This window comes from Streptomyces lomondensis (assembly GCF_014651035.1).
In the GTDB taxonomy this organism is placed as follows: Bacteria; Actinomycetota; Actinomycetes; order Streptomycetales; family Streptomycetaceae; genus Streptomyces; species Streptomyces lomondensis.
Map to the genome: position 1 here is coordinate 452,187 of NZ_BMWC01000004.1, position 115,343 is coordinate 567,529.

Genomic DNA, 115,343 nt, shown 5'->3' on the forward strand with positions numbered 1-115,343 from the left:
CCCGGACGCCGCCCTGGCCTTCTACCGCGACACCCTCGGCTTCGAGGTACGCAACGACGTCGGCTACGAGGGCATGCGCTGGATCACGGTCGGCCCCGCCGGCCAGCCGGGGACGAACATCGTCCTGCACCCGCCGGCCGCCGACCCCGGCATCACCGAGGACGAGCGCCGCACCATCGCGGAGATGATGGCCAAGGGCACCTACGCCAGCATCGTCCTGGCCACCAGCGACGTCGACGGCACCTTCGAGCGGCTCCAGGCGAGCGACGCCGAGGTGGTCCAGGAGCCCGTGGACCAGCCGTACGGCGTTCGCGACTGCGCCTTCCGCGACCCCGCGGGCAACATGGTCCGCATCCAGCAGCTCAAGGGTCAGTAGCAGCCCCCGTAGCAACCCACCCCCGCGCCGCGCCCCGAGGGTCCGGCGCGGGGAACGAGATCGCCCGAGCGCGGCAGCCCCGCCCGACAGATGGAGACACCATGAGCCAGGCCACGACGACGGACAGACAGTCGCCCGGGCCGCACGTTGCCGACAGCCATGACGTGATCCGTGTGCACGGCGCACGCGTGAACAACCTCAAGGACGTCAGCATCGAGATCCCCAAGCGCCGGCTGACGGTGTTCACCGGTGTCTCCGGCTCGGGCAAGAGCTCGCTGGTGTTCGACACGATCGCGGCGGAGTCGCAGCGGCTGATCAACGAGACCTACAGCGCCTTCCTCCAGGGCTTCATGCCGAACCTGGCACGCCCCGAGGTCGACGTGCTGGACGGGCTGACCACCGCGATCGCCGTCGACCAGCAGCGGATGGGCGGCGACCCGCGCTCCACGGTCGGCACCGCCACCGACGCCAACGCGATGCTGCGCATCCTCTTCAGCCGGCTCGGCGAGCCGCACATCGGCCCGCCCAGCGCGTACTCCTTCAACACCGCCTCGGTCAGCGCGAGCGGCGGGATCAGGGTCGAGCGCGGCGCCGACAAGACCAGGACGGTCAAGGCGACCTTCTCCCGCACCGGCGGCATGTGCACCCGCTGCGAGGGCCGCGGCAAGGTCTCCGACATCGACCTCACCCAGCTCTACGACGACTCCAAGTCGATCTCCGAGGGCGCGTTCACCATCCCCGGCTGGAAGTCGGACAACGTCTGGACGGTGGGCCTGTACGCCCAGTCCGGCTTCCTCGACCCCGACAAGCCGATCCGCGCGTTCACCAAGAAGGAGATGCAGGCCTTCCTCTACGGCGAGCCGACCAAGGTCAAGGTCAACGGCGTCAACCTCACCTACGAAGGACTCATCCCCAAGATCCAGAAGTCGTTCCTGTCCAAGGACAAGGAGGCGATGCAGCCGCACATCCGGGCGTTCGTGGAGCGGGCGGTCACCTTCACCACCTGCCCCGAGTGCGACGGCACCCGGCTGACCGCGGCGGCCCGGTCGTCGAAGATCGGCGAGATCAGCATCGCCGACGCCTGCGCGATGGAGATCCGGGACCTGGCCGAGTGGGTCCGGGGCCTGGCGGAGCCGTCGGTGGCGCCCCTGCTCACCGCGCTGCAGGGCACGCTCGACTCGTTCGTGGAGATCGGCCTCGGCTACCTCTCGCTGGACCGGCCGGCGGGCACGCTGTCGGGCGGCGAGGCGCAGCGCGTGAAGATGATCCGCCATCTCGGCTCCTCGCTCACCGACGTCACCTACGTCTTCGACGAGCCCACCATCGGCCTGCACCCGCACGACATCCAGCGCATGAACGACCTGCTGCTGCGGCTGCGGGACAAGGGCAACACGGTGCTCGTCGTGGAGCACAAGCCGGAGGCGATCGCGGTCGCCGACCACGTCGTCGACCTCGGCCCCGGAGCCGGGACGGCGGGTGGCACGGTCTGCTTCGAGGGCACGGTCGAGGAACTGCGCGGGAGCGACACCGTCACCGGCCGTCACCTCGACGACCGGGCCGCCCTGAAGGAGTCGGTCCGCAAGCCCACCGGCGCCCTGGAGATCCGGGGCGCGTCCGCCAACAACCTGCGCGACGTCGACGTCGACGTGCCGCTGGGGGTGCTCACCGTCGTCACCGGAGTCGCCGGCTCGGGCAAGAGCTCCCTGCTGCACGGATCGATCCCCGCCGACGCGGGCGTGGTCTCGGTGGACCAGAGCCCGATCAAGGGATCCCGGCGCAGCAACCCCGCGACCTACACGGGCCTGCTCGACCCGATCCGCAAGGCGTTCGCCAAGGTCAACGGCGTGAAGCCGGCCCTGTTCAGCGCCAACTCCGAGGGCGCCTGCCCCACCTGCAACGGCGCCGGCGTCATCTACGTCGACCTGGGCATGATGGCCGGCGTCGACACCCCCTGCGAGGACTGCGAGGGCAAGCGGTTCCAGGCCTCGGTGCTGGAGTACCACCTCGGCGGCCGCGACATCAGCGAGGTGCTGGCGATGTCGGTGGCCGAGGCCGAGGAGTTCTTCGGCGCCGGCGAGGCGCGCACCCCGGCCGCGCACCGGATCCTGGAGCGGCTCGCCGACGTGGGGCTCGGCTACCTCACCCTCGGCCAGCCGCTCACCACGCTCTCCGGCGGTGAGCGGCAGCGGCTGAAGCTGGCCACGCACATGGCCGACAAGGGCGGGATCTACCTCCTCGACGAGCCGACCACGGGCCTCCACCTCGCGGACGTCGAGCAGCTGCTCGGTCTGCTGGACCGGCTGGTCGACTCCGGCAAGTCGGTCGTCGTCATCGAGCACCACCAGGCGGTCATGGCGCACGCCGACTGGATCATCGACCTCGGCCCCGGTGCGGGCCACGACGGCGGCCGGATCGTCTTCGAGGGCACGCCGGCCGACCTCGTCGCGGCCCGCTCCACGCTGACCGGGGAGCACCTGGCCGCCTATGTGGGCGCCTGAAGCGACCCCACCGGTACGCCAGGTCGGACATAAGGGGCAAAAGATGTGAATAGCGGCACGTTCCGAGGGCACTCCGTCTCCTGAACCACACCTGAACCACCCCCCTCGGAACGGAGCCGCTGATGATCATCAAGAAGATGCACGAGATGGGCGTCCGCAGCGAGCACGCCTACATGGCCGCCATGGCGTCCGTCGGCTTCAGCGTCGTCGCCTGGATGGGCTCCCTGAAGATGGAACCCGGCACCGGCCTCGCCCGTGCCGACCGCTGGGGCATCTTCATCGGCGAATGGGCCCCCACCTTCTTCGGCCTCGGCCTCGCCCTGTCCCACTACGAACAGCACGACGGCACCCTCACGGCCGACGTCCACGAATTCCGGCAGACGAGGAAAGCCGGCTGAACGGCCCAGCCCGACGAGCGCTCGGCGCCGCCTTCGCGGACCCTGATGCCATGGCGTCCGTGAAGCCCGTCGTGGTCTACCCACCCGCCGCGGACGGCGGCCGGCGGGTCCGTGTGGACGACCGGTTCCTCGGAATCGCGTACGGACTGCTGGACGTCGCCGAGTTCCTGCGGCGGGCGGGGATCGAGGACGCCGACGAGGCGTACGTGGCGGCGTCGGCGCTGATCGAGTGGCGCGGCGGCGGCCCCGGCGCATGGGGCGCCGAGCCGGACGGCGACCCCGCGTGAAGCGTTTCGTCGCCCGGTCGCGTGCTGCTGCGTGACCCCGAAGCGGGTCCGGCAGTTGTGCCGGGCATGAAGAAGCGCAGCATGCTCGCCATCGCCTCCCTCGCCACCGGTTTCGTCGTCGCGGCGGTCACCCCGTCCCACGCCCTCGGGGAGAGCCTCGGCACCCTCAGCGTGGACGACACCCTCAAGACGCTCGACAAGACCGTCGCCAAGGACAGCCTGTCCCTGGACCGGGAGGACGGCAGCCAGCAGAAGGAGAAGGGCTGACGAGCCGCCCGGCCCCGGCCCACGGCGCCGGCGCTCCCGCACCAGGGGGCGCCGGCGCCGTCGTCATGCGCCCTCAACTGCGGCTGGTTTTCGTGGCAGGGTGAAGCGGGCAAGCCTCAGGGGGCCAACAGAAGAGGGGGACCTGTGACCGTCGTCTGGATCAACGGCGCGTTCGGTGCGGGGAAGACCACCACCGCACGGGAACTGATCGAACTGATCCCGAACAGCACGCTCTTCGACCCGGAGGTCATCGGCGGCGCGCTAGCCCACCTGCTGCCGCCCAAACACCTCGCCGAGGTCGGCGACTTCCAGGACCTGCCGATCTGGCGACGGCTCGTGATCGACACGGCGGCCGCGATGCTCGCCGAGCTCGGCGGGACCCTGGTGGTCCCCATGACCCTGCTGCGCCAGGAGTACCGCGACGAGATCTTCGGCGGACTGGCCGCGCGCCGGATACCGGTCAGCCACATCCTGCTCGCTCCGGCCGAAACGATACTGCGGGAGCGCATAGCGGGCCGCGAGGTTCCGCCGGACCTCCCCGACGGCGAGATGCGAATACGCCAGTGGTCCTTCGACCACATAGAGCCCTACCGCGCCGCCCTCGCCTCCTGGCTCACCGCCGACGCCCACCCGGTCGACACCAGCGACCTCACGCCGTACCAGACCGCCGCCCGGATCGCCGAGGCCCTCACCGACGGCACCGTGCCCGTCTGCGACATCGTGCAGACACCCGAGCCGACCGCCGAGACGCTCGCCGCCGGGGTGCTCCTCTTCGACGAGCGGGACCGGGTGCTGCTCGTCGACCCCACCTACAAGCCCGGCTGGGAGTTCCCCGGCGGGGTCGTCGAGCCCGGAGAGGCGCCCGCGCGTGCCGGGATGCGGGAGGTCGCCGAGGAGACCGGCATCCGCCTCGACGAGGTGCCGAGCCTGCTCGTCGTCGACTGGGAGCGCCCCGCGCCCCCCGGGTTCGGCGGACTGCGGCTCCTCTTCGACGGCGGCCTCCTCGACTCCGCGGAGGCCGGACGGCTGCTGCTGCCCGGCCCGGAGCTGCGCGACTGGCGGTTCGTCACCGAGGAGGAGGCCGCCGAACTGCTGCCACCGGTGCGCTACGAGCGACTGCGCTGGGCGCTGCGGGCGCGGGAACGCGGAGCGGCGTTCTACCTGGAAGCCGGAGTTCCGCTCGGCTGACACCGAGCCGTCGCGTCCGCCTTTACCCGGCGCGGGGGATTCCGAGGGAAAAGCGAGAGGAAACACCGCCGGAGCCACTGCCAATCAATTCCCAAGGAATCTCCCGCACTCCTTCACGCGGCGGGTAATCACATTTCCCACCCCCGTCAACACTTCTCCATGACCGCAAACAATCCCTTTTCCGGGTCCTGCTCGGCTTGACCGGACTCGCACGGCATTGCGAAAGTCCGCAGAGTCTCACGGCGGCAGTAACGACCGCCACCCAATTTCCTTGCCCCAGGGGCAGATCCGGGATGTCCGTACGATGACCACGCAACACCAGCCGGTCGACACCGGCGGCGGCACCGCGCTGCTGGCCGAGCCGTCGACGCAGGACCCCAGACCCGGCGGCACGGTCGTCGCCGGCCGCTCACCGGCCCGGATGGCCTGGCGGCGGATCAGGCGGGACAAGGTCACCCTGGCCGCCCTGGTGGCCACCCTCCTGTTCATCGCGATCGCGACGCTCGCACCGGTCCTCACCGCGGTGACCGGCTGGGGACCGATCACCCCCGACAACAAGGCGATCAACCCGGACACGGGCAACTTCCCCTACGGATCGCTGGGCGGCATCAGCGCCCAGCACCTGCTCGGCGTCGAACCGGGCACCGGCTACGACCTGTTCGCCCGCGTCGTCTACGGCCTGCGCACCTCCCTCTACGTGGGATTCGCCTCGGCCCTGCTGTCCACCGCGGTCGGAGTCGTGGCCGGGCTCGCGGCCGGCTACTTCGGCGGCTGGGTCGACTCCCTGCTGTCCCGGATCATGGACGTGATGCTGGCGTTCCCGCAGCTGCTGTTCATCATCGCGCTCACCCCCGTGATCCAGAACGCGCTCCAGACCAACAGCCATGGCGGCACCGACGAGAACCTCCGGCTGCTCGTCCTCATCCTCAACATCGCGGGCTTCGCCTGGGCGTACACCGCCCGCCTGGTGCGCGGACAGGTGCTGTCCCTGCGCGAGCGGGAGTTCGTCGACGCCGCGCGGCTGATGAGCGCCGGCCGGCGGCACATCCTCTTCCGGCAACTGCTGCCCAACCTCTGGGCGCCGATCCTGATCTCCTTCGCGCTCGCCGTCCCGCAGAACATCACCACCGAGGCGGCCCTGTCGTACCTGGGCGTCGGCGTCATCCCGCCCAACCCCGACTGGGGCGCCCTGCTGTCGGACGCCTCCCAGTTCTTCCTCCAGGACCCGATGTACCTCTTCGTGCCCGGAGTCCTGCTCTTCCTCCTGGTCCTGGCGCTCAACCTCCTCGGGGACGGCGTGCGGGACGCCCTGGATCCCCGCGCCCGGCGCGGCTGACACAGCCACCCCCCGAGTCTCGGCCCGGCGGTCCCACGAACGGCCGCCGAGCCCGTAGCGAGAAACGGAGTTTCCTCAATGACGCGCAGCACGCGCAGATCGCGCACGGTCGCTCTCACGGCCTCCGCCGTGATGATCGCCCTGGGAGCCACCGCATGCGGAGGGTCCTCCAGCAACAGCGGCAGCGGCACGCCCGGCAAAGGCGGCACGCTGACCGTCCTGGACAAGGCGGACTTCGACCACCTCGACCCCCAGCGCGTCTACACGACCGAGGGTTCGAGCATGGACGAGGAGATCGTCCGCACCCTCACCGGCTGGGACGAGACGGGCTCGAAGCCGAAGCTGGTCGGTGACCTCGCCACCGACACCGGAACGCCCAGCAAGGACGCCACCGTCTGGACCTTCCACCTCCGGCACGGGGTCAAGTACCAGGACGGCACCGAGGTCACCGCACCGGACGTCAAGTACGGCGTCGAGCGGTTCTTCTCCTCCGACATCAACGGCGGCCCGCCGTACGCGTCGCAGTGGCTCGTCGGCGGCGCCGACTACAAGGGCCCCTACCAGGGCAAGGAGCTCGGCTCCATCCAGACCCCGGACAAGTACACGATCGTCTTCCACCTGAACCAGCCGGTGGCCGACTTCAACGAGACCACCGCGATGCCCGGCTGGTCCGCCGTGCCCAAGGCCCACGACACCGGCTCGACGTACGACACCAAGGTCTGGTCCGACGGCCCGTACATGATCAAGTCGTACACCAAGAACAAGGAACTCGTCCTCACCCGGAACACACACTGGTCCCAGGCGACCGACCCGATCCGGCAGCAGAACGTCGACGAGATGGATGTGAAGTTCGGCCAGGACGAGGCCGCCATCGACCAGCAGATCAAGGCCGACGCCGGCACCGCCCAGACCTCGATCCAGCAGTGGCCGATCGCGGGCTCCGACCTAGCGCAGCTCGCCAACGACCCTTCCCTGAAGAGCCGTTACTACAAGATCCCCGCGCCCGGCATCAACTACCTGGCCATCAACACCACGCGCGTGAAGGACCTGAGGGTCCGCCAGGCGATCGAGTACGCCATCGACAAGACCACCGTCCGCGGCGCCTTCGGCGGCTCGGCGTACGGCGACTACGCCACCACCATGCTGAGCCCCGGCATCGGCGGCTACCAGAAGTTCAACCTCTACAGCGCCAACCCGGCCGGCAACCTCGCCAAGGCCAAGGAGCTGATGAAGCAGGCGGGCGACCCGAAGCTCACCATGTCGATCGCCGTGGAGAACACGCCCACCCACGAGCACTTCGCCGACGCGGTGAAGACCGCGCTGGAGCGCATCGGCATCCACGTCAACATCTCCCCGATCGACGCGGCGAACTACTTCAGCACCGTCAACAACACCAAGAACCAGTACGACCTGACCTGGGGTGACTGGATCGCCGACTGGCCGAACGCCTCCACGGTGCTGCCCACCCTCTTCGACGGCCGGCTGATCAAGAAGAACCCGCAGGCCAACCAGGACCTGTCCTACCTGAACGACCCGAAGGTCAACGCGCTCATCGACAAGGCCGCCAAGATGACCGACGTCACGCAGCGCAACGCGGCCTACGGTCAGATGGACGAGCAGATCATGAAGGACGCCGCCGTGGTCCCGCTGATGTACATGAACTTCAGCGACATGTCCGGCTCCAAGGTCGGCGGGGTCATCCCCGACACGATCCTGGCCGAGCCGAGCCTGGTCCACGTCTACATCAAGCACTGACGGAACCCTCTCCACCGCACCCCGCCGGCGGTCCCGGCCGCCGGCGGGCACCCCACTCACGTCAGGTCCCGGCACCCCATGTTTCGTTACCTCATCAGACGCCTGCTGGCAGCGGCCGTCATCATGCTGGTGATCACCACGATCACCTTCTTCATCTTCTTCGCGCTGCCGTCCGACCCCGCACTCCTGGCCTGCGGAAAGACCTGCTCGCCCTCGCGCCTCGCGGAGATCAGGCACTCGCTGGGCCTGGACCGGAGCTATCTGACGCAGTACTGGGAGTTCTTCAAGGGGCTGTTCGCCGGCCGTGACTTCGGCGACCAGAGCGTGCGCATCCACTGCGGCGCGCCCTGCCTCGGCGTCTCCTTCCAGACCGACACCCCCGTCCTGACCACCCTGCTGTCGGACTTCCCGGCGGACCTCTCCCTCGGTCTCGGGGCCGCGGTGGCCTTCCTGATCCTCGGCGTCGGCCTCGGCACCGTCGCCGCGGTGCGCAGGGGCCGGGCCGCCGACAAGGCGGCGGTCGGACTCGCCCTGTTCGGCGTGTCGGTGCAGATCTACTTCATCGGTCTGCTCCTGCTGTACCTCTTCGTCGACAAGTTCCAGATCCTGCCGACCTCCGGCTACACCCCGATCACCGAGGACCCGGCCGGCTGGTTCAAGGGCCTGATCCTGCCGTGGGCCACCCTGGTCATCGTCTACCTCGCGATGTACACCCGGCTCACCCGCTCCTCCATGCTGGAGGTGTTCGCCGAGGACTACATGCGCACCGCCCGCGCCAAGGGCCTGCCCGCCGCCAAGGTCGTCCTCAAGCACGGCCTGCGGGCCGCCATCACCCCGATCATCACCATCTTCGGCATGGACGTCGGCTCGCTGATCGGCGGCTCCGCGGTCATCACCGAGTCGGTCTTCGGCATCAACGGCATCGGCAAGCTCGCGGTGGACTCCGTCCAGAACTCCGACCTGCCGGTCATCCTCGGCACCACGCTCTTCGCCGCGACGTTCGTCGTCCTCGCCAACGTCGTGGTCGACCTGGTGTACGGCCTCGTCGACCCGCGCGTGCGCCTCGCCTGAGCCCCCTTCGTCCTTAGGAACACCCGTGTCCGTTCAGACCTCACCGCAGCCCGCGGACGTCACCCCCGCGCCCGCCCCGTTCCTCGACGTACGGGACCTGCGGGTGCACTTCCCGACCGAGGACGGCCTCGTCAAGTCCGTCGACGGCGTCTCCTTCACCCTGGAGAAGGGCCGGACCCTCGGCATCGTCGGCGAGTCCGGCTCCGGCAAGTCGGTGACCTCGCTGGCCCTGCTCGGACTGCACAAGGGCACCCGCGCGCAGGTCAGCGGGGAGATCTGGCTGGAGGGCAAGGAACTCGTCGCCCTGCCCGAGACCGAGATGCGCGCCCTGCGCGGCCGCACGGTCTCCATGATCTTCCAGGACCCGCTCTCCGCGCTGCACCCCTTCTTCACCGTCGGCGCCCAGATCGCCGAGGCGTACCGCGTGCACCACAAGGTCTCCAAGAAGGAGGCCAGGGACCGGGCGGTGGAGATGCTGAAGCGGGTCGGCATCCCGCAGCCCGAGCGCCGGGTCAGGGACTACCCCCACCAGTTCTCCGGCGGTATGCGCCAGCGCGCCATGATCGCCATGTCCCTGGTCTGCGACCCCGCGCTGCTCATCGCCGACGAGCCCACCACCGCCCTGGACGTCACCGTCCAGGCGCAGATCCTGGACCTGATCCGCGACCTCCAGGAGGAGTTCGGCTCGGCCGTCGTCATCATCACGCACGACCTCGGCGTGGTCTCCGACATCGCCGACGACATCCTCGTGATGTACGGCGGCCGCCGCATCGAGTACGGCACCACCCGGGACGTCCTCAAGCAGCCCCAGCACCCCTACACCTGGGGCCTGTTGCAGTCCATGCCGCACCTCACCGGCGACGTCGGCGAACGGCTCGACCCGATCCCCGGCACACCGCCCAGCCTGATCAACCTCCCGGCCGGTTGCGCCTTCCACCCGCGCTGCGCCTACAAGGGCTGGGTCCACGAGGGGCGTTGCACCGTGGACCGGCCCGAGCTGCGCCCCGTCTCCGGCACCGGACGGCACATCGCCGCCTGCCATCTCACCGACGAGGCCAAGCACGAGATCCGTGACGGTGTACGAAAGGGAGCATGACGTGAGCACCACCCAGTCCCTCACGGGGCAGACCACCGACCGCCCCACCGGTGAGAATCTCCTCGAAGTACGCGGTCTCCAGAAGCACTTCCCCATCCGGCAGGGCATCATCTTCCAGCGGCAGATCGGGGCCGTCCACGCCGTCGACGGCATCGACTTCTCCGTCGGGCCCGGCGAGTCCCTGGGCCTGGTCGGCGAGTCCGGCTGCGGCAAGTCCACCACGGGCCGCCTGATCACCCGGCTGCTCGAACCCACCGGCGGCTCCGTCGTGTTCGACGGCGAGGACATCACGCACCAGCCGCCCGCCCGGATGCGGGAAGCCCGCCGCAACCTCCAGATGATCTTCCAGGATCCGTACTCCTCGCTGAACCCCCGGCACACCGTCGGCACCATCATCGAGACGCCGATGCGGCTCAACGGCATCAACCCGCCCCAGGGCCACAAGAAACGCGCCCAGGAACTCCTGGAGACGGTCGGCCTCAACCCCGAGCACTACAACCGCTACCCGAACGAGTTCTCCGGCGGCCAGCGCCAGCGCATCGGCATCGCACGCTCCCTCGCCCTGCGGCCCAAGCTGATCGTCGCCGACGAACCCGTCTCCGCGCTGGACGTCTCCATCCAGGCGCAGGTCGTCAACCTGCTCCAGGACCTCCAGCGGGAGTTCGGCATCGCCTTCGTCTTCATCGCCCACGACCTCGCCGTCGTACGGCACTTCTCCGAACGCGTCGCCGTGATGTACCTCGGCAAGATCGTCGAGGTCGCCGACCGGGAGTCCCTCTACACCCGGCCCCGGCACCCCTACACCCACGCACTGCTGTCCGCCGTCCCCGAGGCGGACCCGGACGCCGTCGAGCGGCGCGAGCGCATCCGGCTGGCCGGGGACGTGCCCTCCCCGATCGACCCGCCCTCCGGCTGCCGCTTCCGGACCCGCTGCTGGAAGGCCCAGGACAAGTGCGCCACCGAGGAACCCCCGCTCGCGCGCGCCGAGGGCAGCCCCTCGGGCCATCTGACCGCCTGCCACTTCCCCGAGGAGCCGACGCTCGCCCGTGAGGAGGACATCGTCCTGGACCCGGCACTCGGCCAGGGCCTGCCGATTGAGACGTGAACGTCTCATCTGAACAGTTCTCCCGAAGATCGAGACACTGATGTCTCATCCGAAAGGACTACCCGGATATCAACCGTCGCGGCGATCCGCTACCGAGGGCTCGGGGCGAACCATGAAGGGAACCTGCAGAAAGGTGGTGGCACGATGCCGCACCGAGAACTCTATTCCCTCCTCGACGAGCTGACGCGCATCGCGGCGCTTCCGCTGGAGCGCGGTGAAACGCTCCCGGCACGGGCTTACACCAGCGAGGACTTCTACCGCCTGGAGCGGGAGCACATTTTCCGCGCCGACTGGCTGTGCGCCGGGCACGTGGACCAGGTCGCCCGGCCCGGCGACTACCTGCGCACCGATGTGCTGGGCGAACCGCTGGTCATCACGCGTGACGAGGACGGTGATCTCCACGCGCTGTCCCGGGTGTGTCGTCACCGGTTCATGGATGTGCTTCCGCCGGAGACCACGCCCGAGCAAGGGTCCCTGAAGCGGCTGACGTGCCCGTACCACACGTGGACGTACCGGCTGAACGGTGAGTACGCCGGGCAGCTGGCCGGTGCCCCCTTGATGGGCAAGGTGGATTTCGACCGTGCGGCGTGCCGGCTCCCCAGGTACCGCCTGGAGGTGTGGAACGGCCTGATCATGATCTGCGCCGATCCCGAGGCACCGGCGCTGGGCCCGCAGCTCGACGAGCTGACGGCCAAGCTGGCCCCGTACCGGCTGGCGGACCTGGTCGTGGCCTATACGGCCGGCTGGGAGGACATCCCCGCGAACTGGAAGGTGGGACTGGAAAACGGCTCGGAGAACTACCACCACATGGGGAGCCACGCGGCCACCCTCGAGCCGGTGCTGCCGGGCAGGGACACCGTCGTCGACGAGTGCGACGGACGCTGGTTCACCATGTACACGCCCTTCGCCGCGGACGCCGTGGCGGAGATGGGGACGACGGAGGAAGCGGCCGAGGAAGGCGCGCCGGGGGTGATCGGCACCTTGATCCCCGGGCTCGGGGAGCGCGAACTGTCAGGGATGACGATCGCGGGTGTCTTCCCCCACCTGGCGATGGCCCTCCTGCCGGACAGCGTGACGTTCCTGCGGCAGATTCCCACGGGCCCGGGTACCCACGACGCCCACTTCACGGTGCTCGTGCCGGCCGAGGTCCGGGACAAGCCGGGATTCGACGCCTACGTGGACGCCGCGCGTCAGCAGCTGGAGACCATCCAGAGCGAGGATCTGGTGGCCATCCGGGGTGTGCAGCGGGGATTGGCCACCGATCCGGGGCCGTCGGGCGGACGCTTCTCACACCTGGAGCGTCCTCTGTGGCAGTTCCAGCGCTATCTCGCCGACCGCATCGTGGAACACATGCCATCAGCCACCCCCTAGGCCGGCCACCCCCTGGTCCGGACGCCCGCGCGCCGCGTTCCGCAGTGCGCGGGACGCCCCGGCCGTCACCGGATCCCCGTGACCGAAGCAGGCCACGTCCGCGCCGAGGTCCGCCAGCCTCCCGCAGGCGGCGAGGACCTGGCCGCGATCGAGGTTGAAGACCCCGGGGATGACCGTGCCGTCCACGGGTGACGCCGCCACCGTGTCACCCGTGAACAGCACCCCGTGCTCCGGGAGATGGAGCGCGACGCTGCCGTGCGTGTGCCCCGGCACATGGACCACGTGCGCCCCGCCGCCCACGTCCAGCACCTCGCCGCCGGACAGCTCCGTGACCTCCGCCGGCCGGGCGAAGTCCCCCTCGGGCAGGAGTCTCGCCGCCCGCTCGTGCAGCGGCCGCTCCCAGTCCTCGAACGCCGGCGGCGGGCCCGGGACGTCACCCCGTACGGCAGGGGCGTCGAGCCGGTGGGCCAGCACCTCGGCACCGCTGAGCGCCGCGAACTCGCCCGCCCCGCCCACATGGTCCTCGTGGAAGTGCGTGAGCAGGATCCGCCGTACGTCCCGGGGATCCCGGCCGAGGGCGGTCACCGCCTCGGCGATCCGGGCCCCGGAGCCCGCCGGGCCGGCGTCGATCAGCGTCAGCTCGTCGCCGTCGCGCCACAGATAGGCCTGGCCGACCGGGAAGCGCAGCAGATGGAGGCGGGGGAGGAGTTCGACGACGTCCATGGGACGACCGTAGGAAAGGCCCCCGTCCGAGGACGAGGGCCTTCTGCTGTGGGCAGAGCCGTCAGCTCGCCGCGTAGTTCCGCAGGAACAGCGCCTCCGCCACCGACAGCCGCTCCAGCTCCTCCGGGGACACGCTCTCGTTCACCGCGTGGATCTGGGCCTCCGGCTCGCTCAGCCCGATGAGCAGGATCTCCGCGCGCGGGTACAGGGCGGCGAGGGTGTTGCACAGAGGGATCGAGCCGCCCTGACCGGCGTACTGCATCTCCTGCCCCGGGTACGCCACCGCCATCGCCTCCGCCATGGCCTGGTACGCCGGGCTGGAGGTGTCGGCGCGGAAGGCCTGGCCCTGGCCTATCTGCTCGGTGCTCACCCGCGCGCCCCACGGCGTGCGCGCCTCCAGGTGCGCCTGGAGCAGCTTGGCCGCCCCGGCCGCGTCCACACCCGGCGGCACCCGCAGGCTGACCAGCGCACGGGCGCTCGCCTGCACGGACGGGGTGGCGCCGACGACGGGCGGGCAGTCGATGCCGAGCACGGTCACGGCCGGGCGCGCCCAGATGCGGTCGGCGACCGTCCCGGACCCGATCAGCTGGACACCGTCCAGCACCTTGGCGTCCTGCCGGAACTGCTCCTCGTCGTACTGGAGCCCGTCCCAGGCCGCGTCGCCGGTGAGGCCGTCGACGGTCGTCGAGCCGTCCTCGGCGCGCAGCGAGTCCAGGACGCGGATGAGGGCGGCCAGCGCGTCGGGCGCGGCACCGCCGAACTGGCCCGAGTGCAGGTTGCCGGCGAGCGTGTCGATCCGCACCCGGACCAGCGTCATACCGCGCAGGGTGGAGGTGACGGTCGGCAGGCCGACCCGGAAGTTGCCCGCGTCGCCGATGACGATCGCGTCCGCCTCCAGCAGATCCGGGTGCTCCTCGGCGTACCGTTCCAGACCGCCCGTGCCCTGCTCCTCCGAGCCCTCGGCGATCACCTTGACGTTGACCGGCACGCCGCCGTTCGCCCGCAGCGCGCGCAGCGCCAGCAGGTGCATGATCACACCGCCCTTGCAGTCGGCGGCCCCGCGCCCGTACCAGCGCCCGTCCCGCTCGGTCAGCTCGAACGGCGGGGTCGTCCAGCCGGCCTCGTCCAGCGGCGGCTGCACGTCGTAGTGGGCGTAGAGCAGGACGGTCTTCGCGCCCGCCGGGCCGGGCAGGTAGCCGTAGACCGACTGCGTGCCGTCCGGGGTGTCGAGCAGTGCCACGTCCTGGAAGCCCTCGGCGGCGAGCGCGTCCGCGACCCAGCGGGCGGCACCCTCGCTCTCGCTCCTCGGGAACTGGTCGAAGTCGGCCACCGACCGGAAGGCCACCAGTTCGGTGAGCTCCCGCTTCGCCCTGGGCATCAGCGAGGCGACGGTCGCGGCGACCGGATTCGACGACATGGGCACGCTCCTCGTGGGTGCGACGTTGTAGCGGTGAGTGCCGTAGATCCTCCCACAGCGGCCCGTGCCCGGGTCGGCCGTAGGATGCGGGAGGTAGCAGCGGCAGCGGCTTGATCGGAGCAGTAGACCATCGTGAGCAGCGAGAACTCTTCGGCGGACGACGTGCGGCAGGTGTGGGACGTCGTCGTGGTGGGCGCGGGACCGGCGGGCGCTTCGGCCGCGTACGCGGCGGCGGTCGCCGGGAGACGCGTGCTGTTGCTGGAGAAGGCGGAGCTGCCGCGGTACAAGACGTGCGGCGGCGGCATCATCGGCCCCTCGCGCGATGCCCTGCCCCCCGGCTTCGAGCTGCCGCTCAGGGACCGGGTGCACGCGGTGACGTTCTCGAACAACGGCCGCTTCACGCGGACGCGCCGGTCCAAGCAGATGCTGTTCGGGCTGATCAACCGGCCCGAGTTCGACCAGCAGCTCGTCGAGCACGCGCAGAAGGCGGGCGCCGAGCTGCGTACGGGCGTCACGGTCCAGCGCGTCGAGCAGCACGGCTCGGCGGTGCCGGACCGGCGCACGGTCGCGGTCGTGCTCCAGGGCGGAGAGGTCCTGCTCGCGCGGTCCGTGGTCGGCGCGGACGGCAGCGCCAGCCGCATAGGTGCCCATGTCGGGGTCAAGGTGGACCAGGTGGATCTGGGCCTGGAGGCGGAGATCCCGGTGCCGGAGACCGTCGCCGAGGACTGGAAGGGGCGGGTGCTCATCGACTGGGGCCCCATGCCCGGCAGTTACGGCTGGGTCTTCCCGAAGGGCGACACCCTGACGGTCGGGGTGATCTCGGCGCGGGGCGAAGGCGCCGCGACGAAGCGGTACCTGGAGGACTTCATCGGACGGCTGGGCCTCGCCGGCTTCGAGCCGAGCATCTCCTCCGGGCACCTGACCCGCTGCCGCGCCGACGACTCGCCGCTGTCCCGGGGGCGGGTGCTGGTGTGCGGCGACGCGGCGGGGCTGCTGGAGCCGTGGACCCGCGAGGGCATCTCCTTCGCGCTGCGGTCCGGCCGGCTCGCGGGGGAGTGGGCGGTGCGGATCGCCGAGGCGCACGACGCGGTGGACACGCGCCGGCAGGCCCTCAACTACGCGTTCGCGGTCAAGGCCGGGCTGGGCGTGGAGATGAGCATCGGCAAACGGCTGCTGACGGTGTTCGAGCGCCGCCCCGGCCTGTTCCACGCGGTGCTGACGGGCTTCCGCCCGGCCTGGAAGGCGTTCAAGGACATCACCCGGGGCGCCACGTCGCTGGGCGAGATCGTCCGCACGCATCCGGTCGCCCAGCGGGCCCTGACCGCCCTGGACCGCCGCCCCGTGACGACCGACGAGGTCAGCCCGTCACCGTGATCTCGAAGACCGGGTGGTCGGGGGCGATGCGGCGCAGCTCGGCGTCCGGGGAGTCGGGTCCGACTCCGTTGAAGAAGACCCCGACCTCCGCCTTCCAGCGCTTGAGGTAGGCGCGCAGGATCGGTGCCTTGTCGTCGTCGGCCACCTCCGTCGCGGAGAACGTGTCCACGTGCTTGCCGAGGTGCAGTTCGCCGCCGCCCGCGGCGCGCATGTTGTGCGTCCACTGGACGTGGCCGCGGGGGGCGACCAGGTACTGCCGGCCGTCGAGGGTCAGCAGGTTGACCGGTGTGGTGCGCCACTGGCCGCTCTTGCGGCCGCGGACGGCGAGGACGCGGGAGCCCCAGACGCTGATGCCGCGGCGGGTCAGCCAGGCCACGAAGCGGTTGAAGACGTTGACCGTGAGCCAGCCGGGCTTCTGGACGTGTGCGGACATGGGGTCCCCCTGGTGTGTGTGGAGCGGTGCTCTCTTTTGTGAGCACTGCTCTCGCTGTCGTTGACGTCAGTCTGCACGAGAGCGGTGCACTAAAGCAAGAGCAGTGCTCTGGTTTCGGGTCGGCGCTCTCGTAGCAGATCGACGCTCTCGTTTGTGTGCACTGCTCTGCTTTCATGGCACACTGCCCCGCATGAGCACCGCACACGGCGCCCGCGCCCGGGCCAGGATCGAAGTCACCGCGGCCATCAAGGACGAGGCCCGCAGACAGCTCGCGGCCGAGGGCGCCGCCAGGCTCTCCCTGCGCGCGGTGGCCCGCGAACTCGGCATGGTCTCCTCCGCGCTGTACCGGTACTTCCCCAGCCGTGACGACCTGCTGACCGCCCTCATCATCGACGCCTACGACTCCCTCGGCGAGAGCGCCGAGGCGGCCCACGAGGCGGCCGCCGGTGCCGGGCCCCTGGAGCGCTGGATCACCGTGTGCGAGGCGGTGCGCGGCTGGGCGCTCGGTCACCCGCACGAGTACGCGCTCATCTACGGGTCGCCCGTCCCCGGCTACACCGCGCCCGACACCACCGTCCCGGCCGCCGCCAGGGTCGGCAACCTCCTCATCGGCATCCTGCGCGACGCCTACCGCGGCCTCGGACTGGCCCGGCCCGCGCTGCCGGCGGACCTGCGTCCGGAGGCCGAGCGGATGGCCGCCGACCTCGCACCGGACCTCCCGCCCGAGGTGGTGACGGCCCTGGTCGCGGCCTGGGCCCAGCTGTACGGGCTGGTCGGGTTCGAGCTGTTCGGGCAGTTCAACCGGGTGGTGGAGGACCGGGAGACGTTCTTCCGGCACGCGGTGAGGCAACTCGCCCATGGGGTGGGGTTGGTGTATCCGCAGAAGGGGCGTGCCCCGCAGCGTCCCGCGTCTTAGGGCCGGGTGGCGACGGCCTGCCGGGGCCGGCGGCGACGGCCTCCCGGGGACGGACGGGCGGGAGAACCGCTCCGCGCGCCGGGCCGGAGGCCGCCCGTCGTGGCGGGCCGGAGGCCGCTCGGTGCCTCTCAGGCCACCGGCACCGCAGGCCCGGGCAGCAGCGCCGGATCCTGGCGCAGGACCCGGGTGTGCAGGGACCGCAGGCCGGGCCCCGGGTCCGCGCCCATCGCGTCGGCTAGCCGCCGCCGTGCCTCCTCGTACACGGTGAGCGCGTCCGCCGGGCGGCCGGTGCGGCACAGGGCGAGCATCAGCAGTTCGGCGAGACGTTCGCGCAGCGGGTGGGCCGCGACGAGCCGGACGAGTTCGTGGACGTACTCGAAGGAGCGGCCGAGCGCGATCTCGCCCTCCAGCCGCGCTTCGAGGACCGTGAGCCGCTTCTCGGTCCAGCGCAGCCGCTCCGCGGTGAGGTACGGCGCGTGCAGGCCCTCGGCGAAGTCGCCGTGCCACAACTCCTCGGCGCGGTGGGCCAGTTCCACCGCACGCCGCACCTCGCCGGCCTGCCGTGCCGCGAGCGCCTCGTCCACCAGCAGCCGGCGCTCCGCCAGGTCGTCGACGCGGACGCCGGTCAGCCGGTAACCGGACCCGGTCCAGGACAGCTCGGGTCCGTCCCCGAGGGCGCGGCGCAGCCCGGAGACGTACTTCTGCACCAGGTTGCGCACATGTACCGGCGGCGCGCCGCCCCACACGGCCTCGACCAGACCGTCGTACGAGATCGGGCGGCCCTCCTGGAGCAGCAGGACGGCGAGCACCGCCCGCTGCTTCGGCGGGCCGAGCGGGATCTCCGCGCCGTCGCGCAACGCGCGCAGCGGGCCGAGCAGTTCGATGCGCACGGTGTGCGAGGTCCCGGACGTCTGCTCAGCCATGCGTCGAGCGTATCCCGAGCCCCGCGTTCCTGTGGATCTTCCAGTGGGCCTTCCAGCGGCCGGGCCGACGGTGTTCGCAGACCGAAGTCCCCGCGACTTCCCCGCCACTCGCTGCGAAAGGCCACCTCATGCTCACCCGGCTCGGCCGTCGGTCCGCGCGGTACAGCCGTGCCGTACTGATCGGCTTCCTGCTGCTCTTCCTCGGCCTCGGCGCCTACGGCGCCGGCGCCCAGGACGACCTCGACCTGTCGCGCTGGAGCTCCCCCGGCACGGAGTCGGTGCGTGCCGCCGACGAGCTGCGCGACGGCTTCCGCACGGGCAACCCCAACCTCGCCCTCCTGGTCACCGCGCGCGACGGCGACGTGGACAGCGCGCGCACCGAGCGGGCGGCGAGGCAACTCACCTCCGAGGTCGAGCAGTTGCCCCTCGTCACGGACGTCACCGCCTACTGGGACGCCGGCAGTCCCGCCCTGCGCGGCAAGGACGGCCGGCGGGCCCTGATCCTCGTCCACCTGGAGGGCACCGCCACCGAGACCCGCGAGGAACTCGCCACCCTCTCACCCCGGCTGACCCGCACCACCGCCGACCTCCAGGTCCGCGTGGGCGGCCAGGAGGAGATCTCCCGGCAGGTCGGCCAGCAGGCCCGCGCCGACTTCCTGCGCGCGGAGGCGTTCGCGCTGCCCGTCGTCCTGCTCCTGCTGATCCTCGTCTACCGGCGCACGGTCGCCGCGCTGCTGACCGTGGCGGTCGGGCTGTTCTCGGTCGTCGGCACACTCGCCGGTCTGCGGGTGATCGCGCAGTTCACGGAGGTGTCGACGTTCGCCGCCAACCTCGCGCTGGTCCTCGGACTGGGACTGGGCATCGACTACAGCCTGTTCATGATCAACCGGTACCGCGAGGAGCGGGCCGCCGGACACGACCAGCGGGAAGCCGTGCCCCGCGCCACCGCCGCGGCGGGACGCACGGTCGTCTTCAGCGGCGTCACCGTGGCGGTGTCGCTGTGCGCGCTGCTGGTCTTCCCGTTCTTCTTCCTGAGTTCGTTCGCCTACGCGGGTGTGCTCGTGGTCGTGACGGCGGTCGCCGGCGCGGTGCTCTTCCTGCCCGCCGCCCTCGCCCGCTGGGGCCACCGCGTGGAGCGTGCCGCCGCGCCCGCCTCCGGCTTCTGGCACCGTGCCGCCCTCACCGCCATGCGCCGCCCGTTCCTCGCCGGCGCCGGAGTGCTGACCGTCCTGCTCGTCGCCGCCTCGCCCCTGCTCGGACTGCGGTTCGGCCTGCCCGACGAGCGCACGCTGCCCGAGGGCACCTCCTCGCGCACCACCTCGGAGATCGTGCACCGGGAGTTCGCCGCCGAACCCACCGACACCGTCCAGGTCGTCCTCGGCGGACCCGCGCCCGGACCGGCCGGCACGCGCGCGTACGCCGCCGAACTCTCCCGTCTGCCCGGGGTGTTCCAGGTCGACGCGCCCGAGGGCGCCTACCAGGACGGCCGGCGCACCGGCCCGCCCGGCCAGGACCGGCTGACGGCGTCCGACGGACGCGTGCGCCTGGCCGTCGTACCCACCCAGCAGGCCCTGTACGGCGACGTGCCCGCGTTCGTCGACCGCGTCCGGCAGACCCCCGCTCCGGCGCCCGTCCTGGTCGGCGGCTATCCCGGTGAGACCACCGACTTCCGCTCCACGCTCCTGGACCGGCTCCCGTACGCCGTGGGGATCGTGCTGGTGGCGACGTACGTGATCCTCTTCCTGATGACCAACAGCGTGCTGCTGCCGTTGAAGGCGACCGTGCTGAACCTGCTCAGCCTGTCGGTGATGTTCGGCTGCCTGGTGTGGGTCTTCCAGGACGGCCACCTGTCGGGGCTGCTCGGCTTCACCCCCACCGGGTCGATCGAGCCGAGCATCCCGGTGCTGATGTTCTGCGTGGCCTACGGGCTGTCGATGGACTACGAGGTGTTCCTGCTGGCCCGGATCAAGGAGGAGCACGACCGCACCGGCGACACCCGGCGCGCGGTCGGCGAGGGCATCCGGCGCAGCGCCCCGCTGATCACGGCCGCGGCCGGGACCCTGGCGCTGTCCTTCCTGTCGTACGCCACCGGAGGGGTCGTCTTCCTCAAGGAACTCGGCATCGGCACGGCCCTGACGATCCTCGTCGACGCCACCCTGATCCGGGTCGTGCTGCTGCCGGTGACCATGCGGCTGGCCGGGCGGGCGAACTGGTGGGCGCCGCGGCGGCTGCGGCGGCTGCGGATCAGGGAGGGCGAGGCCGCCCCGGCGGACGACGTACTTCGCCGGGAGTACGTGTGATCACCACGCCGGGGTGACGCCGCCGCGGGCGGGGCGCGTCTAGCGTGGCCGGTATGGACGAGCAGGGTGTGCGGGGCGGTCCGCCGCAGTGGTGGCGGCACGGGCCGCCGTGGTGGGACCGGTGGGGGGAAGGGGAGCGTGCGCCCCGGTGGCCCTGGCGGTCCACCGTCGTCGTCACGGCGTTCGTCCTGGCCGGCTCGAACTTCGCCGCCCACGGCCAGGCGGGCGAGCGGGCGGACCTGGACCCCTTCGCGCGGGCGCTGCTGCTGGTGGCCGGAGGGCTGCTGCTGTGGCGGAAGCGGTATCCGGTGGCCGTGGTGTTCGGCACCGCGGGTGCCGTCATGGTCTACCTCGGGGCCGGGTATCCGTACGGGCCGGTGCTGCTCACCGTCGCCCTGGCGTGCTTCAGCGCGATCGTCGCCGGGCACCGGTGGGCGGCCTGGGCCGCGATGGGGACGCTGTGGGCCGGGCACGCCCTGGTGGCGCACTGGCTGTACCGGTGGCTGCCGCCCTCGGGGGACTCCGCCGTCTCCTGGGGAGGGGAGATCGTCGTCGCCACCTGGGTGGTGGCCATCGCGGCGGTGTCGGAGCTGGTCCGGATCCGGCGTGAGCAGTGGGTCCGGGAGCGGGCCGAGCGGGCCGAGGCCGCGCGGCGGCGGGCCGACGAGGAGCGGCTGCGGATCGCGCGGGAACTGCACGACGTCCTCGCGCACAGCATCTCCGTGATCAACGTGCAGGCGGGGGTCGGCCTGGCGCTCCTCGACACCGACCCAGAGCAGGCCCGTACGGCGCTCACCACGATCAAGGCCAAGAGCAAGGAGGCGCTCGGCGAGGTGCGCCAGGTGCTCGACACGCTGCGCGCGCCCGGTGCCGCGCCGCGCGCCCCCGCGCCCGGGCTCGACCGGCTGCCCGAGCTGGTGGAGCAGGCCGCGAGCGCGGGCCTCACGGTGGACGTCGAGGGGGAGCCGCCCCCGCTCGCGCCCGGCACGGACCTCGCCGCCTTCCGGATCGTCCAGGAGGCCCTGACCAACGTCGTACGCCACTCCGGGTCGCGGCACGCGCGCGTGCACCTCGCGCACGGCGAGGGTGTGCTGCGGCTGCGCATCGACGACGACGGGCCCGCGACCGGCGCGGAGGCGGGCGGCAGTGGCAACGGGCTGGCCGGGATGCGGGAGCGGGCCGCCGCGCTGAGTGGCACGATCGAGGCGGGTCCCCGCCCGGACGGCGGGTTCCGGGTGCTCGCCGTCCTGCCGCTGACGGCTGCCGCCGACCGGTGAGCCGAACCAGAGAACCGCTGAAGGAGGACCGGTGATCCGTGTACTGCTCGCCGACGACCAGTCACTGGTCCGGGCGGGGTTCCGGGCGCTGCTCGACGCGCAGCCCGACATCGAGGTGGCCGCGGAGGCCGCCGACGGGGAGGAGGCCGTGCGGCGGATCCGCGAACTGCGGCCCGATGTCGTCCTGATGGACATCCGCATGCCCGCGCTCGACGGCCTGGCCGCGACCCGGCAGGTCACCGAGGACCCGGCCCTGAAGGACGTGAGGGTCGTCATGCTCACCACCTTCGAGCTCGACGAGTACGTCTTCGAGGCGATCCGCTCGGGCGCCTCCGGCTTCCTGGTCAAGGACACCGAGCCGGACGAACTCCTGCGCGCCGTACGGGCGGTGGTCGCGGGCGACGCGCTGCTCTCGCCGGGGGTGACGCGCCGGCTGATCGCCGAGTTCGCGGCCCGTTCCAAGGAACCGGCGGCGGCCGACGCGCTGGCCGGGCTCACCGAGCGGGAGCGGGAGGTGATGGCGCTGGTCGGCCTGGGCCTGTCCAACGAGGAGATCGCCCGCCGGCTGGTCGTCAGCCCGCTCACGGCGAAGACCCACGTCAGCCGCACGATGGTGAAGCTCGGCGCCCGCGACCGGGCCCAACTGGTCGTGCTCGCCTACGAGTCCGGGCTGGTACGGCCGGGCTGGCTGGGCTGAGCCGCCGAGCGGAACCGGACCAGCACACTGACGACCCGGGCGGCGAAGAGCACGGGCGCGAGCACCAGCCCGGCACGCAGCAGCAGGCTCTCCGGCGTGTCCGGCAGGTCGAAGAGCAGTGCGGGGCCGGCCACGGCCCCGAAGACGACCGCCGCCGCGAAGGCCGCGCTGCACAGCGCGTACCCGATCTCGACGGTGATCGCGTCCCGTTCGGCCTGCGTGCGCCGTCCCCCGTGACTGGTCATACGGAGAGTCAAACAGGAGGGCGCCCGGCGGGCAAGCGACTAGGGGGCGACGCCGGTGACGCCGTCCGCGGGTTTGTCGAGGACATACGCCGTGTAGCGAGTGACGCGCCCGATGGCCCGGTGGGCTCGGACGACGGCGATGACCTCGTCCCAGTCCTGCGCGTCGAGCGTTCTGAGCCCGGGCCAGCGCAGGCACAGGGCCTGTCGGCCGGCCCGGGTGGACGCGGTCCCGGCGAACAGGGCGCAGAGTTGGGCCGCCCTGTGGAGTACGGGTGTGGTCCAGTCGAGGATCCGGCGCGTGGTGAAGCCGGCGTCGGCAGCCATCAGCGGGTACCGCTCGCACGGTTCGAGGTCGTCGAAGCGCCAGGTCGCGCGCACGAGGCCGTTCGGGTCGAGGGTCCCGATCGGCTGATCCGTACGCGACGTGACATCCACGAGGACGAGCCGGCCTCCTGGGCGGAGCAGCCGGAAGCTTTCGCTCAGGAACGACCTACGGCCCTCATGGCCGAAGTGGAAGGCGGCCTCCAGGCAGTGCACTTGGTCGAAGGAACCGTCCGTCAGCGGGATCTCCGCTGCCCGCCGCGGCAGAGCCGTGGCGTCGGCGACGGCGAAGCGCGCGCTGTCGCCGAAGCGGCGACGCGCCTGGTCGATCTGCGCGGGCTGGATGTCCACCCCCAGCGCCCGGCATCCCGCGGCGGCCAACCGCGCCGTGGTGTCACCGCGACCGCATCCGGCGTCCAGGACGAGCTGCCCGGGCCGGGCGTCCAGCAAGGCCAGCGACCGGCGAGCCAGTCGGCGCTGAAAGGGCACCGGCCCGGCCAGGGCCGCGACCGGCAGGGTGGGCAGGGTGAAGTAGCCGATGTCGGCCAGGCTGTCCCAGCCGAGGTGCCGCAGCACCCGGAAGAGCACGCTGTCGTCGTTGTAGGCACTCGCGAGGTTCCCGCTGTCACCCATCCCGCATCCTCTGCTTTCCGCAGGTACATCCGTGGCCCGCTTCACGTGTCACCGCCACGGCCTGTACCTACACTGAGCCCATAAAGGACTTTCATGACATACCGGAATCGCCATGCGCTGTCAGCGGATGCTCGTACCGGTCCTCGCCCTGGCCCTTGTAGTGGTGCCCGTGATCTCCGCGCGGGCACAGGGTGAGGAAGTCCCGCGCGGCCCCACGTTCGCCGCGCGCGCTCTGCAGGCGCTGATCGACGGTATCCAGTTCGGGGTGATCATCGCGATCACATCGGTCGGGCTCTCGCTGATCTTCGGCACCATCCACCTGATCAATTTCGCGCACGGCGAGTTCGTCACGATCGGCGCCACCTTCGCGTTCTTCCTCAATGTCGCCGGGGCCGGTCCGGGCTGGCACCTGATTCCCGCAGCCCTCGCCGCGGTGGTCTTCGGCGCCCTGCTGGGCGGGGCGGTCGAGCGCGGCCTCTGGCGCCCGCTGCGGGCCCGGGGCACCGGGCTGATCAACATGTTCATCGTCACCATCGGACTCTCGCTGCTGCTGCGCCACGTCGTCCTCGTGCTGTACGGAACCCGGCCCGCCTCCTACGCCCAGTACGACATCCAGAGCACGATCGACCTCGGCCCGGCCGGCATCACCCCGCGGGACCTCACCGTCACCCTGCTCTCCGTCCTCGTGCTGCTCGGCATCGCCGCGCTCCTGCAGAAGACGCGGATCGGCACGGCCGTGCGGGCCGTCTCCGCCAACCGTGACCTCGCGGAGGCGTCGGGCATCGACGTGCAGCGGGTGGTGCTGTTCGTGTGGATGCTCGCCGGCGGACTGGCCGCACTCGGCGGGGTCTTCTTCGGCCTGGTCGAGATCGTCACCTGGGACATGGGCTTCAAGCTTCTGCTGCTCATGTTCGCGGGGATCATCCTGGGCGGTCTCGGCTCCGCCTACGGTGCGATGGTGGGCAGCCTCGTCATCGGCGTCGTCGCCCAGATGTCCACCCTGTGGTTCCCGGTCGACCTGCAGTACGCCTGGGCGCTGCTCGTCCTCATCCTCGTCCTCCTCGTCCGGCCGCAGGGCATCCTCGGCCGGGCCGAACGCGTCGGGTGAGGGGGCGCCATGGACTTCTCGGCCATCCTGTCCGACGCCCTGCGCTCGGGAATCGGCCCGATCGCCGCCGTCTACGCGCTCGCCGCGATGGGCCTGAACCTGCACTTCGGTTACACGGGGCTGCTGAACTTCGGCCAGGTCGGCTTCATGCTGGTCGGCGGCTACGGGCTCGCCGTCACGGTGTCGACGTACGACGGCCCGATGTGGCTCGGCGTCCTGGGCGGAATCGCCTGCGCGATCGTGCTGGCCCTGCTCCTCGGCCTGCCCACCCTGCGGCTGCGCGCCGACTACCTCGCGATCACCACGATCGCGGCGGGGGAGACGCTCCGGCTGTTCTACCGCTCCAGCTGGGCCGAGCCGGTCACCGGCGGGGTGTTCGGGCTGCAGAGGTTCGCGAACGACTTCTACGCGCTCAGCCCCATCGAGCCCGGCACCTACGGCGTGTGGCTCGTGAGGTTCAGCTCCCGCGACCTCTGGGTGATGATCGTCGGATGGGCGCTGGTGCTCGTGGTCGGAAGCCTGCTGGCCCTGCTGATCCACAGCCCGTGGGGCCGTGTCATCCGGTCGATCCGTGAGGACGAGGTCGCCGCGCGCAGCCTCGGCAAGAACGTCTACGCGTACAAGATGCAGAGCCTCGTGCTCGGCGGCGTCATCGGGGCGGTCGCGGGCATGACGCAGGCGATCCAGGTGCAGTCCGTGAACCCGGACAACTACGACCCGGGCGTCACGTTCTTCCTGTACACGCTGCTCGTGCTGGGGGGCGCCGGGCGGATCCTCGGGCCGGTCGTCGGCTCGATCCTGTTCTGGTTCGTCCTCAGCTTCCTCGACAGCGCGCTCCGCCAGGCCATCGACGCCGAGTACGTCTCGCCGGACCTCATCAGCACGTCGGAGGTCGGCGCGGTGCGCTTCGCCCTGGTCGGGGTCGCCCTGATCCTGCTGGTCGCGTTCCGGCCGCAGGGCATCCTCGGCAGCCGGAAGGAGATGATCCTCAGTGGCCGCTGACCCTGCCGCCCACCCGGGCCGGCTCTCCGCGACCGCCCCCGAGCCGGGGGTGCGCAAGCCCGATCCCCTGCTGGTCCTGGACCAGGTGACCCGCACCTTCGGCGGCCTCGTCGCCGTGCGGGTCGAGCACCTGGAGGTGCAGCGCGGTGCCATCACGGCGCTCATCGGGCCCAACGGCGCCGGCAAGACCACCCTGTTCAACGTGGTGAGCGGGTTCGACCGGGCCGACGGCGGCCGGTGGTCGTTCGACGGACAGCCGCTCACCGGCTCCCCGGCGCACCGGGTGGCGCGGCGGGGACTGGTCCGTACGTTCCAGCTGTCCAGGGCGCTCGCCCGGCTCACGGTGCTGGAGAACCTGCTGCTCGCCGCGCCCGGGCAACGCGGCGAGCGGGTGCTGCCCGCGCTGCTGCGGCCCCTGTGGCGCGGGCAGGAGCGGGAGTCCGAGCAGCGGGCCGACGAGCTGCTGGACCGGTTCCGGCTCGCACCCCTGCGCGACGACCACGCCGGCACGCTCTCCGGCGGTCAGCGCAAACTGCTGGAACTGGCCCGCGCGCTGATGACCCGGCCGGCCATGCTCCTGCTCGACGAGCCGATGGCCGGGGTGAACCCCGCGCTGACCCAGTCGCTGCTCGGACACATCACGCGGTTGCGGGACGAGGGACTGACGGTGTGCTTCGTCGAGCACGACATGGACGTGGTGATGGGCATCAGCGACTGGGTGGCCGTCATGGCCGACGGCCGCCTGGTGGCCGAGGGCCCACCGCACACGATCGGCCGCAACCCCGCCGTCGTGGACGCCTACCTGGGCAAGCGCCACGACGAGCCGGAGGCGACCGAGGAGAAGGCGAAGGGGGAGGGGAAGGGGAAGGAGGAGTAGCGATGTCCGCCGAGGAGCAGGCACCGGTGCTGGCGGCCGACGACATCGTCGCCGGTTACGTACCCGGTGTCGACGTGCTGCGCGGATGCAGCGTCGAGGTGCGGCCGGGCGAGGTGGTCGGCGTGATCGGCCCCAACGGCGCCGGCAAGTCGACGCTGGTCAAGGCCGTCTTCGGGCTGCTGCGGGTGCGCGGCGGGACCGTGCGGCTGCGCGGCGAGGACGTCACCAACCGCCCCGCGCACGAGCTGGTCCGGCGGGGCGTGGGCTACGTACCGCAGCTGCAGAACGTGTTCCCCACGCTGACCGTCGAGGAGAACCTGCGGATGGGCGTGTACCTGCGGCCCAGGGACCACGCGCGGCGGGTCGCGGCGGTCGAGGAGCTCTTCCCCGTGCTGGCCGACCGCCGCAGGCAGAAGGCCGGCGCGATGTCCGGCGGCGAACGCCAGATGCTCGCGATGGCCCGCGCCCTGATGATGGAGCCGCAGCTGCTGCTGCTCGACGAGCCGTCGGCCGGCCTGTCACCGCTCCACCAGGACCACGTCTTCGACCGGTGCCGCATGATCAACAGCGCGGGCGTCGCCGTGCTCATGGTCGAGCAGAACGCCCGCAGGTGCCTCCAGCTCTGCGACCGCGGCTACGTCCTCGACCAGGGCCGCAACGCGTACACCGGCACGGGTACGGCCCTGCTGCACGACGAGAAGGTGATCGAGCTCTACCTCGGCACACTCGCCCGCGTCCGTTGACTCCGGCTGTCGGTCCTCCCGGTCACTCCTCGGCCCGGCTGGTCTCGGTGCGCAGGGTCTCCAGCCGTCCCTCGTCGTTGTAGCCGTAGACCTCGATCGACGCCTGTCCGGGTTCGCCCTTGTCGGTGAAGTCGAGCGGACCGCTCACACCGTCGTAGTCGATGTCCCTGCCGTCGGCGAGCAGCTCCTTGCAGGCGGCGAACGAGTTGCACTTCTCGCCGTCCTTGGTGATCCCGTTCATCTCCTTCACGTACTCGCCCGGGTCGTCGGACTCCGCCTTCTCGGCGGCCAGCGCGATCGTCGTCACGCAGTCGAACACCTGCGGGGCGAACTGCAGCTCCTTCAGATCCGGCGCGAATTCCTTGAGGTCCTTCACGTACTGCTCGTTCGACGCCGATGCCGGCGCGGTCCCCTTCATCCCGGACAGCCTCTCGGGCTGGCCAGGGGCGACCAGCGAGGGCAGCTCCTCGCTGCGCAGTCCGTCGGCGCCGTAGACGCCGATCCGGTCGGGCCCGAGTCCGGACTCGATCATGCCTTGCAGGATCTGGGTGCCCTCCTCGAAGGCGATCACCACGGCGGCGTCCGGCCTGGAGTTCTCGATCTGCTGGACGACCTGGTCGAAGTTGGTCGCCTCCGGATCGTAGGTCTCGGCCAGCGTCACCGTCGCGCCGCGCTCCTCCAGCGTCTGCCGGGTGGCCTCCATCAGGCCGCGCCCGTAGTCGTCCGCCCGTGCGACCAGGGCCACCCGGTCGTGGCCGTCGTCGCGGACGACATCCGCCAGGATGGGCCCCTGCAAGGCGTCGCTCGGGACGGTACGGAAGTAGAAGCCGTCGTCCTCGTAGTCGGTGAAGGTGGGAGCGGTGTTCGACCCGGAACACTGCACGACGCCCGCTCCGGTCACCCGGTCGATGAACGCCAGCGACATGCCGGAAGCCGCGGCGCCGATGATCGCGTCCACGCCTGCCGCGAGGACCCGGTCCGCCGACTGCGCGGCAACGGCCTCCTGGCCCGCCTCGTCACTGGAGACCACAGTCGGCACGGGCTTGCCCAGGACCCCACCGGCGTCGTTGATCTTCTCTATCGCGAACTTCAACGACTCGATCTGGGGTGGGCCTAGGTAGGCCAGCTGTCCCGTCTCCGGCAGGACGTAGCCGAACTGGAGCTCACCATCGCCCGGCTCGGCCTGGGCGGTGCCCGTCGTACCGCAGACGGCTATCACGAGAGCAGTCGCGCTTGCGAAGATCGCGGACCGCCGTATCGACGCTTTCATCTCCGCCTCCGCTCGTTACAGGCGGCGGTGGTCGACTGGCCGGCCTCCGCCCGCCATCTGTACATGAGCGTAGAACTCATCCGGAGTCCGGAAAAGTATGAAACGTACACTTTTTCGATTAGTTGTGCTTCCGGCCTCGGCCCTGCGTTTCCGCGGCTGCGGTCTCGGCGGTGAAACCCTCCTGAGCGCGGTTCATGATCGCAGCGCTGTGCCCGTCTCTCAGGGGACGAGCAGTTGTCAGCCCCCAGGAGGGCCCTCAGGGGTCCCGGGTGAGGAACCCGGTGAGTCGACACGCTGATGGGTGAGTTGTCGGCCCCCAGCCCGCCGTAGGTGAGGTAGCCCTCGACGGTGCATGTGCGGTTGCTCTTGTTCGTGAGCGCCACTAGGGCCTGTCCTTCTGGATGGTGATGTCCGCCTTGAGGTGTGCCGAGCGGCAGTGCGGGGCCCGCACCCCTGCGGGGGACGGGACGGCGGAGGCGCGCGTCGCAGCAGCCCGGTCGGCGCCGCTGCCTTCGGTGGCCTCCTCGGTGTTCCCGCATCCGATCGCGGTCATGGCGAGCAGGGGGCGAGGACCAGCCGTGCCAATTTCGTCGTGCCTTGAGCAAGGACACGCATGTTTTCTCCTGAGATGGCCGGCGTATTCCTTGCAGCCCTGCCCAGGCAAGGTCGGCTTTCAGTGCCGATTGCTTCTCACGCGGCGACAACCACGCCTTCAGCCCATCAGGTGTGGGCAGGTTTTGTACAGAGGGCTGTGAGGTGCTGGGGCGCCCAGTGGTTGCGACGCTGTCTTGAAAGTCCTCGTTCTTCCACTGGACGGTAATCAAATGGCCCGTAGAAATCCGCTCCTGGTCGTGGACGGCTCCGGTCTCACCCCCGACATGGTCCAGATGGTGGCCCGTACCCCCGGTGCGCGGGTCACGTTCGACGAAGCGGCCCGGGAAGGGACGACGGGTCCGTGACCAGCTCTTACGACAGAACGTGCCGATCTACGGTGTGACGACGGGGTTCGGGGACAGCAATACCGAGCAAGTCGCCGCGGAACGTGCCGGGGGTTTGCAGGAGCACCTCCTTCAGTTCCTGCTGTGTGGCACCGGCCCGTGTGTCCCGGACGAGGTGGTGCGGGCCACGATTCTGATTCGGGCCAACTGCCTGGCCAGGGGTGTCTCGGGAGTCCGTCCCAGCGTCGTGGAGCAGTTGCTGGCCCTGTTGGAACACGACGTGTTGGCCCTGGTGCCGGAACACGGCTCGGTCGGTGCCAGCGGCGATCTGATCCCCCTGGCGTATGTGGCCCAGACACTCACCGGCCACGGCGACGTCCTGCATCGCGGCAGGCGTACCTCTGCTTCTGCTGCTCTTGAGCGGGTTGGGCTTGCCCCACTGGCCTTGGAGGCCAAGGAAGGGCTGGCTCTGGTCAACGGCACCTCGTTCATGTCGGCCCTCGCCTGCCTCGCCCTGGGCCATGCTCATCTGATCGCCGATGCCGCTGAGGCCGCCACCGCTCTGGCCGTGGAGGTCCTGTGCGGCAATACCGGGCACTATGACGACTTCCTGCAGGCCCACAAGCCCCACCCCGGCCAGCGAGCCAGTGCGCAGGCCATCCGTGCGAGGCTTTGCGGTTCCCGACTCGCCGTCGACCCTGTGCAGGTCCGCACGAGGACGCCGGATCTGGGCGGCCGTCCGCACCAGCATCTGGACCATGATGTGCAGGACCGCTACAGCCTGCGCTGTGCCCCCCATGTCATCGGTGTGCTTCGTGACACGCTGGCATGGGCCGGGCGCTGGCTGACCGTTGAGATCAATTCTGCCGATGACAACCCGCTCTTCGACGCCCAGGATGTGGCGGTCCACAGCGGTGGCAATTTCTACGGCGGTCATGTCTGTCAGGCCATGGACGCACTCAAAACGGCTGTCGCGAGCGTCGCCGATCTGCTGGACAGGCAGCTTGCACTGCTTGTCGACGGCCGTTACAACCGCGGATTGCCCGCAAACCTCGCCCCAGGCGACACCGGCGGGGCGGCCGAGGCGGGGATGAACCATGGTTACAAAGGGGTTCAGATCGCCTGTTCGGCGCTCACCGCAGAGGCACTCAGGCGTACGGCGCCGGCTGCGGTGTTCTCCCGCTCGACGGAGGCCCACAACCAGGACAAGGTGAGTTTGGGGACCCATGCCGCCCGTGACGCAAGGGACGTCACCGAACTCACTGTGGCCGTCCTTGCGCACCACCTGCACGCTGCCTGTCAGGCTGCCGACCTGCGTGGCCCTCACCTGCTCTCACCTGCCGGCCGTGCACTGCACGCCGCCGTTCGCACCGTCGCCGGTCCTCTGGCCGGCGACCGCCCGCTGGCCGGAGAACTGGCGGCTCTCGCACGCCACCTCAACCATGCTCAGGAGCCGCTGGGCCGGCCGTGCTGAAGGCCCGGCCGAGCGGCTGCGGAGCGTCTCCGTTCGGCGGTTGTCAGCTGGTGGAGCACCTGGCCTGGACTTACGCTCCCCGAAGGAGACCTATACGACGGAAGGTCCCGCATGCTCGACTCCGCGCATTCGTCGCTCTTCGATTGGCCGTTGCGACTGTTCCAGCGGGCATCGAGATCCGTACCTGCCTATGCCGCCTTCCTCCAGAGCCGGGGATTCGATGCCCGTGCCGTCTCGGAGCCCGCAGACTTCAGCCGGGTACCGGTCACCAGCAAAGACGACTACCTGCGGGCGTACCCGCTGTCCGATCTGTTGTGGAGTGGCGACTTTTCCGGTGTCGGGGTGCTGGCTGCCAGTTCCGGATCGAGCGGCACCCCGTTCTACTGGCCGCAGAACGACCTCAGCCGCCAAGAGGCCATGCGGCTCAATGAGCCCCTATGGGAGACCTTCGACTGCCGCAGCCGCTCCACCTTGTGCATCATCACCTTCGCTATGGGCACGCACGTGGCTGCCACTTATGAATTGGGCGCAATCACCGGCCTGACACAGCGCGGCTACCGGCTCACGGCCATCTGCCCCGGCATCGATGTGGACGAGAGCGTCACGATCCTGCGGGACCTTGCTTCCGGATTCCAGCAGACGGTCATCATGGGCTACCCGCCGATCGTCAAAGACGTGATCGAGGCCGCAGCCGACGTCGCGCTGGATACCTTGAACCTGCGTCTGGTTTTCTCCGGGGCTACTCCGAACACTGGCGTGACATGGTCCACCGAGCAGCGCACATCACCGACCCCCTCACGGGCTCGCTCGGTATCTACGGCACAGCCGACGCCGGTATCATCGGCGTCGAATCACCGCTGACGGTGTACATCCGTCGTCTCGCCGCGAAAAGCCCGCACGTACACAGCACGGTGTTCCCCGGCGCCAGTACACCGCCCGCTTTCGTAGAGTTCGATCCCGCTCTTCGCCATGTAGAAGAAATTGACGGGCATCTCATCCTCAGTGCGCGCAGCGGGTTGCCACTGGTCCGCTACCGCATCGGCGACACCGGCCGGGTGATGACCATGCGCGAACTCACGCAGGCGATGAGGCAGTGCGGCCAGGAACTGCCCGCAGACCTCACTGCGTCATCCAGCGGCCACTTCATCGCGCTCCACGGACGCACCGACGTGGTCTGCACGTTCTACGCCCTCAACATCTACCCCGACAACATCAAGGCCGGGTTGGAGAACCCGGACATCGAACATGAGATTTCAGGCAAGTTCGTCCTGGCGGTGGAGCAGTCGGACGGCGGCGACCAGCAACTGCGCCTCACGGTGGAACTGCGCCCCGGTGCGAACGATTGCCACCGGCTGCGCGAGCGCGTCACACAGGCCGTCATGCAGGCGCTGCGGCAGACCAACGCCGAGTACCGGCATCTGGAGCGAACCCAGCCCTCCCGCTGCGTCCCCGACATCGTCCTGCTTCCCCACGGCGATCCGGCCTTTGAGATCGCCGTCAAACACCGGTGGATCTCCTCATGACCGCGTCGCCGCAACCAGCCTCCCGCGTGCGACTGTTCGACGCTTCCTCCACCGGGGAGATGGCAGCCTTCCGGATGCTGCGCGCGTCGGGGAAGGTCGACAGTGCGGTCGATGCCCTTCCACAGCTGATCGAAGAACTCTTCCACGTCGAGTTCCCCTTCCTCTCGACGGACTCGCCCTTGAACCGACTGCCGTCCTCGGTCTGCCATCTGGGTCTGCCCAAGACGAGGATCTGTGCCGAACGCGTGTGGGAGCTGAACCCTTTCCAGCGTGTGGAGACCTTCCACGGCCTCACCGCCGAGACGATCGAGGCGTTCCTCGGCAACGGTGGGGACCGCCTGGACCTTCTCATCGAAGAAACGGACGACATCCATATGAAGATCCACGCCCGTTTCGCAGCGCGCGCCCGGCGCATCCCGGTCCTCATGGCGACCGACAACGGCGACAACACCTTGCTCGATGTGGAGCGCTTCGACCTCGAACCGCGCCGGCACCTGTTCCACGGCGCGGTGGAGGAAAACCGTCTGCGTCGGGTACCCCGCCATCCCTCGCATGCCGAAAAGGTAGCCCTGGCCTGCCTGCTGGTGGGATCCGGCATCACCCCACGCATGCAGCTGTCGCTCCAGCAGGTGGGGACGCGCTTGACCGCCTGGCCGCAGCTCGGTACCGCCGCTGCCCTCTCGGGCGTGGCCCTGGCCTATGCCGCCCGACGCATCCTCACCGGACAGCTCATGCCATCCGGCCGGTACACGGTCGACCTCGATGCGCTCCTGGACGCCGAGTACCAGACACCGCGTGCTGTCGACGAGCGGACACGCATCAACACCGAGTACGTCACGAGTGTCCGTTCGCGGCCCGACGATGGGGGATCACCTCGCAGCTCATGCAGGTGGCCCAGGTGCCCGGCAGCCGCACGGTGGCCACCCTGCGCCTCACCGAGGGCCCGGCCACGAGGGACGAGCGCCTCTACCGAGCCATCTGGCAGCGCCGCACCGACCGGGGACCCTACGCTCCCCTGGTGCCGCCTCCGTGGCTGCAATCCGGTGCGTTCTCAGACACCGCCACCGGCACCCGGACCTTCCTCATCACCGAACAGGCCGCAGTGAACAGGATCGCAGCGCTCGTGTGTTCGGGGATGGCCACCGTGCTGACGCTGCCCGCCATGCGCCGAGAGCTTGCAGAACTGCTGCACTGGAGCGGCGAGGCCGCCCAGACCGGCATGGCCGTAGAAGCACTGTTCCCCGACGCCGACCACCAGGACATGCCCGCGCGGCAGTGGTTCCTGACCCACGCCGACCCCGAGCGAACCGCCGAGCGGCTCCGCCATGTGTATGCGGTCTCCCCCGGCCTGCTGGCAGTTGTAGCGACCCGGGCCGACGACCCAAGAGCGTGGTGTGACGCCGGCCGGGCCGCCTACCGGCTTCTCCTGCGTGCCGCCGCCGACGGGCTGACGCACGACATCAACGCCGGACCCGTGGAAATCCCCACCCTGACACCCCAACTGGCAGCTGAGCTGGAACCCGGCTGGCGACCCCAGGTACTTCTGCGCATCGGACGCCCCAGCAGCCCCTCCCACACGACTCCTTCCGTACGCAGAACCATTCAGCTCCGGTGACAAGTCGCGGACGACTGGGGTGACCACTGCCACCCTTCTGCAACGACCCTTTAGTCGCGTACGGTGACGCGCTCCGCCTCCTTCGGGGTGGACGTGGCGACCACGACCGACGGCCGGTCCCGCCGGGTCCGCAGGCCGGTGAGGGTGATCAGCAGGCCGGCGAGGGCGATGAGCGTCACCACCACCAGGCCGGGCCGGTAGCTGTCGAGGACGGCCTGCGGGGAGGCGGCGCCGCCCTCGGGGGAGTCCGCGGTCACTACCGCCGTCACCACGGCCAGGAAGATCGCGCCGCCCACCTGCACCGAGGTGTTGAGCAGCCCGGAGACCATGCCCTGCTCGTGGTCGTCGACGCCGTTGGTGGCCTGGATGTTGAGCGAGGGGAAGACCAGGGCGCAGGCCGCGCCGATGAGCAGCATGCTCGGCAGGATCACCGCGGCGTACACCGGGGCGAGGTCGACGCGCAGGAACAGCGCGTATCCGAGGACCATGAGCGCGAAGCCGACCGCGATCAGCCGCTGGGTGCCGAACCGGTCCACGATCGCGCCCACCTTCGTCGAGGACGCCGCCACCAGCACGCCCGCGGGCAGGAAGGCGAGCGCGGTGTGCAGCGCCGACCAGCCGAGCAGGGACTGCATGTAGAGCGTCGCGAGGAACTGGAAGCTGACGTAGGAGCCGAAGAAGGTCATCGCGCCGAGCTGGGCGCGGATCTGGCTGCCGGAGCGCAGCACACCGAGCCGGATCAGCGGACCCGCCGAGCGGCGCTCGACCAGGACGAACACGGTCAGCAGCACGGCCACGGCAAGGAAGGACAGCAGCGTGCGGGCCGACGCCCAGCCGGCCTCCGGTGCCTGGACGACGGTGAAGACCAGCAGCAGCATCGACGCGGTGCCGAGGACGGCGCCGGGGAAGTCGTAGCCGTTGTGGTCCTTCTCCCGTTCGCTGCGCGGCAGCAGCTTCAGGCCGGCGACGAGCGCGATCAGGGCGATGGGCGCGGGCAGCAGCATGGTGAGGCGCCAACTGGCCTCGGTGAGCAGGCCGGACAGGACCAGGCCCATGGAGAAGCCGGTGGCCGCGCAGGTGGTGTAGATGGCCAGCGCCCGGTTGCGCAGCGGGCCCTCGGGAAATGTCGTGGTGATGATCGACAGGCCGGCGGGGGCCGTGAAGGCCGCGCTCAGGCCCTTGATGAAGCGGCTGGCGATGAGCAGCGGCCCGGAGTCGACGAGACCGCCGAGCAGCGAGGCCAGTGCGAAGACGCCCAGCGCCACCAGGAAGACCTGGCGCCGGCCCAGCAGGTCGGCGGCGCGGCCGCCGAGCAGCAGCAGACCGCCGTAGCCCAGGATGTAGCCGCTGATGATCCATTGCAGCGCGGAGGTCGACAGGCCGAGGTCGGCGCCGATGGACGGCAGCGCGACGCCGACCATGGACACGTCGAGGGCGTCGAGGAACATCGCGGCGCAGAGCACCAGCAGGGTGCCCCACAGTCGGGGAGTCCAACGCCCTTCGGACGTCGGCGAGGTGAGCGGAGAGGTCATGCCGAGAGACTACATGCGCATGCATGTGATGCAAGCGCATTTAATTCAGGTGCAACAATCTCGGTTTCTCTGTTACGGTGCGGCCCATGGCGGCGAAGCAGGCCGAACAGGCGCTCGTGGAACGGTGGCGGGGCATTCTGGCGCTGCACGCGCGCACGCAGTGCGAACTCGACCGGGCGCTGCACGGCCACGGCCTGTGCGCCAGCGACTTCGAGGTGCTCGACGTCCTGGCCGCGGGCCGGGCTCCGAAGGGCACCGCGGCCTACCGCGTGCAGGAGATCTCCGAGCGGGTGCACCTCAGCCAGAGCGCGCTGTCCAGGCTGATCGCGCGGCTGGAGAAGGAAGGGCTCGTGGAGCGCTGCATGTGCCCCGAGGACCGGCGGGGCGTGAAGGTCTCCCTCACGGCGAAGGGACGCGCGCTGCACCGCGAGGTGCTGCCCGTGCAGCGCGCGGTGCTGGCGCGGACGCTGGCGGACGACTGAGCCCGGTCAGATCCCTGACGTCTCCCGCCACAGCTCCGCGAGCGCCCGATCGCCGGTGACCGACGGCAGGGGAGCCCTGTTCCACAGCGCCAGGTACAACTGGTCGGCAGGGCCGGACAGTTCGCACTCGGCGTCCCCGGACGCGCCGCGCGTGGTCACGGGCGGCTCCTCGGACAGCCGTACGGTCCACACCGCGTCGGTGTCGTCCGTGCGGACCCGCAGGACGCGCGGTTCGGGGGTGCGGACCCGGCTCTTGGGGCGGGCGTGGAAGCCGCGCAGCAGTTCGTCGATGCCGTCGGTCGCGAAGTCCGGGGCGAGGGCGGTCGTACCGCCCCCGCGTGCGGACTCGGCGTCCACCCGGTGCACGGCCGTCTCGTGCGCCTGCCGCCGGGTCCAGAAGGCCGGCGGGGACGGCGCGGGCAGGAAGGCCCAGCACTCCACGTCGGGCCGGGCGTCGGCCAGCACGCCGACGAGGTGGCGGTGGCCGGCGCGGTACCAGGCCACGAGCTCCGCGCCGTCGATGCCGGTGGGTTCGACCAGCGGGCGGCGCTCGGTGTACCCCTCGGTCACGTACGCGGCGGCCCAGCGGTGCACCGCGCCCGTGTGCCGCAACAGATCGCGCACCTGCCACCCCGGGCACGTCGGCACCTTCGCGTCCGTGCCCGCCTCCTCGGCGGCCGCGGCCAGCAACGGGCCCTCTGCCTCCAGCACTTGAAGCAACTCGGCGGTCTCCATGGCCCCGAGTCTGCCGCATGGAGCACGCTCCAAGCACCGGCAATTCCAGGGCCCGCTACGGCAGCGGCGTACCGCCCGTCGCGTTGACGATCTCGGCGGTGATGTACGACGCCTCCTGCGAGGCGAGGAAGACGTACGCCGGGGCCATCTCGGCCGGCTGCGCGGGGCGCCCGATCGGCGCCTGCTTGCCGAACGTCTGCGTGTCCGGCATGGTCGACGGGATCAGCGGCGTCCACACCGGGCCCGGCGCCACCGCGTTGACGCGGACGCCCCGGTCGATCACCATCTGCGCCAGCCCCTGCGTGAAGGTGACGATCGCGCCCTTCGTCGTCGCGTAGTCCAACAGGTGCGGACTGGGCTTGTACGCCTGCACCGACGTGGAGTTGATGATGCTGCCGCCCTCCGGGATGTGCGGCAGGGCCAGCTTGCACAGCCAGAACATGCCGTACAGGTTGGTGCGCATCACCCGGTCGAACTGCTCGGTGGAGATCGCCTCGATGCCCTCGGGCTGCGACATCTGGTACGCCGCGTTGTTCACCAGGACGTCGATCCGGCCGAACTCGTCCACGGCACGGCCGATCAGCGCCCGGCAGTTCTCCTCCTCCCGTACGTCGCAGGAGACGGGCACGGCACGCCGTCCGGCCTCCTCGACCAGCCGGGCGGTCTCGGCGGCGTCGTCCTTCTCGTCGTCCAGATGGGTGAAGAGCACGTCGGCTCCCTCACGGGCGAACGCCAGGGCGACCGCGCGGCCGATGCCGGAGTCCCCGCCGGTGATCACGGCCTTGCGGCCGTCCAGCCGGCCGCTGCCCCGGTAGGACTCCTCACCGTGGTCCGGGGGCGGGTCCATGGGCCCCGTCCAGCCCGGGTGCGGCTGGTCCTGGGAGGGAAACTCCGGGGTCGGGTGCTGCTTGCCGGGGTGCTGCTGTTCGCTCACGGGTCTGCCTCCTTGTTCCATGGCTACGGCCCGGTGATCGCAACGGGCGTGGCCACGGGTACCCCGGAACACGGCAGTGCCGATCAGCCGACCGTGGGTGGATCGCCGGACCGCGGCGAACGGGCTTCCGGCCCCGAAGATGCCGGCGTGCGCGCGCCGGACCCCGCGGCCGCTTCTCTCAGCCCTCTGCCGCCCGCCGCGTCGCCGCGCCCACCAGCGCCCCTACGGCCGCCGCCACCGCCGCGAGCACCGCCACGCTGGTCAGCGCGGCCGGCAGGGTGAACCAGTCCGCCATGAAGCCGATCGCGGGCGGGCCGAGGAGCATGCCGCCGTAGCCCAGCGTGGAGGCCGTGGCGACACCGCTGGGGCCGGCGAGCGCGCCCGCGCGTTCCACGGCGACGGGGAAGAGGTTGGCCAGGCCGAGGCCCGTGACCGCGTAGCCGAGCAGGGCCGCCCACAGGGAGGGGGCGAGCGAGCCGAGCAGCATGCCGGCCGCCGCGGTGGTGCCGCCGGCGACGACGGTCCGGGTCCGCCCCAGGCGCTCCAGGAGCGTCGTGCCGGTGAGCCGCCCCACGGTCATGGCGAGCGCGAAGCAGGAGTAGCCGGCGGCCGCGGCGCCCGGCGAGGCGTCCAGGTCCTGTTCCAGGTGCAGGGCGCCCCAGTCGGCCAGCGCCCCCTCCCCGTACGCGGTGCACCCGGCGATCACCCCGAAGACGATCACCAGCCACCGGGTCCGGCCGTCGAGCCGGCGAGGGGCGCCGCCCCGCTCGGTCCGCTCCCGCTCGGGCGGCGCCGGGGGCTCGTGCCGCAGCAGCGTGGGTCCCGCCCCGGCCGTCACCAGCAGGCCGACGACGGTCAGCAGCACCAGGTGCCGGGTGGGCGAGAGGGACCCCGCGACCAGCCCGCCCAGCCCCGCGCCGATCATGCCGCCCAGGCTGAACGCGGCGTGGAAGCTCGGCATGATCGGCCGCCGCAGCGCGGTCACCAGTTCGACCGCGGCGCTGTTGAAGGCGACGTTGATCCCGCCGTACGCGGCGCCGAAGAGCAGCAGGACCAGGCCGAGCGCCAGGGCCGAATGGGTGAGCGGGGGCAGGGCGACGCTGAGGGAGAGCAGGACGGCGCAGACGACGGTGACCCGGTGGTTGCCGTAGCGGCGGCACAGGCGTCCCGTGAGGGTCATGGTGACGACGGCCCCGGCGGAGACGCCCAGCAGGGCGAGCCCGAGGGCGCTGGCCGAGGCGCCGGTCTGTTCCTTGATGGCGGGGATCCGGACGACCCAGCCGGCGAAGACGAAACCGTCGAGGGCGAAGAAGACGGTGAGCGCGACACGGAGTCGGGTGAGGGAGTTGCCGTTGCCCGGCACGGCACTGTGCGTTCGGGTTTTGTTTATTCGCGGCACAAAGTCAGGCTAGGTGGGTGCGGGGGCGAGGACAAGGTGCGACGCTGGGACGAGACCTATCCGCCGAGGGAACTCGGGAGGGCGCATGGGACGGGACGTGCCGGCCCTGGTGTTCACACGGGAGGACCGCCGTCGCTACCGGGAGAAGATGCACGCCGATCTCGAGGTGCTGGCGCGGATGCTGCGCGAGTCGAGCTTCGAGAGCGAGCGCCCCCGGGTCGGGCTGGAGATCGAGCTCAACCTGGTGGACGACGAGGGGTTTCCGGCGATGCGGAACACCGACGTGCTCCGGGCGATCGCCGACCCCGCCTGGTCGAGCGAGCTCGGCCGCTTCAACCTGGAGATCAACATCCCGCCCCGGCAGCTGACGGCCGGCGGCCCCGGCGCCTGGGAGCAGGCCATCCGGGACGCGCTCAACCACGCCGAGGACCGCGCCTCCGCCGTGGGCGCCCACCTGATCATGGTCGGCATCCTGCCGACCCTGGGGGAGCCCGACGTGAGCGAGGCCGCCCTCTCCGGCGACCCGCGCTACCGGCTGCTCAACGAGCAGATCTTCGCGGCGCGCGGCGAGGACCTGCGGATCAGGGTCGACGGCGTGGAGCGCCTGTCGACCTACGCCGACACCATCACCCCCGAGGCCGCCTGTACCAGCACCCAGTTCCACCTCCAGGTCGCCCCGAAGGAGTTCCCGCACTACTGGAACGCGGCCCAGGCCATCGCGGGCGTGCAGATCGCCCTGGCCGCCAACTCGCCCTTCCTGTTCGGCCGGGAGCTGTGGCGCGAGACCCGCATCCCCCTGTTCGAGCAGGCCACCGACACCCGCCCCGAGGAGATCAAGGCCCAGGGCGTGCGGCCCCGGGTGTGGTTCGGGGAGCGCTGGATCACCAGCGTCTTCGACCTCTTCGAGGAGAACGTCCGCTACTTCCCGGCCCTGCTGCCCCTGTGCGAGGACGAGGACCCGCAGCAGGCGCTCGACAGCGGCGGAGTGCCGCAGCTGGGCGAACTCACCTTGCACAACGGCACGATCTACCGCTGGAACCGCCCCATCTACGCCGTCACCGACAGCGGCCCGCATCTGCGCATCGAGAACCGGGTCCTGCCCGCCGGCCCCACCGTGGCCGACATCATCGCCAACGGCGCCTTCTACTACGGGCTCACCCGCGCCCTGGTCGACGAGGACCGGCCGGTGTGGACGCGGATGTCCTTCTCGGTCGCCGAGGAGAACCTGCACACCGCGGCCCGCGACGGCATCGACGCCCGCCTGTACTGGCCCGGGGTGGGCGAAGTGCCCGCCACGGAACTGGTGTTGCGGCGCCTGCTGCCCCTCGCCCACCGGGGCCTGGAGCTGGCCGGCATGGACGACGCCTGGCGCGAACCCCTGCTGGGCATCATCGAGCAGCGCTGCGTCACCGCGCGCAACGGCGCCGTGTGGCAGGCGGAGACGGTCCACCACCTGGAGAAGGCCGGCGTCTTGGACCGGAGCGAGGCGCTGCGGCAGATGACCCGGACGTACATGGACTACATGCACATGAACGCGCCCGCGCACACTTGGCCCGTGGACTGACGCGCTCACGCGGGAGTGGGCGTGGCCTGGCCCCTCCAGTCCTGTGCCGCCGTCAGCGGCACGGGCGCGGGCACCTGGGCCGACGTCGTCAGCTCGATCCGCCGTCCCTCGGCCGAGGAGCGCAGGAGGGCTGTCATCGCGTCCAGCACGTGGAGGGCGACCTCGCCGTTCGCGCGCCGCCCGTCGGCGGAGAGGAAGTCCAGCAGGCCGACGCCGCGGGCGCCGTCCTCGTAGCCCGCCGACGCGGGCAGGGCGCGCCACCGCGTGTCGCCGAGCGCGTGGAGGCGCACCTCGCCGTCGAAGCGGTTCGGGTCGGGGACGGCGAGGGTGCCCCGCTCGCCGTGCACCTCGATGGGGGCGGCCGTGGTCGCCACCCCGTCGAAGCTCGTCGTAAGGGTCGTCAGCGTCCCGTTCATGTGCTCCAGCACGCCCGAGACATGACTGTCCACCTCCACCGGTATGCGCTCGCCCGCGCGGGGGCCGGACCCGATGACACGCTCCTCGCGCAGCCGGCCGGCCGCCCCGATCACGGCCCGCACCGGGCCCAGCAGGTGGATCAGGGACGAGAGGTAGTACGGGCCCATGTCGAGCAGCGGGCCGCCGCCGGCCGTGTAGTAGAAGTCCGGGTGGGGATGCCAGCGTTCGTGGCCCGGCGTGACCATCACGGCCGAGGCGAACAGCGGGCGTCCGATGCTCCCCGATGCCACGGCCGCCCGCGCCGTCTGAACTCCCGTGCCCAGCACGGTGTCCGGCGCGCATCCCACACGGACGCCCGCCCGCGCGGCGGCCGCCATGACGGCCCGGGCCTCTTCCAAATCCGCCGCCAGGGGCTTCTCCCCGTAGACGTGCTTGCCGTGGCGGATCGCCCCGAAGGCGATCTGGGCGTGGGCCGCCGGCGTGGTGAGGTTCAGGACCGTGTCCACGTCCGGGCTGCCCAGCAACTCCTCGACCGACAGCGCCTGGACGCCGGGCAGTTCAGCGGCGACCGCGGCCGACCGGGAGGCGTCGAGGTCCGCGACCGCGGTGACGCGCACGGCGGGATGACCGGCCAGCGTGTCCAGGTACGCGCGGGAGATGACCCCGAGCCCTACGACGCCGATGCGGTGCGCGTCGCCCACAGCATGCCCCTCTCGATGATGGTGCGGACGGTGGGGTTCTCCAGTACGTCGACGCTGTGCCCCGGTGTCGTCACCACGATCCGCCCGGCGCCCCACCGGCGGGTCCACACCGCCGGCGAGGTGACCGGCCGGTGCCAGGGCTGCCACGGCCGTGCCGGATGCGTGGTGGTGGCCAGGACGTCGATGAGGTCGTCGTGCAGCACCCAGTACTGCTCGGTGTCCAGCTCGAAGTCCGCCAGGCCGGCGGTGACGGGGTGCTCCCGGCCGGCCTCGGTGAAGGCGATGGTGTGCGGCAGGAAGTTGTCCGCCGCCTCGCCCCGACGCTCGCAGGGTTCCTTGCCGGGGTGCGAGGCGAACTGGCCGCCCACCAGGTGGAGATAGTCGGCGCAGGCACGGAACGAGTCGGCGATGCCGCCGTGCCAGCCGGTGAAGCCGGTGCCGGCCACGACCGCGGAGCTCAGTCCGGCCAGCTGCTCGGACGTGATCTCCGACATCGTGACGCACTGGACCACGAGGTCGGTGCCGGCCATCTCGGCGGTGTCGGCGTAGACGTCGGTCGACTCCTCGACCCGGACGACGTATCCGTTGTCCCGGAGGAAGGGCAGGAACAACTCCGTGGCCTTGACCGGCTCGTGGCCTTCCCAGCCGCCTCGGACAACCAGGGCTCTCTTCTGCGTCATCGTGATCTCACTATGCGCAGGACGCCCGCGTTTCGAAAAGAGGGCCGTGCCTCACGAAAGTTTCGCGGCCGAGGCCCGCGCGGAGACCATCCAGCAGGCCGCGGTGAAGCGGACGTCGGAGCCCCGCACGAAGGGGTCGAAGGCGGGACGGACCGCCTCGACGATCCGTGCGCGGGTCCGCTCGTCCGCCTCGGGCAGGATCATGCCGAGAGGGCCGAGCCGGGTGAAGTAACGGACCAGCTCCCGCTCGGGCAGGGTGCAGACCACGTCGATCGGCCGGACGCCGATGTCGGCCCATCCGCTCTCCGCCAGGATGCGGCGGACCCGGTCCGGGTCGGCGAACGCGAACTGCCCGGGCTCGTCCGGCCTGCGGGCCGGCAGGTCCGGCAGGAACGGCGCGGCGGCGCGTTCGGCCGTCGTCATGAACGGGTTCTCCGCGGGGCCGCGCCACGCGACGAAGAACAGCCCGCCCTCGTCCCGCACAGCGCTCCTGAGGTTCCCGAACGCCCGGACCGGATCGCTGAAGAACATGACGCCGAAACGCGAGACGACGGCGTCGAAAGCGCCGGGTTCGAACGCGTGCTCCTGCGCGTCGGCGCGGACGAAGGACGCCGGTACCCCCTCCCGCTCGGCGAGCGACCGGGCCGTGTCGATCATCGGGCCGGAGATGTCGACCCCGACGCAGTGACCGGCCCGGCGCGCGACGGCCCGCGTGATGCCGCCCGTACCGCAGCCGACGTCGAGCACCCGGGCCGCGCCCTCGGCGGACACGGCCTCCACGAGCAGCTCCTCGAACGGCCGGAACATCTCGTCCAGCACGCCCTGGAGATCCACCCAGGCGTGCCCGGCGGGCCCGTTCCAGCGGGCGGCCTGCTCGTCGTCGGTCCTGCGCGAGGCGTCCATGGTCGTCTCTCCTTCTGCTTGCTTTCGTCAGGTCGGGATGACAGCGTTCTACTTCAAGTCGACTTGAGGTCAAGACAATGACAGACCTGGACATCGCCGAAGTGGCGAACCGCGCCGGGGTGCCCGCCTCGACGCTGCGGTTCTACGAGGAGAAGGGACTGATCGCCTCGACCGGCCGGCGGGGTCTGCGCCGCCAGTACGACCCCGGTGTCCTGGAGCGGCTGGCGCTGATCGCGCTGGGGCGGACGGCCGGGTTCTCCCTCGACGAGATCGCGCGGATGTTCGCGCCGGACGGACAACCGCGCATCGACCGGCGGATGCTGTCGGACAAGGCGGACGAACTGGACCGCAGGATCCGCGAACTGGGCGTCCTGCGCGACTCCCTGCGGCATGCCGCCGCCTGCCCCGCGCCGAGCCATCTGGAGTGCCCCACCTTCCGCCGCCTCCTGGACGACGTGACTGAGTCGAAGCGCGATAGCCGTCACCTTCGGAGCCCGCTGAACTGAGACTTCAGCGGAAGTCCCGCTCACCGTGGAGACGGAAGTCCTGGCGATCGTCGGCCCCGTGACGACATTTGTACAAGACCGAGGCCGGCAGCCCAGGCATCCTTCCGCGCATGGGTATCTACGACGGCGAGCACTTGCACGGGATGCACATGGTCCACGACGGCCCGCGGGAGGCGCCGCCGCTGGTGCTCATCCACGGATCGGGGGCCTCGGGCAGCTCCTGGGGCCCGGTAGTGCCGGCACTGGCCGGCCGGTATCACGTCATCCGGGTCGACCTCCCGGGCCACGGTCAGTCCCCGCCCGCGCCGTCGTACGACGTGCCTGAGCAGGCAGCCCGCCTGGCCGCGGCGCTCGATGAGCTCGGCCTTCGTCCGGTCACCGTGGCCGGGCACTCCAGCGGCGGATACATCGCCACCGCCCTCGCCGAACAGCGCCCGGACCTCGTGGGTTCGCTCGCACTGATCAGCAGTGGCCCGAGTCCCGACGCGCTCCTTCCGCAGCCCGTCCTCCTTCGGGTCCTGATCGCCCCGCCGCTCGGCCCGCTGCTGTGGAGAGTCCGTTCCGACGCGATGCTCCGCCGGGGGGTGACCGCGGTGTGCAACCGCCCGGTGGACGTCCCGGACGACCTGGTCGCCGAGGCACGGGCCATTGGCTACCGCACGTTCAGGACGGTGCTGCGCCAAAACGGCGCGTACATCGCCGAGAGGAGCGTACCCGCGCGCCTGACCGCACTCGACGTCCCGGTTCTGGTGATCTTCGGTGCTGCCGACCGCCGCTGGGATCCGTCTTCAGCGCACCACTACGACACGGTGCCGAACGCGCGAGTCGAGCAGCTGCCCGACGTCGGGCACCTCCCCATGCTCGAAGCGCCGGAGGCGACCGGCGAGTTGCTGCTGGGCTTCGCGGCGACGGGCCGCTGACCACCCTCGCCTAGGGCCTGTCGTTTGGATCAGGTCGCAGGGAAGTGACGGTACTTTTCAGCGCCGGTGAGCGGGGTCTGGTGCGTGCAGCTGCAAGGCGGAGGAGGGCGTCGACGCGGAGCGTCGGCAACCGACGACAACGCGGCAGATGTGCGTGCCAGACCCCGCGTCTGCGGCGTGATCCAAACGACAGGCCCTAGCCTGGGGCTGTGAGGTCCACCGAAACACCACCTGACTGGGCGTCGGTGGAGGTCGCCGTGCCCCGGCAGCCGGGCGGACTGCCGGGGGTCAGCATGGCTGGGTTCCGCCAACATGCCCCAGCGCGCGCCGATATCGCCATGGTCGCGCACCCCTCGGTCACTCTGTTCGTGGACCTGAGTGAGGGAGACAGCCTTGTCTACGACGCCCACGGCCGGCGCGAATGCGGCAGCACGGTCGTCGGACTGGTACCGCGCGACCTTCGGCTCGGAGGCCGGGCGGCCGGGCGGATCGAGTGCCTCCAGATCCGGTTGTCGCCGGTCCTGGCCGTTGCGGTCCTCGGCGCATCGACCGACCTCAGCGGGACGGTGGTCTCCCTGGAGGATGTCTGGGGCCGCGACGCCGGGCGAACCGAGGACAGGCTGCGGGCCGCCGCGTCGTGGGACGAGCGGTTCACGATCGCAGCGGATGCCCTTGGCCGACGGCTGAGCGCGCGCCCGTCGCTTGACCCAGAGGTGGCCGCTGCCTGGTGGCTGATGCTCACCAGCCGGGGGCGGGTACGCGTCGACAGCCTGGCGAACGAGGTCGGATGGAGCCGTAAGCGCCTGTGGTCCCGCTTCCGGTCCCAGATCGGCCTCACCCCCAAGCACGCCGCCCGGCTGGTGCGCTTCGACCACGCCGCCCATCTCCTCGCGGCGGGTAACGCCGCCGCCCAGGTGGCGGCCGCAAGCGGCTACGTCGACCAGGCCCACCTCCACCGCGAGGTCAAAGCGTTCACCGGGGTGACACCCACCGCCGTAGCCGCTGCGCCGTGGCTCGCCATCGATGACGTCGCGTGGCCGACCTCGTTCGCGGACCTGCCGCCGTCGACGCCTCCGATCCGTCAGGTTCCGGCGAAGTGAGCTGAGGTCCCACGAGAGGCGAGGCATCGTGTCTCAGCACGTGCCCGGAAGGCGCGTTCCCGGCCGTCAGCCGAACTCGGACACCTTTGGTCCAATCCTGGTCCGTGCTTTGCCCGATTCCCGCTGCCCGGTGCCTAGCCTCGGCTGCGAACTCCGGGAGGCCGCAGTGCTGAACACCGTGAAAGGGCAGGCGGCGGGTCTGACGAAAGACCAGCGCAATGCCTTCGTGGCCGCCTATCTCGGTTGGGCGATGGACGCGTTCGACTATTTCCTGGTCGTGCTCGTCTACAGCGAGATAGCCGACGAATTCCATGTCTCCCTGACCGACATGGCCTTCCTCACCACCGCGACCCTCGTCATGCGGCCGGTCGGCGCCCTGCTCTTCGGCATGTGGGCGGACCGCCGGGGCCGCCGCGTCCCGCTCATGGTGGACGTCGTCTTCTACTCGATCGTCGGTTTCGCCTGCGCCTTCGCCCCCAACTACACGGTTCTGCTGGTGCTGCGCCTGCTCTACGGCATCGGCATGGGCGGCGAATGGGGCCTGGGCGCGGCCCTGGCCATGGAGAAAATCCCCACCGAACGGCGCGGATTCTGGTCGGGCCTGCTCCAGAGCGGATATTCGCTGGGGTATCTGCTGGCCGCGGTGGCGTTCTTCGTCATCGAGCCCGCCTTCGGCTGGCGCGGCCTGTTCGCGTTCAGCCTGGTGCCCGCCCTCGTCGCGCTGTGGGTGCGCAGCCGGGTGGAGGAGAGCGAGGTGTGGGAGAAGAGCGTCCGGCTCAACCGCACACCCGCGCACCAGGTGTTCAGGAATCCGGCGGTGCTGCGGCGCTTCGTCTACCTCGTGGCGTTGATGACCGCCTTCAACTGGATGTCGCACGGCACCCAGGACATCTACCCGACCTTCGTGAAGAAGGGCCTGGACCTGTCGGCGAACACCTCCATCGCGATCGCCGTGGTCTACAACATCGGCGCCATCATCGGCGGTGTGCTGCTCGGCGCGTACTCCGAGCGGCTGGGCCGCCGCCGGACCATCATGATCGCGGCGGCCGCGGGCCTGGTCGTGGTGCCGTTCTTCGTGCTGTCCACCACGGTCGGCTGGCTGATGCTGTCGTCCTTCCTGATGCAGGTGTGCGTGCAGGGAGCCTGGGGCGTCATCCCCGCGCATCTCACCGAGATGAGCCCGGACTCCATCCGGGGCTTCTACCCGGGCGTCACCTACCAGCTCGGGAACCTGATCGCCGCGCTCAACCTGCCGCTCCAGGAGGCCCTCGCCGAGCGCCACGGCTATCCGTCGGCGATGGCGTGGACCATCGTCCCCACCCTGGCCGTCGTGATCCTGCTGAGCGCCCTCGGCAAGGAGGCCAAGGGCATCCGGTTCGGGAGCAGTGGGACACAGGCGCCGAGCGGTGCGGCCACCGTGCGGTCCTGACCGCGGGCGCCCTGCCGGTCGCCGCCTGATCACCGCAAGTCCGGCCCCGGCTACCCCACGCATTTTGGACGAGCCCTTCTCCTGTCCTGCACCAGCGCTGTACGGGCGCTAACCGGCCTCCCGCGAGAGTGGCCTCACCCGCTCCCACCAGGGAGAGCGGGGAGACCGAAAGGGGACGGCCACATGGGGACCGCCGGAACGCCGCAGCGCAGGGCCATACTCACCGGTGGGCTGGCTGCGACCGCAGCGCTGCTCACCGCCTGTTCGTCGAAGACGGACACCACGAGCACCGGGAAGGCCGCGGGCGCGGCCGGCACCCCCGCCCCCGCTTCTCCCGCAGCGGCCGCGCGCCCCGACTCGCCCTGGGCGGCGTTCGCCCGGCTGATGGACGGCAACAAGCGCTGGGTGGACGGCAAGCTCCAGCACCCCGACCGGGACCCGAAGCGGCGCGAGTTCGTCGCCGAGGCGCAGGACCCGTACGGCGTGATCCTGTCCTGCATCGACTCCCGCGTCCCGCCGGAGCTCGTCTTCGACACGGGCCTCGGCGACCTGTTCGTGATGCGCACCGGCGGGCAGGTCGTGGGCCCGGTGGTCGTCGGCTCCGTGGAGTACGGCCCGATGACGTCCGGCACCCCGCTGATCGTGGTCCTCGGACACCAGCGCTGCGGGGCGATCAAGGCGGCCTACGAGGCGCTGCGCGACGGCAAGACGCTGCCCGGGAACCTCCAGGCGATCTCCGACGCCCTGCGCCCTGCGTACCGGGAGACCGTCAAGAAGAAGCACGCCGACCCGGTCGACGCGATGGTCCGGATCCACATCGACCAGACCGCCGCCGACCTGCGGAGCAACAAGGACCTCGCCCCGCTCGTGAAGAAGGGCGACCTGGCCGTCGTCAGCGCCTACTACTCGCTCGACACCGGCCGGGTGGAAGTCCTCACCGGCGCGCCCTCCGCCTGACCGGGAGACGACGGGGACCGGGCGGTAAAAACGTTCCACGCCCGGTCACGTTATACTTGCGGCGCCCATGGAAGGCCACGTCGTGCCTGGTCGCACGGCCGCAACAGCGAGGGGGTGGACGCCGTTCCGGCACGCCCCGCCCGCATCCAGGACGTCGCCGCCGCCGCGGGCGTCTCGGTGTCCACGGTCTCGAACGTGCTCAACCGGCCCGAGCGCGTCAACGCCCGCACCGCCGAGCGCGTCCGCATCGCGGTCGCCGCCCTCGACTACGTCCCCCACCCGGGAGCCGCCGGCCTGCGCACCGGGCGCGCCTGCGCGATCGGGCTGGTGCTGCCCGACGTCACCAACTCCTTCTACGCGCGCATCGCCCGGGGCGCGGCGGACGCCGCCTACGGCCACGGCTACTCCCTCGTCCTCTGCCACAGCGGCGACGACCCGGAACGGGAACAGGGCTACTTCAGCATGCTCGTCGAGCAGCGGGCCGTCGGCGTCGTCGTCGTTCCGCTCAGCGCCGACCCGGGCCGGCTGGCCCGGCTGCGCGAGCGGGGCATCCCGCTCGTCCTGGCCGACCGCGCGATGCCCGACCGGGAGGGCTGCTCGGCCTCCGTCGACGACATCGCCGGCGGCCGGATCGCCGTACAGCACCTCCTCGACAGCGGGGCGCGCGACATCCTCGTCGTCAACGGCGAGCGCGGGATACGCCAGTGCGCCGACCGGTACCAGGGCGCCCGGCAGGCCGTCCGCAGCCGGCGCGAGGCCCGGCTCGACCAGGTCGTCGCCGAGGAGATGACCGTCGCGTACGGCACGGAGATCGCGCGCGGGCTGGAGGACCTGCCCGACGGGGTGTTCTGCACCAACGACTTCCTCGCGGCCGGCCTGTGCCGGGGCCTCACCGAGCGGGGCGTGCGCATCCCCGAGGACGTGCAGGTGGTCGGCTACGGCGACCTCGACATCGCGAGCTTCGGCGCGACCACCCTGACGACGGTCCGGCAGCCGGTCGAGGACCTCGGCCGGGCGGCCGTGGAGATGCTGCTCGACGAGATCGAGGCCCGCGCGGACCACCTCCACGAGACCCGCGTCTTCGCCCCCGGCCTCGTCCTGCGCGACTCCACCCGGCCTGCCGACCGTTAGGGCCCTTCTGATGGATCTCCGCGGCGTCGCGACGCCCGGCACGCACGCTCACCGCACGGCGCGAAGGGCCAGGTGGCTCCGCCACATGACCCTTCGCGCCGCACGCCGATCGCACGCACCGAACGCCGCTCCTTCTCCCACGGAGATCCATCAGAAGGGCCCTAGGCGGGAATCCGCAGCGTCACAGGCCCGAACAGCCCCGACGACAACTGGGAGTCGAAGGCCCAGGCGGTCGGTGTGGCCTGCGCGAGATACGGCGCCAGGGTGCCCCGGACCGTCACCTCCAGCCGGACGGTGCGCCCGGCGACCCCGGGCAACGGGAAACGGTACGGCGCGCAGAACGCCTCACCGGCGAACTCCCCGTCGACCGACACCTCCACACTGCCTCGCACCCGCCCGAGATCCAGCACCGGGTCGGGCCCGGGCGGCACCCGGAGTACCCGCTCGTACGTCACGCCCCCGCTCCAGCCGCTCAGCCCCAGTTCCCGCCAGTCGCCCAGCGGCAGCGGCGCCTGCACGGTCCGCACGCGCACCGGCCCGCGCCAGGCCGAGCCGCCGCGCAGGACCGCCGTGGGCTCGGTGACCACCTCGACGGACGCGGGCGACGGGAGCGGCTCACTGAGTTCCAACTGCTGCTCCTTCAGGGGCACTTCCGTACCGTCCCCGACCCGCACGCGCGCGTGCAGGGCCAACGGCAGGTCGAGCGCCACCGTGCCCGCCGGGACGGTGAACCGGAAGCGCTGCGGCGACGCGTGGACGTCGTCCGTGGAGCGCGCCGGCCACACCGCGCCGCCGAGCACCGGCCGGCCGGTGAGCCACGCGGTGCCCGGCAGCGGGTGCGGCCGTTCCACGGCGTGGCAGTGCCGCAACTCGCCCCGCCTGCGGTCGTCCTCGACGGTCCGCCCGCGCCGGCCGCCCGACTCGGCCTCCCAGCCGGCGCCGCTGACCAGGGCCGTCACCTCCGCCCCCGAACGCGCCACCAGGTCGACGAACACCGCGTCCCGGGCGTCGGCGCTGTCGGCCACGACCTCCAGCGTGTGCTCGCCCGCCCCGAGCACCGGCTCGTGGCGGAAGAACATCGGCACCGCGCCCCAGTCCGCCGCGTAGTACTCCACCTTCTCCTGACGCGCCACGACCTCGCCGTCGAGCAGCACGGTGACCGCCGAGGCCGCGCCCACGACGAGCACCGCCCGGGCCTCGCCGCCCGGGACGCGGAGCCGCGCGCGGTAGGTGACCCGGCCGTCCGGCCGTACTTCCCCGGGCGGGCGCATGAATCGTGGCCGCGGCCCGAGCCCGCCCGGCTCGGACAGGCAGAAGAAGCTGCCGAGCGGTGTGCCGGCGGCGGCCGAGATCGTCGAGGGGCGGTCCTGGGCGCCGGACAGTTCGTACTCGAGGACGTTCCGGTCGCGGGCCACCGTGACACGGGCGGAGGCCAGGTACCCGCCGCCGTCCGGGGACAGCGGCTCGCCGTTCCACCACACCCGCTTCACGGCCTCCGCGCCGATGTGCAGCTCGGCCGGTCCCCGGTGGCCGGTCTCCACGATCGCGCGGAGCCGGGCGGCCGTACCGCCGCCGGGCACCGGGACACGTACGAACTCCTCGTTCACCAGCCCCTTGGTGCCCAGCAGCCCGCCCTGGTCCGGGATGCCGCGGCTCGCCGAGTGCACCGCGACCTCCCAGCCCGCGTCGGGCGGCACGAGCGGCAGCTCACCGGCGAGGATCCGCTCCACGCGTGCCGGGTCCAGTGGCTCGGGAGCCTGATCGACCGGCACCGGGGGCAGGATCCGGACCCGGTTGCCGTACGTCGCCCGGATCCGCTCCCACACCCCGCCCTCGGTCCACTCCATGGTCCAGATCTGCGGTTCGTCCACCGGCGATCCCGGGGGCAGCGCCAGATCGCCCCAGGTGTTGTCCAGGGTGGGGACCAGACGGCCGTGCCAGCCGGCCGAGACGTCGATCACCTGGACCGCCGTCTCACGGGTGGGGGAGGGCTTCGACGCCGGCCGGCCCTCGCGCCAGACGACCAGGGCGGCGGGGGCGCCGTCCACCGGCACCTCGATGGCCGAGACGGTGCCGTCGCCGGTGACACGGGCGGTACGGCGGGACCCGGTCGCCGGGTTCCAGATCTCGGCCTCGGCGACCTCCGCCCGCACCGTGACGGACAAGGGACCGGGGGCAGCGGGGGCGGAGCCGGGCCGGAGCGGATGGGCGCCGATCTCCGGGAAGGCGGCCGTGACCAGCGCCACCGCCTCGTTCCCCTTCCGCCGGACGAGCAGCGGCACGTCCCCGGTCGCGTGCCCCGCCGCGTCGGCCACCGCCAGCGCACCGGCCTCCGGGTCGCGTACCCGCTCCAGCCGGGGATGGGCCAGCAGCGCCGCCACCACGGAGTCGTCACCGGCCCGGCCCGCGGCCGTCGCGGGCGGCCGCCCCACGACCACGACCCGCCCTCCCGCGTCGAGCAGTTCGGCCAGCCGGCGCGCGGTCTCCTCCTCCAGCACGCTCGCCGAGGGCAGCAGCACCGCCCGGTAGGCGAGGTCCCTGATCCGCAGGGCGCCGTCCGCGGCCTTGGCGCGCTGGACCGAGGCGTCGTCGACGACGTCGAAGGAGATGCCGTGCCGGTCCAGCGAACCGGCGTGCGGGGCCAGCCAGTTGTTCGTGCCGCACAGGTCCAGGTAGTGCCGCTGTGTCTCGTCGGCGTCGGCGTGGTCGTCGCCCAGCCGGCCGTCGCCGAAGTGCTGGACGGGCGCGTCCAGGGGGAGGAGGGCCTGCATGGTGGCGGTGGGATGCAGGGCCGCCACGTCGGCCGCGTAGCTGCCCCAGGACATGATCGAGCAGATCCGCGCCACCGCCCGGGAGAACGCCGGGTACTGCCTCCAGTACGGCTGGCGCCAGTCGGTGGACGGCGGCGCCCACTCGAACCAGCCGCCCGCGGTGCCGAAGTAACTGGCGTGCGGGTTGTAGAGATTGGCGCCGCTGCGCAGGAACGGCAGCAGCCAGTGGTAGGTGTCCTCCAGCGTGCCGCCCCAGCCGGAGGAGTGGAACGCCTCGATCCAGACGCGTTCGTGGCCGTAGAGGTGGGCCATGGAGGAGTGCACCTTGGCGTCGCCGTGGTGGTCGCTGCCGGCGGCGCTGTACCAGCGGTGGGTCCGGAAGTAGTCGGTGTAGATCTGCGTCGACTGGGCCGGGTAGCCCGCGCGGGCGGGGTGGCTCTGGTCGCTGCCCAGCAGCAGGCCGCGCTCGCGGTGCCAGTCGGCGAGCGGCCGGAACAGGGCCTCCTCGGTCAGTTCCGCCCGGACCGCGTAGTAGTCGCCGCGGATCTTCCCCTCGGGCGCGGTGGCGTCCGTGCCGAACAGGGCGGGCAGGTGGTCGAGCAGGTCGTAGCCGCGGCGGGCGCGGAACTCGTCGGCGAAGCGGTGGCTCCAGGCGTTCGTGCCCGGCAGTTCGTCCTGGAAGCTGCCCGCGATGACGGTGCCGAGGTACTCGGGCACGCGGCGGTCGTACTCGTGGTGGACGGCGTCCATCAACAGGCCGACGGCGTGCGGGTCCAAATAGTCGAACGCCGTGGGGACGGCGGTGACGAGCCGCACCTCGCAGCCGTCGGCGGCTGCGACGGCCCCGTTCGTGCCGAGGTCGAGGCGTCGGCCGAGCGGGGAGTACGCGGCCAGCGGCGTCTCGGCGTCCCTCAGCGCGACCATGCCCCGGGAGACCCTCACGTCGCGGCAGCGCAGCGCCAGCCCGGCCGCCTCGGGATGACGCCGCGTCACAGCACCCTGCACATTGGCGCCGGAGAACCCGATCTGGTCGTAGAACCACAGGCGTGTGCCCAGGTCCGCGGCGATCTCGCAGGCGTCGGTGAAGCGGGCCCACCACTCCTCGCCGAACCACGCCGGATCGTCGGTCCTGGCTCCGAACGTCGGGCCGGCCGGGGCCAGGTTGATCACGACGAGGTTGTGGACACCGCCCTGCGCGAACGCCCGCAGCTGCCAGGCGAGTCGCTCACGGGTGACCTTCGCACCCGACCACCACCACAGGGGAGTGGGCCCGAAGTCGCGGGGCGGGTCCTCGAACAGCTGCCGGAGCGCGGGGGAGAGCACGGGCGCGGTCCTTCCCCTAAAACGTTTTTAGGCCACCTTCACCGTAGGCGAGCTGGAACGGCCACGCCATATCCGCGCACGGCCCGGCCGAGGACGACGTCGTTCCACGCATGCGTGCGCGACACCTTGTTGCAACGTTTTTCTCGCCCTATATTCGCTGCGACCAGGCCCCCGGAACCGCGATGTCACCAGACGACGGAGTCGCATCATGGCCGGTACCCGACCCATCCCCAGACCGCTCTGGAAGGCCGCCGCCCTGTCGGGCATGGCCTCCTACCTCGACGCCGGGCTGATCGTCAGCATCTCCGTCAACCTGGCCATCTACCGCGACAGTTACGACATGGGCGTATGGATGGCGGGGGCGATCAGCGCGATCGTCACCGGCTGCATCGCCGTCGGGTCCCTCGTCGGCGGACGGCTCGCCGACCTCTTCGGCCGCCGCCGCGTCTACAACTGGGACATCTTCTGCTTCGCGCTCGGCGCGATCGTCATCACGCTCGCGCCGGACGACATCACGCTGCTGATCGGCGTGCTCATCGCGGGCCTCGCGGCCGGCGCCGACCTGCCGACCTCCCTGGCCGTGGTGTCGGACGCCGCGCCCGCCTGGGCCCGGGGCAGGCTCGTGGCCTTCACCCAGGTGATGTGGATGCTGGGCATCGCTGTCGCCATCTTCCTCGGCTTCGTGCTGTCCACCACCGGTATGACCGGCGCCCGGCTCATCACCGGGCAACTGGCCGTCGCCGCGCTCGTCACCTGGGCCCTGCGTTCCCGGCTGAAGCTGTCCGAGCAGGATCCAGCGGAGGCGGAGCCGGAGGGCGCGCCGCAGGGCAGCTCGCTGAAGAACGTGTGGACCCGCGCCGCCCTGCTGCCGATGACCGCGACGTTCGTCTTCTACGTCACCTGGGGCCTCGGCGCCAACACCTTCGGCCAGTTCGGCACCTATCTGCTCGTCACCGTCAGCGACGCCTCCCAGAGCCTCGCCACCGGCATCAACCTGGCGTTCATCCCGATCGGCGTGCTGCTGACCTTCGCCTTCGTCCGCGTCGCCGACACCCCGTGGCGCGACCGGCTGTTCCACGTGGCCGCGGTGGTGCAGATCCTCGCCTTCGTCATCGCGTCGCTGACCGCGGGCGCCCTCGTCGGCATGCTCGTCTTCTTCGTGCTCTACCAGCTGTCCAACCCCTTCGCGGGGGAGGCGAACTACAAGGTGTGGTCGCAGCTGACGCTGCCCGCGGACACCCGCGGCACCACCCAGGGCCTCACCTACGCCCTGTCGCGGGGCGTCTTCGCCGTCGCCGCGTTCTTCACCCCCGCCCTGGCCGATTACAGCCCGTCCGTCCTCCTCTGGACGATCACCGCCTGCATGACGGCCGCCGCCTTCGCGGGCGTGTTCATCATCCGCGTCCTGGTCCCGCGCTCCGCCGCCGCGCTGCCGGACAGAGCCGACCTGCGCATCCCCAGCACCTGAGCCGCCGCCCCACCCGACAAGGAGCACCGACCATGGCAACGACCGCGGACCGCACGGCCGTACGGGCCGCCGCCCTGCACGACCTGCTCCCGCCGGTCACCCGGCGCCGCACCCGGATCGGGCTGGTCGCCGGCGGACTCGGCACGTACTGGCCGCAGTTCCCCGGCCTCCTCCCGCAACTGCAGGAGTCGGCCGCTTATGTCGCCGAGCGCTTCCGGGGGATGGACGCGGAGGTGACCGACGCCGGGTTCGTCTCCGACGCCCGGGAAGGAGCGCGCGCCGCCGAGGAGTTGCGCCGCGCCGACTGCGACCTGATCGTGCTGTTCCTGACGACGTACCTCACCTCGTCGATGGTGCTGCCGATCGCCCAGCGCTCGCACACGCCCGTCCTCGTCATCGACCTCCAGCCGACCGAGCGGATGGACCACGCCTCCTTCGACACCGGGGCGTGGCTGGCCTACTGCGGGCAGTGCCCCGTCCCCGAGGTCGGCAACGTCTTCCGGCGCGCCGGCATCCCCTTCCGGTCGGTGTCGGGCTGGCTGCGGCAGGAGTCCGCCTGGCGGCGCATCGAGCAGTGGATCCGGGCCGCGCACATCCGCGCCGCGCTCCGGCACGCCCGGCACGGCCTCATGGGGCACGTCTACCCGGGCATGCTCGACGTGCAGACCGATCCGACGCTGCTGGCCACGACGTTCGGCTCGCACGTCGAGGTCCTGGAGTTCGACGACCTGCGGCACCGCGTGGAACGGGTCACCGAGGCGGAGACCCGCGAGCGGATGGCGCTCGCCCGGCAGGTGTTCACGCTCGACGACAGCGTGGTGGAGGAGGACTTCGCCTGGGGCGCGACCGTGTCGGTCGCCCTCGACCGGCTCGTCGAGGACTTCGCGCTCGACAGCCTCGCCTACTACCACCGCGGCCTCGACGGCGAACTCCACGAGCGGCTCGGCGCCGGCATGATCCTCGGCGCCTCCCTGCTCACCGCCCGGGGCGTACCGGCGGCGGGGGAGTACGAACTGCGCACGTCCGTCGCGCAGTTGGCCACCCAGAGCGTCGCCGCCGGCGGCTCCTTCACCGAGATCCAGGCCCTCGACTTCGAGGCCGGCGTCGTCGAGATGGGCCACGACGGGCCCGCCCACCTCGCGGTCAGCGCCCGCGACCCCCTGCTGCGCGGCCTCGGCGTCTACCACGGCAAACGCGGCTGGGGCGTGAGCGTCGAGTTCGACGTCCGGCACGGGCCCGTCACCCTGCTCGGCCTCGGCCAGGACGCCGACGGCGGCCTGTCGTTCGTCACCTCCGAGGGCACGGTCGTCCCCGGACCGCACCTGGAGATCGGCAACACCACCAGCCGGGTCGACTTCGGCCGCGACCCCGGCGAATGGGTCGACGCGTGGAGCGCCACGGGCGTCGGCCACCACTGGTCCCTCGCGGTCGGCCACCACGCGGCCGACTTCAGGGCGGCGGCGAGCCTGCTGGGCATCGACCACCGGCAGGTGTGAAGGGGCCGCCGCCTGCCGGGACATGGGTGTCGTCCCCACCCGGAGATGGGTGCGGGCACCGATGGTGAGACGGCCGGGCCGCGTGTGAGAGTGGCCACGGCCGGAGCGTCGGCACGTTGTCATGGGCGCGGCTCGGGGCATACGTCGACAGGAACCACGATGTCCGGTACATCCCCAGAAGGAGGAGCCCATCCACTCTCGCACGCAGAAACGATCCGCCCACGGTGTGCCGGGGAAGGCGGTGACCCGTGGGACACGCTGACAGCCTCCTCGCCCTGGGCGGCGCCTTCGTGGCCGCCGCGTTCCTCGCCCGCCTCGGTGGCAGGATCGGACTCCCGACGATCCCGCTGTTCATGCTCGCCGGCATCCTGCTCGGCCCGCACACGCCGGGCCTGGTCATCGTCCAGGACGCCCACGACTTCGAGATGCTCTCCGCACTCGGGCTGGTGCTGCTGCTGTTCTACCTGGGCCTGGAGTTCCACCTCGACGACCTCAGGAGCGGCGGCCGGCGCCTGCTGACCGCGGGCGGGATCTATCTGCTGCTCAACGTCGGTGCCGGGCTGGGCTTCGGGTTCGCCCTGGGCTGGGGCGTCCGGGAGGCGCTGGTGCTCGCCGGTGTCCTCGGCATCTCCTCGTCCGCCATCGTCACCAAGATCCTGATCGACCTCGGCCGCATCGGCCGCCCCGAGACCCGCCTCATCCTCGGTGTCATCGTCGTGGAGGACATCTTCCTCGCGCTGTACCTCGCCGCGCTCCAGCCCGTCATCAGCGGCGCCGAGGGCGTCGGGGACACGGTCCTCCAGGCCGCCAAGGCCTTCGGCTTCCTGCTGCTGCTGGCCGCCGCGGCCCGCTACGGCACCCGGCTGGTCGGGCGTCTCATCGCGACCCGCGACAACGAACTGCTCGTCATCAGCTTCCTCGGCGCGGCCGTCCTGGTGGCCGGGGTCGCCGAGGTCCTCGGAGTGGCCGACGCCATCGGCGCCTTCATGGTCGGCCTGATCCTCGCCGGCACGCCCTCCGGGCCCCGCATCCGGGACCTGGTGCATCCGCTGCGCGACGCCTTCGCGGCGATCTTCTTCTTCGCCTTCGGACTCTCCATCGACCCCGGCGACATCGTCTCGGTCGTCGGACCGGTGGCGGTGGCGGCCGCGCTGACCCTCGTCATGAACGTCGTCGCGGGACTCCTCGTCGCCCGCGTGTACCGCTACGGCACCGAGCCCGCCGCCGAGATCGCCACGACGCTGGTCGCCCGCGGGGAGTTCGCGCTGATCCTGGCCGCCATGGCCGCCACCGCGGGACTCGACGAGCGCCTGGCCCCGTTCATCGCCGGGTACGTCCTCGTCCTCGCGGTCCTCGGCCCCATCGCCGCCGGACGCGCCCACCTGCTCGCCCGCGCGCTCCGGGCCGGGCAGGGCGTCCTGCCCGGCCGCACGGCCCCGACGTCCGCCCGCGAGCCCCAGCCCGACAGCACAGCGACCGCTCCTCGGCCCGCCGAGCCGGCCGAGCGCTAGAGGCGGTCCGTGGCCCTCGGTGACGAGCTTGAGGATCTCCTGCTCGCGGTCGGTGATGGGCCGGGAGCACGGCGCGCGGCCCTCCGGGGGTGCGGCCGAGGCAGCCGCGGATGAGCGCGTCGACGGCACCGGTGCAAAGGGCTCTGCATGCGGGGACGGGGACGGGGCGGTCGGGCGCACCTCGGTGCCGTCGCGCGGGCCGGGAACCGGGCTGAGACCGGCACCGAAGGGAGCCGGTGCCCGCGTACGCATACCGCGGGCACCGGCTCCTTTCGGCGCGTCGCCGATGCCGCGGTCGTTGCGCGGAGCTCGGCTCCACGGAGGCGTGGACGCTCGGCTTCACGCCCGTCGCGGATGCTCGGCTTCACGCCCGTCGCGGACGCTCGCTCCACGACCGTCGAGGATGCTTCGCTCCACGCCCGCCCCGGACCTCCGCTCCATGCCCGTCGCGGTACACCGCGGAGCGACCTCGGCGTGCCGGGCCCGGACGTGCCGGGCCCGGACGTGCCGGGCCCGGACGTGGCGGCGGGCGGCGTCGCGACGGCACCGGGTCGCAAGGGCATCCGGGCACAGCCGCACCGGGTCACAACCGCACCGAGTCACAAGGGCACCGGGTCACACGGGCACCCGTACCACCTCCTCGACCCCATCACCACCCAGCGCAGGCACAGTGCGGCCCGGCCGCCATCCGTGGCGCCACCCATCCTCCCGTCGAACACCCGCCTCGCGGACCGGCGTTCGTGCGGTGCGCTCACCGGGAAGGATGAGGGTTGGGCCTGATGGCGGAATCCGCTGGAGGAGGGAGAAGCTGAAGCCCTGGTGAGACCGGCCGCGCCGCGCCTCGGCGGGCTGTCCCCCTCCGCACCCTCAGCTGGCCCGACACCCCACGACTCGCCCTGGCCTCGGCCGTGCCCTGCCTCGAAGCGCCGTCGGGTCCGGAAGGAGAAGCCGTGCCCCAGTCCGAAGACGAACACCTGGTCGACCTCGCGGCGCGACTCGAGCGGGAGGACCCCAGATTCGCCCGCGCGCTGAGGTCCGGCCGCCCCGCCCGGCCCCGGGAGTACCGGCGTACCGGAGCCTGGTGGGGGCTGGCGCTCGGCGTGGCCGTCCTGGGCTCCGGCATCGCCCTGTCCCAGGGGCTGCTCATCGCGGGCGGGCTGGTCCTCGTCGGCATGGCGGCCCAGCTGGTCGACCCGGACCCGACCCGCCCGGGGCACCGGGGGACCGGGCCACGGTGACGCCCGCTGCTCCGTGGTGCTAGGCGCCGGCCCACTTCCGCAGCAGCGCCTCGCGTTCCTCGCGCGGCGGCGTGCCCTCGGCCGCGTGGTCACGGCCCCACGCGAGGAGGTCGCCGATCTCGGCGCCCCCGCCGGCGAGCCGCTCCAGGAGGGCGACGGACAGCTCGTACTCGGACAGCGGATAGATCCCTCCGGCGACGGCCGTGTGCACGTCGACCAGGACGGTCTCCTCGGCGGTCACCACCTCCACCGAGAAGGCGGGCGGCTGCTCGCCGTAGCCCGTGACCACGACGAGCGCGGCGTCGAACGCCATGGACGCCAGCCTGCGCACACCGGACCGCACGGGCACGCCCTCGGTCCCGAGCCGGACCACCTCGTCCCACGTCCAGAACCTGCCCTGGTCGGCGCCCAGCGACTCGACGCCGTCCTCGGTCAACCGCACGCCGGACGCCGCTCCCGTCGGCTCGGCCCCCACGTACACCGAGTCCTCGCCGATCCAGAACAGGCCGACCATGGCCATGAGCGCCTCCCGCGACGGTCCCGGGGGAGGGCGATTCCCACCCCCGTGTCGCCGTAGGAGACGGCGAGGGCGGGCGTGAGGTTGCAGACTTTCCGGCCGGACGCCGGGGGGCGGAGATGCCGCCGTCAGGGTGGGCCTGTAACCCGAGTGAACGCCCTGGATGGTGAGACGGCCCGGCATCTATGACGGTGGTTCACGTCGAGGCCGGGTCTCGTGAGCTGGCGAGGCGTCAGCTGCCCGGTACGCGACGGAAGGACTCACCGATGCGCTCTGCCCGCATGCTGCTCGCGACGGCCACGGCCACGGCCGCCCTCGCGATCGCCGCACCCACCGCCTACGCCGAGACGATGGGTGACCGGGACCACGACACCACTTCCTACAGCAAGGAGCACGACAAGGACGGCAAGCACCACAAGCCGCGCGGCGGGGTACACACGGGCGGCGGAGCCCTGACCGCCGTCACCGCGGACGACGACTCGGACCGCTCCGAGTACGGCAAGGACGCGTTCGGCGACAAGCACGACAAGGGTGACGACCACGGCAAGCACGACGACCACGGGAAGGACTTCGGGCACGGCAAGCACGACAAGCACGACAAGCACGACAAGCCGCGCGGCGGAGTGCACACCGGTGGCGGAGCGCTGACCGCGGTGAACGCGGACGACGACTGGGACAACCCCAAGCACGACCCGGACTCCCTCAAGGACGGCGAGCGCGGCGACGACACCTGGAACGACAAGCACGACGAGGACGCCTACGGGGACAAGCACGACGAGAACGGCAAGCACGACGAGCACGGCAAGGGTGACGACCACGGCAAGCACGACGACCACGGGAAGGACTTCGGGCACGGCAAGCACGACGAGCACGACAAGCCGCGCGGCGGGATGCACACCGGTGGCGGTGGGCTGGCCGGCTCGCCCGGTGTCACCGCCGGCGGGCTCGCGATGCTGGCGGTGGCCGGTACCGGCCTGTACGCGCTGCGGCGCCAGAAGGCCTCGCAGGGCGCATGACCGGTGCCTGACCTCATAACCGCCGTGGCCGCCGCACGTGTCTCTCGCGTCGCGGCGGCCCGGCTCGTCCTCCCGCGGGTCGTGGCCCCTGCCCTGCCCGATCCGCCGCCGTGCCCCAGTGAGGTGGTCTCCGATGGCAGCCAGCCCTCCTTCCCCTGACGCACCAGGTCCCACCCCGTCCAGGCGGCGGCTGCGCACCGCCATGACGGCCTTCTGGGTCCTGGCCGCCCTGGTCCTGACCGTGAGCCTGGTCGCCGGCCGTGGTGGGTCGTCCGACGCCGGCGGCCCGCCGCACGCCCCGCCCGCCGTCTCGGCCGCGCCCGACGTCCCCGCGGCGCCGCCCGCCTCCGCGGCTCCGCAGCGGTCCACCGCGTCCGCGTCCGGCCCGCATCTGCCACGGTCCCGGCCGGTCCGCCTGCTCATCCCCAAGATCGCGGTCGACGCGCCCTTCACGGACCTCGCCATCGGCCGCTCGGGCCAGCTGGAACCGCCTCCCGCCGAGGACACCAACCTCGTCGGCTGGCACGCCGAGGGCCACTCACCCGGCGAGGCCGGAACCGCGATCATCGCCGGGCACGTGGACACCACGACCTCCCCGGCCGTGTTCGCCCGGCTCAGCGAGCTGAGGAAGGGGGACCGGTTCCACGTGAAGCGCGCCGACGGAAGCAGGGCGACCTTCGCGGTCGACTCCGCGGAGTACTTCGACAAGGACCGCTTCCCCAGCGAGCGCGTGTACGGCGACACCCCCGACGCCCAGGTCCGCCTCATCACGTGCGCGGGTGCCTACGACCGCCAGGCCCGTGACTACACCGAGAACCTCGTCGTCTTCGCCCACCTCGTCTGACTTCCGGGTCTACGGCCTGACTTGGTGTTTTACAGTGACTGCCACCAGTTCAGGCGACTGAGGGACCTGTGAGGTATTCGCGAACCATGACGACCGAAACGTTTGAGTTCCAGGTAGAGGCCCGTCAGCTGCTCCAGCTGATGATCCACTCGGTCTACTCGAACAAGGATGTCTTCCTGCGGGAGCTCGTCTCCAACGCCTCCGACGCGCTCGACAAGCTGCGTCTGGAGAAGCTGCGGGACGACTCGCTCGACGCCGACGTCTCGGACCTGCACATCGAGATCGACGTCGACAAGGAGGCCCGTACCCTCACGGTGCGGGACAACGGCATCGGGATGTCGTACGACGAGGTCGGACAGCTCATCGGCACGATCGCCAAGTCGGGCACGGCCACCCTCCTGAAGGAGCTGAAGGAGGCCAAGGACGCGGCCGGGGCCGAGGGGCTCATCGGACAGTTCGGCGTCGGCTTCTACTCCGGCTTCATGGTGGCGGACGAGGTCACGCTGGTGACCCGGCGCGCCGGCGAGAGCCAGGGCACCCGCTGGACGTCCCGCGGTGAGGCCACGTACAGCCTGGAGACGGTCGAGGACGCGCCGCAGGGCACCGCGGTGACCCTCCACCTCAAGCCCGCCGACCCCGAGAACCAGCTGCACGACTACACCTCGCCCTGGAAGATCAGGGAGATCGTCAAGCGGTACTCGGACTTCATCACCTGGCCGATCCGGATGGTCCCGGAGGCGGCCGACGGCGAGGACGCGCCCGAGCCCGAGACGCTGAACTCGATGAAGGCCCTGTGGGCGCGCTCGCGCGACGAGGTGTCCGACGACGAGTACCACGAGCTGTACAAGCACATCAGCCACGACTGGCGCGAGCCGCTGGAGACGATCCGGCTCCAGGCCGAGGGCACCTTCGAGTACCAGGCGCTGCTCTTCGTCCCCTCGCACGCCCCGCACGACCTGTTCACGCGGGACTTCCGGCGCGGTGTGCAGCTGTATGTGAAGCGCGTCTTCATCATGGACGACTGCGAGGCGCTGCTGCCGCCGTACCTGCGCTTCGTCAAGGGCGTCGTCGACGCGCAGGACCTCTCGCTCAACGTCTCCCGCGAGATCCTCCAGCAGGACCGGCACATCCGGATGATGCAGCGCCGGCTGACGAAGAAGGCGCTGTCCACGGTCAAGGAGTTCATGGCCAAGGACGCCGACCGCTACGCCACGTTCTGGCGGGAGTTCGGCACGGTCCTCAAGGAGGGCCTGGTCACCGACTCGGAGAACCGGGACGCCATCCTCGCCGTCGCCTCGTTCGCGACCACGCACGCCGACGACGAGCCGACCACGCTGGCGCGGTACGTGGAGCGGATGAAGGACGGCCAGGAGGACATCTACTACATCACCGGCGAGTCCCGGCAGAGCATCGAGAACTCCCCGCACATGGAGGCGTTCCGGGACAAGGGCATCGAGGTCCTGCTGCTCACCGACGCCGTCGACGAGGTGTGGGTCGACGCGGTCGGCGAGTACGAGGGCAAGAAGCTGCGCTCCGTCGCCAAGGGCGAGATCGACCTGGACGCCAAGGGGGAGGAGCAGGCCGACGGGGAGCGGGAGAAGCAGGCCGAGGAGTACGCCGGTCTGCTCGGCTGGATGCGGGAGCGGCTGGACGAGGACATCAAGGAGGTGCGCCTGTCGACGCGGCTCACCGTCTCCCCGGCCTGTGTCGTCTCGGACGCGCACGACCTGACTCCGGCCCTGGAGAACATGTACCGGGCCATGGGCCAGGAGGTGCCGCGCACCAAGCGGATCCTGGAGCTCAACCCGGGCCACCCGCTGGTGAAGGGCCTGAACCAGGCCTACCGGGAGCGCGAGGACCGCACGGAACTCGCGGAGTCCGCCGAACTGCTCCACACGCTGGCGGTGCTCGCCGAGGGCGGCCAGCCCAAGGACCCCGCGACGTTCGTCAGGCTGGTGGCGGACCGCCTGGAGCGCACGGTGTAGCCGGGGAGCGGATCAGCGGTGGTCCGGGCCGTCCGCCGCACGGGCGCCGGGCGGGGCCGTGCCGGTGCCCGGCGGGACGATCTCGCCCTGGACCACCCGCGGCGCGGGCGCCGTGCCCGCCTCCTCGTCCTTCGCGGCGCGTGCCTCGGCCTTGAGGATGCGGGCCGCCTTGCCGGCCGAGCGGGTCAGCTCCGGGAGCTTCTTCACCCCGATCACGGCTATGACGACGATGAGGAGGATCGCGAGCTCGCTCAGTCCGAACATGGTGTCCTGTCCTTTCCGGCCCGGGCCGGGCACGGCGCGAGCGTATCGGGCGGGGAGCAGGGCGTGCTCGCCGCCTCGGGGTGCGGGGCCAGATGCCGGCGCAGGTGGGGCAGCATGCCGTGGTCGAGCAGCGCCTGCCGCCAGGCCCGCCGGGCGTGCTCCACCTGCTCGGCCGACGGGGGGACGGCGCGGCGGGGCAGAGCGGTCCACAGCAGCGCCGCGAGGGCGACGAGGCCGGTCACGGCCGCCACGAGCGCCAGCGTCCAGCCGGCCGCGACGAGCGAACCGGGCAGCGGGCCCGGCGCGCCGGCGACCTGGAACAGGCCGCCGAGCAGGAGCAGCGCCCCGGCGGAGAGGGCCGCCACGAGCGGCGTGAGCACCGCGAGGGCCGGCAGCAGGCTGCCCGTGCCGTACGGAGGCCGCGCCTCGCGCCGGGCTGCTCTCCGCACGGCGAGGTAGGCCCCGTACGGCTCGCCGGCCGCCGCCGTGATGGCGTCGGCGTGGGCGAGCGCGTGGGCGCGCAGGTGCGCGGCGGCCCGGCCGGTCGGGTCGGGGCGCAGGGCGCCGCGGATGTCGGCGTCGCCCATCGCCAGGTGCAGTACCGCTTCGAAGTCCGCGCGGTCCTCCGGGCGGAGGCGGGACGGTTCGGCCACATGGTCTCCCGGTCGGTTCCTGATGTGTTCGGCCCTCCGAAATCTACAACACTGTAGAAGATGGCGGGATGGCGGTGCCGCGGATCTATACGATGTCCGCACGGCAACGCGGAGCGGCGGAAGGGAGGCAGGGCGGTGGCGGATCCCCGGCAGCGCCCCCGGCGGGGACAGGGCGAGTTGGAGGCGCTGGTGCTGTCGGCACTGCGGGAGGCGGACGGTCCGGCCACGGCCGGCTGGGTGCAGGAACGTCTTGGCGGTGACCTTGCCTACACGACGGTGATCACGATCCTGACCCGGCTGCTGGGCAAGGGCGCGGTCACCCGGGAGCGCGTCGGCCGGTCCTTCGCCTGGACGCCCGCCTCGGACCAGGCGGGCCTGGCCGCGCGGAAGATGCGCAAGGTGCTGGACTCCGAGAGCGACCGCGAGGCCGTGCTGGCCAGCTTCGTCACCGGCCTCGACCCGGACGACGAGCGGCTGCTGCGCGACCTGCTGGATCAGGCCCACGGCGAGGGGGAAGACTGAAGCCTCATGGGGGTGTTCGTCTTTCTGCCGCTGGTCCTGCCGCTCACGGCCTGGCCGGTCGCCCGCCTGGCCGAGCAGCATCTGCATCCGCGCACCGCGACCCGGCTGCTGACCGTGCTGGCCGCGGTGCTGGCGCTCTGCAGCACGGTGTGCCTGGGGCTGGTGATGGTGGTCGGCACCGCCCAACTGCCCGGCAACCCGCTGCCCGACGGCTGGTCGGACCCCGAGGTGCGGGCGGCGGTGCCGTACGACGAGGTCGTCGGCAAGGCCGCCATTCCCGCGCTGTGCGCGGTCGTCGTGGCTTGTGCCCGGGCGCTGTGGCGGCACGCCCGGGTGCGCCGCCGCGCCCATCGCGCGCTGGCCGGCCTGCCGGGCACCGAGGTGGCCGTCCTGCCCGACGCCGTCCCGTACGCGTACGCGCTGCCCGGCGGTGGCCGGGGCGGGCGTAGGGGCCGGGTCGTGGTGACCACGGCCCTGCTGGACCGGCTCGGGCCGGCCGAGCGGCGGGCGCTGTTCGCCCACGAGCGGGCGCACCTCGCGGCCCGGCACGACCGCTTCCTGCTCGCCGTGCAGCTCGCCGCCCGGGCCAACCCGTTCCTGCGGCCGCTGCGCACCGCCGTGGCGTACACGGCCGAGCGGTGGGCCGACGAGGAGGCGGCCCGGGCGGTCGGCAGCCGCCGCACGGTGGCGCGCGCCATCGGCACGGCCGCGCTCGTCTCCCGGGGCACCCCGGTGCCCACGCTCGCGGGACTCGCCGCGCCGGGACCGGTGCCCCGCCGGGTGGCGGCGCTCCTCGGCCCGGCACCCGCCGTGCGCACCTGGCCCCCGGCGTTCACCTCGGTCGGCCTGGCGGCATGGGGCGCGGCCGCGGGGACGGCCGTGTCGGCGATGTCCTCCGCGAACTCGGCCGTCACGATGGTCCTCATCCTGCGCGCGGCCACGCCCCTGTAGGAGCCACGCCCCGGCGGGCGTCAGCCCTCCTCTTCCTCGTCGCCCTCGAAGAAGTCCCCGACCTCGTCGACGACTTCACCGGCGACCATGCCGCCGACCACACCGGCCGCGAGTCCGGCCGCGCCCGCGGCCACGGCGGTGCCCATGCCGGGGCCCGACCGGTGGCCGTCGTGGTGGTGACCGCCGTGCCCGTGGCCGCCCGGGCCGAACGCGGCGGGGGAGCCGTGGCCCAAGGGGGAGCCGTAACCGACGGGGGAGCCGTACGACGCCCGGTGCTCGACCAGCTGCCGCATCCAGCCGTCGACGATCGCGGGCCAGTCCTGGTGCTCGACCCCCTCGTGGGAGACCGTGAACCGGGTGAGCGCCTCGTGGCCGGGCGACAGGAAGCCGCCGCGCTTGTCCGCCTCCAGTACCACCTCCATGCCGCCCGGGTTCGCCAGGAACGTCAGCTCGATCTCGCTGACCTGCTGCGCGTACCGGGGCGACGGGACGAGCTCGATCTCCTGGTAGAAGGGCAGCCGCTGGCCCGTGCCGCCGATCCGCCCGTACTCCAGGTCCGCCGACCGGAAGCCGAAGCCGAGCCCGCCGAGGGCTTCGAGCACGGCCTCCTGGACCGGCAGCGGTGCGACGGTCAGCTGGTCCAGGTCGCCCTTGTCCTTCGCGCCCGCCACCGACAGCTCGGTGCGCACGCCGAGCACGACGCCCAGGCTCTGGCCGTGCAGCTCGGTCACCGGCGTCTCCCACGGCAGCGTCACGCTGAACGGCACGCTGCGCTGCTCGCCCTCGGCGAGCCGGAAGCCGCCGCCGACGGTGAAGCGGTCGAAGGCCACGACGCCCTCGCTCTCGCCGCCCTGGTGCTCGGCCTCGACCCGGGCCACCAGCTCCAGGGTGATGCGCTCGACGTCGAAGTCGGCCTTGCCGCCGACCAGGTGGACCTGGCCGGTGAGCGTGCCGCCGGGGCGGACGGGGGCCGGGTCGAGAACCGTGTCGACCGTGGGGCCGCCCACACCGAGCGCGCCGAGCAGTCGTTTGAACACCATGGTGGCGTCCACTCCTTCACGTGCGTGTACTGACTTCTACAAGCATGTAGAAGCATACGGGAGTGCGAGTGGTGGGTTGTCGGGCGGGGTCGCGCAGGGCTGGATCGGCCGGAACACGGCAGTGCCGCAGCCCGCCTCCACGGCGGACTGCGGCACTGGCGCGCGCAGATATCGGGTCAGCAGTTGCGTACGGGATCGGTCTCGCTGTAGATCGCTGTGTCCTTCATGTAACCGAGCTTCCCGTTGTCGGCCACGGTCAGCAGCCAGCGGGTCGGGTGCGGGCCGCCGACCCAGGCCTGGCCGTCCAGCTTGCAGTAGAACCAGCTGGGGTTGGAGTACATGTGTCCGACCACCTTGGTGGGGTCGGGGTAGATGTGGTTGTTGCCGATGTATCCGTACACCGGCGCGCCGGACACATTGCGGCACCAGGAGCGGATGCCGTCCCCGTCCGCCCAGCAGTTGTCGGCGGCGGAGGCGCTGGGCGCCATCGCGACGCCCAGGCCGGTCGCCAGAACCGTCGCCGCCAGGACCGAGCCGAGCTTCGTACGCATGGAACTCCCCGTTGTCGTGGCCCGGATCGGGCCGTGGTCATGGCCGCCCTGTCGTGCGGCGGCCATGACGACAGACGGTGCGTGGCGGCGTCGCGGTTGCGGAGGGGGACGTTCGATTCTCCGCAACCGCCGCCCGTCACCGCGGGGTTCAGCCCACGACCCGGCCCAGCTCGATCCGGTCGATGTTCGGCGCCCAGGCGCTCGCGTTGCCGAACGTCACCGTGTTGGTGCCCTGCTTCAGGTCGACCGGGACTCCGACGGTCCAGTAGTCGTCCCAGCTCCAGGTGTTCTTGAAGGTGACCTTCACCGGCGTGCCGGACCCGACCGTGATGTCCGCCGTACGGGACATGATGTCCGTGTTGTAGGCGTGGCCGTTGTCCCGGCGGTCGTTGTGCGCGTAGTGGACGACCAGCAGGTAGCGGCCGGAGCGGGGCGCGTCCACCGTGAACCCGGCGGTGCTGGAGGGGCTGTTGCCGAGCCAGCCGATGTACGAGCCGCCGGACGCGTGCGGGGAGTCGACGAGCCTGGCCCCGCCGGCGAGCGTGGCCTTGGCGCCTTCGTAGGAGAGGGTGCCGGCGGCCGAGCCGTCACCGGAGACGTCGAGGGAGCGGACGGCGGCGTGGGCCGACGTCATCGCGATCCGGTTGTTGCCCGCGACCAGGTAGAGCCGCAGCGGCCGGCCGGGCGCCGCCGTGACCGTCTCGCCGTGCAGCGCGAGCTTCACCGCCGCCGTGGAGCGGGGTGTCACCGTGTAGTAGCCGTCGCGCGGGGCGTAGACGTCGAACACCGCCTTGTCGCCCGAGCGCAGGACCAGGGCGCCCGTGCCCACCCCGGCCGACGACGAGTAGTCGTACGACGGCCGGCCGCTGATGTCCGCGAGCGTGGCCTCGTACGAGGCGGAGGCCGCGCCCGTACGGGCCGTCAGGTCGATCCGGTCGAGGGTCACCTCGGCGTCACCCTTGGACAGGACCAACTGGTGTGTTCCCGCCTTCAGTTGGACGGTGACGTCCCTCTTGGCGCGGTAGGTCCAGTTCTCCGTGGAGGGATAGGTGACGGTGACCGGTGCGGCGCCGTCGACCGACAGCTTCTGGGTGGCCGGGCCGCCGGACTGGTTGCCGTACAGGATCGCCAGGTCGTACGTGCCGTCCTTCGGCACCGTCACCGAGAAGGCGACCTTGCTGCCCGGCTGGTTGAGGGAGCCGACGTCCTTGGTGCCGGAGGCCGCGTAGCCGTTGGCGTTCTGCACGGTGCCCTGCGTGTAGACCTTGCCGTCGGTGATGGCCGCGTCCTCGGCCTCGTACGACGCCGACCACGGGACGGAGGCGGTGGCCGGGGTGCCCGAGCCGCCGGGGGTGAGCACGATCCGGTACGCCGACATCTTGTGCATGCCGCGCAGCGGGACGGTCACCGAACCGTCGTCCGCCACCTTCACCTTGGTGCGCGCCAGGACCCGCGGCGCCGCGTGCTGCCCCTCGTAGCCGGACCAGGCGGCCTCGGCGACGGTCGCGGTCACCGTACGGCCGAACACGGACCGGGGGACGTCACGCACGACCACGTCCGAGTCACCGGCGGAGCCGCCGAGCAGGACCTGCGCCTGGCGGCGGGAGGTGTCGAGGGAGGCGAGACCCTGGAGCGTGTCGATGCTGTTCGGCTGCGGCGGCGTCACCTTCACGGTGTCGCCCGTCATGCCGGCGTACCAGCGGAACAGCCACCAGCCGCCGTTGGGGATGTTGGACCGCACCACATGGCCGCTGAGGTTGCCGGCGGCGTCCCAGTAGGCCATGTTCGCGTACACCTTGTTGCGCTCGAACAGGGACACCCACTGCACGAGCTGCCCGGGCACGGACAGGTCGCGGCGGTTGGCGTACTCGTCGATGTTGATCTTCAGCGGGGCGATGCCCGCCTCGCGTTCCAGCTTGCGGTAGTCGTCGTAGTGGGCCTGGAAGTCGCGCAGGGAGCCGGAGCCGAGCTCATGCCAGGTCATCACCTGGGGCAGCACGTTCTCCCGCTTGGCGAAGGCGAGGAAGTCCTTCAGCAGGCGCGTGTGGTAGGCGGCCTCGTTGGGTCCTGCGATCCGCGCGTCCGGGTCGATCGCGCGGATGCGGTGGTAGACCGTCTTCCAATCCTTGAAGAACCGGTCGCGGTTCTTCTCGTACTGCGCCTGGTCGGCGACGTCGAGCTTGTACCAGATCTGGTCGGGCTCGTTGAACGGGATGTAGACGAAGCGCTCGCTGTTCGGGTCGGCCGATATCTCCTTGACGATCTTGTCGACCTTGGGGAGGTAGTCGTCGATGCCGAGGTCCTCGTACGGCCACTTGGCGTAGATGTCCTGCATCATCACGTTGATCTCGCCGCCGCCGTTACGGAAGAACGACTTCGAGACGGTGAGCGCGTCGCCGTTGGGGTGCTGGGCACCGCCCTCCGGCTTCTGCGAGATGCTGGTGATCTTCAGGGGTTCCATCGCGGCGTCGCTGGGGACCCCGTCGTCACTGAGCCCGTAGAGGGAGCCGTTGGCGCCGAGCATCACCGGGCCCTCGGAGGCGTTGAGGTCGACGGTGAGGCGCTGTGGATCTGCCGCGGCGGCGGGCCCGGCCGCGGGGAGGGTGGCTGCCATGACGGCTGCTCCAAGTAGTGCTGTCATCAGGGCGGTTCTGGTACGGGACCTCGTACCGGCTCTCGTGCGGGTGGGGGTGATCACGCTGCTGGACCTCCAGTCACTTCACGGCTCCACTGGTGATTCCGGACACGATCTTTCGCTGGCCGACGAGGAACACGGCGACCATCGGCAGGCTCATCACCACGACGTACGCGAAGACGAGATGCCAGTTGTTGAGGTAGAGCTGGGCGCTGGCGACCTGGTAGAGGTTGAGCGGCAGGGTCGCCCGGTCTCCGCCGCCGAGGACGAAGAACGCGTAGAAGACGTCGCTCCAGGCGTAGAGCATCACCATGATCGTCGCGGTGGCGATCACGGGCCGGAGCAGGGGCAGCACGATCCGCCAGAAGATCCGTGACGGCGACGCCCCGTCCATCCGGGCCGCCTCCTCCAGCTCCGTGGGGATGGCGCGGATGAAGCCGGTCATGAAGAAGATCGACGTCGACAGGTACATGCCGGTGTACACGGCGATCATGCCGGGGCGGGTGCCCGCCAGCCCCAGCTGCCGCAGCTCCATCACGATGGTGATGACGGCGGGCGGCAGCAGCAGCCCGCTGATGCACAGCGCGTACGCCGCCGAGACCAGCTTCGATTTGCGGCGCGCGAACACCCAGGCGGCACCCGCGCCCAGGAGCAGCACCAGGACCACCGAAGGCACCACGACCAGCAGCGAGTTGAGGAACCCGCGCAGCATCTCGCCCTGGCTGACGGCGTCCGCGTAGTTGGCGGACGGCTGCCAGTGCCGGGGCAGGTCCAGGTTCGGCTCGATCGCCTCCGCCTGCGGCTTGGCCGAGGTGACGGCGACCAGCCACAGCGGCACGCCGACGGCCAGACCGGCGAGCAGGACGACGAGGGACGGGCGGCCGTACCGCCACACCGCGGTCACAGCAGTTGCTCCCTTCGCCGGAGCCCCACGACCAGCGGGATCGCCACCGCGACCACGACCAGGAAGAGGACGAGGCTCATCGCGGAGGCCTGCGCGTACAGGCCCTGCCCGAAGATCCGGAACATGTAGATGTTGAAGACCTCGGTGGAGGCCGCGGGGCCGCCGCCCGTCGTGGCCTGCACGATGTCGAAGGTGTTCATCGAACCGATCAGCGCGGTGGTGACGTTGAAGGTGACGGCCGGGGCGAGCATCGGCCAGCGCACCGACCAGAAGGTCCGCCAGGGCCCCGCGCCGTCGCACTTCGCGGCCTCCAGCATCTCGCCGGGGATGCCCTTGAGCCCGGCCAGATAGATCAGCATCGACAGGCCCATCCACTTCCAGCCGTGGATGAGCGTGACGATCACCAGCGTCCAGGTCGTCGAGCCCAGCCACGGTATGTCCGTGCCGAGGACGGAGTTGAGTGCCCCGTCCTGGTCGAGCAGCGCCTGGAAGACATAGCCGGTGGCCAGGGCCGAGATCAGCACCGGCAGGAAGAAGACGGCCCGGAAGAACCGGTTGAAGCGGCTGTCGTCCTCCAGCAGCAGCGCCAGCACGAGCCCGAAGCCGTTCTGGAACAGCGCCGCCAGCAGCGCGTACACCAGGGTCGTACGGATGGCCCGCAGCAGCGAACCGTCGTCGGCGATGGTCCTGAAGTTGTCCAGGCCCGTGAAGGCGATGTCCGCGTGGTACGAGGACCAGTTGGTGAACGGGTAATAGAAGTTCAGCAGGTTGGGCACCAGGAAGAAGCCCGCGAAGACGACGATCGCGGGGAGCGCGAACCACCAGGGGTGGTGCACGGCGGCGCGCGGCAGCCGTCCCACGCCCTTGGGTGCGCCGTGGGCGGCCGACTGCTGCTTGCGGGTACGTACGACCGTGTCCGCCATGATCAGAACCCGGGCGCGCCCTGGGCCTTGGCCACCTGGGCGAACTGGTCCTGGATCGCCTGCGCGACCTGCTGCGGGCTCTTCTTGCCGAAGATCATGTCGGCCAGGTAGAGGTGCGTGTCCGGGGCGACGATCGCCTTGGCCTGGAAGACGCCGATGGCCTTGGGCAGGGCCGCGACCTGGGCCTTGGACGTCTCGGGCAGGCCGTCGGGCGTGGGCACGGACGGCTGCACGGACGGGATCTTCATCGTCTTGATGTAGTCCGGGTAGTCCGGGCCGAGCCAGAAGGCGAGGAACTGCCGGGCCGCGTTCTGCCGCTTGTCGTCACCGGTCTTGAAAGCGACGACACCGTTGGTCTGGTCGGGGGAGTACAGGCCCGTGGCCGAGGAGTTGGCGACCGGGAACCAGCCGATCTTCTTGTCGATCTCGGCGGTGGAGTACTTGGCCTGCAACTGGCTCTGGAAGGACGTGACGTTGAGGACCATGCCGACGTCGCCCTTCCACAGCGCGTCGGCCTGCCCGGTGAACGTGCCCGTCCGGTAGTTCTTCTGGGCGAGCCCGGCGTCGAGCAGCTTCTCCTTGTACTTCTTGACGGCGCCGACCACGACCGGGTCGGTCCACTTCTTCTTGCCGGCGTTCAGGTCGGCCCACCACTGCTGGTCGAGGTCGGTGAGCTGGACCTGCATCTGCCACTGGAGGGGCCACTTGTCGCCGCCGGCCTCGTAGAAGGCGGCCGCGTCGGTCTTGTCGACGACCTTGTGGCCGAGGGCGAGGAGTTCGTCGTAGGACTTGGGGAAGTCCTTCTCGCTCAGCCCGGCCTGCCGGAAGACGTCCTTGTTGTAGTAGACGCCGAGCATGGCGGGGCTGGTGACGATCGCCGCGTACCGCTTGCCGTCGATGACGCCGAGGGACTTCTCGGTGTCGCCGAGCTTGGAGACCCACGGCTCGCCGTCGAGGGTGAGCAGGTTCTGCTTCGGCTGGACGAACGGCAGCGTGGAGATGGACGGCTGCCAGAACATCAGGTCGGGGCGGTCGCCGGAGGCCAGCTTCGTCGGCACGTTCTGCTCGTAGAGGTCCGGGATGGCCTGGGTGTCGACCGTGGCGCCGGTGGCCTTCTCGAAGGCGTCGATGACCTGCTTCGGCGCGTTGACCGTGTTCTGCGCGGTCCACATGGTCAGCTTCACGCCGTCGAGGCGGGCGGTCGGGTTCACCGCCGTCCGCTGGGCGTCGTCCGAACCGGACTCCCCGGCGGTCGGGTCACTGCACGCGGTGGCGGCCAGGCCGGCGGCGCATATCAGCGCCAGGGCGGGGAGCGCTCTTCTCTTCATGACGTGCCTTTCCGGAGCAGGCGGTTCGGATCAGAAAGCGGGACGCACAACTGCTGGGCTGGCAAAAGCTGTTCAGTGACCGGCGGGCGGCGGGCCCGAGCTCTCCCGCACCACCAGTTCCGGAACGGACACCGGATGCGGGGCGACCGGCGCGGACTCCTCCAGCGCCCGGTGCAGCAGGCCGAACGCGGCCCGCCCGAGGCCGGTGAAGTCCAGGCGTACGGTCGTCAGGGACGGGGTGAGGAAGGCGGAGTGCGGGGCGTCGTCGAAACCGGCCACGCTCACCTCGCCCGGCACCGGGCGGCCGGCCTCGTGCAGGGCGCGGAGCACACCGAGCGCGAGGTCGTCGTTGCCGCACAGGATCGCGGTGACGGACGGGTCCCGCGCGAGCTTCAGCCCGGCCGCGTGACCGCCCGCCGGGCCCCAACTGCCCTGCACCGGGCGGGGTTCCGGGGCACCGGCCTCCTTGAGCGCCTGCCGCCAGCCGCTGGTGCGGGCGCTGGTGCGGCGCGTGCTGGACGGGATGGCGACGTAGTGCACGGTCTCGTGGCCCAGGGCGAGCAGATGGCGGGTCGCCTGGTAGGCGGCCTCACGGTCGTCGGCCCACACCCAGGGGCTCTCCCCGGCCGGCGGGCTCGCCGGGGTCTCGACCACGCCGACGACCGGCAGCCCGGCGGGCACGGCTCCCAGCGCCCGTACACCGGCCGGATCGTATGCGATCACGATCAGTCCGCCGCCCGCGTCCGCCGCGCGCTGCACCTCGGCGGCGACCGCCGCGTCGTCGGCGGACTCCAGGACCCCGATCCCGACCGCGTACGACGCGGCCCGGGCGGCCTCCTCGATGCCCTGGAGGATCGAGGCGTAGCCGTAGTGGGTGGTGTTCGCGGTGAGCACGGTCACGGCCCGGCTGCGGCCGCTGGCCAGGGCGAGGGCGGTCGCGTTGCGGCGGAAGCCCAGTTCGTCGATGGCGGCGAGCACCCGCTCCCGGGTGGACGGCCGGACGCTGGGATGGCCGTTGATCACCCGCGAGACCGTCTGGTACGAGACGCCCGCGGCGGTCGCGACGTCCCGGATGCTCGCCGGGCGCCTTGTGTGACCGGTCACATTCATGCGAGGATTGTGACCGGTCACACTTGGGTCGTCAAGAGACCGTAACGAGGGATTCACGCGGACCGCCGCTCCCGGGAACGGGGCGGGGCCAGGAGGGGGAGCACCTTGACCGGCACGGCGGATGCGGCGCGCAGGGACTCCGACCAGCGGCAGGACGAGTTCACTTGGGGGCACGAGGCGCTCGGCGCCCGGTTCGCCGTGGCGGCCGACGGAACCCTGCGGTTGCTCCAACTGGCCCGCCCCGGCGACGAGTGCCCCGCCGACCCGCCGGCCGCTCTCCCGCTCGTGGAACTCACCGCCCTCGGCCACGGCAGCGGCTGGTCCGGCCCCCGCTTCACCGGCACGGCCTTCGGCGCACGGCTCGGCTACCGGGCCCACCGCGCGGGCAGCCGCGACGGATGGGAGTGGCTGACCGTCGAACTCCACGACCCGGACACGGGGTTGACGGCGTTCGCGGAACTCACCTCACCGACCGGACTGCCCGTCCTCCGCTCCCGCGTCCGGCTGCGCAACGAGGGCGACGAGCCCCTGGTCGTCCAGTCCGTCAGCAGCCTGCTGCTCGGCGGCCTGCCCGCCCCGGACGCCCTCGACGTGCACCGGGCCCGCAACGACTGGCTCGCCGAGTGCCGTTGGTACGCCGAGCCGCTGCGCGCCTCCGTCGCCGACATCAACACCGACGTCCACGAGCACGACAGCCGGGCCGCCCTCGTCCTCACCGGGCGCGGCAGCTGGCCCACCGACGGCCATCTCGCCATGGGCGCCCTGACCGAGCGGGACGGCGGCCGGGCCTGGGTGTGGCAGGTGGAGTCCCCGGCCGGCTGGCGCTGGGACCTCGGCGAACGCGCCCACGGCAGCTACCTGGCGCTGAACGGGCCGACGGACGCGGAACACCAGTGGCGGGTCCGGCTCGCCCCGGGCGAGGAGTTCACCACCGTGCCCGGCGCCCTGGCCCTCGGCCCGGACCTCGACGCCGCGCTGGGCGCCCTGACCTCCTACCGCCGCGCCGTCCGCCGCCCGCACCCGGACCACACCGCCCTGCCCGTCGTCTTCAACGACTACATGAACACGCTGATGGGCGACCCGACGACGGCCAAGCTGCTGCCGCTGATCGACGCCGCCGCCGACGCCGGAGCCGAGTACTTCTGCATCGACTCGGGCTGGTACGACGACGACACCCGGGGCTGGTGGGACAGCGTCGGCGCCTGGCAGCCCTCGCCGCGCCGTTTCCCCGACGGCGGCATCCAGGCGGTCCTGGACCGGATCCGGGAGCGTGGGATGGTGCCCGGGCTGTGGCTGGAGCCCGAGGTCGTCGGGGTGCGCAGCCCGGTCGCCGCCGAGCTGCCGCCCGGGGCGTTCTTCCAGCGCGACGGCGTGCGCCTGGCCGAGCAGGGCCGCCACCAGCTCGACCTGCGGCACCCGGCCGCCCGCGCCCACCTCGACAAGACGGTCGACCGGATCGTCGGCGACTGGGGCGTGGGCTACCTCAAGCTGGACTACAACATCGTCGTCGACCCCGGCACCCAGGCCCCCGGCGACCTCGCACCCGGAGCCGGGCTGCTCGGCCACGCCCACGCCTACCTCGACTGGCTCTCCGGCGTCCTGGACCGCCACCCCGGGCTGGTCGTCGAGAACTGCGCCTCGGGCGGCATGCGCATGGACGGCGCCACCCTGGCCGTCGCCCAGCTCCAGTCCACCAGCGACCAGCAGGACCCGCTGCGCTACCCGCCCATCGCCGCCGCCGCGCCGACCGCGGTCCCGCCCGAGCAGGGCGCCGTCTGGGCCTACCCGCAGCCCGAGTACGACGACGGCCTGATCGCGTGGACCCTGGGCGGGGCCCTGCTCGGCCGTATCCACCTCTCGGGCCACCTCGACCGCATGGCGGACCACCAACTGGCCCTCGTCCGGGACGCGGTGGAGGTCTACAAGTCGATCCGCGGGGACCTCGCGCGGGCCCTGCCGTTCTGGCCGCTCGGCCTGCCCGGCTGGACGGACGAGTGGCTGGCCCTGGGCCTGCGGGTCCCCGGTGACCGTACGGCGTACCTGTCGGTGTGGCGGCGCGGCGGGCCGTCCGAACTGCGGCTGCCGGTCCGGCATCTGGCGGGCAGGGCCGTCCGCGCGGACGGCCTGCATCCCACCGCTCCGGGAGCCGGCCGGGCCGCCTGGGACGGGGACGGGCTGACGGTGAGCGTGCCGCGGACGCCCGGTGCGCTGCTGATCCGGCTCACGGCGCAGGGGTAGGCCGGGCGCCGCGGAAGGGCGGTCCGCCGGGCCCTGCCGCCGGATCGCCCGTAGATTGGTGGTACAGGGCGGTCGGGCTCGCCGACCGAAGAGAGCGCGCCATGGCAGCGGACATCAACTTCACGGCCTTCTTCGACGCCACCCCGAGCCCGTACCTGGTGCTGGACACGGACCTGGTGATCCGCTACGCGAACCAGGCGTACCTGGCGGCCACCAAACGCACCAGGGACGAGCTGATCGGGAAGTACTTCTTCGACGCCCTGCCGGAGAACCCCGGCACCGCCGGCGACGCGGAACGCAACATCAAGGCGTCACTGCGCCGAGTGCTGGACACCGGGACTCCGGACACCCTGGTCCTGCAGCGGTACGACATCTCCGCCCCCGACCGGCGCAGCGGCTTCGAGGAGCGCTGGTGGTCCAACATCCACACCCCCGTCCCAGGCCCGGACGGCCAGGTGGCATGGATCGTCCAGAGGTCCGAGGACGTCACGCCCTTCATCCGCTCACGCCGGGCCCGCCGGCTCACCGAGGAGTTCACCGAACGGGAGAAGGGCATGGCAGCCGAGCTCTACGTGCGGGCCCGCGAGCTGCACCGGCTGAACCAGGAACTGCGCCAGGCGCACGCCCGCGAACGCCAGGTCGCCGTCGCCCTGCAGGAAGCCATGCTCCAGGACCGCGACCTGACCCAGCACAACGACAACATCGCCGTGCGCTACCTGCCCGCGACCAGATCACTCAACGTGTGCGGCGACTGGTACGACGTCGTCGACCTGCCCCCCGACCGCTACGCCGCGGCCGTGGGGGACGTCGTCGGCCACGGCCTCCAGGCCGCGGCCGTGATGGGCATGCTCCGCAGCGCCCTGAGCGCGGCCATCCGCGCCATCCCCAGCCCTGCCCAGGCCCTGGAAGTCCTCGGCCTGTACGCCCGCTCCGTCGAGGGCGCGACGGCGGCGACCGCGGTCAAGGTACTCATCGACACCCGCAGCAGACTGATCATCTACAGCAACGCCGGGCACCTGCCCCCGGTCCTGGTCCACTCCGACGGGACCTGCGAGCTGCTGGACCAGGCCACCGACCCACCGCTGGGCGCCCGCCCCTACCACGTCCCCCGCCCCCAGGCCGTCCTGCCCTACACACCGGGCGACAGCCTCGTCCTCTACACCGACGGCCTCATCGAACGCCGTGACGAGGACATCGACACCAGCCTGGACCGCCTGATCTCAGCGCTGTCCCAGAACAGCGCCCTCGCCCCCGGCCGGCTGGCGGACGCCCTGCTGACCCACCTCAGCGTCACCAGCGGAGCGCCCGACGACATCGCCCTCGTTGTCATCCGGCTGTGACGCCGCGAGACGCCTTCCGCCCGCGTCCCGGCGGAACGCCCACGCCATCTCGGGCTCCATCACCCGGCGGAACACCCGCCGCACCGGCGGGGTGCACAGCGCGGTCACGAGCACCGCGGCGACGACCGTCACGACGAGCACGCCCACGGGCCGGTGCACCCACGCCGGCTCGTACCAGCCCCAGAACTTGGACCCCTGGGCGACGAAACCGTGCAGCAGATAGCCGTACAGCGTGCCCGCGCCCAGCATGGTGAACCACGCCCGGCGCCCGGGCACCCAGGCCAGGAAGCAGGCCACCAGGACCAGCGAGCAGCCGAAGGTCACCAGCGTCATGACCGGCCCGTACCAGGAGGGCGCGGCGAGTTCCTCGGCGCTGTCCCGGTGGTAGAACCAGGCGCCGGTCATCCGCGGGACCGCCCAGTAGGCCACGGCGAGCGCGCCGGCGAAGACCGGCACGGCGAGGATCCGCACCGCGCGGCGGCGCACCTGGTGGAAGTGCTCCGGCTTCAGCAGCAGGCCGAGCACGAAGTACGGCAGGAACTGGAGCGTGCGCTGGAGGTCGAGGTCGTTGCCGACGGACGGCGAGAGCGTCGCCAGCATCGCGACGAGGAGGGCGAGCGGAAGCGGCCACCGCACATGCCGCCACATCGGCGTGGTCAGGCGCCAGACGAACAGCGCCGCCAGGAACCACGTCAGGTAGAGGGGGTCCAGCAGGCTGACCGGCCGGTCCGGCTCCTGGTCCGTCCACCGGGTGAACAGCGTGTACGCCGTCTCGAACACGACGTACGGCACGGCGAGCCCGGTGACCAGGCGCCTGATCCGCCCCGGGGCGGCGTCGAAGGAGCGCGAGAAGTAGCCGGAGATGACGATGAACGCCGGCATGTGGAAGGCGTACACGACCATGTAGAGGGCGCTGACCGCGCGGCTGCCGTCCCGCAGCGGCTCCCAGGCGTGCCCGACGGCCACCAGGACGATGGCCAGGTACTTGGCGTTGTCGAAGAAGGCGTCGCGCTGCCCCGCCGGTCTCGCCGTGGGCTGCTCTGTCCGTTCGCGTCTTGCCGGAGATACGGCTGTGGGGTGCCGGTGCGACATCCCCGCCGCCTGACCACTGCGGGGCGGGGTAAACCGCTTGCCGGTGTGGGTGTAGCACGGATCACACCAGCGGTGACGGTGCCGCCGGGCCGGGAGGGCGAAGGGCTCGGCGGCACCGTCACACGGGGAGCGGTCAGCTCACGGAGCAGTCGGCGCCGTTCAGGGTGAAGGCCGTCGGGCTCGGGTTCGCGGTCCCCCGGGCGGCCGTGAAGCCGAGGGTGACCGAGCCCGCCGCGGGGATCGTCGCGGTGTACGAGGCGGCCGTGACGCTGACCTCGGAGCCGCTCTGCGTCGCCGTGCCGCCCCAGAGGTTGGTGATGCGCTGGCTGTCGGGGAAGGTCCAGCGCAGCGTCCAGCCGTTGATCGCCGACGTGCCGGTGTTGCGGAGGGTGATCTCGCCCTGGAAACCGCCGGGCCAGCTGCTCGTCACCCGGTAGCCGACGCCGCAGGACGAGGGGGAGCCGCCCGGCGAGGTCGTGACCGTCACCGTGCCCGAGCGGGGCGAGCGGTTCCCGGCGGCGTCGCGGGCGTAGACGGCGAAGGTGTGGGAGGTGGCGGCGGACAGTCCCGTGAGCGTGGCGGTGGTCCTCGTGGTGCTGGTGACGGCCGTCTCGCTGCCGCCGCTGATCCGCACGATGTCGTAGCCGGTGACGCCGGTCGCGTCGGTGGCGGCGGCCCAGGTCAGGGTGACGGACGAGGAGGTCACGCCGGAGGCGGTCGGGGCGCCGGGGGCCGTCGGGGGAGTGGTGTCGCCTCCGCCGGAGGAGTAGATCGCGGCCTCCTTGGCGGTGGCGGCGATGCCGTTCGCGCCGTTGAAGAGCCGCTGTCCCCAGGACGTGAGCTGGTTCGGGTCGAAGTTCGTGACCATGTCCAGGTACTCGACGCCGCCGCCGTTGCCGCTCCATGACCAGCCGAGGTAGCCGAGGCGGAGCTGCTGGGTGACGGCCAGGATGGTGTCCTCGTCGGGGTTGCCGTCCGAGTGGTCGTGCCCGAACTCGCCGACGACGATGGGCAGTTCGGCGGTGACGAAGCGGTTCAGGTAGTCGGTGATCTCGGCGGCCGTGTCGAAGACGCCGTACATGTGGATCGAGAAGACGGTGTTGGCGTCCGGGTCGGCGGCGAAGACCGAGGCGGCGTTGTCGCGCATCGTGAACGCCCAGTCCTGGCCCCAGTTGGGCGCGTCGACCATGATCGTGTGGTCGAAGCCGGCGTTCCGCAGCTTCTGGATCGCCGCCTTGGTGTCGGCCGTCCAGGCCGTGTAGCCGGTGTTGCCGTGCGGCTCGTTGCCGATGTTGACGATGACGTAGTCCTCCTGGCCGGTCAGCGCGCTCTGCACGCTGATCCAGTAGTCGGCGGCGCGGGAGAGCGTGACGGCTCCGCTCTGCTCGCCGTAACCCGTGGTGTCGTGCACCTCCAGGACGCAGATCAGCCGGTTCTGCTTGCACTGCGCGACCACGTTCGCCACGTCGGCGGTGTCGTTGCGGGTCCAGCGGTCACCGCTGGACAGGACCACGCGGACGGTGTTGGCGCCCTTGGCCTTGATGTGGGCGAGCGAGCTGATCCGGTCCGCGTACCAGGTGTGCGCGTGGTTGACGCCGCGCATCACGAAGTCGTTCCCGGAGGCCTCCACCAGCCGGCCGTTCTCGACGCGGAAGCCGGTGGGGGCCGCGTGCGCCGGAGTGCCGAGCGAGAGGAAGGAGAGGAGGAGACCGAGCAGGGCGGCGGCGACGGTGGCCAGGCGGGGGACGGAGGGCGGGTGGGGTCTCATGGCGGCTCCAGAAGTGGGGGTGGGCGGGGGCCTGTTCTGGGCGGGGCGGCTTGGGTTGGGTTGGCCTGTTCTGTGCGGGCTTGGGCCGGACTGGGCCTGTTGCCGGAAGGGGGCGTTGAAGCTGGGGGGGACCGGGCCTTGGCCGGGTGTCAGGCGGCCGGGGTCTTCGCCGTGCACGTGACGGTCGCCGCCGGGGCGCCGGCCGTTGCCGGGGCGGTGGCGACGAAGCCGAACGTGGCGCTCGCGCCGGGGGCCAGCGCGCCGTTCCACGCCGCGTTCGTGACGGTGGCCGTGCCGTCGGCGGCCGTCGTGAGGGTGCCGTTCCAGGCCTGGGTGAGGCGCGCGCCGCCCGCCGGTACGACGGTGGCGGACCAGCCCGGGACGGCGGCGGCGGAGGTGTTCGTCACCGTCACCTCGCCCTGGTAGCCGCCCTGCCAGGAGGAGACGGCCCGGAAGCGCGCGGTGCAGGCGGCGGGGTCCTCGCCCGGGTCACCGGGACCGCCCGGGTCCTGGGGGACGCCCGCGTCGAGGACCGCCGCCAGGGCCGGGAACCAACGGGCGGCGATCTTCGCGTCGCCGGAGGCGTTGGGGTGCACGCCGTCGTAGGTGTCGGTGGCCGTGCTGAAGCCCGTCCACTGGTCGACCACGGTGACGGGGGAGCGGTCGGTGCCGGTCCCCCTCGCCCAGTCGGGGATCCGCGCGTTGAAGTCGACGACGCGCTGCGCGCAGGCCGCGCAACTGCTCGGATTCATCGGGATGAGCTGCGCGACGAGGATCCGCATGTCCGGGTTGGAGGCCCTCATCTGCGTCACGAGCTTGGTGTAGGCGGCGAGGATGCGGTCGGGGGCGATGCTGCTCCAGACGTCGTTCGTGCCGAAGTGCATGACAACGATGTCCGGGCGGGTGGCCGCGAGCCTGCCGGGCAGCAGGTTCTGGTCGGCGACGTTGGTCACGAGTTCGCCGCCGTGGCCCTCGTTGTCGCCGTCGTGTGCCTGGCCGCAGCCCTGCGGGGGGAGGGTGCCGACGAAGTCGATGTCCGGGTAACCGCTGTTGACCAGTCGGTTCCAGAGCACCGCCCGCCAGCAGCCCGGCGAGCCGGTGATCGAGTCGCCGAGCGGCATGATGCGGACGGGGTCCGCCGCGGGGGCGGCCGTCGCGGTCGCGGCTGTCGCGCGGGGGGCGAGCGTCATGCCGAGGGGGAGGAGCAGGGCGGCCAGGAGGCCGAGAACCGGGATGAGCCGTAAGTGCGAGGACGCGCGGCGGGTGCTGTGCATGGTGGTCCCTTCCCTGGATGAGGTGGGAGCGCTCCCATGACATCAAGCCACTATTGTCATTCACGCGTCAAGAGGGGTGGGTGGAACAGGTGACGGGTCTTCAGGTCGGCTGCGCGCGGCACGAGGGCGGGGGCGCGGGGTGAGGCCGTCGGATGGCGAGCGAGGCGCGGCGGATGAATGAGCGCGCTGTGATGCTCAACGAACTCGCCCAGGGCTTGCGGCCTCTGTCCCAGGGGCTCGCATGGTTCGAAGACATGGCCGAGGAGGAGCAGTTCGTCGTGCTGCGGGAGCTCTTCCAGTTCTGCGTCCAGGCGCGTGCCGTCGGTGAGGACGCCTTGGAGGGCATCCGGCGGTCCGGGCTCCGGCCGACCCACACGCCGGCGGTTCTGCTCGCGCGAGGGCGCATCGAGGAACAGTTGGGGAAGGTCGCCCGGCTGCGGCCGAGGCATGAGCGGATCAAGGCGTTCCGTCTGCTGGTGCAGGTCCTGGGGCTTGCGGACGCGCGGCGGCGGGAGCGGTTCTGCGTCGACGGGTGCGGTCATGCGTGGCATCGGTTGGCAGGGGAGCGAGAGGCCGGGTTGCCGGTTGGCTGATGCCGTTCGAGTGGTGACGTGATCGGAGCCCTGCCCTTTTCCCGGACGTCTCCCGTCTCGTCCCGGACGCCTCCCGTCTCGCGGACTTTTGCCGGGCCATGAGGCATTCATGACCGGATGCCCAGGGAGTCGAGGTCATGATGGTCGGCGTCAGTAAGGCATGCCTTGGCTAACTCATGTGAGGGTGGGTCGGGCTCGGGCCGGAAGGGTCGCGGCACATGTGGGACGACGCGTTTCCAAGTTTCCTGATCGGGCTCAGGGAAGGGCTGGAAGCCGGGCTCATCGTCTCCGTGCTGGTCGCCACGCTGGTGCGGGCCGGCGCCAAGTCCCGTCTGCCGCAGGTGTGTACCGGGGTGCTGGCCGCGGTCGCGCTCTCGCTGAGCTTCGGCGCGGTGCTCACCTTCACCGCCGCCTCCCTCTCCACCACCGCCCAGGAAGCCTTCGGCGGAACGCTGAGCCTCGTGGCCGTCGCCTTCGTCACCGCGATGGTGTTCTGGATGCGCCGCTCGGCCCGCAGCCTGGCGGGCGAGATCAAGGAGAAGGTCACCGAGGCACTGGCCATGGGCGCCGGTGTGCTGGTCGTCACCTCATTCCTGGCGGTGGGGCGCGAGGGCCTGGAGACCGCCCTGTTCCTGTGGACCACCGCCCGCGCGGCCGACGAGTCGGCAGGGCCGATGGCCGGCGCGGGCATCGGGCTCGTCCTGGCGGCCGGCCTGTGCTGGGGGCTGTACCGGCGGGCGCTGCGCATCAACCTCACCCGCTTCTTCACCGTCACCGGCGTGGTGCTCGTCGTCATCGCCGCCGGCGTGCTCGGCTACGGGCTGCGCGACCTCCAGGAGGGCGGGGTCCTGCCCGGCGGGACGGCCTACGCCTTCGACCTGAGCGGCAGTGTGGACGCCGGGTCCTGGTACGGCACGCTGCTCCAGGGCGTGCTCAACCTGACACCGACGATGACCTGGCTCCAGGTGATCGGGTATGCCGGGTATCTCGCCGTGGTGATGCCGCTGTTCGTGCGCGGAGTGCGTGGAGTTCGTGGAGTGCGCGGTGGACCGGGGGGTCGGGAGCAGGTGACGGCCGGTGCCACACCCACCCGGTCCGCGATCGCGGCGCCCGCCCAGCCCACCAGCCCCGCGCCCAGCCGCACCCGCCCCGCCTGGCTCACCCCCGTCGCAGTCGTCGCCGTCCCCGCCCTCCTGGCCGGACTCGTCGTCGCCCTGGCGCGGCCCAAATCCGCCGCCGGTGAGACCGTCGCCGTCTCCGCGACGGACTGCGGCCGGGGGTTCACCGCGCCCGATCCGGGCCGGCAGGACTTCCGGATGCACAACACGGGGGACCAGACGTCCGAGGTGTATCTCATCGACCCCTCCACCAACGCGGTGTACGGGGAGATCGAGGGCCTGGCCCCCGGTACCACCCGGGACCTCGTCGTCACCGTGGCCGGCGGTACGTACGCCTGGCGCTGCGTGCCCGCCGACGGCAGGGCCGTCACCTCCGAGGCGGTCCGGGTCGGCGGCGCCGGTGGCGGGAAGGCCGTCGTGCCCGTGTCCGAGCGGGATCTCGCCGCGCCGCTGAAGGCCTACCGGGCGTACGTCGACCGGGGACTGGCCGCCCTCGTCACCCAGACCCGCCGGCTCAGTGACGACATCCGCGCCGGGTGCCTCGGCACCGCACGCTCCGACTGGCTCACCGCCCACCGCACCTACGCCTCCCTCGGCGCCGCCTACGGCACCTTCGAGGACTTCGACCAGAAGATCAACGGCCGGCCCGACGGCCTGCCGGGCGGGGTGCGTGACAAGGACTTCACCGGCTTCCACCGGGTCGAGTACGGGCTGTGGCACGGCCAGTCGGCGGCCGAGCTCACCGGCCCGGCACAGCAACTGGCCCGCGACGCCGACGGGCTGCGGAAGGCGTTCCCGCACCAGGACTTCGACCCGTCGGACCTGCCGCTGCGTGCCCACGAGATCCTGGAGAACACCCTCCAGTTCGAGCTGACCGGCGACACCGACCAGGGCAGCGGCACCGGACTGGCCACCGCCGACGCCAACCTCGCCGGCACACGCGAACTGCTCACCGTGCTCAGGCCGTTGCTCACCACCCGCGCCCCGCGCCTGCTCCCCACCGTCGACACGGACATCGCGCGCCTTCAGGCCCTGCTCGACTCCGAGCACCGCGGGGGCCGCTGGACCCCCGTCGCCCGGCTCGACCGGACCGCGAAGGCCCGGCTCGACGGGGCCACCGGTCAGCTCCTCGAAGACCTCTCCCCGGTGCCGGACCTGCTGGAGATCAGGAAGTCCGCGTGAGCACCGGCCGCCACCAGCACACCGAACACCCCGAAGGGAACGTCCCCATGCCGTCCGCCGACACGCCCCCGCCGGGCTGCCCCGCCCACACCGGCCGCCGTTCGTTCGTGAAGACGGCCCTGGGCGCCGGAGCCGCCGGAGCAGCCGGAGCCGTGCTGGCCGGAGGCGGGTACGCGCTCGCCGGGAGCGGCGGCGGTACGGCCCGGGCGGCCGAAGGGGCGGACGCCGGCCCGGTGGCCTTCCACGGCACCCATCAGGCCGGGATCCTCACCCCGCAGCAGGCGGCCGCGGCCTTCGTCTCCTTCGACGTCATCGCCGACGACCGCAAGGAACTCGCCGAGCTGCTGCGGACGTTGACACAGCGGGCCCGGTTCCTCACCTCCGGCGGCACCCCCACCGACCTGGGCGTCGGCGCCCCGCCCTCGGACAACGGCATCCTCGGCCCGGTCGTCCCCGCCGACGCGCTCACCGTCACCGTCGGCGTCGGCGCCTCCCTCTTCGACGACCGCTACGGACTCGCCAAGGCCCGGCCGCGCCGGCTCACGCCCATGCGGACGTTCCCCAACGACAACCTGAACCCCGCCGAGTGCCACGGCGACCTGTCACTCCAGATCTGCGCGGCCCGGCAGGACACCGTCCTGCACGCGCTGCGCGACATCGCCAAGCACACCCGGGGCGCGATGCAGATCCGGTGGCGCGTCGACGGCTTCCAGAACGTGCCCCGGCCCAGCGGAACCCAGCGCAACCTGCTGGGCTTCAAGGACGGCATAGCCAATCCGGACGTCGCGTCGGCCCGGGAGATGGACCGCCTCGTGTGGGTCGGGGACGGGCAGGGCGAGCCCGCCTGGGCGACCGGCGGCAGCTACCAGGTCATCCGGATCATCCGGATGCTCGTCGAGTTCTGGGACCGGGTCTCGCTGAACGAGCAGGAGCTGATGTTCGGCCGGCGCAAGGACACCGGCGCCCCGCTGGACGGTACCAAGGAGACCGACAGCCCCGACTACGCCAAGGACCCGCACGGCACGGCCATCCCGCTCGACGCGCACATCCGCCTCGCCAACCCGCGCACCGCGGCGACCGACACCTCCCGCATCCTGCGCCGGGGCTACAACTACGACCGGGGCGTCGACACCGTCGGCAACCTCGACATGGGCCTGGTCTTCTGCTGCTACCAGCAGGACGTACGGCGCCAGTTCGAGGCCACGCAGACCCGGCTGATCGACGAACCCCTGGTCGACTACATCTCCCCGACCGGCGGCGGCTACTTCTTCGCGCTGCCCGGCGTGCGGGACTCCTCCGACTGGTTCGGCCGGGGACTGCTCTCGGCGTGAAGTCCCGTCCGTGTCAGAAGTGTTGACCGGACACTGAAAGCGTTTTAACTTCCCCTCACCGAACACGCCGAGGTGAGGGGGAGCCGTGGCAACTGCCTTACGGGAACCAGCAGGTGTGAAGGGGGTGGACCCGGATCGCCGTCGCCCCGCAAGGATGAAGCGCCCGCGTAAAGGTTTTCAGAGCCGGACGCTGTTCCTGCTCATGCTGCCCGGTCTCGCCTACTTCCTGCTCTTCCACTACGGCGCCCTCGTCGGCAACGTCATCGCGTTCAAGGAGTACGTGCCGTTCGACGGCCTGTGGGGCAGCCCCTGGGTGGGCCTGGGCAACTTCCAGCGCATGTTCGAGGACGCGGCGTTCTGGGACTCGGTCCTCAACACCCTCTGGATCGCCGTCCTCCAGCTGGTCTTCTACTTCCCGGTGCCGCTCGGCCTCGCCCTGCTGCTGCACACGCTCACCTGGTCGTCGGTGCGCCGGTTCGTGCAGTCGGTGGCGTATCTCCCGCACTTCATCTCGTGGGTGATCGTCGTCGCGCTCTTCCAGCAGGTGCTCGGGGACACCGGCCTGCTCAACAGCGGCCTGAGCGGGGCCGGTCTGCACACCGTCGACATCATCGGCAACCCGGACGCGTTCAAGCCGCTCGTCGTCGCCCAGGTCATCTGGAAGGACGCCGGCTGGGGCACGATCATCTTCCTCGCCGCGCTCGCCCAGGTCGACGAGCAGCAGTACGAGGCGGCCGCCATCGACGGCGCCGGACCCTGGCGCCGCTTCTGGCACGTCACCCTGCCCGCCATCCGCCCGGTGATCGTGCTGCTGCTCATCATGCGGCTCGGCGACATCCTCTCCGTCGGCTTCGAGCAGATGCTGCTGCAACGCGACGCCGTCGGACCGGAGACCGCCGAGGTCATCGACACCTTCGTCTACTACCAGGGCATCGTCGGCGGCGACTACGGCTTCGCGGCCGCAGCGGGCCTGTTCAAGGGGCTCGTCGGCGCCCTGCTCGTCTACGCGGCCAACAAGGTCGCCCACCGCCTCGGCGAACAGGGGGTCTACAAGTGAGCGCGTCCGCCCGGCCCGGCTGGATGGAGAAGCCCCGGCCGCTCACCCAGGCCGCCAAGGCCCTCGCGCTGGCCACGGTCGTCCTGCTGGTGTGCGTGCCGTTCCTGGTGATCGTGTCGACCTCCCTGGCCTCCACCCAGGAGGTCGTCGACAACGGCGGCTGGGTGCTGTGGCCCACGGAGCCCACACTCGACGCCTACCGCGACATCTTCGACGGCGGCATCGTCACCCACGCCCTCGGTGTGAGTGCCGGGGTGACGATCGTGGGCACCCTGCTCAGCCTCGCCTGCACCGTGACCCTGGCCTACGCGCTGTCCCGCCCGGGCGTCCTCGGCGGCAGGCCCGTCCTGCTGCTGGTGCTGTTCACGTTCCTCTTCCCGCCCGGCATGATCCCGAGCTTCCTGCTCGTCAAGGAACTCGGCCTGCTCGACTCGTACGCCTCGCTCGTGCTGCCCGTCCTGGTCAACGTGTTCAACCTGGTCGTGCTGCGCGGCTTCTTCCAGTCCGTCCCCGAGGAGCTGTACGAGGCGGCCCGGCTGGACGGGGCGGGGGACTGGCGGGTGCTGGTGTCGGTGGTGCTGCCGCTGTCCAAGGCCGCGCTCGCCGTCGTCGGCCTGTTCTACGCCGTCGCCTACTGGAACTCCTGGTTCTACGCCTCGCTGTACCTGGAGAGCGAGCACTGGCCGCTCCAGCAGGTGCTGCGCACCTATGTGGTGGCCGGTGCCGGGCTCACCGACGCGACCACCGGCGAGGCCACCGTCACCGCTCCGCAGACCGTGCAGATGGCGGTGCTCGTGATAGCCACCGTGCCGATCCTGCTCGTCTACCCCTTCCTGCAGAAGTACTTCACCAAGGGCGTGCTCACCGGCGCCATCAAGAGCTGACACGAGGTGGTTCACCCATGCCCCGCATGTCCCGACGCACCCTCCTGCGCTCCATGGCGGTGGGCGGCGCCGCCGTCTCCGTCCCCGGTCTGCTGACCGCCTGCTCCTCGGAGTCCGACGACGGCGACGTCTCCAACGCCGGGAAGAAGCTGGCCCCCTGGCCGGCCTACAGGCCCGCCACCGGTCCGAAGCCGGACCTCCCTCCGACCGAAGAGGGCGTCCAGGCCGGTTACACCTCCTACCCCTCCGACCTGGTCAAGTCGGTCTCCCGCACCCCGGGCGACGGCTCCACCGTCCGCGTCATGACCGTCTCCTTCGGCACACCGCCCAAGCCCGCCTCGCAGAACCGCTTCTGGGCGGCCGTCGAGAAGGCCATCGGCGTGAAGATCGAGTACACGGTCATCTCCCAGGCCGACTACCAGAAGAAGATGGCGACCGTCATGGCCGGGGACGCCGACGCCCTGCCCGACATCATCAACCTGTTCTCCGGCTTCACCCTGCCCCGCGAGGCGCAGTTCGTGCAGCGCCGCGCCCAGGACCTCACGCCGTACCTGTCGGGCGACGCCATCACCGACTACCCCAACCTCGCGGGCATCCCCACCCACGCCTGGCGCGACATGGGCCGCATCGGCGGACGCATCTACGGCATCCCCCTGGAGCGCCCGCTGCCCGGCTCGACCCTCTGGATCAACCAGGACCTGTTCGCCGGCGCGGGCATGAAGGAGGGCTGGACCGCCGAGGACTTCACGGCCGTGGCCCGGCGGGGCACCCGGGGCAAGACGTACATGCTGGGGGCCGCCAACGGGTCCCTGTTCGGCAACGGCTACCACTCCGCCGCCCACAACGCGCCCCAGCGCTGGGCCGTCACCAAGGACGGCACCTTCCTGTCGTCCGCCGCCGACGAACGCTACAAGGCGTCCATCGCCTTCCAGGCCCAGCTGAGGAAGAACGGCTCCTACCACCCCGACGCCACGTCCATCTCGCAGATCGACCTGACGACCCTCTACTACAACGGCACCGTCGGCTCCATGCAGGACGGCTTCGGCGCCTACCTGCCCAAGTACCGGGAGTCCAAGGGCAAGATGAGCCCCGCCGCGGCCCTCCCGTACAGCGTCGGTGGCGAACCCGGCGGCATCGTCGCCGCCCGCCGCTCCTTCGGCTACACCGTCCTGAAGCAGGCGAAGAAGGAGCGCATCGAGCTGCTGCTGCGCATCCTCGACTACCTCGCCGCGCCCTTCGGCAGCGAGGAGTGGGAACTCGTCCACTACGGCGTCGAGGGCGTCCACTTCACCCGCGCCAAGGACGGCTCACCCGAGTTCACCAAGCTCGGCGAGGTGGAGAACAACACCAACCTGCCGCTGAAGTACCTCGCCGAAGGCCCCCAGGTGCTGTTCGTGCCCGGCATGCCCGACGCCGTGCGCGCCCTGCACGCCTGGCAGCGCAAGGTCGTCCCGCACGCCATCCGCGACGCCTCCTTCGGCCTCCAGTCCGCGACGAACAACTCCCAGGGCGCCACCCTCAAGGCCTTCCTGGACGACACCGTCACGGGGATCATCGCCGGACGCCTGCCGCTGTCCGAGTGGGACGCGACGGTGCAGAAGTGGCGCAGCCGGGGCGGCGACAGAATGGCCGAGGAGTACGCGAAGGACTACGCGGCCAACACCTGAACAGCGGTGGGGCGGAAGAGGGGATGCGGGGGATGGGGAACGACATGGTGTCCAAGGGACGGGTCACGATCCGCGAGGTCGCCGAGCGGGCGGGCGTGTCCACGGCCACCGCCTCCCGCGCGCTCAGCGGCAACCACCCGGTGCCCGCGGCGACGCGGGCCCGGGTCCTGCGCGCGGCCCGCGACCTGGACTACGTGGCCAACGCGCACGCCCGCGCCCTGGTCGGCGGCGGCCGCAAGATGGCCGCCGTCGTGGTCCGCCAGGTCACCAGCCCCTTCTACGCCCAGGTCGCCGAGGGCGTGGAGGCGGAGGCCGCCGACCGCGGCTGGCTCTGCGTGGTCGGCGCCACCGGCGGCGACGCCCAGCGCGAGATGGAGTTCGTGCAGCTCATGCGGGAGGAGGGCGCCCGGCTGGTGATCCTCGTCGGCGGGGTCGTCGAGGACGACGCCTACCGCGAGCGCGTCGCCCACTACGCCCACGCCCTGGACTCCTCCGGCGCCCGGCTCGTCCTCTGCGGCCGGCCCGCGCCCGACCCCGACATCCCCGCGCTGGTCGTGGAGTTCGACAATGAGGCCGGAGCCCGCGCCGTCACCGGCCATCTGCTCTCGGCCGGGCACCGCCGGATCGTCTTCCTCGGCGGGCTGCCCGGCAACACCGCCCTCGACGCCCGCGTGGCCGGCTACCGGGCCGCCCTCGCCGAGCACGGGCTGCCGCCCGAGGCCGCGCACGTCGTCGACTGCGGACTCGGCCGCGCCGCCGGCCATCGCGCCATGACCGAACTCCTGAAGCGCACACGGGAGTTCACGGCTGTCTTCGCCGGGGACGACATGGTCGCCGCAGGTGCCCTGCGCGCGATCGCCGACGCGGGGCTGAGCGTCCCCGGGGACATCTCCGTCGTCGGCTACAACGACATCCCGCTCGCCGAGGACTTCAACCCGCCGCTCACCACCGTCCGCACCCCCGCCGAAGAACTCGGCCGCGCGGCCGTGCGCATCGCGCTGCGCGACCCCGAGCACGCCGCCGGGGCCCACCACCTGCTCGGCACCCACATCGTCGTCCGCGACAGCGTCGGCGCGCCCCCGCCCGGGCGTGCCCTGTGACCAACGGAGGAACCGCACCCGCATGAGCGCGCCGCACGTGTCGCTCCCCGACCCGACGCACCTCCCCAACCTCCCCAACCTGCCCCACCTGCCACCCGCCGACCCGCTGACCTCGCCGGTCACCGGCTGGACCCGCGCCCACTGGGAGGCCGTCGCCGACCGCCTCCTCGACGCGCTCACGCCGTACGCGTCCCCGGGCCTCGCCCAGTACCGGCTCCCCGGGCCGCCCAGCCACTCCGGGCCCTGGTCGGACGGGTTGGAGGGCTTCGCCCGCTCCTTCCTGCTGGCCGCCTTCCGCATCGCCGGGTCGGGCGGACAGCGGCCCGACCTGATCGAGCGGTACGCGGCCGGGCTCGCGTCCGGCACCGACCCGCACAGCCCCGACCGCTGGCCGCCCATCACCGACCGGGGCCAGCCCATGGTCGAGGCCGCCTCCCTCGCGATCGCCCTGCACGAGACCCGCCCCTGGATCTGGGACCGGCTCGACGACCGCGTACGGCAGCGGATCGCCGACTGGCTGGGCGGCTTCGTCGGAGCCGTCGTCAACGACTCCAACTGGCGGCTGTTCCAGGTCATCACCGAGGAGTTCCTCGCCTCCGTCGGCGCCCCGCACAGCCGCTCCGAGATCGACGCGGGCCTGGCACGCCTGGAGGACTGGTACCGGGGCGACGGCTGGTACACCGACGGCGACGGCCGCAAGTTCGACTACTACAACGCCTGGGCCCTGCACCTGTATCCGGTCCTGTGGGCCCGCATCGCCGGGCCGCGCGCCGACCCCGGCCTGGTCGCCGGGCACCGGGCACGCCTGCGGTCGTTCCTCCACGACCACCAGCACTTCTTCGGCGCCGACGGCGCCCCGGTCCACCAGGGCCGCTCCCTCACCTACCGGTTCGCCACGACCGCGCCCCTGTGGGCGGGTGCCCTCGCCGACGCCACCCCGCTGCCACCCGGCCGCACCCGCCGCCTGGCCTCCGGCGCGCTGAAGCACTTCGCCGAGCGGGGCGTCCCCGACGAGCGGGGGCTGCTCACCCTCGGCTGGTACGGGCCCTTCCTCCCGGTCGTCCAGCGGTACTCGGGCCCCGCCTCCCCGTACTGGGCGAGCAAGGCCTTCCTCGGCCTGCTGCTGCCCGCCGACCACCCCGTGTGGACCGCGCCCGAGGAACCCGGCCCGGTCGAGACGGGCGACGTACGCCGCGCGTTACCGGCCCCGGGCTGGCTGCTGCACTCCACGGCGGCCGACGGGATCGTACGGCTCGTCAACCACGGCAGCGACCGCCTGCCACCGCCTCCCGCGAAAGCCGACGACAGCCCGCACTACGCCCGGTTCGCCTACTCCAGCGCGACGGCCCCCGAGACACCGGCGGACCTGGCCCCCGACAACCACATCGCCCTGCTCGCCCCCGACGGCACACCCAGCCCGCGCGGCCGCATCCACCCCCTCGGAGTCGAGGGCGGCCGGGCCGCCTCCTGGCACCGGGCCGTGCTCCCGGGCGGCGGCGAAGGGCACCGCATCGAGACCGTCAGCGTGGTGCACGGCCCCTGGGAGGTGCGGGTGCACCGCGTCGACGCGCCGCCCGGCACGCCCGTGCGCGAGGGCGGCTGGGCCGTCGCCGACGACTCCGGGACGCCGTCCGCCCGGACCGGCCCCGGCTGGGCGCTGGCCCGCCGCGCGGACGGGCTGACCAGCACGCTCGTCGCCCTGCACGGATGGCAGGACGCCGGGACGGCGGTGGCCCACGCCGTCGGCACCAACGCCTGCGGCCACCGCTCGGCGACCCCGTACCTCACCCTGCCCGCCCACCCGGGCGGCACCCTCCTCCTGGTGACCCTCGTCGTGCTGAGCGCCGACGCGGAGGTGAACGACGGCGACCCGCACGCGCGAGGTTCAGGAACGCGCGTACGGGTCGCCGCGGCCGGTGAGGTGGAGATCCGCTTCCCGGACGGCACCCGGGAGCGGGTGCCGCGATGAGCCGGTCAGGCCGCGGCGCGGCTCCGCGTCACCGCCTTCTTCAGCAGCGGCCAGGCCAGCAGCAGCACGATCACCGCGTACACGATCACCGCGAACGGCGTGTTGACCAGCCCCGTGACGCTGCCGTCGCTGATCTGCAGCGCACGCCGCAGCTGCTGCTCGGCGTTCGGGCCGAGGATCACGCCGATGACCGCGGGCAGCACCGGCAGGCCGTAGCGGCGCATGCCGAACCCGATCAGGCCGATGACCAGCAGGATCACCAGGTCGATCACCTCGCCGCCCACCGCGTACGCGCCGACCGCCGCGAAGAACAGGATCCCGGCGTACAGGTACGGCCGCGGGATCCGCAGCAGCTTCGCCCACACCGGCGCCAGCGGCAGGTTGAGCGCGAGCAGCAGCACCATGCCGACGAACAGGGAGGCGATCAGGCCCCACACCAGGTCCGGTTCGCGCTCGAAGAGGAGCGGGCCGGGCTGGATGCCGTACTGCTGGAAGGCGGCCAGCATCACGGCCGCGACCGCCGTGGTCGGCAGGCCCAGGGTCAGCATCGACACCAGCGTGCCCGCCGCCGAGGCCGACGCCGCCGACTCCGGCCCCGCCACGCCCTCGATGGCGCCCTTGCCCCACTCGTCCTTGTGCTTCGACAGGCGCTTCTCCGTCACGTACGACAGGAAGGTCGGGATCTCCGCGCCGCCCGCCGGGATCGCGCCGAAGGGGAAGCCGATGAACGGGCCGCGCAGCCACGACTTCCAGGTCCGGTTCACATCCCCGCGCCCCAGCCACGGCCGGCCCACCGGGATCGGCTCCGGCGGCCTGCGCCGAAGATGGGCGGCGACCCACAGGGCCTCGCCGATCGCGAAGAGACCGACCGCGACGATCACCACGTCGATGCCGTCGGCCAGTTGGAGCGAGCCGAATGTCAGGCGCTGCTGCCCGGTCATCTGGTCCAGGCCCACCAGGCCGAGCGTCAGGCCGATCAGCAGGGACGCCATGCCCCGGACCCGGGACGACCCCAGGACCGACGTCACGGCGATGAACGCCAGCACCATGATGGCGAAGTAGTCCGGCGCGCCGATGTCCACGGCCAGCTCGGCGACCGTCGGCGCCAGCGCGACCAGCAGGATCGTGCCGACCATGCCGCCCGCGAAGTGACCGATCGCGGCGGCCGCCAGGGCCTGGGCGCCGCGCCCGGACTTGGCCATCGGGTTGCCCTCCATGGCCGCCACCACCGCGGCGCTCTCACCGGGTGTGTTGAGCAGGATGGAGGTGGTGGAGCCGCCGAACATCGCGCCGTAGTAGATACCGGCGAACATGATGAACGCGCCGATCGGGTCGAGCCCGTACGTCACCGGCAGCAGCAGCGCGACCGCCATCGCCGGGCCGATGCCGGGCAGCACGCCGATCGCCGTGCCGAGCAGGACGCCGATCGCGGCCCAGAGCAGGTTGATCGGGGTGAGGGCCGTACCGAAGCCGTCCAGAAGGGAGTTGAGGGCGTTCATGTCACAGCACTCCCATCAGCGGACCGCCGGGCAGGGGCACTCCGAGCAGGTTGTTGAAGACGGTGTAGGTGACGAGGGAGAGCCCGGCCGCGATGAGCGGGTCGCGGTCGATCCTGCGGCTGCCGAGCGCGAACGCCGCGCCCCAGAACAGCAGCGCGCCCGCGATGGGAAAGCCGAGCGGCTCGATCAGCACGGCCGCGCCGAGGAACACCCCGGCGAGCAGCAGCACCGTGCGCCAGTCAGCGGGCTCGGACAGGTCGATGTCCTCACCGCCCTCGGCCTGGCCCCGGCCGCCGCGCAGCACGTCCACGGCGAGCAGCGCCGCGATCAGGAGCAGCCCCGCCCCGACCACGACCGGCACGGTCTTCGGGCCGACCGGGCCGCGCTGGGCGATGTCGACGTCCATGGTGAGCGCGTCGGTCAGGACGAGCACGCCGAGCGCCAGCAGCAGGACGCACACGCCGAGTTCGGAGTGCTCCTTCAGCCACGAGCGCCGCTCGCCGGGCTCGACGGGGGGAATGTCGGTGGTCTGCGTCGTCACAGTCCCAGCTCCTTCAGCACCGAAACCACGCGCTTGTCCTCGGCGTCGAGGAACGCGCCGAACTCCTCACCGGCGAGGAAGGCGTCGTCCCAGCCGTTCTGCTCAAGGGACTTGCGCCACTCCTCCGAGTCGTGCAGCTCCTCGATCAGCCGCACGAGCTTGTCCCGCTCGCCGTCGGTCAGTCCGGGCGGGGCGACGATGCCGCGCCAGTTGGTGAAGTTCACGTCGTACCCGGACTCCTTCAGCGTGGGCGCGTCCAGCCCCTCGACGCGCTCCGGGCCGGTGACCGCGAGGAGGCGCAGCTCGCCCGCCTTGATCTGGTCCAGGTACTCGCCGACGCCGGAGACACCGAAGGCGACCTTGTTGCCGAGGATGGAGGCGAGCAGCTCGCCGCCGCCGTCGAAGGGGATGTAGTTGACCTGCTTCGGGGGGATCCCGGCGGCCCGCGCCATCAGCATCGGCGCGAGGTGGTCGGGCCCGCCGGGCGACGAGCCGCCGCCCACCGGGAGCTTGCCCGGGTTCTCCTTCCAGGCGCCGATCAGGTCGTCGATCGTCTTGTACGGGGAGTCCTTCGCGACCACCACCACGTCCTGCTCCTCGGTGAGCCGGGCGATCGGCGTGGTGTCGCCGAGCGTCTTCGGCGCGTCGTTGGAGCGGACGGCGCCCACGACCCCGAGGCCCATGGACATGGCGAGCTTGCCGTTGCCGTGCTCGCTCACCAGCCGGCTCAAGCCCACCGTGCCGCCGGCGCCGGGCAGGTTGAACACCTCGATGTTGTGGGTGAGTCCGGCGTCCTCGGCGTTCTTCGCGGCCGTCCGGGCCGTGATGTCGTAGCCGCCGCCGGGCGTGTTGGGGACCATGAAACGCAGGCCCGGGATCTGTGTGCCGGTCTCGGTGCCGCTGCCGGTGGTCACCAGCGGCGGTCCGACGAGCACGAGCACGGCGGCCCCGAGCAGGGCGAGGGGGGTGCGCAGGCGCACGAGTGCCACCACCTGTCGGTACGTCGATGCGGGTAGGTAAAGGCCCTGTGGGGGAGGGTGACGTGGGCCACATGGTGCCCGCCCGCCGACGAGCTGTCTCGCTTGCGGAACCAACGGAGGTTTTGGTCTTTGCGGTCGCCGGCGCGGGCCCCGGCGGCATGAGCTCCGGGGCCGCGAACGGCGCGACGCCGAGGCGGGGTGCTCGTGCCGGCCGCCTCGGCGTCGTCCGTGTGCTCAGTCCCCGAACGCGGTCAGGACCCCGTTCTGCCCGGGTGCGAACACGCGGCCGCCCGCGGTCGCGATGCCGGGGTTGACCCAGCCCCGCCAGTCCTCCTCCGCGAGCACGTTCTCCATCGGGTGCGGCTCCGCCCACAGCCGGTGGGACCAGACGACGGCGCCGGTGCGCTCGTTCAGGACCACCAGCTTGCCGTTGCCGTCCTGGACGTACACGTGACCGCCCGCGACGAGACGCACGGTGGCCGCCTGGCGCGGGCTGGTGTAGCTCCAGGCGGGCTGGTACGTCGTCGTGCTGAGCGCCTTCACGACGCCCCGGTGGGCCACGTAGACCCGGCCCGGTCCGAACGCGGGCGTGGCGTCGGCGGGGAAGGAGCGCAGGACGGCGCCGGTGTTCTGGTCGTACGCCACGGTCCGCTCGTCGTCGGCGGCCGAGCTGCGCAGCCAGAGCGCCCCGGCGCCGCGCGCGATCGGGTTGCCGCCGCGCGCGGTCAGGTCGGGCACGTCGTAGCGGCGCAGTTCCCGGCCGGTGCTCCGGTCCAGGAGCTGGAAGGAGTAGTTGTCGAAGCCGAACCACACGCCGAGGTCGTCGACGACGACCGGCGAGATGCCCCAGTCGACGAGCGGGGCCCGCCACAGCTCCGCTCCGTCGCTCGCGCGCAGTGCCAGGGCCGTACCGCGGCCGTCCTGGGTGTACAGGACGCCGTCGTACCACGTCGGCGGGTACTCGCAGATGCCGGATCCGATGCTGTGGGACCACCGCTGCCGGCCCGTCGCCGGGTCCCAGGCGGTCACCACGCCCCTGCCGGTCTGGGTGTAGAGCAGTCCGCCGCCGTAGGACAGCGTGGCCTTGGGGTCGTTGTCGGCGATCAGGCGCTGGGGCCACAGTCTCTTGCCGGTGGCCGCGTCCAGGCCGACGAGTTCCATGCGCGGGCCGCCGGTCTCGTCCTCTCCCACCGCGTTGACCACCACGAAGACCTTCCCGCCGACCGCCACCGGCGCGGACACGGCCGAGCCCAGGTCGGCCGACCAGAGCCTGGTGAACGGCGGGGCCGCCGTGGCCTTGGCGACGAAGCTGTCGTGACGGCCGTTGGCGCGGTACCCCAGTGTGGCGTCCGCCGGATCCGTGGTCGCCGTCGCCGTCGCGGGCGCGGGTGCCGCGGTCGCCGCGCCGCCGGGGCCGACGCCGACGGCCAGGACCGCCAGGGCCGTCGCCACCACGCAGCCCGATCTGCTCCGGACGCGTCTCGCCGTGCTGCCCATGAAACCCCCCTCGGGTCGGATGGAGCGGCCGGTGCACCGGCCGCCCCTTCGATTACCCGCAGGGTGCGGAGCAACCCCTGATCGGAATGGGGTACAGGAAAATGGCCCGATTCTCTCGTACGAAAGGCGTTCCTCCGCCATGGCCGATACACAGGACGTCGTCGAACTCATCCTCCGGGACCACCGGCGCATGGAGGACCTCTTCCGCCGGATGCGGAGCGTCGAAGCCGACCGGTCGGGCGCGCTGCGGGAGTTCTCGGACCTGCTGATCGCGCACGCGCTGGCCGAGGAGGCCAAGGTCTACCCGGCGCTCAAGCGGTACAAGAACATCGACGACGAAGAGGTCGAGCACGGCGAGCACGAGCACGACGAGGGCAACAAGGCCCTCCTGGAACTCCTCCAGGTCGAGGAGGTCGGCTCCGACGAGTGGGACGAGAAGCTCGAGGAGCTGGTGGGGGCCGTCACCCACCACGCCGACGAGGAGGAGCGCACCATCCTCAACGGCGCGCGCGAGAACGTGGCGATGGAGCGGCGCGAGGAGCTGGGCCGGGCGTTCTGGCAGGAGCGCGAGCGGCAGCTGAAGGCCGGCTGCGGTTCCGTGGACCACGTGCGCAAGATCGTCGAGTCGTGAGGGGTGCGGGTCGGTCCTGATACCGCCGCTGTGACACTGGAGCCCGGACCGCACCGGTCCGGGCTCCAGTGCCGGCTATCGGCTGGCTCGTGCCGCGCAGTCGAGGTCCCGCGCCGGCAGGCGGCCCGTGGCCAGGTAGGAGTTGACCGCCTCGTCGACACACGGCACGCCGTAGACGCCGTACACCGCGTGCTGGTCCGCGCCGCGCAGGGTGACCAGGCGCGAGGAGGGCCACATGGCGCGCACCGCCTTCGCGCTGTCGTAGTAGGTGCGCGGGTCTCCGGTGGCGTTGACGAGCAGCGCGGGCAGGTCGTCGCGGACCGTGGTCGGGCGTTCCCGCGGCCCGTCCCAGAAGGCGCAGGGGTTGAGGTTGTGGGTCACGGGCGCGAACAGCGGATCCTGCGCCCGGGTGCGCTGGACGTCACGCCAGTAGACCTCCGGGTCGCGCGGGGCCGCGCCGTCGCCGCACAGGATCGCCGTCTGCACGCTGCCGTAGTGCGACTCGGTATCGGTGAGCACGAAGTCGAGCACCCCGGCGAGCCAGGGGGACGGTGTGACCCGCTGTCCCCGAGAGGCCCGCAGCATGTCCCGCATCCCCTGCGCGAACTCGCCGTAGGCCACGTCGTTGTGCTGCGACAGGCCGTTGAAGACGACGATCGGCATCACGTGCCCGTCCACCCGGTGGTCGCCGAGCCGCAGCGGGGACCGGGCGGCGGCCCGGCGCACCCGCTCCACGGCCGCCAGCACCTCACCGCGCGTCCGGCCCAGGCCGTACGTCGTGTCGCGGGCGGCGGCCCAGGAGGCCCAGCCCTGAAGCGCCCGGCGGTTGGCCCGCTCGGACCCCATCAGCAGCCGGGGGCCGTAGCGCTCCGGATCGATCACCCCGTCCAGGACGACCCGGTCGGTGCGGCCGGGGAACATCGTGGCGTACACCTCGCCCAGGTAACTGCCGTACGAGTAGCCCAGGTAGGAGATCCGCCGCTCGCCGAGCGCGGCCCGGATCACGTCCATGTCGCGCGCGGTGTTGCGGGTGGTGACATGGGGGAGCACTCCGCCGGCGTTCTTCCGGCAGCGCTCGGCGAGGTCCTTGGAGAAGGCGGCCGTGCGATCGAAGCCGGCCCGGTCCTCACCGGGTCCGCGGAAGGCCGAGCCGGTCGGCCAGCGGCAGTCCAGCGGTGTGCTGCGGCCCACGAAACGGGGGTCCACCCCCACCACGTCGTAGCGCGCGCCGACGTCCTTCATCGCCTTGCGCACCCACGGCGGGTCCCCGAGCGTCTGCCCGCCCGGTCCGCCGCCGTTGAGCAGCAGCGGGCCGACGCGGCGGCCGGTGTCGGTGGCGCGGATCCGCGAGATCGCGACGGTGATCGTACGGCCGCCGGGGTCCGCGTAGTCCAGCGGCACGGTCACGTCGGCGCAGCGGGCGCCGGCCTGCTCCAGTTCCTTGCCGGTGGTGTCGTCCGGGCCGAGCACGCAGCTCTGCCAGGTGAGGCGCTGGTGGTGGTAGCGGGCGAGGGGGTCGGGGGCCGCATCGGCCGGGCCGGCCGTGGCGGGTAACGCGGTGAAGGTGAGTGCGGCGGCCGTCAGGGCGAGGGCGGCTCGTCTCGCGGTTCCCGAGAAGCGGGATAACACGGCTGGGTGTCCTTTCTGTCGCCGATGTCCCCCTCGATGCGCGGCAGGGACATGCCCGAGAGGGGTGCGGTGTGACAGAACGCTAGGGACGGGTCGCCGTCCGATCACTCCGGCTGGCGGCCGCTTCGAGGTGGGGCCAACCCCAGGGAGAAAGCGGGGGAACGCCGTTTCCGTGGTCAGGGCACCAATCGGAAACTCCGCCCCAAGCTGGGAGAACACACGGCAGACCTTGTGCAGGTCGGTGCAGGGGGGTTGTCCAGACATTCTCTCGCGCCTAGGGTCACCTTCCGAGTGCAAGCGCTTTCCAAGCGTGTGTCCGCCGGCCGTCCGAGGAGCGCCGCATGTCCGTGTCCCCAGGGTCTCCCACCCGCCGCCGCGTGGCCGTCGTCGGCACCGGAGCCATCGTCGGCGGCAGCCACCTGCCCGCGCTGCGGGCCCACTCCGACCGGGTGGAGCTGGTCGCCGCCGTCGACGTGGACCAGGAGCGGCTCGACGCGTTCCGGGAGCTGGCCGGCGGCGAGGTCGCCGGGTACACCTCGGTGGACGCGATGCTGGACGCCGTACGCCCCGACCTGGTCCTGATCGGCACGCCGCCCTCCCTGCACCGGGACCAGACGGTGGCCGCGCTCAAGGCCGGTGCCTGGGTGCTGTGCGAGAAGCCGCTCACGCTGTCGCTCGCCGAGTACGACGAGATCGCCGCCGCCGAGGAGGCCTCGGGCGCCTACGCGGCGGTCGTCTTCCAGCACCGCTACGGCTCCGGCGCCGTGCACGCCCACGAACTGATCACCGGCGGCGAGCTGGGCGCCCCGCTGGTCGCGCACTGCCAGACGACCTGGCACCGGGACGCGGCGTACTACGCGGTGCCGTGGCGCGGCAAGTGGGCCAGCGAGGGCGGCGGCCCGACCATGGGCCACGGCATCCACCAGTACGACCTGCTGCTGCACCTGCTCGGCGAGTGGGAGGAGATCAGGGCGATGGCGGCCCGGCTCGTCCACGACACCGAGAGCGAGGACGTCTCCACCGCCCTGGTGCGTTTCCGGAGCGGAGCCCTCGCCACGGTCGTCAACAGCGTGCTCTCCCCGGACGAGGTGAGCCGGATCCGCATCGACTGCGCGGACGCCACGGTCGAACTCACCCACCTGTACGGCCACAGCAACGACAGCTGGGTGTACACCCCCGCCCCGCACGTCGCCTCCGACCGCGCCATCGCCTGGCGCACCCCCGCGAACGACGTGCCGAGCTCGCACACGGCCCAGCTCGGCGCGCTCCTCGACGCCTACGACACCGGTACCCGACCACCGGGCAGCGGCCGGGACGCCCGCGCCACGCTGGAGTTCGCCGCCGCCCTGTACAAGGCGGCGTTCACCGGCCGCTCGGTGCACGCGGGGGAGATCGTCCCCGGCGACCCCTTCTACGAGGCCATGCACGGCGAGTACCCCGACTGGGCCCCCAAGGAGCGCGCATGAGCATCCGCGTCACCCACACCCACGGCGAGGACATCGCCGTCACGGCGGCGAACGGCACGGAGATCCTCCGCTACGTCTACCGTCCCGACCCGGATCCCTTCGAGTCCCGCAAGCCGTACGCCCATCCCGTGCGCACCCTGTCCGGCCGCACGGTCACCGGCTACCGCCCGAACGACCACCGCTGGCACAAGGGCCTGCAGATGACCGCGAGCCATCTGTCTGGCCAGAACTTCTGGGGCGGCAACTGCTACGTCCACGGTCAGGGTTACCTGCCCCTGCCGGAGCGGGTCGGCTCGATGCGGCACGACGGCTTCTCCGCGTTCACCGTCGAGGAGGACCGCCTCTCCTTCACCGAGGACCTCACCTGGATCGAGAACGGCGGCGCGGAGTGGGCGCGCGAGGTGCGGGGGCTGACCGTGCACTCGGTGGACGAGGAGACCGGCGCCTGGGCCCTCGACTGGTCGATCCGGCTCACCAACACCCGTTCCGAGCCCCTGGCCTTCGGCTCCCCGACCACCGCGGGCCGTGAGATGGCCGGCTACACCGGACTCCAGTGGCGCGGCCCGCGCGACTTCACCGGCGGCACGGTCTTCGCCCCGGGCACCGACGCCGACGCGGGCAAGCTGATGGGCACCCAGGGCCCGTGGCTCGCGTTCACCACCGAGCACGACGACGTCGACGGCCACTCCACGCTCGTCTTCGCGCACGCGCCCGAGAACCTGGACGAGACGTCCGCGATCCACGAGTCGCACTGGTTCGTCCGCTCCGAGCCCTTCCCGACGGTCGCCTTCTCCTGGGCGTTCTTCGAGGAGTTCGAGCTGCCGCCGGGCGAGTCCTTCGGCTACCGCTACCGCATCGTCGTCGCCGACGGCGCCTGGGACCGCGACCGGGTCGGCACCTACCTGGAGGGCCTGCCGTGGTGAGCGAACCGAAGCCGGCTCTTCCGCACCCGCTGCCCGGAGCGGTCGGCCTGTCCCATCTGAGCGCCTACGACTGGGAGGCCGCCGACGGCGTCTGCGGCGGCAGCCCCCATCTGCACCTGGTGTGCACGGAGGCGTACGTCGTCACCGGCGGCCGGGGCGCGGTGCAGACGCTGAGCCCCGACGGCTACCGGGACATCCCCCTCGCGGCCGGCTCCATCGCCTGGTTCACCCCGGGCACCGTGCACCGCATGGTGCAGGGCGGCGATCTGCGCATCACCGTGCTGATGCAGAACAGCGGCCTGCCCGAGGCCGGGGACGCCGTGTTCACCTTCCCGCCCGAGGTGCTCGCCGACCCCGAGAGGTACGCGGCGGCGGCCACACTCCCGCCCGGCACGGGGGAGGACACCGCGGCGGCGGCCCGGCGCCGCAGGGACCTCGCCGTCGAGGGCTACCTCGCCCTGCGCGAGGCGCTCGTCGCCGGGGACAACGGCCCCTACCGGGAGTTCCAGCGGGCCGCCGCCCGCATCGTGCGCGACAAGGTGCCCACCTGGCGCGCCCTGTGGCGGGCGGGCGCCCTGGCCACCGCCGAACGCACCGGCGCCCAGCTCGACGCGCTGGCCGAGGGCGATCCCGCCTACCTCGGCGAGGCCACCGCCCACGAGGCCGCGCCCACCCGGCTCGGCGGCTTCGGCATGTGCGGCCGGCGGGACGAGTACAACCTGCCCGGGACGACGCTGCCGTACCAGGAGGAGTAGCCGCACACCGAGCGAGGGGGGACCTGGGGGGTCTCGACCCATCTCCGAGGAGAGGAGTGACCTCGGCATGCCCGGACACAGGACAAAGGGGTTCTGCGCGTCGGCCGCCGCACTGGCACTGTGCGCCGTGCTGGCGGGCTGCGGAGGATCAGGCGAGTCCGTCGGCGGCGGCAAGGTCGTGCTGCGCTACACGTGGTGGGGCAACCCCGACCGCGCGGAACGCACCGAGCAGGCCGTCGCGCTGTTCGAGAAACAGCACCCGGACATCGACGTGACGACGTCGTTCTCCGGCTACGACGCCTACAAGCAGAAGCTCGCCACCCAGGCCGCCGGCGGGGACGCCCCGGACGTGATGCAGCTGGACTACCGCCAGATCGACCAGTACGCCTCCGGCGGCGTCCTGCTCGACCTGGGCCGGCAGAAGTCCGTCCTGCGCACCTCCGAGATCGACCCGGGTCTGCTCGCCACCGGCCGCGTCGACGACGTCCAGTACGCGATCCCGCAGGGCCGCGGCACCGAGACCGTCGCCTACGACGTCCAGACCTGGAAGAAGTCGGGCGTGCCCCTGCCCGGCGCGAGCTGGACCTGGAGCCAGTGGGCCGACACCATGCGCGCCCTCGCCAAGAAGACCGGCAAACCGGGGGCGACCGACCCGGGCCAGAGCGAGGACGCCTTCGAGGTCTGGCTGCGCGGCCAGGGCAAGTCCCTCTACACCGAGGACGGCGGCCTCGGCTTCACCGCCGACGACCTCACCCGCTGGTGGACCTTCACCGACCGGCTGCGCCGCGAGGGCGCCGTCTCGCCCGCCGAGCAGACCACCCAGCTCGACGGCTCCGTCGAGAACACCCCGCTCGGGCGCGGCAAGTCCGTCACCGACGCCAACTGGGACGCCCCGGCGAGCGGTTTCCTCGCCCTCGTCCCGACCGGCGTCGCCCTCGCCCCCATGCCGACCGGCGAGGACGGCACACCCGGCCAGTACTTCAAGCCGTCCATGTTCCTCGGCGTCTCCGCCAACACCGGCCACCCCGAGGAGGCGGCGCAGCTCGTCGACTTCCTGATCAACGACCGGCAGGCGGCGAAGATCCTCGGCGCGACCCGCGGCATCCCCGTCAACGAGACCGTCCGCGACGAACTGGGCCCGCAGCTCAAGGACTTCGACAAGACCATCGCCGACTACCAGGCATCCCTGGAGGGCAAGCTCAAGGACCCGCCCCAGGCCCCGCCCTCGGGCGACAACGCCCTCCAGAGCACCTTCCAGCGCGACTACGACCAGGTGTCCTACGAGCGGATGTCGCCCCGCGAGGCGGCCGAGAACTACGTCACCGAGGCGAAGGCGGAGCTGAGGTCATGACCACCACCGCGATCCCCGCGGAGGCGCAGCACGCCCCCGCCCCCGCCGCCAAACGCCGCCCCAGGCGCGAACGCGAGGGCGCCGCCTGGGTGTTCCTCTCGCCGTGGGTCCTCGGCGCGATCGTCCTGACACTGCTGCCGATGGCCGTCTCGCTGTACCTGTCGTTCACCGACTACGACCTGTTCAACCCGCCGCAGTGGGTGGGCCTGCGCAACTACACGCAGATGTTCACCGAGGACCCGCGCTACTGGCGCTCGGTCGTGACGACCCTGACGTACGTCGTCATAGCCGTGCCCCTCCAGTTGGCCCTCGCCCTCGTCGTGGCGCTCGCCCTGAAGGGCATGAAGCGCGGCAAGGCCTTCTACCGCTCCGCGTTCTACGCGCCCTCCCTGCTCGGCGCGTCGATGTCCATCGCGCTCGTCTGGCGGGCGATCTTCAACGACGGCGGCACGGTGGACCACCTGTTCGGCACCGGCGGCTGGGTCAACAAGCCCGGCTTGGCGCTGCTCGCCGTCGCCCTGCTGACGGTCTGGCAGTTCGGCGCGCCGATGGTCATCTTCCTCGCCGGACTCCAGCAGATCCCCGCCGAGCTGTACGAGGCGGCGGCGGTCGACGGGGCCGGGAAGTGGCGGCAGTTCCTGTCCGTCACCGTGCCGATGCTGTCCCCGGTGCTGTTCTTCAATTTGGTCCTGCAGACCATCCAGGCCTTCCAGGTCTTCACGCCCGCCTTCGCGGTCAGCGCCGGCAAGGGCGGACCGGCCGACTCGACCCTCGTCTACACCATGTACCTCTACGACCGCGGCTTCGTCGCCTCCCACATGGGCTACGCCTCCGCCATGGCCTGGGTGCTGCTCGTCGTGATCGGCGTCGTCACGGCGGTGCTGTTCCGCACCTCGCGCTCCTGGGTCTTCTACGCCTCCGAGGGGGACCGATGACCACGACCGCCGTTTCCCGCAAGCCCGTTCGGTGGGGCCGCGTCGCCGTCCACCTCGGCTGCCTGGCCGCCCTGCTGGTCATGCTCTACCCGCTGGCGTGGCTGCTGGCCACCTCGCTCAAGCCCGCCGACGAGGTCATCGCCAGCCTGAACCTGCTGCCCAGCCACCTGGAGTGGTCGAACTACCGGACCGCCCTGGAGGGCGTGAACGACGTCTCCGTCTGGCGGCTGCTCGGCAACTCGCTGCTGATCGCGGGCGGCGCGGTCCTCGGCAACGTCATCAGCTGCTCGCTGGCCGCCTATGCCTTCGCCCGCCTGCGGTTCCGGCTGCGCGGGCCGCTGTTCGCCTTCATGATCGCGACGATCATGCTGCCGCACCACGCGGTGCTGATCCCGCAGTACATCATCTTCAACCAGCTCGGCCTGGTGAACACCTACTGGCCGCTGATCCTGCCGAAGTTCCTCGCCACCGAGGCGTTCTTCGTCTTCCTCATCGTGCAGTTCATGCGCGGCCTGCCGCGCGAGCTGGAGGAGGCGGCCCGGATCGACGGCTGCGGCCCGTTCCGCAGCTTCTTCCAGGTCGTGCTGCCGCTCACCCGGCCGGCCCTGATCACCACCGCCATTTTCACGTTCATCTGGACCTGGAACGACTTCTTCACCCAGCTCATCTACCTCTTCGACCCGGACAAGTTCACGCTGACGCTCGCCCTGCGCTCCTTCGTGGACGCCTCCAGCACCTCCGCGTTCGGCCCGATGTTCGCCATGTCGGTGATCGCGCTGCTGCCGATCGTGCTGTTCTTCCTCGCCTTCCAGCGGTTCCTGGTGGAGGGCATGGCCAGCTCCGGACTCAAGGGGTGAGCGGGATGCGGACTCGGGAGGCCGGCGAGGTGTTCGGCCCGCGCATGACCCTGTTCGCGGACGTGCTGAGCGTCGGCCTCGCCACGTCGGTGGCCTGCCTGCCGCTGGTGACGGCACCGGCCGCGCTGTCGACGGCGTGCGCCGTGCTGCGCGGGGCCGGGCAGGACCGCCCGGTCACGGCCGGGCGGTACGCCGTCCTGCTGCGGAAGCGGCTGCGGGCCGGTGACCTGCTGGCGGGAGCCGTCGCCCTGGCGGGCCTGCTGCTGCTCGCCGCCGACCTGGGGCTGGCCGGGGCCGGGCTGCCCGGGGCGCCGCTGTTCGCGGTGGCCGCCGCCGTCATCGGCGCGGGCGCGGCGGTCGTCGGCCTGCGGGCCTGTGGCCGCCCCGAGTCGGTCACCGACTGGCGGGCGGCGGTGCGGGGGGCCGCCCGGGACGCCGTGGCGGACGTGGGCGGCAGCGGCCTGGTCCTGCTCGCCGTGGCGACGGCCGCGCTGTGCGCCTGGATGCTGCTGCCGCTGGCCTTCCTGGTGCCCGGGCCGCTGGCCCTCGCGCTCACGGCCGTCGACATCCGTCGGTCCGCTGCCGTTCTCCCGCAATAGCCAAGAGTTAAGGGGCCATTGGGACGTCTCAGGTGTGAGCGCCCGGAGGAGGTGGCCATCCTCTTGTCATGAACCTGCGGCTCGATGGGCGGGCCGCAGCCTCATGGAGGTGTGGGATGCACCGAAGACTCGCCACCGGTCTTGCCGCCTCGACTCTGGCCTCGTCACCGTCGTCACCACCGCCACGGCCGCGAGCGCCGCTCCCGCCGACAAGCCCCAAGTGCTCGCGAGCTGGACGCAGACCAGCGCGTCGAGCTACAGCGCCTGGGCCGCCGCCCGGGCGAACCAGGCCGCCTGGTCCGCGTACGCCTTCGACTGGTCGACCGACCACTGCTCCTCCTCGCCGGACAACCCGTTCGGCTTCCCCTTCGCGATGTCCTGCGCCCGGCACGACTTCGGCTACCGCAACTACAAGGCCGCGGGCACCTTCAGCGCGAACAAGCCCCGTCTCGACAACGCCTTCCACGAGGACCTGAAGAGGGTCTGCGCCGCCTACAGCGGCGGCACGAAGACCTCGTGCGACAGCACGGCGTGGACGTACTACCAGGCCGTGAAGGCCCTCGGCTGACGGTTCGTCAGCGCAGGGGTGCCGGGCGCGGGGCGGTGGCCCCACGCCCGGCACCGGACCGGCGCCTCACCTGCCGATGCCGATGCGCGGCCACGAGCGGGCCGCCGCCAGGAGGGCCTGGGTCTTCGCCGAGGGAGTGGCCGCTGCCGCCGCCAGCGCCGCGGCGGCGCTCGCGATGCCGAGGACCGCGCCCGCGGCCACGTCGCCCGGGTAGTGCACGCCCGTGTGGATACGGGAGTAGCCGACGGCGCTCGCCAGCGCCCCGAGCGGCACCGCCGCCGGGGGCAGGACCACGCCGACGGCGGTGGCGAACGCGACCGCCGACGCCGTGTGCCCGGACGGGAACGAGGCCGACGTCGGCATCGGGACGTGCCGGTCCACCGTCACCCGGGCCGCCTCCCGGTCCGGCCGGGCGCGGCGCACCAGGCGCTTGCCGAGCAGGTTGGCGGAGGCCGAGGCCACGGCGATCGCGCCGACACCGGCGAGCGCGGCCCTGCGCGGCCGTTTCCCGCCCAGGGCCAGGGCGGCGGCGATGGTGAACGAGATCTTCGAGTGGTCGGCCGCGTGGGACAGATGGCGCAGCGTCCGGTCGAGCGTGGGTGTGGGGGTGGCGGCCACCGCCGCGTACAGGGCGCCGTCCACGGCCCTGAGATCGCCCATGACGGCGCCCAGAAGCCGGCCGGGCCCGCCCGAGGGACTCCCGTCCTTCGGGAGCGGACGGAGGGCGTCCTCGTCTGTGATCGTCGGATCGGTCATGTGCTTCTCCCCGCAGTGGCCTTCCCCAGCAAGGTACCGGCTCACGCAGGGCGCACGCTCGGCGCCCCCGCGGGCCGGTACCTGCCGAGTGCCCAGGGGGCGGCGGGCCATCCGGTCCGGCCCACGGCGACGACGAGCGGGCGGCGGCGTCGCCCCGTGGACGATGTCCCCACCCGGGTCCGTTCCGGCGTTCGCCGTCCGGCCGGGGAGGCGTCCTGGTCTCCGAGTGCGGCCCCCGATGCGGCCCGGCACGTCCCTCAGATGCGCCCGGCCCGTCGCTGCCGGCGAAGCAGCAGGCCCAGGTACAGGCCGCCGACGACCGCGGTCACGACACCGACCGGGAGCTGGGCCGACTCGTGGAGGTGCTGGGAGGCGAAGTCCGCGGTGACCACGAGGAGGGCGCCGGTGCAGGTGGCGGCGAGGAGGTTCGGGCCGGGCTGCCGGGTCAGGCGCCGGGCCAGCTGGGGCGCGATGAGGGCGACGAACGGGATCGGCCCGGCCGCGGCGGTGGCGACCGCGCAGGCGGCCGTGGCGAGGACGAGCATCACCAGCCGGGTGCGCTGCACGGACACCCCGAGCCCGCCCGCGACGTCGTCGCCCATCTCCAGGATCTTCAGCCGGCCCGCGACGCACATGATCAGCGGTAGCACCACGAGCAGTCCCAGCGCGGCGGGCCGCACGTCGGCCCAACCCCGGCCGTTGAGGCTGCCGTTGAGCCACACCATGGCCTGGGCGGCCTCGGTGAACCGCGCCTTGGCCAGCAGGTAGGCGTTCACGCCCTGGAGCAGGGCGCTGACGCCGATGCCGACGAGGACGAGCCGGAACCCGTGGATACCGTGCCGCCAGGCGAGGACGTACACCAGGACGGCGGTCGCCAGGCCCCCGCCCACTGCCCCGAGCGCCACCTGGCCGCCGGTGCCGCCCGCGACCAGCACGACCAGCAGGCCGCCGGTGGCCGAGCCGTAGGTGAAGCCGACGATGTCGGGGCTGCCGAGCGGGTTGCGGGACAGGCTCTGGAAGAGCGCGCCGCTCACCCCGAGGGCGGCCCCGACGAGAATGCCGGTCAGCAGCCGCGGCAGCCGCAGCTCACCCACGACGAAGTCGGTCCGGGGGCTGCCGTTGCCGAGCAGCGTGCGGACGACGTCGGCCGGGGAGATCGTGTACTCACCGGTGCCCAGGGCGAGGACGCCCACTGCGGCCGTGGCGGCCAGCACGAGCAGGCAGACCGTCAGGGCGCGCACGTCCAGCCGTAGGGAGAAGCGGTGGGAGCGGCTCCGTAGGACGTGGGTGCGGGCGGGGAGCCCGGCGGGTGCGGGGGTCTGCGTCGTCACGCGGCCACCACCCTGCGGTGCCGGACGAGCGCGATGAACACCGGTGCCCCGACGACCGCCGTGACCACGCCCGCGTCGAGTTCGTCGGGGCGGACGGCGACCCGGCCGAGGACGTCCGCGAACAGCAGCAGGGCCGGGGCCAGCAGCAGGGACAGCGGGAGCGTCCAGCGCTGGTCGGCGCCGGCGATCATCCGGGCCATGTGCGGGACGGCGAGCCCGACGAACACCAGCGGGCCGACGGCCGAGGTCGCCGCGCCGCACAGCAGCGTGACGGCGAGCAGCCCGAGGAAGCGGGTGCGGTGCAGATGGGCGCCGAGCGAGCGGGCGGCGTCGTCGCCGAGGGCCATCGCGTTGAGCGGCCGGACCAGGCCGAGCGCCACCACCAGGCCCACGGCGACGAACGGCGTGATGGTCGTCAGCGTGGCGCTGTCGGCCCGCGCGAGCGAGCCCACGCTCCAGAACCGCAACTGGTCCAGGGCCTGCGCGTCGAGCAGCATCAGGGTCTGGCTGATCCCGGTGAACACCGCGGCGATCACCGCGCCGCCGAGCGCGAGCCGTTCGGGCGTGGCACCGCCGCGTCCGCCCGAGGCCAGCCCGTACACGAGCAGGCCCGCCATCACCGCGCCCGCCAGGGCGAACCACACCGAGGCCCACAGACTGGTCAGGCCCAGCACGGTGATGGACAGGACGACCCCGGTGGCGGCGCCGGCGTTGACGCCGAGCAGTCCGGGATCGGCCAGCGGGTTGCGGGTGAGCGCCTGGATGAGCGCGCCCGCGACACCGAGCGCGGCGCCCGCGGCGATGCCCGCGAGGGTGCGCGGCACCCGCACGTCCCAGATGACGGAGGCGGCGGTCGAGCCGTCGTCGTGCCGCAGCGCGTCCACGACGACGGACACCGGCAGCGACCGCGACCCGATGGCTAGGCTGAGCAGGACGGCCGCGAGGAGCAGCAGCAGGGCGCCCAGGACGGCGAGGGTGCGGGTGGAGGTCCGGCGGCGGGCGGGCGGCGCCGGGGACGGCTTCTCCGGGCGGGCCGGAGCGGTGGTCTCAGCCGGCACCGCTGCCCTCCGCGCGCAGCCGGGCGGCGATCCTGCGGCCCAGCTCCTTCTTGTCGATCTTGCCGACGGAGGTGCGGGGGAAGGCGTCGGCCACCTCCACCCGGTCGGGCAGCTTGTACGCGGCGACGCCCCGCTCAGTGAGGAACGCGGCCAGTTCCCGCTGGGTCGGTGCCGTCTCGCCGCGGAGCACGAGGTAGGCGCAGGTGCGTTCGCCCATGGTCGCGTCGGGCATGCCGACCACGGCCGCGTCGTGCACCGCGGGGTGGGCGAGGAGGTGGTTCTCCAGCTCCTCGGCGGAGATCTTGTCGCCGCCCCGGTTGATCTGGTCCTTGGCCCGGCCCTCGACGACCAGATGCCCGGAGGGCAGGACGCGCACCAGGTCGCCGGTGCGGTAGAAGCCGTCCTCGGTGAAGGAGCGGGCGTTGTGCTCGGGCGCCCGGTAGTAGCCGCGCAGGGTGTAGGGGCCGCGGGTGAGCAGCTCACCGGTCCCGCCGGGCGGCACGTCGTGTCCGTCCTCGTCGACCACCCGGATCTCGTCGGCCGGGGACATCGGGCGGCCCTGGGTGCCCGCGACCAGCTCCGGCGGGTCGTCGAGGCGCGTGTAGTTGAGCAGGCCCTCGGCCATGCCGAAGACCTGCTGGAGGGCGCAGCCGAGGGCGGGTCGGACACGGGCCGCGGGTTCGGCGCCCAGCTTGGAGCCGCCGACCTGGAGCAGCCGCAGCGACGACAGGTCGGCCTCCTCCCACTCCACGGCGTCCAGCCACAGCAGGGCGATCGGCGGGACCACGGCGGTGACGGTGACCCGCTCCCGCTCGATCAGCGCGAAGGCGTCCTCCGGGCTCGGCGTGGGGGAGAGGACGACGGTGCCGCCCACCAGCAGCGTGCCGAGCAGACCGGGGCAGGCGAGCGCGAAGTTGTGCGCGGTCGGCAGCACGACGAGGTAGACGGTGGAGCTGTCGAAGCCGCAGACCTCGGCGCTGGCACGGACGTTGTAGGCGTAGTCGTCGTGCGTGCGCGGGATGAGCTTGGGCTTGCCCGTCGTGCCGCCGGACATCAGCAGCACCGCGACGTCCGAGGGGTCGGGCACCGGCAGCGGGACCGGGTCGGCGTCCACCTCGTCCAGCGCGGTGAACTCCGCGGGATCACCGGCCACCAGGACGTGCTCCACACCGGGCACGGCCTTGCGGACGGCCCGGGCCAGCGCCCGGTGGTCGAAGTGGTCGTGCGTGTCGGGGATCGCGTACGCCTTCGCGCCGGACGTCTCGGCGACGTGGACGATCTCGCTCTCCCGGTGCGCGGGCAGCGTGAGCACCGGCACCGCCCCGGCCCGCAGCAGCGCGAAGAACAGCACCACGAAGGCGTCGGTGTTGGGGAGTTGGACCACCACGCGGTCCCCGGCGCCGATGCCGAGCCGCCGCAGTCCCGCGGCCCGGCGGTCGGCGCGGGCGTCCAGCTCGGCGTACGTCCACCGAGCACCCTGCGCGTCCACGAGCGCGGTCCGCTCCGGGTCGCGCTCGGCCCGGTCCCGCAGCAGCCGGTCCAGCGGCCGGCCCTCCCAGAACCCCTCGGCCCGATACCTCTCCGCCACCGCGTCCGGCCAGGGCACCCAACCGTCGAGCATCCTCAACTCCCGCCTGCTGTTTAGGAAAGGCTTGCCTAATGGAAGATCAGGGTCAAGCCTGGACGAGACTTCGATGCGGAGGCTAGGGTCTTACCTTAGGTTAGGTTAACCTAAGCTCGGGAGGTAGTCGTTGCTGCGGTACCGAAGCGCGCGGACGGAACTGCCCGGAGACCCCGTCCTGCTGGCCGCCAGGCTGGCCGAGTCGGGACTGTTCGACCAGTACATGGTCTACGAGAGGGACGGCGAGTGGTGGTTCGCCGGAGGCGCGCTCGGTGAGGTCGTGGTCGACCGCTCCGAAGTCCGCCGCCGCTGGCTCGCCGAGGACGCCGCGGTCCCGCTCGGACCGCACCCCCTGCGCCAAGTCCAGGAACAGCTCGGCCGGATGGCCGTCGAGGACTGGCACGCCTACGGCTGGATGGCCTACGAGTTCGCGCACCTGAACGCCGGCCGCCCCGACCGGGCCGGAGCCGGGCGGCTGCTCCATCTCGTCGTCCCGCACAGCGAGGTGAGGCTCCGTCAGGACGAGGCCGAGGTGCGCAGCACCGACCCGGAGACACTCCGGGCGTTAGTGGGGCTGCTGGCCGCCCCCGTCACCCGCGACCCGGTGGAGGCCCGGCCGATCGACGTGGCGGACGCCGACGGCACCTACCCCGGCCTCGTCGCCCGCGCGATCGAGGAGATCCGGGCCGGCGAGCTCCAGAAAGTCATCCTCTCCCGCACCGTCCCGGTGCCGTTCCCGGTCGACTTCGTCGCCACCTATGTGCACGGCCGGTCCCACAACACCCCCGCCCGCTCCTACCTGATGAACCTCGGCGGGCGCCGGGTCGTCGGCTTCAGCCCCGAGACCGTCGCCGAGGTCGGCGCGGACGGCCAGGCCCTCACCCAGCCGCTCGCCGGGACCCGCGCCCGGGGCCTGGGCGAGCGGGAGGACGAGCGGCTGCGCGCCGAACTCCTCGCCGACCCCAAGGAGATCTCCGAGCACGTGCTGTCCGTGAAACTGGCGGAGGAGGAGATGGCCACCGTGTGCCGTCCCGGCACGGTCTCCGTGCGCGACCTGCTGAGCGTGCGCCGGCGCGGCAGCGTCCAGCACCTCGGCTCCAGCGTGCACGGACTGCTCGCCGAGAACGCCACCGCCTGGGACGTGCTGCGCGCCGTCTTCCCGGCCGTGACCGCCTCCGGCATCCCCAAGGCACCGGCGTACGACTGCATAGCCCGGCTGGAGAAGGAACCGCGCGGCGTCTACAGCGGCGCCGCGCTCATGGCCGGCAGCGACGGCTCGCTCGACGCGGCCCTGGTCCTGCGCAGCCTCTTCGAGGAGGACGGCCGCACCTGGCTGCGGGCCGGCGCCGGCATTCTCGCCGGGTCGACGCCCGTCCGGGAGCTGGAGGAGACCTGCGAGAAGCTGCGCAGCGTCGCCCCGTACGTCGTGCCCGCGCAACCGGCGCCGCTCGCCGCGCCGTCCCTGAGGGGCTAGGTGCGAAGGTGCGACTGGGAGAAGTCGTCGTCGACATCACACCCTTGAGGGCCGGCAGGGACTTCCGGCTGCTGTTCGCCACCCAGGCGATCTCCATGCTGGGCACGCACCTCACCTCGGTCGCCGCCAGTATCCAGGTCTACGAGCTGACCGGCTCGTCGGTGCAAGTGGGCCTGACTAGCCTGTCGTTGGGCCTGTCGCTGCTGGTCGGGCTGGTCGCGGGCGGGGTGCTCGCCGACCGTGTCGACCGGCGCCGGATCGTGCTCGTGACCCGGGCCGCGACCGCCGTGGTGATCACGGGTCTCGCGGTGAACGCGGCCCTGCCCGACCCGCAGCTGTGGTTCGTCTTCGTCGCGGCCGTCCTCGCGGGCGGCGCCAGCGGACTCGGCGGACCGGCCCTGATGGCCGCGACCCCGGCCCTGGTGGCGCCGGGCCAACTGGCCGCCGCCGGGGCGCTGATGACCCTCACCGCCCAGCTCGGCGCCATGGCCGGGCCCTCGCTCGCGGGCGTGATCGCGGCCGGGCCGGGCGTCGCGCTGTGCTTCGCGGCCGACGCGGTCATCTACGTCGTGGGCCTCGCCCTGCTCGCCCCGCTGCCCCGCCTCGCGCCCGAGGGGGCCGGGGAGCCGCAGCACCCGCTGAAGGCCATGGGCGAGGGGCTGCGCTTCCTGCGCGGCAACCAGGTCGTCGCCGGGCTGCTGCTGATCGACGTGTGCGCCGTGGTCTTCGCCATGCCGTACGCGCTGTTCCCGGAACTCGGCACCGAGCACTTCGGCGGCGGCCCCTCCACCGTCGGCCTCCTCTATACCGCCCCCGCCGTCGGCTCGTTCTGCGGCGCCCTGGCCAGCGGCTGGACCGGCCGGATCCACCACACCGGACGCGCCCTGATCGGCGCGGTCGCGCTGTGGGGCCTGGCGATCACCTGCTTCGGCCTGAGTCCCAGCCTGTGGAGCGCGCTGGTCTTCCTGGCCCTGGCGGGCCTCGGTGACACCGTCTCCGAAATCCTGCGCCGGGCGCTGCTCCAGCACTACACGCCGGACCGCCTCCAGGGCCGGGTCGGCAGCCTCTGGCTCGCCCAGGCCACCGCCGGACCCTCCGTAGGCAACGTCGAGGCGGGCCTGGTGGCCCGGGCGCTCGGCTCCTCGGCCGGCGCCGCCGTGGTCGGCGGAGTGGTGTGCCTGGCCGGGGTGGCGGCGGTCGCCCTCGCCCTGCCCGGGCTGCGCAAGGCCACGCTCCAGGGACCGCCCGCCGGCGAGGGACAG

102 protein-coding genes and 1 pseudogene (2 of these 103 cut by a window edge) are annotated in these 115,343 nt (G+C 71.8%); 65 read left to right on the forward strand and 38 right to left on the reverse strand.

Annotated elements, in window-relative coordinates; all coding sequences use genetic code 11:
• The 12 genes from IE255_RS17200 to IE255_RS17255 all read left to right on the forward strand — a co-directional run.
• On the forward strand, positions 1–376 hold the 3' portion of the coding sequence (locus IE255_RS17200; protein ID WP_190051137.1) for a VOC family protein. Its footprint begins 41 nt before the window's first position; 376 of the gene's 417 nt are visible here — the last part of the coding sequence; its start codon lies off the left edge, out of view; the stop codon is at positions 374–376.
• Positions 377–477: 101 nt separating this feature from the next.
• Complete coding sequence (locus tag IE255_RS17205) at positions 478–2,874, forward strand: ATP-binding cassette domain-containing protein (protein WP_190051138.1); 2,397 nt, start codon at positions 478–480, stop codon at positions 2,872–2,874.
• Positions 2,875–2,996: 122 nt separating this feature from the next.
• Positions 2,997–3,272 carry a hypothetical protein gene (locus IE255_RS17210; protein WP_190051139.1) on the forward strand — a complete coding sequence of 92 codons (276 nt, stop codon included), beginning with the start codon at positions 2,997–2,999 and terminating at the stop codon, positions 3,270–3,272.
• A 50-nt stretch (positions 3,273–3,322) separates the two neighbouring features.
• On the forward strand, positions 3,323–3,559 hold the full coding sequence (locus tag IE255_RS17215) for a hypothetical protein (RefSeq protein ID WP_190051140.1): 237 nt from the start codon (positions 3,323–3,325) through the stop codon (positions 3,557–3,559).
• Positions 3,560–3,625: 66 nt separating this feature from the next.
• Entirely contained in the window at positions 3,626–3,826 is a 201-nt protein-coding gene (locus tag IE255_RS17220; RefSeq protein WP_190051141.1) for a hypothetical protein, read from the forward strand.
• A gap of 144 nt (positions 3,827–3,970) precedes the next feature.
• On the forward strand, positions 3,971–5,014 hold the full coding sequence (locus IE255_RS17225) for an NUDIX hydrolase (protein WP_190051142.1): 1,044 nt from the start codon (positions 3,971–3,973) through the stop codon (positions 5,012–5,014).
• A gap of 304 nt (positions 5,015–5,318) precedes the next feature.
• Positions 5,319–6,350, forward strand: a complete 1,032-nt coding sequence (locus IE255_RS17230) for an ABC transporter permease (protein WP_190051143.1) — start codon at positions 5,319–5,321, stop codon at positions 6,348–6,350.
• Positions 6,351–6,428: 78 nt separating this feature from the next.
• A complete protein-coding gene (locus IE255_RS17235) occupies positions 6,429–8,105 on the forward strand; it encodes an ABC transporter substrate-binding protein (protein WP_190051144.1) in 1,677 nt (558 codons plus the stop codon).
• Between the two features lie 78 nt (positions 8,106–8,183).
• Complete coding sequence (locus IE255_RS17240; RefSeq protein ID WP_190051145.1) at positions 8,184–9,176, forward strand: ABC transporter permease; 993 nt, start codon at positions 8,184–8,186, stop codon at positions 9,174–9,176.
• Between the two features lie 25 nt (positions 9,177–9,201).
• Complete coding sequence (locus tag IE255_RS17245) at positions 9,202–10,272, forward strand: ABC transporter ATP-binding protein (RefSeq protein ID WP_190051146.1); 1,071 nt, start codon at positions 9,202–9,204, stop codon at positions 10,270–10,272.
• A gap of 1 nt (position 10,273) precedes the next feature.
• Complete coding sequence (locus IE255_RS17250) at positions 10,274–11,377, forward strand: ABC transporter ATP-binding protein (RefSeq protein ID WP_190051147.1); 1,104 nt, start codon at positions 10,274–10,276, stop codon at positions 11,375–11,377.
• A 144-nt stretch (positions 11,378–11,521) separates the two neighbouring features.
• Positions 11,522–12,748, forward strand: a complete 1,227-nt coding sequence (locus IE255_RS17255) for an aromatic ring-hydroxylating oxygenase subunit alpha (protein ID WP_190051148.1) — start codon at positions 11,522–11,524, stop codon at positions 12,746–12,748.
• Here the strand turns inward: IE255_RS17255 and IE255_RS17260 are convergent.
• On the reverse strand, positions 12,734–13,471 hold the full coding sequence (locus IE255_RS17260) for an MBL fold metallo-hydrolase (RefSeq protein ID WP_190051149.1): 738 nt from the start codon (positions 13,469–13,471) through the stop codon (positions 12,734–12,736). The two genes, IE255_RS17255 and IE255_RS17260, sit on opposite strands and share 15 nt — an antisense overlap.
• 61 nt (positions 13,472–13,532) lie before the next feature.
• Complete coding sequence (locus IE255_RS17265; protein ID WP_190051150.1) at positions 13,533–14,888, reverse strand: dipeptidase; 1,356 nt, start codon at positions 14,886–14,888, stop codon at positions 13,533–13,535.
• Positions 14,889–15,020: 132 nt separating this feature from the next.
• Here IE255_RS17265 and IE255_RS17270 point away from each other — a divergent pair, with 132 nt between their 5' ends.
• Positions 15,021–16,262, forward strand: coding sequence for a geranylgeranyl reductase family protein (locus IE255_RS17270; RefSeq protein ID WP_190051151.1), 1,242 nt, complete (start codon positions 15,021–15,023; stop codon positions 16,260–16,262).
• On the opposite strand, the gene IE255_RS17275 is transcribed toward IE255_RS17270, so the two are convergent.
• A complete protein-coding gene (locus IE255_RS17275; RefSeq protein WP_190051152.1) occupies positions 16,246–16,695 on the reverse strand; it encodes a nitroreductase family deazaflavin-dependent oxidoreductase in 450 nt (149 codons plus the stop codon). The genes IE255_RS17270 and IE255_RS17275 overlap by 17 nt on opposite strands.
• A 190-nt stretch (positions 16,696–16,885) precedes the next feature.
• On the opposite strand from IE255_RS17275, the gene IE255_RS17280 reads away from it, so the two are divergent.
• The gene (locus IE255_RS17280; protein WP_190051153.1) at positions 16,886–17,611 is read left to right on the forward strand and encodes a TetR/AcrR family transcriptional regulator; all 726 of its coding nucleotides are present in this window, start codon (positions 16,886–16,888) and stop codon (positions 17,609–17,611) included.
• Positions 17,612–17,739: 128 nt separating this feature from the next.
• Here the strand turns inward: IE255_RS17280 and IE255_RS17285 are convergent, their stop codons facing one another.
• The gene (locus IE255_RS17285; protein WP_190051154.1) at positions 17,740–18,534 is read right to left on the reverse strand and encodes an AfsR/SARP family transcriptional regulator; all 795 of its coding nucleotides are present in this window, start codon (positions 18,532–18,534) and stop codon (positions 17,740–17,742) included.
• 128 nt (positions 18,535–18,662) lie between these two features.
• Between IE255_RS17285 and IE255_RS17290 the strand changes: the two genes are divergently transcribed.
• Genes IE255_RS17290 through IE255_RS17300 form a run of 3 tightly spaced genes read left to right on the forward strand, consistent with a single transcriptional unit; the run spans position 18,663 to position 22,808 of the window.
• Positions 18,663–20,834, forward strand: a complete 2,172-nt coding sequence (locus IE255_RS17290) for an MMPL family transporter (protein WP_190051155.1) — start codon at positions 18,663–18,665, stop codon at positions 20,832–20,834.
• A gap of 53 nt (positions 20,835–20,887) precedes the next feature.
• Entirely contained in the window at positions 20,888–22,111 is a 1,224-nt protein-coding gene (locus IE255_RS17295; protein WP_190051156.1) for a sensor histidine kinase, read from the forward strand.
• 31 nt (positions 22,112–22,142) lie between these two features.
• Entirely contained in the window at positions 22,143–22,808 is a 666-nt protein-coding gene (locus IE255_RS17300; protein WP_190051157.1) for a response regulator, read from the forward strand.
• Here the strand turns inward: IE255_RS17300 and IE255_RS17305 are convergent.
• A complete protein-coding gene (locus IE255_RS17305; protein ID WP_190051158.1) occupies positions 22,769–23,053 on the reverse strand; it encodes a DUF6332 family protein in 285 nt (94 codons plus the stop codon). The two genes, IE255_RS17300 and IE255_RS17305, sit on opposite strands and share 40 nt — an antisense overlap.
• A gap of 39 nt (positions 23,054–23,092) precedes the next feature.
• A complete protein-coding gene (locus IE255_RS17310; RefSeq protein ID WP_190051159.1) occupies positions 23,093–24,007 on the reverse strand; it encodes an SAM-dependent methyltransferase in 915 nt (304 codons plus the stop codon).
• A gap of 112 nt (positions 24,008–24,119) precedes the next feature.
• On the opposite strand from IE255_RS17310, the gene IE255_RS17315 reads away from it, so the two are divergent.
• From IE255_RS17315 to IE255_RS17330, 4 genes are read left to right on the forward strand one after another with little or no spacing between them, the layout of a single operon-like run.
• Positions 24,120–25,115, forward strand: coding sequence for a branched-chain amino acid ABC transporter permease (locus tag IE255_RS17315; protein ID WP_190051160.1), 996 nt, complete (start codon positions 24,120–24,122; stop codon positions 25,113–25,115).
• A 9-nt stretch (positions 25,116–25,124) separates the two neighbouring features.
• On the forward strand, positions 25,125–26,117 hold the full coding sequence (locus tag IE255_RS17320) for a branched-chain amino acid ABC transporter permease (protein WP_190051161.1): 993 nt from the start codon (positions 25,125–25,127) through the stop codon (positions 26,115–26,117).
• On the forward strand, positions 26,107–26,994 hold the full coding sequence (locus IE255_RS17325; protein WP_190051162.1) for an ABC transporter ATP-binding protein: 888 nt from the start codon (positions 26,107–26,109) through the stop codon (positions 26,992–26,994). Before IE255_RS17320 ends, IE255_RS17325 begins: the two co-directional genes overlap by 11 nt.
• 2 nt (positions 26,995–26,996) lie before the next feature.
• Entirely contained in the window at positions 26,997–27,737 is a 741-nt protein-coding gene (locus IE255_RS17330; RefSeq protein ID WP_190051163.1) for an ABC transporter ATP-binding protein, read from the forward strand.
• 22 nt (positions 27,738–27,759) lie between these two features.
• Here the strand turns inward: IE255_RS17330 and IE255_RS17335 are convergent, their stop codons facing one another.
• Both IE255_RS17335 and IE255_RS17340 read right to left on the reverse strand, forming a co-directional pair.
• Complete coding sequence (locus tag IE255_RS17335) at positions 27,760–29,007, reverse strand: ABC transporter substrate-binding protein (protein ID WP_190051164.1); 1,248 nt, start codon at positions 29,005–29,007, stop codon at positions 27,760–27,762.
• A gap of 382 nt (positions 29,008–29,389) precedes the next feature.
• Positions 29,390–29,560 (reverse strand): hypothetical protein, encoded by a 171-nt coding sequence (locus tag IE255_RS17340; RefSeq protein ID WP_190051165.1) that lies wholly within the window; start codon positions 29,558–29,560, stop codon positions 29,390–29,392.
• A gap of 271 nt (positions 29,561–29,831) precedes the next feature.
• Between IE255_RS17340 and IE255_RS39920 the strand changes: the two genes are divergently transcribed.
• The 6 genes from IE255_RS39920 to IE255_RS17365 all read left to right on the forward strand — a co-directional run bounded on the left by IE255_RS39920 (position 29,832) and on the right by IE255_RS17365 (position 34,557).
• On the forward strand, positions 29,832–29,966 hold the full coding sequence (locus tag IE255_RS39920; protein WP_267974572.1) for a hypothetical protein: 135 nt from the start codon (positions 29,832–29,834) through the stop codon (positions 29,964–29,966).
• A gap of 19 nt (positions 29,967–29,985) precedes the next feature.
• Positions 29,986–31,419 (forward strand): HAL/PAL/TAL family ammonia-lyase, encoded by a 1,434-nt coding sequence (locus tag IE255_RS17345; protein WP_229906452.1) that lies wholly within the window; start codon positions 29,986–29,988, stop codon positions 31,417–31,419.
• A gap of 111 nt (positions 31,420–31,530) precedes the next feature.
• Entirely contained in the window at positions 31,531–32,280 is a 750-nt protein-coding gene (locus IE255_RS17350) for a phenylacetate--CoA ligase family protein (protein WP_190051167.1), read from the forward strand.
• A complete protein-coding gene (locus IE255_RS17355; protein WP_190051168.1) occupies positions 32,181–32,942 on the forward strand; it encodes a phenylacetate--CoA ligase family protein in 762 nt (253 codons plus the stop codon). Before IE255_RS17350 ends, IE255_RS17355 begins: the two co-directional genes overlap by 100 nt.
• Positions 32,939–34,048 (forward strand): nitroreductase family protein, encoded by a 1,110-nt coding sequence (locus tag IE255_RS17360; protein WP_190051169.1) that lies wholly within the window; start codon positions 32,939–32,941, stop codon positions 34,046–34,048. Before IE255_RS17355 ends, IE255_RS17360 begins: the two co-directional genes overlap by 4 nt.
• A 56-nt stretch (positions 34,049–34,104) precedes the next feature.
• Positions 34,105–34,557: a hypothetical protein gene (locus IE255_RS17365; RefSeq protein WP_190051170.1), complete on the forward strand. Its 453-nt coding sequence runs from the start codon at positions 34,105–34,107 to the stop codon at positions 34,555–34,557.
• A gap of 50 nt (positions 34,558–34,607) precedes the next feature.
• Here the strand turns inward: IE255_RS17365 and IE255_RS17370 are convergent, their stop codons facing one another.
• Positions 34,608–36,089, reverse strand: coding sequence for an MFS transporter (locus IE255_RS17370; protein ID WP_190051171.1), 1,482 nt, complete (start codon positions 36,087–36,089; stop codon positions 34,608–34,610).
• An 86-nt stretch (positions 36,090–36,175) separates the two neighbouring features.
• Here IE255_RS17370 and IE255_RS17375 point away from each other — a divergent pair, with 86 nt between their 5' ends.
• A complete protein-coding gene (locus tag IE255_RS17375; RefSeq protein WP_190051172.1) occupies positions 36,176–36,571 on the forward strand; it encodes a MarR family winged helix-turn-helix transcriptional regulator in 396 nt (131 codons plus the stop codon).
• A 6-nt stretch (positions 36,572–36,577) separates the two neighbouring features.
• On the opposite strand, the gene IE255_RS17380 is transcribed toward IE255_RS17375, so the two are convergent.
• The 3 genes from IE255_RS17380 to IE255_RS17390 all read right to left on the reverse strand — a co-directional run bounded on the left by IE255_RS17380 (position 36,578) and on the right by IE255_RS17390 (position 39,603).
• On the reverse strand, positions 36,578–37,306 hold the full coding sequence (locus IE255_RS17380) for a maleylpyruvate isomerase family mycothiol-dependent enzyme (RefSeq protein WP_190051173.1): 729 nt from the start codon (positions 37,304–37,306) through the stop codon (positions 36,578–36,580).
• A gap of 55 nt (positions 37,307–37,361) precedes the next feature.
• Positions 37,362–38,261, reverse strand: a complete 900-nt coding sequence (locus IE255_RS17385) for an SDR family oxidoreductase (protein ID WP_372487554.1) — start codon at positions 38,259–38,261, stop codon at positions 37,362–37,364.
• Between the two features lie 157 nt (positions 38,262–38,418).
• Positions 38,419–39,603, reverse strand: coding sequence for an MFS transporter (locus tag IE255_RS17390; protein WP_190051175.1), 1,185 nt, complete (start codon positions 39,601–39,603; stop codon positions 38,419–38,421).
• Between the two features lie 121 nt (positions 39,604–39,724).
• On the opposite strand from IE255_RS17390, the gene IE255_RS17395 reads away from it, so the two are divergent.
• Complete coding sequence (locus IE255_RS17395) at positions 39,725–41,203, forward strand: glutamate-cysteine ligase family protein (protein WP_190051176.1); 1,479 nt, start codon at positions 39,725–39,727, stop codon at positions 41,201–41,203.
• A gap of 5 nt (positions 41,204–41,208) precedes the next feature.
• On the opposite strand, the gene IE255_RS17400 is transcribed toward IE255_RS17395, so the two are convergent.
• The 3 genes from IE255_RS17400 to IE255_RS17410 are packed head-to-tail and all read right to left on the reverse strand — an operon-like array spanning position 41,209 to position 43,904.
• Entirely contained in the window at positions 41,209–42,321 is a 1,113-nt protein-coding gene (locus IE255_RS17400) for a Gfo/Idh/MocA family protein (RefSeq protein ID WP_190051177.1), read from the reverse strand.
• Positions 42,291–43,001, reverse strand: a complete 711-nt coding sequence (locus IE255_RS17405; RefSeq protein WP_190051178.1) for a ThuA domain-containing protein — start codon at positions 42,999–43,001, stop codon at positions 42,291–42,293. Before IE255_RS17405 ends, IE255_RS17400 begins: the two co-directional genes overlap by 31 nt.
• Before the next feature lie 51 nt (positions 43,002–43,052).
• On the reverse strand, positions 43,053–43,904 hold the full coding sequence (locus IE255_RS17410) for a class I SAM-dependent methyltransferase (RefSeq protein WP_190051179.1): 852 nt from the start codon (positions 43,902–43,904) through the stop codon (positions 43,053–43,055).
• Between the two features lie 77 nt (positions 43,905–43,981).
• On the opposite strand from IE255_RS17410, the gene IE255_RS17415 reads away from it, so the two are divergent.
• The 6 genes from IE255_RS17415 to IE255_RS17440 all read left to right on the forward strand — a co-directional run bounded on the left by IE255_RS17415 (position 43,982) and on the right by IE255_RS17440 (position 49,947).
• Complete coding sequence (locus IE255_RS17415; protein ID WP_190051180.1) at positions 43,982–44,410, forward strand: helix-turn-helix domain-containing protein; 429 nt, start codon at positions 43,982–43,984, stop codon at positions 44,408–44,410.
• 110 nt (positions 44,411–44,520) lie between these two features.
• Entirely contained in the window at positions 44,521–45,330 is an 810-nt protein-coding gene (locus IE255_RS17420) for an alpha/beta fold hydrolase (protein WP_190051376.1), read from the forward strand.
• A 209-nt stretch (positions 45,331–45,539) separates the two neighbouring features.
• Positions 45,540–46,430 carry a helix-turn-helix domain-containing protein gene (locus IE255_RS17425; protein WP_372487604.1) on the forward strand — a complete coding sequence of 297 codons (891 nt, stop codon included), beginning with the start codon at positions 45,540–45,542 and terminating at the stop codon, positions 46,428–46,430.
• 166 nt (positions 46,431–46,596) lie between these two features.
• The gene (locus IE255_RS17430) at positions 46,597–47,859 is read left to right on the forward strand and encodes an MFS transporter (protein WP_190051181.1); all 1,263 of its coding nucleotides are present in this window, start codon (positions 46,597–46,599) and stop codon (positions 47,857–47,859) included.
• Between the two features lie 183 nt (positions 47,860–48,042).
• The gene (locus IE255_RS17435) at positions 48,043–48,816 is read left to right on the forward strand and encodes a carbonic anhydrase (RefSeq protein ID WP_190051182.1); all 774 of its coding nucleotides are present in this window, start codon (positions 48,043–48,045) and stop codon (positions 48,814–48,816) included.
• Between the two features lie 114 nt (positions 48,817–48,930).
• Complete coding sequence (locus IE255_RS17440) at positions 48,931–49,947, forward strand: LacI family DNA-binding transcriptional regulator (RefSeq protein WP_190051183.1); 1,017 nt, start codon at positions 48,931–48,933, stop codon at positions 49,945–49,947.
• Positions 49,948–50,108: 161 nt separating this feature from the next.
• On the opposite strand, the gene IE255_RS17445 is transcribed toward IE255_RS17440, so the two are convergent.
• Positions 50,109–54,041, reverse strand: a complete 3,933-nt coding sequence (locus IE255_RS17445) for a glycosyl hydrolase (protein WP_190051184.1) — start codon at positions 54,039–54,041, stop codon at positions 50,109–50,111.
• Between the two features lie 208 nt (positions 54,042–54,249).
• On the opposite strand from IE255_RS17445, the gene IE255_RS17450 reads away from it, so the two are divergent.
• The 4 genes from IE255_RS17450 (at position 54,250) to IE255_RS17465 (ending at position 59,754) form a co-directional block, all read left to right on the forward strand.
• Complete coding sequence (locus IE255_RS17450) at positions 54,250–55,509, forward strand: MFS transporter (protein ID WP_190051185.1); 1,260 nt, start codon at positions 54,250–54,252, stop codon at positions 55,507–55,509.
• A 32-nt stretch (positions 55,510–55,541) separates the two neighbouring features.
• Positions 55,542–57,005, forward strand: coding sequence for an L-fucose/L-arabinose isomerase family protein (locus IE255_RS17455; RefSeq protein ID WP_190051186.1), 1,464 nt, complete (start codon positions 55,542–55,544; stop codon positions 57,003–57,005).
• A 248-nt stretch (positions 57,006–57,253) separates the two neighbouring features.
• Positions 57,254–58,516 (forward strand): cation:proton antiporter, encoded by a 1,263-nt coding sequence (locus IE255_RS17460; RefSeq protein WP_190051187.1) that lies wholly within the window; start codon positions 57,254–57,256, stop codon positions 58,514–58,516.
• A 950-nt stretch (positions 58,517–59,466) separates the two neighbouring features.
• Positions 59,467–59,754, forward strand: coding sequence for a DUF3040 domain-containing protein (locus IE255_RS17465; protein ID WP_190051188.1), 288 nt, complete (start codon positions 59,467–59,469; stop codon positions 59,752–59,754).
• A 19-nt stretch (positions 59,755–59,773) separates the two neighbouring features.
• Here the strand turns inward: IE255_RS17465 and IE255_RS17470 are convergent, their stop codons facing one another.
• Positions 59,774–60,274 (reverse strand): hypothetical protein, encoded by a 501-nt coding sequence (locus IE255_RS17470; protein ID WP_190051189.1) that lies wholly within the window; start codon positions 60,272–60,274, stop codon positions 59,774–59,776.
• A 263-nt stretch (positions 60,275–60,537) separates the two neighbouring features.
• Here IE255_RS17470 and IE255_RS17475 point away from each other — a divergent pair, with 263 nt between their 5' ends.
• The 3 genes from IE255_RS17475 to htpG all read left to right on the forward strand — a co-directional run bounded on the left by IE255_RS17475 (position 60,538) and on the right by htpG (position 64,116).
• On the forward strand, positions 60,538–61,287 hold the full coding sequence (locus tag IE255_RS17475; RefSeq protein WP_190051190.1) for a hypothetical protein: 750 nt from the start codon (positions 60,538–60,540) through the stop codon (positions 61,285–61,287).
• A 133-nt stretch (positions 61,288–61,420) separates the two neighbouring features.
• Positions 61,421–62,131: a class F sortase gene (locus IE255_RS17480; RefSeq protein ID WP_190051191.1), complete on the forward strand. Its 711-nt coding sequence runs from the start codon at positions 61,421–61,423 to the stop codon at positions 62,129–62,131.
• A gap of 86 nt (positions 62,132–62,217) precedes the next feature.
• Complete coding sequence (gene htpG / locus IE255_RS17485; protein ID WP_190051192.1) at positions 62,218–64,116, forward strand: molecular chaperone HtpG; 1,899 nt, start codon at positions 62,218–62,220, stop codon at positions 64,114–64,116.
• Positions 64,117–64,128: 12 nt separating this feature from the next.
• Here htpG and IE255_RS17490 read toward each other — a convergent pair whose 3' ends face one another.
• Together IE255_RS17490 and IE255_RS17495 are read right to left on the reverse strand one after the other, a co-directional pair.
• A complete protein-coding gene (locus IE255_RS17490; protein ID WP_190051193.1) occupies positions 64,129–64,380 on the reverse strand; it encodes a twin-arginine translocase TatA/TatE family subunit in 252 nt (83 codons plus the stop codon).
• Positions 64,368–65,033, reverse strand: a complete 666-nt coding sequence (locus IE255_RS17495; RefSeq protein ID WP_190051194.1) for a hypothetical protein — start codon at positions 65,031–65,033, stop codon at positions 64,368–64,370. Before IE255_RS17495 ends, IE255_RS17490 begins: the two co-directional genes overlap by 13 nt.
• A gap of 135 nt (positions 65,034–65,168) precedes the next feature.
• Between IE255_RS17495 and IE255_RS17500 the strand changes: the two genes are divergently transcribed.
• Together IE255_RS17500 and IE255_RS17505 are read left to right on the forward strand one after the other, a co-directional pair.
• Positions 65,169–65,555 (forward strand): BlaI/MecI/CopY family transcriptional regulator, encoded by a 387-nt coding sequence (locus IE255_RS17500; protein WP_190051195.1) that lies wholly within the window; start codon positions 65,169–65,171, stop codon positions 65,553–65,555.
• A gap of 6 nt (positions 65,556–65,561) precedes the next feature.
• Positions 65,562–66,506: a M56 family metallopeptidase gene (locus IE255_RS17505; protein WP_190051196.1), complete on the forward strand. Its 945-nt coding sequence runs from the start codon at positions 65,562–65,564 to the stop codon at positions 66,504–66,506.
• Positions 66,507–66,526: 20 nt separating this feature from the next.
• Here IE255_RS17505 and IE255_RS17510 read toward each other — a convergent pair whose 3' ends face one another.
• The 7 genes from IE255_RS17510 to IE255_RS17540 form a co-directional block, all read right to left on the reverse strand.
• Positions 66,527–67,546 (reverse strand): sporulation protein, encoded by a 1,020-nt coding sequence (locus IE255_RS17510; protein WP_190051197.1) that lies wholly within the window; start codon positions 67,544–67,546, stop codon positions 66,527–66,529.
• 176 nt (positions 67,547–67,722) lie between these two features.
• The gene (locus IE255_RS17515) at positions 67,723–68,097 is read right to left on the reverse strand and encodes a hypothetical protein (protein ID WP_190051198.1); all 375 of its coding nucleotides are present in this window, start codon (positions 68,095–68,097) and stop codon (positions 67,723–67,725) included.
• Between the two features lie 148 nt (positions 68,098–68,245).
• On the reverse strand, positions 68,246–70,711 hold the full coding sequence (locus IE255_RS17520; RefSeq protein ID WP_190051199.1) for a CBM35 domain-containing protein: 2,466 nt from the start codon (positions 70,709–70,711) through the stop codon (positions 68,246–68,248).
• 100 nt (positions 70,712–70,811) lie between these two features.
• Entirely contained in the window at positions 70,812–71,636 is an 825-nt protein-coding gene (locus IE255_RS17525; RefSeq protein ID WP_190051200.1) for a carbohydrate ABC transporter permease, read from the reverse strand.
• Entirely contained in the window at positions 71,633–72,559 is a 927-nt protein-coding gene (locus tag IE255_RS17530; protein ID WP_190051201.1) for a carbohydrate ABC transporter permease, read from the reverse strand. The genes IE255_RS17525 and IE255_RS17530 overlap by 4 nt, the downstream gene beginning before the upstream one ends.
• Before the next feature lie 2 nt (positions 72,560–72,561).
• The gene (locus IE255_RS17535; RefSeq protein ID WP_190051202.1) at positions 72,562–73,887 is read right to left on the reverse strand and encodes an ABC transporter substrate-binding protein; all 1,326 of its coding nucleotides are present in this window, start codon (positions 73,885–73,887) and stop codon (positions 72,562–72,564) included.
• A 72-nt stretch (positions 73,888–73,959) separates the two neighbouring features.
• Positions 73,960–74,997 carry a LacI family DNA-binding transcriptional regulator gene (locus tag IE255_RS17540; protein WP_190051203.1) on the reverse strand — a complete coding sequence of 346 codons (1,038 nt, stop codon included), beginning with the start codon at positions 74,995–74,997 and terminating at the stop codon, positions 73,960–73,962.
• A gap of 105 nt (positions 74,998–75,102) precedes the next feature.
• Here IE255_RS17540 and IE255_RS17545 point away from each other — a divergent pair, with 105 nt between their 5' ends.
• Both IE255_RS17545 and IE255_RS17550 read left to right on the forward strand, forming a co-directional pair.
• A complete protein-coding gene (locus IE255_RS17545) occupies positions 75,103–77,235 on the forward strand; it encodes an alpha-galactosidase (RefSeq protein ID WP_190051204.1) in 2,133 nt (710 codons plus the stop codon).
• 101 nt (positions 77,236–77,336) lie between these two features.
• Entirely contained in the window at positions 77,337–78,575 is a 1,239-nt protein-coding gene (locus IE255_RS17550) for a PP2C family protein-serine/threonine phosphatase (protein WP_190051205.1), read from the forward strand.
• Here IE255_RS17550 and IE255_RS17555 read toward each other — a convergent pair.
• The 3 genes from IE255_RS17555 to IE255_RS17565 form a co-directional block, all read right to left on the reverse strand.
• Entirely contained in the window at positions 78,456–79,667 is a 1,212-nt protein-coding gene (locus IE255_RS17555; RefSeq protein WP_229906453.1) for an acyltransferase family protein, read from the reverse strand. The genes IE255_RS17550 and IE255_RS17555 overlap by 120 nt on opposite strands.
• 133 nt (positions 79,668–79,800) lie before the next feature.
• Entirely contained in the window at positions 79,801–81,435 is a 1,635-nt protein-coding gene (locus IE255_RS17560; RefSeq protein ID WP_190051206.1) for a cellulase family glycosylhydrolase, read from the reverse strand.
• A 149-nt stretch (positions 81,436–81,584) separates the two neighbouring features.
• Positions 81,585–82,709: a GDSL-type esterase/lipase family protein gene (locus tag IE255_RS17565; protein WP_190051207.1), complete on the reverse strand. Its 1,125-nt coding sequence runs from the start codon at positions 82,707–82,709 to the stop codon at positions 81,585–81,587.
• 152 nt (positions 82,710–82,861) lie between these two features.
• Between IE255_RS17565 and IE255_RS17570 the strand changes: the two genes are divergently transcribed.
• The 8 genes from IE255_RS17570 (at position 82,862) to IE255_RS17605 (ending at position 93,610) form a co-directional block, all read left to right on the forward strand.
• The gene (locus tag IE255_RS17570; RefSeq protein WP_229906454.1) at positions 82,862–83,302 is read left to right on the forward strand and encodes a DUF5958 family protein; all 441 of its coding nucleotides are present in this window, start codon (positions 82,862–82,864) and stop codon (positions 83,300–83,302) included.
• A gap of 218 nt (positions 83,303–83,520) precedes the next feature.
• A complete protein-coding gene (gene efeU, locus IE255_RS17575; protein WP_190051208.1) occupies positions 83,521–85,602 on the forward strand; it encodes an iron uptake transporter permease EfeU in 2,082 nt (693 codons plus the stop codon).
• A gap of 47 nt (positions 85,603–85,649) precedes the next feature.
• Positions 85,650–86,933 (forward strand): iron uptake transporter deferrochelatase/peroxidase subunit, encoded by a 1,284-nt coding sequence (gene efeB / locus IE255_RS17580; RefSeq protein WP_190051379.1) that lies wholly within the window; start codon positions 85,650–85,652, stop codon positions 86,931–86,933.
• Between the two features lie 202 nt (positions 86,934–87,135).
• On the forward strand, positions 87,136–87,990 hold the full coding sequence (locus tag IE255_RS17585; protein ID WP_190051209.1) for an ABC transporter permease: 855 nt from the start codon (positions 87,136–87,138) through the stop codon (positions 87,988–87,990).
• Positions 87,987–88,874, forward strand: a complete 888-nt coding sequence (locus IE255_RS17590) for a carbohydrate ABC transporter permease (RefSeq protein WP_190051210.1) — start codon at positions 87,987–87,989, stop codon at positions 88,872–88,874. The genes IE255_RS17585 and IE255_RS17590 overlap by 4 nt, the downstream gene beginning before the upstream one ends.
• 17 nt (positions 88,875–88,891) lie before the next feature.
• Positions 88,892–90,541 (forward strand): extracellular solute-binding protein, encoded by a 1,650-nt coding sequence (locus IE255_RS17595; RefSeq protein WP_190051211.1) that lies wholly within the window; start codon positions 88,892–88,894, stop codon positions 90,539–90,541.
• Positions 90,542–90,585: 44 nt separating this feature from the next.
• Entirely contained in the window at positions 90,586–91,641 is a 1,056-nt protein-coding gene (locus IE255_RS17600) for a LacI family DNA-binding transcriptional regulator (protein WP_190051212.1), read from the forward strand.
• A 22-nt stretch (positions 91,642–91,663) separates the two neighbouring features.
• A complete protein-coding gene (locus IE255_RS17605; RefSeq protein WP_190051213.1) occupies positions 91,664–93,610 on the forward strand; it encodes a DUF2264 domain-containing protein in 1,947 nt (648 codons plus the stop codon).
• Between the two features lie 5 nt (positions 93,611–93,615).
• Here IE255_RS17605 and IE255_RS17610 read toward each other — a convergent pair whose 3' ends face one another.
• The 4 genes from IE255_RS17610 to IE255_RS17625 all read right to left on the reverse strand — a co-directional run bounded on the left by IE255_RS17610 (position 93,616) and on the right by IE255_RS17625 (position 98,127).
• On the reverse strand, positions 93,616–95,109 hold the full coding sequence (locus IE255_RS17610; RefSeq protein ID WP_190051214.1) for a tripartite tricarboxylate transporter permease: 1,494 nt from the start codon (positions 95,107–95,109) through the stop codon (positions 93,616–93,618).
• Between the two features lies 1 nt (position 95,110).
• On the reverse strand, positions 95,111–95,650 hold the full coding sequence (locus tag IE255_RS17615) for a tripartite tricarboxylate transporter TctB family protein (protein ID WP_190051215.1): 540 nt from the start codon (positions 95,648–95,650) through the stop codon (positions 95,111–95,113).
• Positions 95,647–96,630 carry a Bug family tripartite tricarboxylate transporter substrate binding protein gene (locus tag IE255_RS17620; RefSeq protein ID WP_190051380.1) on the reverse strand — a complete coding sequence of 328 codons (984 nt, stop codon included), beginning with the start codon at positions 96,628–96,630 and terminating at the stop codon, positions 95,647–95,649. Before IE255_RS17620 ends, IE255_RS17615 begins: the two co-directional genes overlap by 4 nt.
• Before the next feature lie 234 nt (positions 96,631–96,864).
• Positions 96,865–98,127 carry an outer membrane protein assembly factor BamB family protein gene (locus IE255_RS17625; RefSeq protein ID WP_190051216.1) on the reverse strand — a complete coding sequence of 421 codons (1,263 nt, stop codon included), beginning with the start codon at positions 98,125–98,127 and terminating at the stop codon, positions 96,865–96,867.
• A 139-nt stretch (positions 98,128–98,266) separates the two neighbouring features.
• On the opposite strand from IE255_RS17625, the gene IE255_RS17630 reads away from it, so the two are divergent.
• The gene (locus IE255_RS17630) at positions 98,267–98,758 is read left to right on the forward strand and encodes a hemerythrin domain-containing protein (RefSeq protein WP_190051217.1); all 492 of its coding nucleotides are present in this window, start codon (positions 98,267–98,269) and stop codon (positions 98,756–98,758) included.
• A gap of 75 nt (positions 98,759–98,833) precedes the next feature.
• Here the strand turns inward: IE255_RS17630 and IE255_RS17635 are convergent, their stop codons facing one another.
• Positions 98,834–100,387, reverse strand: a complete 1,554-nt coding sequence (locus IE255_RS17635; protein ID WP_190051218.1) for an alpha/beta hydrolase — start codon at positions 100,385–100,387, stop codon at positions 98,834–98,836.
• 341 nt (positions 100,388–100,728) lie between these two features.
• Here IE255_RS17635 and IE255_RS17640 point away from each other — a divergent pair, with 341 nt between their 5' ends.
• The 8 genes and pseudogenes from IE255_RS17640 (at position 100,729) to IE255_RS17675 (ending at position 107,841) form a co-directional block, all read left to right on the forward strand.
• Positions 100,729–101,853, forward strand: a complete 1,125-nt coding sequence (locus IE255_RS17640) for a Gfo/Idh/MocA family protein (protein ID WP_190051219.1) — start codon at positions 100,729–100,731, stop codon at positions 101,851–101,853.
• Positions 101,850–102,776 carry a DUF6807 domain-containing protein gene (locus IE255_RS17645; RefSeq protein WP_190051220.1) on the forward strand — a complete coding sequence of 309 codons (927 nt, stop codon included), beginning with the start codon at positions 101,850–101,852 and terminating at the stop codon, positions 102,774–102,776. The genes IE255_RS17640 and IE255_RS17645 overlap by 4 nt, the downstream gene beginning before the upstream one ends.
• Positions 102,770–103,531, forward strand: coding sequence for a cupin domain-containing protein (locus tag IE255_RS17650; protein ID WP_190051221.1), 762 nt, complete (start codon positions 102,770–102,772; stop codon positions 103,529–103,531). The genes IE255_RS17645 and IE255_RS17650 overlap by 7 nt, the downstream gene beginning before the upstream one ends.
• Before the next feature lie 67 nt (positions 103,532–103,598).
• On the forward strand, positions 103,599–104,882 hold the full coding sequence (locus IE255_RS17655; RefSeq protein ID WP_190051222.1) for an ABC transporter substrate-binding protein: 1,284 nt from the start codon (positions 103,599–103,601) through the stop codon (positions 104,880–104,882).
• Positions 104,879–105,817 (forward strand): carbohydrate ABC transporter permease, encoded by a 939-nt coding sequence (locus tag IE255_RS17660; protein ID WP_190051223.1) that lies wholly within the window; start codon positions 104,879–104,881, stop codon positions 105,815–105,817. The genes IE255_RS17655 and IE255_RS17660 overlap by 4 nt, the downstream gene beginning before the upstream one ends.
• On the forward strand, positions 105,814–106,674 hold the full coding sequence (locus IE255_RS17665; RefSeq protein WP_190051224.1) for a carbohydrate ABC transporter permease: 861 nt from the start codon (positions 105,814–105,816) through the stop codon (positions 106,672–106,674). The genes IE255_RS17660 and IE255_RS17665 overlap by 4 nt, the downstream gene beginning before the upstream one ends.
• A gap of 5 nt (positions 106,675–106,679) precedes the next feature.
• Positions 106,680–107,273, forward strand: a complete 594-nt coding sequence (locus IE255_RS17670; protein WP_190051225.1) for a hypothetical protein — start codon at positions 106,680–106,682, stop codon at positions 107,271–107,273.
• 116 nt (positions 107,274–107,389) lie between these two features.
• Positions 107,390–107,841 (forward strand): annotated as a pseudogene (locus IE255_RS17675) (phospholipase).
• Between the two features lie 66 nt (positions 107,842–107,907).
• Here the strand turns inward: IE255_RS17675 and IE255_RS17680 are convergent.
• The 4 genes from IE255_RS17680 to IE255_RS17695 form a co-directional block, all read right to left on the reverse strand.
• Entirely contained in the window at positions 107,908–108,597 is a 690-nt protein-coding gene (locus tag IE255_RS17680) for a phosphatase PAP2 family protein (protein ID WP_190051226.1), read from the reverse strand.
• 257 nt (positions 108,598–108,854) lie between these two features.
• Positions 108,855–109,844, reverse strand: a complete 990-nt coding sequence (locus tag IE255_RS17685; protein ID WP_190051381.1) for a FecCD family ABC transporter permease — start codon at positions 109,842–109,844, stop codon at positions 108,855–108,857.
• An 80-nt stretch (positions 109,845–109,924) separates the two neighbouring features.
• Positions 109,925–110,986 carry a FecCD family ABC transporter permease gene (locus tag IE255_RS17690; RefSeq protein WP_190051227.1) on the reverse strand — a complete coding sequence of 354 codons (1,062 nt, stop codon included), beginning with the start codon at positions 110,984–110,986 and terminating at the stop codon, positions 109,925–109,927.
• Entirely contained in the window at positions 110,976–112,607 is a 1,632-nt protein-coding gene (locus tag IE255_RS17695) for a (2,3-dihydroxybenzoyl)adenylate synthase (RefSeq protein ID WP_190051228.1), read from the reverse strand. The genes IE255_RS17690 and IE255_RS17695 overlap by 11 nt, the downstream gene beginning before the upstream one ends.
• A gap of 130 nt (positions 112,608–112,737) precedes the next feature.
• Here IE255_RS17695 and IE255_RS17700 point away from each other — a divergent pair, with 130 nt between their 5' ends.
• Together IE255_RS17700 and entS are read left to right on the forward strand one after the other, a co-directional pair.
• On the forward strand, positions 112,738–114,081 hold the full coding sequence (locus IE255_RS17700) for a salicylate synthase (RefSeq protein WP_190051229.1): 1,344 nt from the start codon (positions 112,738–112,740) through the stop codon (positions 114,079–114,081).
• Positions 114,082–114,089: 8 nt separating this feature from the next.
• A protein-coding gene (gene entS, locus IE255_RS17705) for an enterobactin transporter EntS (protein ID WP_190051230.1) crosses the window boundary here: on the forward strand, positions 114,090–115,343 show its 5' portion. 36 nt of this gene lie beyond the right edge of the window; 1,254 of the gene's 1,290 nt are visible here — the first part of the coding sequence; it begins with the start codon at positions 114,090–114,092; its stop codon lies beyond the right edge, outside the window.

Coding starts and splice junctions, on each gene's coding strand:
- IE255_RS17205 (WP_190051138.1), top strand. CDS start 478: ATGAGCCAGGCCACGACGACGGACAGACAGTCGCCCGGGCCGCACGTT.
- IE255_RS17210 (WP_190051139.1), top strand. CDS start 2,997: ATGATCATCAAGAAGATGCACGAGATGGGCGTCCGCAGCGAGCACGCC.
- IE255_RS17215 (WP_190051140.1), top strand. CDS start 3,323: ATGGCGTCCGTGAAGCCCGTCGTGGTCTACCCACCCGCCGCGGACGGC.
- IE255_RS17220 (WP_190051141.1), top strand. CDS start 3,626: ATGAAGAAGCGCAGCATGCTCGCCATCGCCTCCCTCGCCACCGGTTTC.
- IE255_RS17230 (WP_190051143.1), top strand. CDS start 5,319: ATGACCACGCAACACCAGCCGGTCGACACCGGCGGCGGCACCGCGCTG.
- IE255_RS17235 (WP_190051144.1), top strand. CDS start 6,429: ATGACGCGCAGCACGCGCAGATCGCGCACGGTCGCTCTCACGGCCTCC.
- IE255_RS17240 (WP_190051145.1), top strand. CDS start 8,184: ATGTTTCGTTACCTCATCAGACGCCTGCTGGCAGCGGCCGTCATCATG.
- IE255_RS17255 (WP_190051148.1), top strand. CDS start 11,522: ATGCCGCACCGAGAACTCTATTCCCTCCTCGACGAGCTGACGCGCATC.
- IE255_RS17260 (WP_190051149.1), bottom strand. CDS start 13,471: ATGGACGTCGTCGAACTCCTCCCCCGCCTCCATCTGCTGCGCTTCCCG.
- IE255_RS17265 (WP_190051150.1), bottom strand. CDS start 14,888: ATGTCGTCGAATCCGGTCGCCGCGACCGTCGCCTCGCTGATGCCCAGG.
- IE255_RS17275 (WP_190051152.1), bottom strand. CDS start 16,695: ATGTCCGCACACGTCCAGAAGCCCGGCTGGCTCACGGTCAACGTCTTC.
- IE255_RS17280 (WP_190051153.1), top strand. CDS start 16,886: ATGAGCACCGCACACGGCGCCCGCGCCCGGGCCAGGATCGAAGTCACC.
- IE255_RS17285 (WP_190051154.1), bottom strand. CDS start 18,534: ATGGCTGAGCAGACGTCCGGGACCTCGCACACCGTGCGCATCGAACTG.
- IE255_RS17290 (WP_190051155.1), top strand. CDS start 18,663: ATGCTCACCCGGCTCGGCCGTCGGTCCGCGCGGTACAGCCGTGCCGTA.
- IE255_RS17295 (WP_190051156.1), top strand. CDS start 20,888: ATGGACGAGCAGGGTGTGCGGGGCGGTCCGCCGCAGTGGTGGCGGCAC.
- IE255_RS17305 (WP_190051158.1), bottom strand. CDS start 23,053: ATGACCAGTCACGGGGGACGGCGCACGCAGGCCGAACGGGACGCGATC.
- IE255_RS17310 (WP_190051159.1), bottom strand. CDS start 24,007: ATGGGTGACAGCGGGAACCTCGCGAGTGCCTACAACGACGACAGCGTG.
- IE255_RS17315 (WP_190051160.1), top strand. CDS start 24,120: ATGCGCTGTCAGCGGATGCTCGTACCGGTCCTCGCCCTGGCCCTTGTA.
- IE255_RS17320 (WP_190051161.1), top strand. CDS start 25,125: ATGGACTTCTCGGCCATCCTGTCCGACGCCCTGCGCTCGGGAATCGGC.
- IE255_RS17330 (WP_190051163.1), top strand. CDS start 26,997: ATGTCCGCCGAGGAGCAGGCACCGGTGCTGGCGGCCGACGACATCGTC.
- IE255_RS17335 (WP_190051164.1), bottom strand. CDS start 29,007: ATGAAAGCGTCGATACGGCGGTCCGCGATCTTCGCAAGCGCGACTGCT.
- IE255_RS17340 (WP_190051165.1), bottom strand. CDS start 29,560: ATGACCGCGATCGGATGCGGGAACACCGAGGAGGCCACCGAAGGCAGC.
- IE255_RS39920 (WP_267974572.1), top strand. CDS start 29,832: ATGGCCCGTAGAAATCCGCTCCTGGTCGTGGACGGCTCCGGTCTCACC.
- IE255_RS17350 (WP_190051167.1), top strand. CDS start 31,531: ATGCTCGACTCCGCGCATTCGTCGCTCTTCGATTGGCCGTTGCGACTG.
- IE255_RS17355 (WP_190051168.1), top strand. CDS start 32,181: ATGGTCCACCGAGCAGCGCACATCACCGACCCCCTCACGGGCTCGCTC.
- IE255_RS17360 (WP_190051169.1), top strand. CDS start 32,939: ATGACCGCGTCGCCGCAACCAGCCTCCCGCGTGCGACTGTTCGACGCT.
- IE255_RS17365 (WP_190051170.1), top strand. CDS start 34,105: ATGCGCCGAGAGCTTGCAGAACTGCTGCACTGGAGCGGCGAGGCCGCC.
- IE255_RS17370 (WP_190051171.1), bottom strand. CDS start 36,089: ATGACCTCTCCGCTCACCTCGCCGACGTCCGAAGGGCGTTGGACTCCC.
- IE255_RS17375 (WP_190051172.1), top strand. CDS start 36,176: ATGGCGGCGAAGCAGGCCGAACAGGCGCTCGTGGAACGGTGGCGGGGC.
- IE255_RS17380 (WP_190051173.1), bottom strand. CDS start 37,306: ATGGAGACCGCCGAGTTGCTTCAAGTGCTGGAGGCAGAGGGCCCGTTG.
- IE255_RS17385 (WP_372487554.1), bottom strand. CDS start 38,261: ATGGAACAAGGAGGCAGACCCGTGAGCGAACAGCAGCACCCCGGCAAG.
- IE255_RS17395 (WP_190051176.1), top strand. CDS start 39,725: ATGGGACGGGACGTGCCGGCCCTGGTGTTCACACGGGAGGACCGCCGT.
- IE255_RS17405 (WP_190051178.1), bottom strand. CDS start 43,001: ATGACGCAGAAGAGAGCCCTGGTTGTCCGAGGCGGCTGGGAAGGCCAC.
- IE255_RS17410 (WP_190051179.1), bottom strand. CDS start 43,904: ATGGACGCCTCGCGCAGGACCGACGACGAGCAGGCCGCCCGCTGGAAC.
- IE255_RS17415 (WP_190051180.1), top strand. CDS start 43,982: ATGACAGACCTGGACATCGCCGAAGTGGCGAACCGCGCCGGGGTGCCC.
- IE255_RS17420 (WP_190051376.1), top strand. CDS start 44,521: ATGGGTATCTACGACGGCGAGCACTTGCACGGGATGCACATGGTCCAC.
- IE255_RS17435 (WP_190051182.1), top strand. CDS start 48,043: ATGGGGACCGCCGGAACGCCGCAGCGCAGGGCCATACTCACCGGTGGG.
- IE255_RS17450 (WP_190051185.1), top strand. CDS start 54,250: ATGGCCGGTACCCGACCCATCCCCAGACCGCTCTGGAAGGCCGCCGCC.
- IE255_RS17455 (WP_190051186.1), top strand. CDS start 55,542: ATGGCAACGACCGCGGACCGCACGGCCGTACGGGCCGCCGCCCTGCAC.
- IE255_RS17470 (WP_190051189.1), bottom strand. CDS start 60,274: ATGGCCATGGTCGGCCTGTTCTGGATCGGCGAGGACTCGGTGTACGTG.
- IE255_RS17475 (WP_190051190.1), top strand. CDS start 60,538: ATGCGCTCTGCCCGCATGCTGCTCGCGACGGCCACGGCCACGGCCGCC.
- IE255_RS17480 (WP_190051191.1), top strand. CDS start 61,421: ATGGCAGCCAGCCCTCCTTCCCCTGACGCACCAGGTCCCACCCCGTCC.
- htpG (WP_190051192.1), top strand. CDS start 62,218: ATGACGACCGAAACGTTTGAGTTCCAGGTAGAGGCCCGTCAGCTGCTC.
- IE255_RS17490 (WP_190051193.1), bottom strand. CDS start 64,380: ATGTTCGGACTGAGCGAGCTCGCGATCCTCCTCATCGTCGTCATAGCC.
- IE255_RS17505 (WP_190051196.1), top strand. CDS start 65,562: ATGGGGGTGTTCGTCTTTCTGCCGCTGGTCCTGCCGCTCACGGCCTGG.
- IE255_RS17510 (WP_190051197.1), bottom strand. CDS start 67,546: ATGGTGTTCAAACGACTGCTCGGCGCGCTCGGTGTGGGCGGCCCCACG.
- IE255_RS17515 (WP_190051198.1), bottom strand. CDS start 68,097: ATGCGTACGAAGCTCGGCTCGGTCCTGGCGGCGACGGTTCTGGCGACC.
- IE255_RS17520 (WP_190051199.1), bottom strand. CDS start 70,711: ATGGCAGCCACCCTCCCCGCGGCCGGGCCCGCCGCCGCGGCAGATCCA.
- IE255_RS17530 (WP_190051201.1), bottom strand. CDS start 72,559: ATGGCGGACACGGTCGTACGTACCCGCAAGCAGCAGTCGGCCGCCCAC.
- IE255_RS17535 (WP_190051202.1), bottom strand. CDS start 73,887: ATGAAGAGAAGAGCGCTCCCCGCCCTGGCGCTGATATGCGCCGCCGGC.
- IE255_RS17540 (WP_190051203.1), bottom strand. CDS start 74,997: ATGAATGTGACCGGTCACACAAGGCGCCCGGCGAGCATCCGGGACGTC.
- IE255_RS17550 (WP_190051205.1), top strand. CDS start 77,337: ATGGCAGCGGACATCAACTTCACGGCCTTCTTCGACGCCACCCCGAGC.
- IE255_RS17555 (WP_229906453.1), bottom strand. CDS start 79,667: ATGTCGCACCGGCACCCCACAGCCGTATCTCCGGCAAGACGCGAACGG.
- IE255_RS17560 (WP_190051206.1), bottom strand. CDS start 81,435: ATGAGACCCCACCCGCCCTCCGTCCCCCGCCTGGCCACCGTCGCCGCC.
- IE255_RS17565 (WP_190051207.1), bottom strand. CDS start 82,709: ATGCACAGCACCCGCCGCGCGTCCTCGCACTTACGGCTCATCCCGGTT.
- IE255_RS17570 (WP_229906454.1), top strand. CDS start 82,862: ATGGCGAGCGAGGCGCGGCGGATGAATGAGCGCGCTGTGATGCTCAAC.
- efeU (WP_190051208.1), top strand. CDS start 83,521: ATGTGGGACGACGCGTTTCCAAGTTTCCTGATCGGGCTCAGGGAAGGG.
- efeB (WP_190051379.1), top strand. CDS start 85,650: ATGCCGTCCGCCGACACGCCCCCGCCGGGCTGCCCCGCCCACACCGGC.
- IE255_RS17585 (WP_190051209.1), top strand. CDS start 87,136: ATGCTGCCCGGTCTCGCCTACTTCCTGCTCTTCCACTACGGCGCCCTC.
- IE255_RS17595 (WP_190051211.1), top strand. CDS start 88,892: ATGCCCCGCATGTCCCGACGCACCCTCCTGCGCTCCATGGCGGTGGGC.
- IE255_RS17600 (WP_190051212.1), top strand. CDS start 90,586: ATGGTGTCCAAGGGACGGGTCACGATCCGCGAGGTCGCCGAGCGGGCG.
- IE255_RS17605 (WP_190051213.1), top strand. CDS start 91,664: ATGAGCGCGCCGCACGTGTCGCTCCCCGACCCGACGCACCTCCCCAAC.
- IE255_RS17610 (WP_190051214.1), bottom strand. CDS start 95,109: ATGAACGCCCTCAACTCCCTTCTGGACGGCTTCGGTACGGCCCTCACC.
- IE255_RS17625 (WP_190051216.1), bottom strand. CDS start 98,127: ATGGGCAGCACGGCGAGACGCGTCCGGAGCAGATCGGGCTGCGTGGTG.
- IE255_RS17630 (WP_190051217.1), top strand. CDS start 98,267: ATGGCCGATACACAGGACGTCGTCGAACTCATCCTCCGGGACCACCGG.
- IE255_RS17640 (WP_190051219.1), top strand. CDS start 100,729: ATGTCCGTGTCCCCAGGGTCTCCCACCCGCCGCCGCGTGGCCGTCGTC.
- IE255_RS17645 (WP_190051220.1), top strand. CDS start 101,850: ATGAGCATCCGCGTCACCCACACCCACGGCGAGGACATCGCCGTCACG.
- IE255_RS17655 (WP_190051222.1), top strand. CDS start 103,599: ATGCCCGGACACAGGACAAAGGGGTTCTGCGCGTCGGCCGCCGCACTG.
- IE255_RS17660 (WP_190051223.1), top strand. CDS start 104,879: ATGACCACCACCGCGATCCCCGCGGAGGCGCAGCACGCCCCCGCCCCC.
- IE255_RS17665 (WP_190051224.1), top strand. CDS start 105,814: ATGACCACGACCGCCGTTTCCCGCAAGCCCGTTCGGTGGGGCCGCGTC.
- IE255_RS17670 (WP_190051225.1), top strand. CDS start 106,680: ATGCGGACTCGGGAGGCCGGCGAGGTGTTCGGCCCGCGCATGACCCTG.
- IE255_RS17680 (WP_190051226.1), bottom strand. CDS start 108,597: ATGACCGATCCGACGATCACAGACGAGGACGCCCTCCGTCCGCTCCCG.
- IE255_RS17695 (WP_190051228.1), bottom strand. CDS start 112,607: ATGCTCGACGGTTGGGTGCCCTGGCCGGACGCGGTGGCGGAGAGGTAT.